Origin of the sequence: Crystallibacter degradans (genome assembly GCF_012952295.1) — a bacterium.
GTDB classification, from domain to species: domain Bacteria; phylum Actinomycetota; class Actinomycetes; order Actinomycetales; family Micrococcaceae; genus Crystallibacter; species Crystallibacter degradans.
Genome location: NZ_JABBCH010000005.1, coordinates 173014 through 277299 on the forward strand (window position 1 = coordinate 173014; position 104286 = coordinate 277299).

The following is a 104286-nucleotide window of genomic DNA, read 5'->3' on the forward strand; positions in this document are numbered from 1 at the left end:
ACTTAGACTGGAACGGACACCCGGGTGAGCGACAGTAAGGAAGATAAACGCATGACCGTCCTGAGTATTCGGATTATCGGGGACCCGGTGCTGCGCACCAAGGCAGAGCCTGTTCGCGACTTCGGCCCGGAACTGGCCAAGTTGGTGGCCGACATGGACGAGACGATGGAAAGTGTGGAGGGTGCAGGCCTCGCAGCACCGCAGGTGGGTGTAAGCCTGCGGGTCTTTACTTATCTGATCGACGGACAGCGGGGCCACGTCATCAACCCCGTCCTGGAGAATAGCGATGATTTTCAGGAAGACCGGGTGGAAGGGTGCCTCTCGATTCCCGGGCTCGGTTACCGGGTGCAGCGCCGGCGCTGGTCCCGTATTACAGGTGTGGATGTCAACGGCAACCCCGTTTCCCTGGAAGGCGAAGGCATGCTTGCGCGCTGCTTCCAGCACGAAACGGACCATCTGGACGGTGTCTTGTACATCGACCACCTCTCCGGCGACGATCGTAAAAATGCTCTCCGCTCCATCCGCGATGCCTCCTACAATTCCGTGGCCAAGGAAACAGAGGTTAAGCGCTCCTCCAGCGTTGGCTCCGGATTTGCGCGGGGAACGTTCGGGCAGCCCTCCGCATGACGGGAACTCCCAGACCTCTTCGCGTTCTCTTTGCAGGAACGCCGCAGGTAGCGGTTCCATCTTTGGAGAAACTGCTTGAATCAGGTTTCGAGGTAGCGGCGGTATTGACGCGCGAGGACGCGCCGGTGGGACGTAAGAAGACTCTTACGCCCTCACCGGTAGCCGCCCGTGCACAGGAAATGGGCGTGCCTGTCATCCGGGCCAACCGGATTGATGACCAGGCCATGGCCGCGATCGCCAAAACCGAGGCGGATGTAGCCGCCATCGTCGCCTACGGAGGCTTGGTTCCGGAGCCGGCATTGCAGATGCTGCGGCACGGCTGGATTAACCTGCACTTTTCCTTACTGCCTGCCTGGCGTGGTGCGGCTCCCGTCCAACATGCCGTCATCCATGGTGACGATGTAACGGGCGCATCGACCTTCCAGCTCGAAAAAGGCCTGGACACCGGTCCCGTGTACGGGACGTTGACGGAAACAATTCGGCCGGAGGACACCAGCGGCGAACTGCTGACCCGGCTCTCGAACAGCGGCGCTATTCTGCTCGCCCAAACGTTGTCGGCCATCTCAATGGACAAAGCAGTGGCCGTGCCTCAGTCAGGGGATGTGACCCTGGCTCCCAAACTAGGTCTTGAAGACGGACATATCGACTGGAACCAGCCTGCCCTGGCCCTGCGCCGCAGGATCAACGGCGTGACGCCGGAACCCGGCGCCTGGACGATGCTGCAGGGGCAACGGTTCAAGTTAGGTCCCGTTGTCCTACGACAGGACAGGCGGGACCTGCGGCCCGGCCAAGTGGAACTGGCCGGCGGAGGCGCGGCCTCTGCCTTGGTGGGCACCGGATCCTGCGCCGTGCAGTTGCAGCAGGTCCAACCGGCAGGAAAGAAAATGATGGCGGCGGCCGATTGGGCGCGCGGTCTTGGACAACGTGAGGATGTGCACTTCGAGTGAGCGGACAGGACAGGCCCCAGGGCAACCGCAGGGGACAGGGCCCCGAACGGCGCCGTAATGCCGCCGGACGCGAACGCAACCGCGGGGGAGAGCGTTCCTTCTCCCAGTCCGCGCCGGCGCAGCGCACGCGCAAGGCGGATCCGGCGCGGCTGGTGGCGTTCGAAGTGCTGCGCGCTGTTGACGCCGACGATGCCTATGCCAACCTGGTGCTGCCGGTAAAGATCAGGCAGCACCGGCTCGACAAGCGTGACGCAGGGTTCGCCACAGAACTGACGTACGGAGCGCTACGCGGACTGGGCACCTACGATGCGATTCTGGCCCGTTGCGTCGACCGCCCGCTGGCCGAACTCGATCCGGCGGTGCTCGACGCGCTGCGCCTCGGAGTCCATCAGTTGCTGGCCATGCGGGTGCCCGCGCACGCCGCCCTGGACCAGACGGTCGGACTGGCCCGCGCTGTCATTGGAGCCGGTCCGGGCGCGCTGGTCAATGCCGTGCTGCGGAAAGTTTCTGCCAAGGAACTCGCCGGCTGGACCGAGGAACTTACTGCCGGACAGAAGGACCCCGTCGCCGCGGCAGCTTTAGTGCACAGCCATCCGGAATGGATAGTCAGGGCGCTGCGGCAGTCTCTCGTCGGACACGGCCGCAGCGTTGGGGAAATCGAGGAACTCCTGGCGGCGGACAATGCTGCACCGGTGGTGAATCTCGTGGCCCTGCCCGGGCTCGGCACACTGGACGAAGCGATTCAAGCGGGCGCGGAACCCGGCTCCCTGGTACAGGATTCGGCGCTGTTCTCCGGAGGCGACGTGGGACGCCTTGAATCCGTCCGGACGGGAACAACGAGAGTTCAGGATGCCGGTTCCCAGCTGGTCGCCCGCGCCCTGGCCGAAGCCCAGACTCTGACCTCGGGTCCCGAGCGCTGGCTGGATCTTTGCGCCGGACCGGGGGGCAAGGCCGCCTTGCTGGCTGCCCTGGCCGCCAAGAAATCGGCGACCCTGCTGGCGAACGAGCCGGCCGAGCACCGGGCCGAGCTGGTACGGCAGTCTCTTCGGCCCGTTGACAGTGAGGTCTGGGAAGTACGGACCGGGGACGGCCGCGACCTTGGCCAGTTGCAGCCTGAAGGGTTTGACCGGATCCTCGTAGATGCTCCCTGCACCGGCCTGGGTGCGCTGCGGCGTCGACCCGAGTCGCGCTGGCGGCGCAAGCCGTCCGACGTTGCCCAACTGGCGCCTTTGCAGCGCGAACTGCTTGATTCGGCCCTGGCTGCGGTGAAGCCCGGCGGCGTCGTAGCGTACGTCACCTGTTCGCCGCACCCAGCGGAGACCACCGCCGTAGTCACCGACGCGTTGCGCCGCCATCCTGACATTGAACTGCTGGATTCGGCGTCGGCGTTGGATGCAGTCAGCCTGTCGGGAAGTCTGCAGGCTGGCCATGCACAGACGGAAGGATCAACGGCCCAGCTGTGGCCGCATATCCATGGAACAGACGCAATGTTCTTAGGCTTGCTGCGCAAGAAGACCTCAGATAATTCAGCCGGAAACGCAGAGTAAGGGACCCCGATGGCACAGTGCTGCATACATCCAAGTATTTTGTCCGCCGATTTCGTCAATCTGGAGGCCGAGCTGGGAAAGATCAGCTCCGCCGACGCCGTGCATGTTGACGTCATGGACAATCACTTCGTGCCGAACCTGACCATTGGGTTGCCCGTGGTGGAGCGGATCCAGGAGATCAGCCGGCTTCCGCTGGATGCGCACCTGATGATCGCGGACCCGGACCGCTGGGCGCCGGCCTATGCGGATGCAGGCCTCGACTCGGTGACCTTCCACGTCGAGGCCGCAGCCGCCCCCGTCCGTCTGGCACGTGAGCTGCGCAAGCGCGGCGCCAAGGCAGGCATGGCGCTGAAGCCGGGCACGGCCGTCGAGCCTTACCTCGATTTGCTCCCCGAAATGGACATGCTGCTGATCATGACGGTAGAACCGGGGTTCGGCGGCCAAGCCTTCCTCGATGTAACACTTCCCAAAATCCGCCGGGCAGCCTCGGCAATAGCCGGTTCGGGTCTGCCTGTGGCGATTCAGGTGGACGGCGGCGTGACCGAAGAAACCATCCAGCGGGCAGCGGAAGCGGGAGCTAACGTTTTCGTCGCAGGGTCGGCCGTGTACGGCGCCGAAGATCCGGATGCTGCCATCTCCGCCTTGCGCAAGTCTGCCGAAACAACTTGATGTGTCATGTATTACACGACATGACAGGAATATGATGCCTGCAATGCAGGTTGTGGCAGAATAACAACCACAAACAACGTGCTCCGGGGTCGGTGTAAGTCCGAACCGGCGGTTATAGTCCGCGACCCGTCGCCACGGATTCCGCAAGGAATCCAGGGCAACGGTTGAGCCGGTGAAATTCCGGTACCGACAGTTAAAGTCTGGATGGGAGAAGCACGTACAGTTGGCAGAACAGCCAGCGGTGCGCAGGTTCCGTGCGGAACCACGTCCGTTGCCTGAACCTACCGCACTGTCGTTACCCCGGAGCCGCCGCGGCTTTCGGAAAGGAACGACATGGATTTTCTGCGGTGGCTCTTTGAAGCTCAGATTCCCGTCGCCGGCAGTTCATTGCTGCTGCGCGAAGTCGTAGGGAACATCTTCGGCCTCCTCAGCGCCCTCGGCGGCATGCGCCGCAAGGTATGGGCGTGGCCCGTCGGTATCATCGGCAATGCCCTGCTGCTTACGGTTTTTCTCGGTTCGCTGTTCGGCTCGGCCAATACTGCAAATCTGCTCGGCCAGGCCGGACGCCAAATCATGTTTATCGCTGTGGCGGTCTACGGCTGGCAGCGCTGGCGCCAGAGTAAGCAAGACGGCGCGGGCCACGCGGTAACCCCCCAGTGGGCATCTGGTAAAGCCCGCATCGGCCTGGTGGCAGGTTTGATCCTGGGCACCGTCGCTCTGACGCCGCTCTTCGCCGCACTCGGTTCGTACGAACCTGTCTGGGCGGACGCCTGGACTTTTATGGGGTCGTTGCTGGCCACCTACGGCATGGCACGCGGCTGGGTGGAATTCTGGCTGATCTGGGTTGCGGTCGACATCGTGGGAGTCCCGCTGCTGTTCAGCGCCGGTTACTACGCGTCCGCCTTTATGTACCTCTTCTACGGTATTTTCACCCTGATCGGGTTCTTCGTCTGGCGGCGAGCCAAGGAACAGCCCAAGCCCGAGGTTGAAACGCTTCAGCCGGACCCCCGCGTCGGCGCCGTGGGTCGATCATGAGCAGCCAGGGATTCTCGCCCGCGGAAAGCCGCGCGATGGAGCTGGCACTGGACACGGCGAAGCTTGGAACCCGCGGCGCCAATCCTTTGGTTGGTGCGGCAGTTCTGGACACCACCGGTGAAGTGCTCAGTATCGGGTATCACAGTGGTGCCGGCTCGCCGCATGCGGAAATCGACGCGCTGGCCAACTTGCGCCACAGGGTATCCCAGCAGCAGGATCTTTCCGACTACACCATGGTGGTCACCCTTGAACCGTGCAATCACCAGGGCCGCACGGGACCATGCGCGGCAGCCATCGTCGATGCCGGTATCGGCAACATCATCTATGCGGCTGCGGACCCTACGCCGGACGCCACGGGAGGTGGAGACTTCCTCCGGAGCGCCGGCATCGGCGTACGCAGCGGTCTGCTCCAGCAGCGGGCGCTTGAGCTGAACCACAGATGGTTCCGGGCGAAATCGGAAAACCGTCCGTTCACCACCATGCACATTGCCCAGACGCTCGACGGGCTGATCGCAGCGCTGGACGGAACAAGCCAATGGATCACCTCCGCGGAGTCGCGGCAGGACAGCCACGGCATCCGCAGCCGCGTGGGCGCGATCATCGCCGGTACCGGAACCGTCCTGGCAGACAATCCGCGGCTGACTGCCCGGGACGAATCGGGCGCAGCAACGAAGTCCCAGCCGCTGCGAGTGGTGATGGGACTGCGCGACCTTCCCGAAGACTCCGCCATCCGCGGGGACGACGGCCGGTTTGTGCAACTGCGGACGCATGATCCCGCCGAGGTGCTTGGCGAACTGGCCGGGCGTGGAATCGGACACGCCATGATCGAAGGCGGTGCAGCCGTGGCGGGAGCCTTCCTGCAAGCGGACCTCGTCGACGAACTGGTCCTCTATCTGGCACCCATGCTCCTGGGTAATGGGACCAGGTCCACCGGCGATCTAGGCATCCGGACGTTGGCTGAGGCCTATCAGTGGCGTTGGGACAACAGCGGCGGCGGCCGCACCTCAAATCTTGGCGCAGATCTGCGCCTTCATCTGGAACCGATGCCGCAGGGCATCCCAAGCGGCAGGAAAGGCCTCTAAATGTTTACCGGAATCATCACCGAGCAGGGCAGCGTGGAATCGCTGGTCCTGAACCCGGCGAAGGACAGCGCTGTCCTGACCATCAAGGCAGGGGAAGCGATCGCCGATCTTGAACTCGGCGGGTCCCTGGCCGTCAACGGCGTTTGCCTGACCGCTGTGGAATCAAAGCCGGGCGTTGTCAGCGTCGACGTCATGGGGGAGACGCTGACCCGGACCACCACCGGTGAGCTCAAAGCCGGCGCCAGTGTAAACCTCGAGCGGTGCGTTCCAGCCGGGGGCCGTATGGATGGCCATGTGGTCCAGGGACACGTGGACGGTGTCGGCGCACTGCTCGAACGCGAAAATATGGGCGACTGGGAGCGGTTGCGTTTCAGCGTGCCCTTCCAGCTCGCCCGTTACATCGCCGAAAAGGGTTCCATCGCGATCGACGGTGTCTCCCTGACGGTGACCACGGTTAGTCCGGTCGACACAGAGGACGCCTATTTCGAGGTGGGACTGATTCCCACCACCCTGGCCGAAACGAATCTGGGAGCCAAAGCCACCGGCGACAAGGTCAACCTCGAAGTAGATGTGCTTGCCAAGTACGCCGAACGGTTGCTGGCCTTCTCCCAAGCGGACAAGGCTGCCGCCCGCCACGTAGCAGGAGCGCACTCATGAGCGCGGCAGTGGAACCTCGGATCCGGCTCGACGCTATCGAGCAAGCCATCAGCGCCATCGCGGCTGGCCGGCCGGTTGTGGTGGTCGACGATGAAGACCGTGAAAACGAAGGGGACATCATTTTCGCGGCTGATGCCTCTACTCCTGCCCTGATGGGCTGGACGGTCCGGTACACCTCGGGAGTGATCTGTGTCCCGATGACCGGCAGCCGCGCTGATGAGCTTGGCCTTCCGCCGATGGTTGAAGTCAACCAGGACGCGAAGGGCACCGCCTACACGGTTTCCTGCGATGCCGCCACCGGGGTTACCACCGGCATCAGCTCCACCGACCGTGCACGGACTGCGCAGGTGCTGGCGTCTGAACTGAGTACTGCCAGCCAGCTGAACAGGCCGGGCCATATCTTCCCGCTCCGGGCTGTCGACGGTGGTGTCCTGGCGCGCCGGGGGCACACCGAAGCTGCCGTTGATCTCTGCCGACTCGGCGGCCGGTCTCCGGTAGGCGTGATCGCAGAGCTTGTGCACGATGACGGGGAAATGATGCGGCTGCCCGCGCTGCGCGACTTTGCCAATGAGCACGGTTGCCCGCTGGTATCCATCGAGGACCTTGTACAGTTCATCGCGGCCGAAGGAACAGAACCACTACGTACGCAGTCCCTCCAGACACGTGAACCTGCCGGACAGGAGGCGCACCAGTGACCACTAGGAACGACCCATCGCCGGCTCCGGTGTCGGTTCCGCCGGCCCCCCTTGCCCAGGTAACCGGCGGTCCCGCCGTGCAGTTGCCCACGGCTTTCGGCTACTTCACGGCACGAGCATGGACGGACAGTGCCACCGGGGTGGAGCACCTAAGCATCACTTCGCCGGTGCGCCCCGACACGGCCCCGCTGGTTCGGCTGCATTCGGAATGCCTGACCGGGGATGTCTTTGCTTCCTTTCGCTGCGACTGCGGTGAGCAGCTGGACCAGGCCCTGGCTCTGATCGCCGAACAGGGCGGCACCGTGCTGTACCTGCGCGGCCAGGAGGGCCGCGGGATCGGGCTGGCCAACAAGATCCGTGCGTACGCCCTGCAGGAGGATGGCGCGGACACGGTTGAGGCCAATGAGCAGCTGGGTCTGCCGGTGGATGCGCGCGACTATTCGGCCGCGGCGTCGATCCTGCATGCCATGGGGCTGGACAGCATCCGCCTCCTGAGCAATAACCCGGCCAAGAGCAGTACGCTCTCCGGCTATGGCATCAGCGTCGTGGAAATGATCTCCTCCGAAGTGCCATCCCGGGAGCAGAACCTGCGGTATTTGCAGACCAAACGGGATCGAATGGACCACCGGCTGGCCTTGCTTGAGGACCACCCGGTCCACCAAAGCTGATAACAGCGGCACCTTCCCAGTACTGGAGATGCACCCGCCACCATTCCCGGCGGGGTACGAACATACACAGAAAGCAGAGAGTAAAACATGAGCGGACACGGAGCACCGGTTATCGACGTCGCCGAACTGAACGGCAATGCTGGTGGGCTGAAACTGGCCATCGTTGCAGCCAGTTGGCATACGCAGATCATGGACGGCCTGATCGGCGGCGCACTGCGGGCCGCCAAGGAAGCCGGCATCGCCGAGCCCGCACTGGTTAGAGTTCCCGGCAGCTTTGAGTTGCCGGTGGCAGCTGCGCGGCTGGCACCGCACTATGACGCGGTGGTGGCCCTCGGCGTCGTTATTCGTGGTGGAACACCGCACTTCGAGTACGTCTGCCAGGCAGCCACGGAGGGGCTGACCGATGTCAGCGTGAGGACCGGGACCCCAGTGGGATTCGGGGTCCTGACATGCGATACGGAGCAGCAGGGCCTTGACCGGGCCGGGCTTGAGGGCTCCAACGAGGACAAGGGCCACGAGGCCGTCACGGCCGCATTGGCGACGGCCGCCACCCTGCGCCGGCTCGGAGTCTAAAGGCCTCTGGACAAGGGGATTCGTCACATAGCCCGGGCCGGTTTGCGGCCCGGGCTATGTGCTGGCGTAATCTTGGGAGCGTGAAATCCTTCGAATCCCTTTTTGCCGAGCTGAGCGAGAAAGCGCAGACGCGCCCGGAGGGCTCGGGTACCGTAGCCGAACTGGACTCGGGTATCCATGGCATCGGGAAGAAGGTTGTGGAAGAGGCGGCCGAAGTATGGATGGCTGCGGAGTACGAGTCGGATGAAGCGGCGGCGGAAGAAATTTCCCAGTTGCTCTACCACCTGCAGGTCCTGATGATCGCCAAAGGCCTGACCCTGGCAGACGTATACAAGCATCTGTAGCGGGACACCGCGCCAGAGGTGTTCCGCCCAGCCTGCCCGGGGCAGTTTCCCCAAAACCGGCCGTAGTACGGCCAACCGATCCTCTGCAGAAAGTCATCTTCATGCTACGCGTAGCCGTCCCCAACAAGGGTTCCCTGTCCGAATCCGCGTCCGAAATGCTCACCGAGGCCGGATACCGGCAGCGTCGTGACAGCCGTGAGCTGGTCATGATGGATCCGGACAACGACGTCGAATTCTTCTTCCTCCGCCCGCGCGATATCGCCGTCTACGTTGGCAAGGGAACGCTGGACGTCGGCATCACCGGCCGCGACCTTTTCCTCGATGCACAGGTGGAAGCCGAAGAGCTCCTGAGCCTTGGCTTCGCCATCTCAACGTTCCGGTTTGCCGGCCCCGCTGGCGAATTCTCCGACGTGCAGCAGTTGCAAGGCAGGCGCCTTGCCACCAGCTACGACGGACTGCTGCAAAGCTATCTGGCCAAGCGCGGCGTGGATGCCAAGGTTGTACGGCTGGACGGAGCCGTGGAATCCTCCGTACGCCTGGGGGTCGCCGACGCGATCGCGGATGTCGTGGAAACCGGAAGCACGCTCAAGGCCGCCGGGATGGAGATCTTCGGCGAACCCATCCTCCGGTCCGAGGCAGTCCTCATCGGCCGCAGAGGCGAGGTGCCCGCGGGCCTGGAGGTCCTGATCCGTCGGCTCCGCGGCGTCATTGTCGCCCGCGAGTTCGTAATGATGGACTACGACATCCGCAAGGAACTGGTGGAGCAGGCTGCAGCCCTGACGCCTGGCCTGGAGTCGCCCACCGTCTCCCCGCTGCGCGACTCAGAGTGGGTAGCGGTACGCTCCATGGTCAGCCGCACGCAGACCAACCGGATCATGGATGAGCTGTATGACCTGGGCGCCCGCGCCATCCTGGTCAGCACTATCCACGCCTGCCGCATCTGATCGGGGGAAGTACAAAGTGTCTGTAGCAATCCGCGTCATTCCCTGCCTTGACGTCGACGCCGGCAGGGTAGTCAAGGGTGTCAACTTCGAAGGCCTGCGCGACGCCGGAGATCCGGTGGAACTGGCACACCGCTACGACCGCGCCGGGGCCGACGAACTGACCTTTCTGGACGTGACCGCCTCCTCCGGCAACCGCGAGACGACGTTCGACGTCGTTGCGCGCACCGCGGAGGAAGTCTTCATCCCGCTGACGGTCGGCGGGGGCGTCCGCAGCGTCGCCGACGTCGACAGGCTGTTGCGTTTCGGTGCCGACAAAGCTTCGATCAACACGGCAGCGGTGGTCCGTCCGGAAGTCATCGACGAGATTACCAACCATTTCGGCTCGCAGGTTTTGGTGCTCTCGCTGGATGCCCGCCGGACGGCTGATTCCTCGGTACCTTCCGGCTTCGAGGTCACGACGCACGGAGGCAGGCAAGGTACGGGTATTGATGCAGTGCAGTGGGCCAAGGAAGCCGCCGACCGCGGGGTAGGGGAGATCCTGCTGAACTCCATCGACGCCGACGGCACCAAAGAAGGCTTCGATCTGGAGATGATCCGTACTGTGCGTGCCGCGGTGCAGGTTCCGCTGATCGCCTCCGGCGGCGCTGGCAAACCCGAGCATTTCCCGCCGGCCGTAGCGGCCGGTGCCGATGCCGTCTTGGCCGCGTCCGTGTTCCATTTCGGACCGGACGATGCCATCGCCCAGGTGAAGAACGCTATCCGCGCTGCAGGCTACCCGGTCCGCTGAGACCGGACGCGTCCGGAATCAGAGACCGATTTCGGCGCTCTGCAGCAATGCGACAGCATCGGGCTGGCCTTCGAAGGTCACGAGGGCGTGCTGGGTACGGCCATGGGCGTGCATGAGCAGTTCCCCAGGCTCTCCGACGATCGCTACCGACACCGAGGCGCGCTTCGCGACATGTCGCGGACCGTCGGGGCGCACCAGCACAATGCCCAGATCAACTCCGCGATACAGGAGGGCGGCCCGTTTGATCAGGTCGTCCCACAAGGCGTTGGAGTATTCCTCATCCAAGGCGCGCGGTGCCCACCGCGTGGTGGCACGCCTGACGTCTTCGGTGTGCACGAAGTACTCGATAAGGTTTGCGGCAGCATCGACCGATTTGAGCTTCAGCGGCGAGAGCCGGGGCGGGCCGGCGCGGAAGGCCTTCACCAACTTGCTGTAGCCCGCCGTTCCGCGCGACTTGTCCGCCAGCTTCCGGGTGGCTTCGTCTGAAACCTTGGACAAGGGCTTGAATGCCATGCCCAGTTGGGCCGTCAACCGGTGCTCGCGCAGATACAGATGTGCTGCCAGGTCGGCAGTCCGCCAGCCTTCACAGAGCGTGGCGGAGTCCGGGCCGGCTGCTAGCAGAGTCTCGGCCAGAACTTCACGGGACGGGTCAACGAAATGCATCAATCCTGAACCTAGCATGAAGCAGCCATTTTTGGGCCGCCCATAACGTTGTATGGCCTCGTTGGCGGGCGGCAAGCAGCCCACTGCCGAAGCACTAGACTTGAAGGGATGTCCTCCCAGCCTGAATCCCCGAATGTATCCTTGGCCGGCGCCGGCAGCGAAGTCCTGCCCTCCGCCATCGCAGACCTGCTCAAGCGCGACGCAGCCGGCCTCGTCGCCGCCATCATCCAGCAGCATGACACCGCCGAAGTGCTCATGCTGGGTTGGATGGATGACGAGGCGCTGCGCCGTACGCTCTTCTCCGGGAGGGTGACGTTCTATTCGCGGTCACGCCAGGAGTATTGGCGCAAGGGCGATACGTCCGGGCACGTCCAGTGGGTGAAATCCGTGGCGTTGGACTGCGACGGCGACGCCCTTCTGATCCAGGTCGACCAGGTCGGCGCAGCCTGCCACACAGGCACCAGGACCTGCTTCGATGGCCGCAGTGTCGACGTCGTTGTTGGGAACCGTGCCGAAGACGAACCGCTAGCGAAAGAAAACAAGTAATGCAGGACCTTGGTGTCATCAGCCCCACGCTGGAGGAGTTCCGCTCCCTTGCCCGTGACCGGCGGGTTATCCCGGTCTCCCTCAAGGTGCTCGCTGATGACCAGACACCCATCTCCCTTTACCGCAAGCTCGGCGGCGGGCAGTCAGGAACATTCCTGCTCGAGTCCGCTGCAGTGGGCGGAGTCTGGTCCCGCTACTCGTTCATCGGCACCCATTCCAAGGCGACGCTGACCAGCAAGGACGGCCAGGCGCACTGGCTGGGGGAGCCGCCGGCCGGCGTGCCGCTGGACGGTAATCCGGTCGAGGCGCTGCGGCAGACGGTGGAGGCGCTGCGGACGGAACGATTTGACGGGCTTCCGCCGTTAACGTCCGGACTCGTGGGCTTCGTGGGTTGGGAAGCAGTGCGCCGTTGGGAAAAGCTGACAAGCCCGCCCGAAGAGGACCTGCCGCTGCCGGAGCTGGCCATGTGCCTGGTCACGGACATGGCCGTCCACGACAACGCCGAAGGCACCGTTACCCTGATCGCCAACGCCATCAACTTCGATGGCAGTGACGAGCGGGCGGACGACGCCTGGCGCGACGCGGTGGAACGGGTCCGCCGGATGCTGGCCCAGCTCAATGAGCCGCTGGCCCAGCAGATCTCAGTACTGGAAAACAGCGCGCTGTCGACCGATGAGCTGATGGACTCCGTAACGCACAGCTGGGCCGAGGAGCAGTACCTGGCGGCGGTCGACCGGGGCAAGGAAGCGATTGTCGACGGCGAAGTCTTCCAGGTGGTGATTTCACGTCGGTTCGAAACGGAGTGTTCGGCCTCGGCCCTGGACGTCTACCGGGTGCTGCGCAACCTCAACCCGAGCCCCTACATGTACCTGTTCAGCCTGGAGGATGCCGACGGCAACGCGTACTCCATCGTCGGGTCTTCGCCCGAGGCGCTGGTCACGGTGACCGGGGACGAAGTCATTACGCACCCGATCGCCGGATCACGCCCCCGCGGCAAAACCGTGGAACAGGACAGGGAGCTCGCGGAAGAGCTGCTCGCCGACCTCAAGGAGCGCGCCGAGCACCTGATGCTCGTGGACCTGGCCCGGAACGACATCTCGAAGGTCTGCGATCCGGGCACCGTGGATGTCAGCCAGTTTATGGAGGTGGAGAAGTTCAGCCACATCATGCACCTCGTTTCCACCGTGGTCGGCAGGCTCTCCGATGATAAGTCTGCCTATGACGTGCTGGCCGCGACGTTTCCGGCAGGCACGCTCTCCGGTGCGCCGAAACCGCGGGCTCTGCGCCTGCTTGATGAACTCGAACCACACCGACGCGGCATCTACGGCGGCGTGGTGGGCTATCTGGACTTTGCCGGCGACATGGACATGGCTATTGCCATCCGTTCCGCCCTGCTGCGTGATGGCCGCGCCTATGTCCAGTCGGGTGGCGGAATCGTGGCGGACTCGGATCCCGCCACCGAAGCCATCGAATCCGTGAACAAGGCCGCGGCTCCGCTGCGCGCGGTGACCTTGGCCACCCGGCTGCATGCCGCCGATCCGGCAGCCATCGTCACCGGTGAAGGCAACTGATGTCTGAGCGGACCGAAGTGAAGCCGCCGTCGCGGTGGCAGCGCAAGAGCACCGTAGTGATGGCCTCTATCCTGGCCTCGCTGGCTGCCTTTGGCGCCACTACCCAGACCTGGCTCAACGTGAGGCTGCCGCAGAGCACGGTGCAGACGCCGGACCTCGACGTTGCCGGCAGCGAGGCTGCCATCGCGGTCACGGCGCTGGCCCTGGTAGGACTGGCCGCGGCACTGGCGGCGTCCATCGCCGGGCGGATTGCCAGAATTATCATTGCGGTGCTGCTGGCGTTGGCCGGAACCGGGATCGCACTCTCCAGCTACCAGGTGATAGCGGATCCGACCGCCGCAGCCTCAACCGCCATTGGGGAGGCCACCGGACAGGTTGGGCAGGCTGCGGAAATCACATCCACTGTGTTTCCCGTACTGGCGCTGTTGGCGGGTCTCCTGATGGCCGCTTGCGCGGTATGGCTGGTCCTTGCCGGCCGCCGCTGGCAGGCCAGCAGGAAGTACACCAGCACAACCGCTCGGCAGGCAGACGGTTCGCCCTCCGACCGCGGCGGTCCGGTGGACGAGATCGACAGCTGGGACCAGCTCAGCCGGGGCACGGATCCCACAGACTAAGGGACCGGGCGGGCCTAAAGTCATAGTGGCCGGTCCGCTGAAAATCAATGGCAGAATATAGGCAGTACCGTTTCTTCAGGGAGTTAGATAATGGGCAATCACGCCACAGTCACCGAGAAATCATCCAACGAGCAGACCGTTTCCAGCATTCACGATGAAGTCATCGGCCATGGAAACAGCCCGGCTGCCTGGACCTGTGTCCTGATCATGATCGTAGGCAGCATTGTCTCCGGTATCGGTTTCGTCATGGCTTCGCAACTGGTTTTCTGGGCCGGCGTTGTGGTCATGTTCATTGGCCTGATCGTTGGCTGGATCATGAAAAAGGCCGGCTACGGCGTGGACGGCGACAAGCTTATGAATAGCGGTCACTAGGAGTGACTGTTCTCGACGACATCATCGTTGGGGTCAGGGAAGATCTTGAGGCCCGTCGGGCGGAACTTCCGCTGGAGGAGCTAACGGAACGCGTTGCTGCCGCGGCGGCGCCGCGTGATGCCTATGCTGCCCTCGGCGGCCCGGCCAGCCCGCGAACGGAACTCAAGGTGATTTCCGAGGTCAAGCGCAAGAGCCCTTCCAAGGGCGATCTGGCGCAGATCACAGACCCGGCCGAATTGGCACGACGCTATGAAAAAGGCGGAGCGGCAGTTATCAGCGTGTTGACAGAGCAGCGCCGCTTCGGTGGGTCGCTCGCGGATCTGGATGCCGTGCGCGACGCCGTCGACATTCCGGTCCTGCGCAAGGACTTCACGGTCGACGAATACCAGATCTGGGAAGCGCGGGCACATGGTGCGGACCTCGTCCTGCTCATCGTTGCCGCGCTGGAGGATTCCCAGCTGCGCGCGTTCCTGGACCTGACGCACCGTTTGGGCATGAACGCTCTGGTGGAAACGCATACGGCCGAGGAGATTGAACGTGCGGTCGCCGTCGGTGCCCGGATCATCGGGGTCAACGTCCGCAACCTCAAGACGCTGGACGTGGACCGTTCCATCTTCGCCTCGCTGGCCGAAAAGATTCCGTCGGATGCGGTCATCGTGGCCGAATCCGGCGTACGAAACGCCGACGACGTTGCTGACTACGCGATGAACGGCGCCAACGCGGTGCTGGTTGGCGAAGCACTGGTGATCGGTAATGCACCGGAGCAAGCCGTTGCCGACTTCGGCGCAGCCGGTGCCCGGGCGATCGCGGACCGCGGCCAGGGTAGCTAACACAAGCAATACCGTCTCGGCGGCAGGCCTGGTTCTCCAGGTTCCGGGCCTGCCCGGCCGAGAGGTTCGAAACAGACAGGACGGCCAAGCTATGACGCAGAGCCCCGAGACGCCCGACGCCGGCGAAAAGCCGGACGCGGCGGATGCATTCCTTTCCGGCGGGAGTCTCCGCCATGCCCCGGGCCCCTACTTCGGCAACTACGGCGGGCGCTGGATGCCCGAATCCCTGATTGCCGCACTCGACGAACTGCAGGACACATTCGACAAGGCCAAGGCCGACCCGGAGTTCATCGCCCAGGTGGCGGAACTTAACCGGAACTATTCAGGCAGGCCGTCGCTGCTGACGGAGGCCAAGCGGTTTTCGGCCCATGCCGGCGGCGCCCGGATCTTCCTCAAGCGCGAAGACCTGAACCATACCGGCTCACACAAGATCAACAACGTGCTGGGCCAGGCCCTGCTGGCCAAGCGGATGGGCAAGACCCGCATCATCGCCGAAACAGGCGCCGGACAGCATGGCGTGGCAAGCGCGACGGCGGCGGCACTCCTCGGGCTCGAATGCGTTGTTTACATGGGTGCCGAAGACACCCGGCGCCAGGCTCTGAACGTCGCCCGGATGGAGCTGCTCGGCGCCACGGTTATCCCTGTCACCGCCGGTTCCCAGACCCTGAAGGACGCCATCAACGAGGCGCTGCGCGACTGGGTTGCCAACGTGCATACCACGCACTATCTGCTGGGCACTGCCGCCGGAGCCCACCCGTTCCCCGCGTTGGTGCGCTATTTCCACGAGGTGATCGGCGACGAGGCACGTGAGCAGATCCTCGCCCAGACCGGCCGGCTTCCGGATGCAGTCTGCGCTTGTATCGGCGGCGGATCGAACGCCATCGGCATTTTCCATGGCTTCCTGGACGATCCTTCGGTGGAACTTTACGGCTTTGAAGCAGGCGGCGAGGGCGTCGACACCGACCGCCACGCAGCCACTATTACCCTCGGTCGCCCCGGGGTACTGCACGGCGCCCGCTCCTACCTGATGCAGGATGAAGACGGGCAAACCATTGAGTCCCACTCCATCTCGGCGGGCCTGGACTACCCCGGCGTCGGCCCGGAACACTCCTACCTTTCGGACATCGGCCGCGCCAAGTACGAACCGGTGACCGACAGCGAGGCCATGGACGCCTTCCGGCTGCTTTGCCGCACCGAAGGCATCATTCCGGCCATCGAGTCCTCGCACGCACTGGCCGGCGCCCTCCGGGTCGGCAAGAAGCTCACCTCCGGCAAACAGAACCCGCAGGACGTCATCATCGTCGTCAACCTGTCCGGCCGCGGAGACAAAGACGTTGCCACCGCAGCGGAATGGTTCGACCTGCTGGACGGTAACTCGCCGGAAGCCGAAATCGGCGCTGAAGGAGAACAACTGTGAATTCTGCCGCCATCGCCAGCAAATCAGCTGCAGCCATCGAGAAGGCACGGTCCGAGGGCCGTACCGCACTGATCGGCTACCTGCCCGCCGGCTACCCCGATGTGCAGGGCACCATCGACGCCGCCGTCGCACTGGCCGAAAACGGTGCCGATGTGATCGAGATCGGTATCCCGTACTCGGATCCGGTCATGGACGGCCAGGTCATCCAGGCCGCCACCGTGCAGGCCCTCGAAAACGGATTCCGTGTCCGCCAGGTGTTCGACATCGTGGCCGGCATTACCTCCCGCTGTGAGGCCGCCGTCCTCGTCATGACCTATTGGAACCCGGTCATGCGCATGGGCGTCGACGAGTTTTCCCGGCGCTTGGCCGAAGCTGGGGGAGCGGGCCTGATCACCCCTGATCTGATCCCGGACGAAGCAGCCGAATGGTTCGAAGCGTCGGACAAGTACGGACTGGACCGGGTCTTCCTGGTGGCCCCATCGTCGACGCCGGAACGCATGGCTATGACCGTCAAGGCCAGCCGCGGATTCGTTTACGCCGTGTCCATCATGGGCGTGACCGGTGCGCGCACCAGCGTCAGCAGCGCAGCGCAGCAGGTCGTCGAGGCTGCCCACGCGGCCGGCGCCGAGCGCGTCTGCGTCGGCTTGGGCGTTTCGCAGGCCGAACACGTCCGCGAAATCGGGGCCTACGCCGAGGGTGCCATCGTCGGAACGGCGCTGGTCGCCACGCTGGGCGCCGAGGGCGTGGAAGCCGTGGGCAAACTCGCGGCGGAACTGCACAGCGGTACCACCAAAAACTGATCCTCCGCCGCCACCAAAGCCGAACAAAGGACCGCTACCGGTGCAGACGACTACTTCCCTTGTGATCCCGGCGTCGATTCCGAGTCCGGACTGGTCCGGGTTCAGCATCGGCCCGCTGACCATCCACGCGTATGCCTTGTGCATCCTCGCCGGCATTATCGCCGCTTTGTGGCTGACGGACCGCCGGTGGCAGGCCAGGAAGGGACCCGAAGGGGTGGTCTGGGACATTGCCATTTGGGCAATCCCCTTCGGCATCATCGGCGGGCGGCTCTACCACGTCTTCTCGTCGCCGGACGCTTACTTCGGTCCGAACGGTGACCTGAGCCTGATCCCGCAGATCTGGCTGGGCGGCCTGGGAATCTGGGGAGCCGTGGCGCTGGGCCTGCTGGGCGCATGGATCGGCTGCCGCCGGGCAGGCGTCAAACTGACTGCGTTCATGGACGCCGCGGCGCCCGGCGTGCTGCTGGCGCAAGCCATAGGCCGCTGGGGAAACTGGTTCAATCAGGAACTGTTCGGCAGCCCCACGGACCTGCCCTGGGGTCTGGAAATCGATGCCGACCACGCAAACTTCCCGCCTGGCGCCGAACCGGGCACGCTGTTCCATCCGACGTTCCTTTACGAATCGCTCTGGAACCTGGCCGGGGTTGCCCTGCTGCTGCTGATCGATAAACGCTTCAAGCTCCGCCGCGGGATGCTCTTCTGGCTCTACGTCGCGTACTACACGCTGGGTCGCGTCTGGATCGAAATGATGCGTATTGACGATGCCGAAATGATCACTCTCTTCGGTGTGACGCAGCGTTTGAATGTGTGGACCTCGCTGCTGCTGTTGGTGGCCGCGCTCGTCATATTCGTGCTGCTGTCCCGGAAACCGCGGACTCCCGAGATGGACTCCGTCTACCTGTCCGGCCGCGAGCCACAGGCAGAAATAGACCCCAAGAACGACGGCGGTGCTCCCGCCGCCGCCCGTGGCGCGGGCGCCGGCGGCGTTAACACAACAGAAACCGGAAAGAAAAAAACGGACAAAAACGTGTCCGAGGCCACCGGGCGTGTTAGTGTCGCTGATAATTCTTCGGAGACAGGAAAATCCTCCGCATCCGGCACCAGCGGCACGACTGGGCCCGTGGACTCCGAAGACAAATAGCGCCTCCCGGGCCACCGCCCGGTGAGTTGCAGCATCTGTGCCGACCACACTGATGTGGAATCTCCGTTAGATATCCGTCAACCAGTGCGGGTGCAGCGGATATGACTGCGCTTCTGTCCGGTTTCCCGGAATCAGCAAAATCGTTATGCACCAACCGTGCTGCATAACGTGGGCGAGGTCATACAATTTCCAGTACTAAAGTACGGCCTCGTGCAACGTGCCGTGCTGCGGGGCCAACGGCGTCCCCTTCTCGAGTTCCACTTACGGGAGAAGGAAAACCGTTATGACTCCTCCGTTCAACGGATCCAGTACACCACGCAACTTCGGCGGCGGGAACGGCAGCGCGCAGATCGCGTCGCCGTTTACCCGATTCGCCGCCTATCCGGAACGCGCGGGCCTCTACGACCCCGCCAACGAAAAAGATGCCTGCGGACTGGCAGTTATTGCCACGCTGCGAGGCGAACCCGGCCACGACATCGTCGACGCAGCCCTGACCGCCCTGCGCAACCTCGAACACCGCGGTGCGGTGGGCGCGGACGAAGGTACCGGGGACGGAGCAGGATTGCTCACGCAGATCCCGGACGAGTTCTTCCGTGCCGTGACAGGATTTGAGCTCCCTGACGCCGGCGAGTACGCCGTCGGAACCGCCTTCCTCCCGAACGATGAGTCCGAAGCCGACGTAGCCCAGGCCGGACTGGAATCGCTGGCCGAAGAAGAAGGCCTTGTGGTCCTAGGCTGGCGCGAAGTTCCGATTGTCTCGGACCTGGTCGGTGCCATGGCACGGGCCTGCATGCCGCATTTCGTGCAACTTTTCCTGAGGATGGATCCCCGCGGCGGCACGGACACCTCGGAACTCGACGCCAAGGTCTTCCGCGTCCGCAAGCGTGCGCAGAACAAGTTCGGTGTCTACTTCCCGTCCTTGTCGTCCAAGACCATTGTGTACAAGGGCATGCTGACCACCGCGCAGCTGGAGCCGTTCTATCCGGACCTCTCGGACAGTCGCTTCAAAACCAAGCTGGGGATTGTCCACTCCCGCTTTTCCACCAACACATTCCCGTCGTGGCCGCTGGCCCAGCCCTTCCGCACCATCGCGCACAACGGCGAGATCAATACCGTCAAGGGCAACCGGAACTGGATGCGTGCCCGCCAGTCGCAGTTGAGCAATCCTGTCCTCGGGGACATTCCCGAAGAGCTGTTCCCGATCTGCACCCCCGGGGCCTCGGACTCGGCTTCCTTCGACGAGGTCGCCGAACTGCTGATGCTTTCCGGCAAGCCGATCACCCAGGCCATCATGATGATGATCCCGGAGGCCTGGGAGAACCACACCACCATGGATCCGGAACGCCGGGCGTTCTACCAGTACCACTCGATGCTGATGGAGCCTTGGGACGGTCCCGCAGCGGTGTCGTTCACCGATGGCAAGCTGGTAGGCGCGGTGCTCGACCGCAACGGTCTCCGGCCCGCCCGTTACTGGGTCACCGAGGACGGTCTCGTGGTGCTCGCCTCCGAAGTGGGCGTTGTCAACATCGCACCGGAACGGGTAGTCAGAAAGGGACGGGTTTCGCCCGGGAAAATGTTCCTTGTCGACACCGAAGCCGGCCGCCTCATCGAGGACCAGGAGATCAAGTCCGAAATTGCAGCGGCGAACCCGTGGGGCGAATGGGTCAAGGAAAACATGATTCGCCTCGAGGACCTGCCCGAGCGCGAGCACGTGGTCCACACCCCGGCCTCAATTATCCGGCGCCAGCGCACCTTCGGCTACACGCACGAAGAGTTGCGGATTCTGCTGGGTCCGATGGCCCGTACCGGCGCGGAACCGTTGGGCGCCATGGGAACCGACACCCCGATCGCGGTGCTTTCAAAACGTCCGCGGCTGCTGTTCGACTACTTCGTGCAGTCCTTTGCCCAGGTCACCAACCCGCCGCTGGATGCCATCCGCGAAGAACTCGTTACCAGCATGCGCGGGTCCATCGGCCCGGATGGCAACCTGCTGTCCACCGGTCAGGTGCGCGCCAAGCAAGTGGCGCTGAAATTCCCGGTCATCAACAATGATGAGCTGGCCAAGATTACTGCGCTCGAAACCGATGAGGGTGCCAAGGCCACGCTGAAAGTACGCGGTCTGTACCGTCCCGACGGCGGCGAGTCGGAACTGCGCGCCCGGCTGCAGGAGATCTGCGAAAAGGTCTCGGCTGCCGTCAACCGCGGGGTCAAATTCATCATCCTTTCCGACCGCGATTCGAATGCCCAGTGGGCACCGATCCCTTCGCTGCTGCTGACCAGTGCGGTCCACCACCACCTTCTCAAGAGTGCCAACCGCACCAAGATTTCCCTGGTGGTCGAGGCAGGTGACGTCCGGGAGGTGCATCACGTTGCCGTCCTGATCGGCTACGGCGCCTCCGCGGTCAACCCGTACCTGGCGATGGAAAGCTGCGAGGAGCTGGTCCGCAACGGCGACATTCAGGGTGTGACCGAAGCCGAAGCTGTGTACAACTTGATCAAGGGCTTGGGCAAGGGTGTCCTGAAAATCATGTCCAAGATGGGCATTTCCACCGTCGCGTCCTACTGCGGCGCGCAGACCTTCGAAGCCCTTGGCCTGGCGCAGAGCTTGGTGGACCAGTATTTTGCCGGCACCCAATCGCAGCTCGGCGGGGTTGGCCTTAATGTCATCGCGGCCGAAACCGCGGCGCGGCATGCACAGGCCTACCCGAGCGACGGAATCGAAGATCCGCACCGTTCACTGGAGGTGGGCGGCGAGTACCAGTGGCGCCGTGAAGGACCGCCGCACCTGTTCAATCCGGAGACGGTCTTCCGGCTGCAGCACTCCACGCGAGAGCGCCGCTACGACATTTTCAAGGCCTATACGCAGGGAGTGAATGACCAGTCCAAGGACCTGATGACCCTGCGCGGGCTGCTCAAGTTCAAGACGGGGAACCGCCCGGCCGTACCGCTGGAGGAAGTCGAATCGGTAGCGAGCATCGTCAAGCGGTTCTCCACCGGCGCGATGAGCTACGGGTCCATCTCCAAGGAGGCCCACGAGACGTTGGCCATTGCCATGAACCGGCTCGGTGCCAAGTCCAACACCGGCGAGGGCGGCGAGGACGTGGACCGGCTGCTGGACCCGGAGCGCCGCTCCGCCATCAAGCAGGTGGCGTCCGGCCGGTTCGGCGTCACCAGCCTGTACCTGACCAACGCCGACGACATCCAGATCAAGATGGCCCAGGGCGCCAAGCCCGGCGAGGGCGGGCAGCTGATGAGCCAGAAGGTCTACCCCTGGGTAGCCCGGACACGGCATTCGACCCCCGGCGTCGGGCTTATTTCGCCGCCGCCACACCACGATATTTACTCCATCGAGGACTTGGCGCAGCTGATTTACGACCTGAAACGGTCCAACCCGTCGGCCCGTGTGCACGTAAAGCTGGTTTCGGAGGTCGGGATCGGCACTGTGGCCGCTGGCGTGACGAAGGCGAAGGCCGACGTCGTGCTGGTTTCAGGGCACGACGGCGGCACCGGCGCCAGTCCGCTGAACTCGCTCAAGCATGCTGGTGTTCCTTGGGAGCTCGGCCTGGCCGAGACGCAGCAGACACTGATGCTCAACGGCCTGCGTGACCGCGTGGTTGTCCAGGTGGACGGCCAGCTCAAAACCGGCCGTGACGTGGTGATCGCCGCGCTGCTGGGCGGCGAGGAATTCGGCTTCGCCACCGCGCCGCTGGTGGTTTCGGGCTGCATCATGATGCGGGTATGTCACCTCGATACCTGCCCGGTGGGCGTGGCGACCCAGAACCCGGAACTGCGCTCCCGGTTCACCGGAAAGCCGGAATTCGTTGTGAACTTCTTCGAATTCATTGCCGAGGAGGTCCGCGAGATCCTGGCCGAGCTCGGCTACCGGAGCCTGGACGAAGTCATCGGCCATTCCGAGCTGCTCGATGCCGGCAAGGCCATCGACCACTGGAAGGCCGACGGACTGGACCTGGATCCGATCCTGCGCGGCAACAGCTTCGATGCCCACTCGCCGCTGCGCAACACCACGCAGCAGAACCATGAGCTGGACAAGCACTTCGACAACCAGCTGATCGCAATGAGCGCCGAGGCACTGACCAACCGGGCGCCGGTACGGATCAGCCTGGACATCGTCAACACCGACCGCTCGGTGGGGACCATGCTCGGCCACGAGGTCACCAAGCGCTTCGGCATCGACACCCTGGCCCAGGACACGATCGACGTGACCCTCAACGGGCAGGCCGGCCAGTCGCTGGGTGCCTTCCTGCCCGCCGGCATCACGCTGCGCCTGCTCGGCGATTCCAACGACTATGTGGGCAAGGGCCTCTCCGGCGGACGCATCATTGTCCGTCCGGACCGCGGCAACGTGTTCGCCGCCGAACGCAACGTGATCGCCGGAAACGTGATCGGCTACGGTGCCACCAGCGGCGAGATGTTCCTCCGGGGCCAGGTGGGCGAGCGGTTCCTCGTTCGGAACTCGGGTGCCACCGCCGTCGTCGAAGGCATTGGCGACCATGGCTGCGAATACATGACCGGTGGAACGGCGCTGATCCTGGGGCGGACCGGCCGGAACTTCGGGGCGGGCATGTCCGGCGGCGTGGCCTACGTGCTGGAGCTGGACCGGGCACAGCTGAACAAGCAGAGCATGGACAACAAGGAACTGCTGCTGCTCCCGCTGGATGCCGAAGATCGCGGGACCGTTGGCGCGCTGATCAAGCAGCATGCGGAGGAGACCGGATCCCGGTTCGCCGAGCAGCTGCTGCAGGATCTTGACGCCACCATTTCACGCATGACCAAAGTGCTGCCGCGGAACTACTCGGCGGTGCTGGAAACCCGGGCCACCGCTGAATCCGAGGGACTCGATCCCGACGGCGATGTTGTCTGGTCACGAATTTTGGAGGTAACCGGTGGCTGATCCACGCGGATTCATGAAGGTACGTGAACGTCAGACCCAGCCGAGGCGTCCGGTCCCGGTCCGCATCATGGACTGGAAGGAAGTGTACGAGGCACAGGAAAAGGGCGTTCTGAAGGCCCAGGCCGGACGCTGCATGGACTGCGGCATCCCGTTCTGCCATCAGGGCTGCCCGCTGGGGAACCTGATTCCGGAATGGAATGACCTCACCTGGCGCGGCAAAGGACAGGAAGCGATTGAGCGCCTGCACGCCACCAACAACTTCCCGGAATTCACGGGACGGCTGTGCCCGGCACCGTGCGAGTCGTCCTGCGTGCTGGGGATCAACCAGCCAGCCGTGACCATCAAGCAGGTGGAGGTTTCCATCATCGACGAGGCCTTCGACAATGGGTGGGTCACGCCGCTGGCGCCGGAGCGCCTGACCGGACAGACCATCGCTGTCGTCGGTTCCGGCCCCGCCGGCCTCGCCACCGCCCAGCAGCTGACGCGGGCGGGACACACCGTCGCAGTGTACGAGCGTGACGACAAGGTCGGCGGCCTGCTGCGCTACGGTATTCCGGACTTCAAGATGGAGAAAGACCATCTGGAGCTGCGTCTGGAGCAGATGCGTGCCGAGGGCACCCGGTTCCGCACCGGCATCGAGATCGGCAAGGATGTCAGTTGGGAGCAGCTGCGCCGCCGGTACGACGCCGTAGTGATCGCTACCGGCGCCACCGTGCCGCGCGACCTGGCCATACCTGGCCGCGAGCTGGACGGCGTCCACTTCGCCATGGAGTACCTGGTCCAGGCCAACCGTGTTGTGGCGGGGGAGAAGGTGGAGAACCAGATCGATGCCCGTGGCAAGCACGTAGTGATCCTCGGCGGCGGCGACACCGGAGCTGACTGCCTCGGCACGGCGCACCGCCAGCAGGCGGCGTCGGTCACCACGCTGGCCATTGGAAAGCAGCCGCCTGCGGAGCGTGCCGCGCACCAGCCCTGGCCGACGTTCCCCACACTGTTCGAAGTGGCCAGTGCTCACGAGGAAGGCGGCGAGCGAACCTACCTTGCCTCCACCGTTGAATACCTGGGCGACGGCGAAGGCAAGCTGCGCGCGCTGAAGGTCGCGGAGACCGAATTCGTGGACGGCAAACGTGTGCCCAAGGCGGGCACCGAACACGAAATCCCGGCGGATCTGGTCTTGCTCTCCCTCGGCTTCACCGGTCCGGAACCTGCAGGTATCGCCGAACAGGTGAAGGCAGAGTTCGACAGCCGCGGCAACGTGGTCCGGGACGGTTATTACATGACCAACACGAACGGCATCTTCGTGGCCGGTGACGCGGGGCGTGGACAGTCGCTGATTGTCTGGGCCATCGCCGAAGGCCGCGCCTGCGCTGCCGCCGTCGACAAGTGGCTGACCGGGCAGACGCGGCTGCCCGCGCCGGTGGCTCCGACCGACAGGCCGATAGCCGCCCTGCCGATGTAATGAACCCGGCTGTACGCCGTGGATACGCCCATAACTGCATGAGAGAACTAGGCTAGGTTTATGAGACGAGCGAAAATAGTTGCAACTTTTGGTCCTGCTATTTCCAGCTACGAAAGCACCTTGGAAGTCCTCAAAGCGGGCGTTGATGTTGCCCGCATGAACATGAGCCATGGCGACTACAGCGTGCATCAGGGAACTTACGAAAATGTGCGCCGCGCCGCGGCCGAGCTGGGTAAACCTGTTGGCATCTTCGCCGACCTCCAGGGACCCAAAATCCGGCTCGGCCGCTTTGCGGACGGCCCGCATGAGCTCAAGGTGGGGAACACCTTCACTATCACCACCGAAGATATCGAAGGCACGGCCGAGCGGTGTTCGACCACCTTTAAGGGCCTGCCGCAGGACGTTAACGCGGGAGATCCGCTGCTGATCGACGACGGCAAAGTCGCCCTGCGTGCCGTGAAGGTCACCGACACCGAAGTTGTCACAGAAGTGACCGTGGCAGGCACCGTCTCCAACAACAAGGGCATCAACCTGCCCGGTGTCGCGGTCAACGTTCCGGCACTGAGCGAGAAGGACGAGGCGGACCTGCGCTGGGCCATCCGCACGGGCGTGGACATGGTAGCCCTTTCCTTCGTGCGCAACGCAGCCGACGTGCGCCGCGTGCACGAGATCATGGACGAGGAAGGCCGCCGCACACCGGTCATCGCGAAGATCGAAAAGCCCCAGGCCGTGGATGCGCTCGAAGAGATCATTGACGCCTTCGACGCCATCATGGTGGCCCGCGGTGACCTTGGCGTCGAACTGCCGCTCGAGGATGTCCCCGTGGTTCAGAAGCGGGCCATCGAATTAGCCCGCCGCTGGGCGAAGCCGGTGATTGTGGCGACGCAGGTGCTGGAGTCCATGATCGAGAACCCGCGGCCTACCCGTGCCGAGGCATCCGACTGTGCCAATGCTGTGCTGGACGGTGCCGACGCGGTCATGCTCTCCGGCGAGACCAGCGTGGGCGCGTACCCGCTGGAAACGGTCAACACGATGGCCCGGATCATCGAGTCCACGGAGCAGCATGGCCTGGACCGTGTCCCGCCGCTTGGCAGCAAGCCCAAGACCCGCGGCGGCGCCATCACCCGTGCCGCCGTCGAAATTGCGAACCAGTTGGACGCGAAGTACCTCTGCACCTTCACGCAGTCCGGGGACTCGGCACGCCGGCTCTCCCGCCTGCGCCCTGGCCGGCCGATCTTCGCCTTCACCCCGCTGCAGTCCACCCTGAACGTCATGTCAATGATCTGGGGCATCCAGCCGCTGCTGGTGGAGTTCGTCGAGCATACGGACAAGATGACCGCCCAAGTTGACCGTGTGCTTTACGAGAAGGGACTGGTGGACATTGACGACCTGGTTGTCATCGCCGCCGGTTCCCCTCCCGGAAAAGCCGGATCGACAAATTCGCTGAAGGTCCACCGTGTCGGTGACCTCGCAGACGCCGGTGAGTTGCTGAACGGCTCGAACCCCCGGCACGAGAAGGTAGGTCCCTGGCCCACATAGGGCAGGTGCAGCATCCTTAAACGTCAGTGGCCGGTCCCGTTCAGGACCGGCCACTGGCGTTCGCGGGGCTAGTTGACCTGGTTGATGATGGTTTCGGCAACTTCGCGCATGCTCAGGCGACGGTCCATGGAGGTCTTCTGGATCCAGCGGAAGGCTTCGGGCTCGGTCAGGCCCATCTTGGTGATGAGGAGGCTCTTTGCCCGTTCCACCAGCTTGCGCGTGGCGAATTGCTCCTGCAGGTCGGAGACCTCGGACTCCAGTGCCTTGATCTCCTGGTGGCGGGAGAGCGCAATCTCGATGGCAGGCACCAGATCGGCGGGCGTAAACGGCTTGACCACATAGGCCATCGCGCCCGCGTCGCGTGCCCGCTCGACCAGTTCCTTCTGGCTGAAGGCGGTCAGCAGCACCACGGGGGCGATGCGCGCCTTCACAATCTGTTCGGCCGCGGTAATCCCGTCCATGACCGGCATCTTGACGTCCATCAGCACGAGGTCCGGCTTGAGTTCGGTGGCCAGCTCGACGGCCTTTTCCCCGTTGTCGGCTTCGGCAACGACGTCGAATCCTTCGCCGCGGAGGATCTCAACGATGTCCAAGCGGATCAGAGTTTCGTCTTCGGCAACGACAACGCGGCGTGTGGGGGTGGACTCGGTTTGCTCAGACACTGGTACTCCTCGATGAGTTTTGTAACCCTATTGCTGCGGTTCTCGGAAATAGCCTATCGGCATGTAGAGTAGATTCGCGCACTCAAGGAGCATGACAGTCTTCACAAAGGACTGTTGATCGTCATTGAATTTACGGTGAATGTGTTCCTGGCCCGAGTGGCGGAATGGCAGACGCGCTGCACTCAAAATGCAGTATCGAAAGGTGTGTGGGTTCGAGTCCCACCTCGGGCACAAATAGGCTCCTGGTCCAGGAGCTTTTTGTGTTTAAGGGTGGACAACGCTCGCTCCGATTTCTCTGCGCTTACACGAGCGGCCACGGGTAACGCATGCCGGTGTCGTCGACCGGAAGCACCCGCTCATGCAGCAGGCGCTTCACCCGGAGCCGCAGGGCGGCAACCTCCATGTCGTCGAGGAGTTCGGCTACGTCGGGAGGCACCGCTTGTGCGAGTGGGGCGATGTCATCCAGCAGAGCGCCCGGGATAGGTTCACCGGCGAAATCCCAAATCACGGTGCGCAGTTTGAAGTGTGCCGCGAAGCACAGCCCGTGGTCGATGCCCCATACCCGTCCGTCGTAGCCGCGCAGCACGTGCCCACTTTTGCGATCAGTGTTGTTGGCGATGCAATCGAACAGGGCGATCTGCGCCAAGCAGTCACGAGTTTCGGCTGATTCTGCAAAGAGCGTGAAGTAATGCTCACGCTGGTCGTTCTCGACGAACCACTGTAGCGACCCGATGCCCAAGGGAGAGTCCTCGCGAATCACTGTCGGCGGAACTAGGCCCCACCCCAGATACTCGCTCAGCAGATAAGCCGCACGTTCCCGCCGGTAGAGCCCAGGCTCAAAGTCGGACAGCGGCCGTTCCCCGGCCTCCGGCTTGTAAATTGCCCACGCTGACTCCTCCCGGCAGGAGACTTGGACGAGGAACGTCGCGTTGCTGCTGCGCAGGATACGTCCGAGGATCTCGATGCGGCCCTCGGCGAGCAGTGTCAGCTGCCGTTCGGACACAGTTTGACCCGTTTCACGACGCCCTCAACCCACTCAAGGATTCAAGGGTCGAGTTCACCATGAGCACGGCGGGCGCCTGACCCTCCACATAGGAGATGACCGAGACCGAGCACGGGCTGATAACGACCCTCTGGAAGAGGTCCAGATGCGTGCCCAGGGCATGGGCAACGGCGGCCTTGATCGGGTCGGCGTGGGAGAAGCAAACGACGACGCCGTCAGCGTGCGAGGCGCACAGCGCCTCGAGGGTGCCGACCATCCGCGCTTGCATCTGTGCGAAGCTTTCCCCCTCCGGGAAGCGGAAGGCGGACGGAGTGTGCTGTACGGTCTGCCACTGCGGCAAAACCGCCAGTTCGGCGAGCGCGGCACCGGTCCACGCGCCGAAGTCGCACTCGATCAGTCCGGCGTGCTCGTTCACCTCGAGCCCTGTCCTGGCTGCCGTCGGCTCGGCAGTTTCGCAAGCGCGTTCCAGTGGCGAGGAGTAGATGCCGTCAATCGGAAGCGCTGCGAGCCGCTCCGCGACCCGTTGGGCCTGGACCCGGCCACCGTCGGAGAGGTGTAGTCCGGGGGCAAGCCCGGGCAGCACCTTGCCCGTCGTGGGCGTCTGCCCATGGCGCACCAGAAGGAGCAGGGTACTCGGCGGTTTTGCTGGCGCCGACGGTGTTGTTGCAGTCATCAAAATCCAGCGTATGCGGTCCCAGGTGCTGACGCGATGGAATCATGAGAAAGTCGGATGCTCGATTCACAGCAGTTCGAGGACTACCTTTGAGGTGTGAGTGATCGTCCCGAAATCTTCACCGTCGGTGAACTACGTGCAGCCGGCCATGTCCACAAGGACCTGCGCCGCGAGATCCGCGACAACCTGCTCGCCGCGCTTGCCGCAGACCGCGATCCGTGGCCCGGCATGTTTGGTTTCAGCCGCACGGTGCTTCCCCAGCTCGAGCGTGCCTTGATCGCCGGCCACGACGTTGTCCTGCTCGGCGAGCGGGGACAAGGCAAGACGCGGCTCTTGCGCTCCCTGGTCGGGCTCCTCGACGAGTGGTCTCCGGTAATCGAGGGATCGGAACTGAACGAACACCCGTACGAACCGATCACCGAGCTGTCCGGCGCCCGTGCCCTCACCGAAGGGGACCGGCTGCGTGTGGCCTGGCGGCACCGCTCGGAACGCTACGTCGAGAAGCTCGCCACCCCTGACACCTCTGTCGCCGACCTTATCGGCGACGTCGATCCCATGCGGGTAGCGGAGGGCCGTCGGCTCGGGGACCCGGAAACCATCCACTACGGTCTCGTCCCCCGCTCCAACCGCGGCATCATCGGCATCAATGAACTGCCCGACCTTGCCGAGCGTATCCAGGTCGCGATGCTCAACGTGATGGAGGAGCGCGACATCCAGATCCGCGGCTACGTCCTTCGGCTGCCCCTCGATGTGCTTGTCGTCGCCTCGGCGAACCCGGAGGACTACACCAACCGCGGCCGGATCATCACTCCACTGAAGGACCGCTTCGGCGCTGAGATCCGCACCCATTACCCGATCGAGCTGGAAGACGAAGTTGCAGTGATTGCGCAGGAGGGTCGGCTGGTCGCCGACGTTTCGCCCATCATCCTCGAGATCCTGGCCCGCTACACCCGTGCGCTCCGTCAATCCCCGGCAGTCAACCAAAGTTCCGGAGTGTCGGCGCGGTTCGGCATCGCGGGCGCTGAGACGGTCGCCGCGGCAGCGCTGCGCCGGGCTGCCGTGCGCGGGGAAGATGAGGCAGTCGCCAGGATTGTCGATCTGGAGAGTGCTGTCGATGTCCTCTCCGGCAAGATTGAGTTCGAATCGGGTGAAGAGGGGCGGGAGCGCGCCGTCCTCGACCACCTCGTGCGCACGGCCACTGCCGAGGCCGTGCGGATGCACTACCGCGGCATCGATTTCGGGCCGCTCGTTGCTGCGCTCGACGGCCACACGACCGTAACCACCGGGGAAGAAGTCACCGCGCGGGAGTTCCTTGCGAACCTCCCGGCTCTTGACGGACCCGACCTGTACGACCAGATCGGCGCGCGCCTGGGGGCGAAAAACGAGGGGCAGCGCGCTGCCGCAATCGAACTGGCACTGGAGGGCCTTTTCCTCGCCCGGCGGATTTCCAAGGAGTCCGACGACGGGGAAACGATCTACGGCTAGGAATCAGGACTACGGATAGGCAGCATCATGAGCGCTCACCATCGGTCCTCCCGGTACGGCCGGTACACGGGCGGACCCGATCCGCTCGCCCCGCCGGTTGATCTAGCCGAGGCGCTTGACGCGATCGCCGAAGACGTCATGGCAGGCTACTCGCCCCGGCACGCCCTGCAGGAGTTCCTGCGCCGCGGCGGCCGGGACCGTGAAGGGCTGGACGACCTCGCCGGCCGTGTTCAGCAACGCCGACGGGACCTGCTGAGCCGTCACCGGCTGGACGGCACCCTCAGTGAAGTCCGGAAGCTGCTCGACACCGCCGTGCTGGAGGAACGCAAGCAGTTGGCCCGCGACGCCATGATGGACAACACCGACCGTGCATTCCGGGAGATGCAGCTGCAGAACTTGCCCTCGTCCACCGCCGCAGCGGTCAATGAGCTCGCCTCCTATGACTGGCAGTCGAGCACGGCCCGGGAGGCCTACGAACGGATCAAGGACCTGCTGGGCCGAGAGGTTCTTGATCAGCGGTTCGCCGGCATGAAACAGGCGCTCGAGAATGCCACCGACGAAGACCGCGAAGCCGTGCGCGGCATGCTGCGCGATCTGAACGAGCTGCTCGACAAACACCGGCGTGGCGAGGACACCGACGAAGACTTTCAGAAGTTCATGTCTCAGCACGGCAGCGTTTTTCCGGAGAACCCGGAATCGGTCGAGGAGCTGATCGATGCCCTTGCCCAGCGGGCTGCCGCCGCCCAGCGGTTTCTGCAATCCATGTCCCAGGAGCAGCGAGATGAGCTGATGCGTCTGTCGGCCCAAGCGTTCGGCTCGCCCGAACTCATGGCGCAGCTCGATCAGCTCGACTCGAGCCTGCGTGCCCTGCGGCCCGGCGAGGACTGGACCGGCTCCGAGCGCTTCGAGGGACAGGAAGGACTCGGGCTGGGCGACGGCACGGGAGTGCTCCAGGACGTCGCCGAACTCGACGAGCTCGCCGAGCAGCTCTCCCAGTCCGCCAACGGATCACGCCTCGATGATCTGGATCTGGACGCCCTCGCACGCCAACTCGGTCAAAATGCCGTTGTGTCGGCCCGCGCCCTCGCGGACATCGAACGGTCGATGCAGGACAGCGGTTATCTGCGGCGCGGTGCCGACGGCGACCTCCGATTGTCGCCCCAGGCCATGCGGCGGCTGGGGAAGTCGCTGTTGCGGGACACTGCCAAGCAGCTGTCCGGCCGACAGGGACGCCGGGATACGCGTGTCGCCGGGGCAGCGGGCGATCAGACCGGCTCCAGCCGTGAGTGGCAGTTCGGGGACGCCGAGCCGTGGGACGTCACACGCACCCTGACAAACGCGATCCGCCGGACAATGGCCGACGGCGGCGATCCGAGCCGCGGTCTGCGCCTCGGACCGGGCGACATCGAGGTGGCGGAAACGGAGGCCCGCACCCAGGCCGCCGTCGCCCTGCTGGTCGATGTGTCGTTCTCGATGGCCGCCGAGGGACGGTGGGTCCCGATGAAACGTACCGCGCTCGCCTTGCACCAACTGGTCTCAACCCGTTTTCGTGGGGACCGGCTGCAGCTGATCACTTTCGGCCGCTACGCGCAGTCCATGGACATCGGCGACCTCACGGCCCTGCCGGCGCTGCGGGAGCAGGGAACAAACCTGCATCATGGCCTGCTGCTGGCCAATCGCTTCTTCCGGCGGCACCCTTCAATGCAGCACGTCCTCCTTGTGGTCACCGACGGCGAACCTACCGCGCATCTGTTGTCCGACGGCGAGTCGCTGTTCTCCTGGCCACCCGATCCGGAGACAATCCGCGTAACAGTCGCCGAACTCGACCGGCTTGGACGTGCCGGCACGCAAGCCACGTTTTTCCGGCTCGGCGACGACCCAGGACTAGCACGTTTCGTCCAAAAAATGGTCCGCCGAATCGACGGCCGGATCGTCGCTCCAGAGCCCGGGGATCTCGGCGCAGCCGTTGTGGGGGAGTACCTCCGCGCCCACTTCCACGGCACCTACGACGACATCGATTGGGGTTCATAGACGCCCCGGCCACTCCTTGCCTGCCCATGGGTCGTAATCAGCGATGAGCTCCTCCTGCGGCGTACGCTCCGCTTCGGGAACGTGCTGCAGGTTCACCCGCACCCGGTACCAGAGCGAGCTCGATCCGCGCATTCCATCGACGAGCACATCGGCTGGGTGCAAGGCCGGGACGAGGTCCGCATGCCGAGTCTTCCACTCTTCCAGCGCCGCTAATGCCTCGGACTTGGTCTTGGTGCGTGCCACCTCGATGAGCGGCATCATCGACTGCCGGCGGCCGGAGCCGTCGCCGCCGCGTGGCGGCTTCTCGGCGGGGCCAAGCTCGGCTGCCAAGGCGAGGAGCCCGTCAAGTGTGCCGACCGCGTCGTCGATACCGGCATGAGGATCTCCCAGCTCGGCGAACCGCTCGGGCACCGTGCGCACGGTGAATTGTTCGGGCAGGGCGGAGCGGACCTCGTCCCATGCGAGCGGCGTCGAGACGCGGGCATCGGGCAGGGGCCGGACCGAGTATGCCGACGCCACGGTGCGGTCCTTGGCGTTCTGGTTGAAGTCGACGAACACGCTCTCGCCGCGCTCCTCCTTCCACCACCGCGCGGTGGCGAGGCCGGGAGCGCGGTTCTCGACCTCACGGGCGAGGGTCTCGGCGGCGAGCCGCACGTCGCGGTACGTCCATTTCGGCGCAATGCGCACCAGAATGTGGAGTCCGCGTGACCCGCTCGTCTTCGGCCAGCCCGTAAGTCCCACGTCGTCGAGCACCTCACGCGCTACATACGCGACGTCGACGATCTGTGACCAGTCGACCCCCGGCATCGGATCGAGGTCGACCCGGAGCTCGTCGGGGTGCTCGAGGTCCTCCGCGCGCACAGGATGCGGGTTGAGGTCCAGGCATCCAAGATTCACCACCCATGCCAGGCCGGCGGCATCCCGGATCACCGTCTCCTCGGCTGATGTCCCCGATGCGTAATGCAGCGTTGCCGTGTCGATGAACTCGGGGTGGTTCTCGGGCACGCGCTTCTGAAAGAACGGCTCAGCGTCGATGCCCTTCGGGAAGCGCTTGAGTACCATTGGCCGGCCACCGGCGCCACGCAACGCACCGTCCGCGACGGCGAGGTAGTAGCGAACCAGGTCGAGTTTCGTCAGCCCGGGCTCGGGGAACACCATCTTGTCCGGACTCGAAATGCGGACCTCGGAACCGGCGATGTTGAGGATCTCGGCCGGGGTCTTCGACGGCGTCATTCCACCACGCTAGCAACGATCGGCTGTCCCAGCCACAGGTTGGTGATGTCGACTGGACGGTACTACTCGGCAGGCGGTCGCTTTCGTTGCTGTTTAGTCGCCGCACGCTGTTGCTTTGCTTCCAGGCGCCGCCGGTTCGAACCACGGGTGGGTTTGGTTGCCCGGCGGCGAGCAGCTTCGGGAGCAAGACCTTGCGCCACGAGGTCGGCGAGTTTAGCCAGTGCAATCTCGCGATTGCGCAACTGGGAGCGCCGCTCGGAGGCGGTCACCGTGATCACTCCGGCGATGAGTCGTGAACCGAGACGCTCGACCAGCATCAGCCGTTGCACATCCGAAAGCGCTGCCGAGTCGGCGACGTTCCACGAGAGCTCGACGCGGCTGTCCGAAGTGTTGACGTGTTGGCCCCCTGGCCCGGACGAACGCGAGAACCGCCAGCTCAGTTCCGACGCGGGAATCGTGAGCGCGCGCGACACCTCCAGATCCATGTAACCAGCCTTGCACAGTATTGGAATTTTCCCAGCTGCAGGGAGTTCCCAGCCGCGTCATGAATGACTAGGCTGTGCGGATGGATTGGAGCCAGTCATGACCACGCGTACTTATCCACTAGGTGTCCCGTGCTGGATCGATACGGAGCAGCCCGATGTCGAGGCAGCCATTGAATTCTACGGCGGCATCTTCGGCTGGACGTTTGAAGATGTGATGCCTCCGGAATCGCCGGACCGCTATGTGATTGTCAAGCTTGACGGCCAGGACGTCGGCGCCATCGCCGGTCCCCGCGAGGGAACTGCCAAGTGGAACACCTACGTCTCCGTTGACAGCGCGGATGCCGCGGCGGAGCGTCTGGTTGCTGCCGGCGCCGTTCTCCGATCTGCCCCGGCCGATGCGGGAGAGGGCGGCCGCGGTGCCGTGCTGACCGATCCGGAGGGCGTCGAGTTCCGCCTTTGGGAAGCCAAACGGCGGCCGGGCGTGCAGCTGGCCAACCAGCCGGGAGCATGGAATTTCAGCGATCTTCACACGAGCGGTGCCGATGCCGCCATTGCGTTCTATGAGCAGGCGTTCGGCTGGCAAGTAGACGACATCGGCTTCGGCAAGTTGATCCGCCGACCCGGCTATGGAGACCACCTGGAAGCGACGACCGACCCAGGCATCAGAGCACGGCAGTCGGAGATCGCCACCCCGGTGGGTTTCGAGGATGCGGTCGCTTGGCTGGCTCCGGTTGCCCCTGACGAGGTGCCGCATTGGCATGTCTCGTTCACAGTGGCCGATCGCGACCAGACCGTGATTGACGCTGAGCGGCTTGGCGCGAAAGTCCTTGGGCAGGACGACAACGAATGGACCCGCAGCGCATTGATCCGTGACCCCCAGGGAGCGGAGTTCACGGCCAGCCAATTCGCGCCGACGGGCGTCTGAAAGAGAAGCGTGACCGGCGGGAGGGACGTGGCGCCGTCGTCGTAATTTTCGACTCAGCGGGTGGGGAACGGCTCACCGCCCTGCAGGCCGGCGTGGTGGTCGGCGACGATCATCCGCCGGGCGATGATTGAGCCGATCAGTGAGGTCAGCGCGATGGCAAACAGCAGGATGGCCGGGCCCACCGAGCTGCCGCCCGTCATGGTCAGGATCCAGGCGGCGAGCGCCGGCATGAACCCGGCAATGATGCCGGAGATGTTCGCGGACAGGGCGATGGCGGAATAGCGCAGCCGGATCGGGAAGAGCTGGGTGAGCGTTGTCCCCACGGGTGCATACGGAATGGACGCGAAACCCAGCCCCAGGATCATGGCCACGGTGATGAGCAGCGAGCTGCGCGTGTCGACCAGCCAGAAGATCGGGAAAGCAACGACGACGGCGATCACGTAGCCGATCACCACCATTTTCGCCGGGGTGATCCGGTCTGCGACCTTGCCGGCGATGGTCATCGAAATAATCTGTGCGACGGCGCCCCAGGAGATGGCCGTGAGGATCACCGTGGGATCCAGCTCCAGGACTCTGCTGACGTAGCTGATCATGAATGTGGTGAGCAGGAAGAAGCCGGCGTTGCCGAACAGATAGGTGCAGATGCCCACAACCAGGCGGCCGGGGATGTGCCGGAAGATCTCGACCACCGGGATGGTCTTGTGGGCGCCTGGTGCGGCGTCGGCGGCGGCGGCACGGTAGTCGGGCGTTTCGTCAACGGCCAGGCGCAGCCAGACACCGACCGCCACGAGCACGATCGAAATCAGGTAGGGGATCCGCCAGCCCCATTCGAGGAACTGGTCCCCGGTCCAGGCCACAACACCGGCCACGATCAGGCTTGACAGCAGTGTGCCGGTGGGGGAGCCGAGCTGGACGACGGCGCCGTAGAAACCGCGCTTCTCCGGCGGCGCGGACTCGACGGCCATCAGGGTGGCACCGCCCCATTCGCCGCCGGTTGCCAGTCCCTGGACGAAACGCAGCGTGGCCAGCAGGATCGGGGCCACGATACCCGCCGTCTCGAAGGTCGGCAGCACGCCGATGAGGGCGGATGCCACGCCCATGACCACGATCGTGATGACGAGGATGCCCTTGCGGCCCAGCCGGTCGCCGAAGTGGCCGAAGACCAGGGCGCCGAGCGGCCGGCCGATGAAGCCGACGCCGAAGGTCAGGAAGGCTTGGATGGTCCGCAACGCCGGGTCGTCGCCGCCGAAGAACAGCGGGGCGAAGACGATCGCGGCGGTGGTACCGAACAGGAAGAAGTCGTACCACTCCAGGGAGGTGCCGACGTATGAGCCCCAGAGCGCTCTGCGCGCTTTTTTGGGGTCGGTCTGGATGGGGGCCAACGGTGCGGCGTCGTCGGCTTCTCCGGGATTTCGCGGACGCCGATGGTGGGGATGGCCCGACCGACCAGGATCGGAGGGAGGCGTTGTATTCAAGGTTCCGTCCTTATCGTCGTCGTAACGGTCTTCGGCAGCGGTTGTGCCACTCATGATGCTCCTTTGGCCCGGCTAACGGAAGGGCTGCGCCCCTGCAACAGGACCAAGGCACAATGGAGACGTGACTTCTGCGTACCTCCCCTCCGGCCCCGCCAGCAGCCCCGGCCCCTTCGACCTGGCAGCCATCGGTGCCGGTCTGGTCTTTGCAGAGTCGCTGGGCGAGCTGGCCGTGGCGGTCAATGCCGGAGGCCCGGCCGGATCCGCCGTGGTGCAGGCTCCTCCCGGTACCGGCAAGACCACCTTGGTGCCCCCGCTGCTGGCGAACCTCGCCTGGAACAGGGCCGGACGTGTAGCCCGGGAACGAGGCGGACTTCCCCGCGTTGTGGTCACCCAGCCGCGCCGTGTTGCGGCACGCTCTGCTGCCCGTCGTCTAGCCGTTTTGGACGGCAGCCGGCTCGGCGACCGCGTCGGGTACACGGTCCGGGGTGAACGCCGGACCGGAACTGGAACGCTGATCGAGTTCGTTACCCCGGGCATCCTGCTGCGCCGCCTGCTCGCGGATCCGGGGCTGGAAGGCACGGATGCGGTGATCCTTGACGAGGTCCACGAACGAGGGCTCGAGACCGACCTGCTGCTGGGCATGCTCGCCGAAGTCCGCGAACTGCGCGGCGATCTGACGTTCGTGGCCATGTCCGCCACACTCGACGCCCCGCGGTTCGCCGCTTTGATCGGCAAGTACGACGGCGAGGGGCCGGCTACCGTTGTCGACTGTCCTTCCGCGCTCCATCCCTTGGCAACGGTCTGGGCGCCGGCAGCGGTGGCGCGGCTGGACGGACGCGGCGTGACCCGCGCTTTCCTGGACCATGTAGCGGATACAGCGGCGACGTCGCACCAGGAAGCGCTCGCAGCCGATCCGGGGATCGACGCCCTGGTCTTCGTGCCCGGCGCCTGGGAAGTTTCCCATGTTGCCGCGCGCATCCGGAACCGGCTGCGCAGCCACAGTGCGGGGACCGAGGTACTGGAACTGCACGGGCAGGCAGGTCCGGCGGCCCAGGACCGTGCGGTCTCCGGCCGGGAGCTGGGCGGGCCGCCGCGGATCATCGTGTCCACGGCGCTCGCCGAATCCTCGCTGACAGTTCCGGGTGTCCGGCTAGTGGTTGACGCGGGTCTGTCGCGCGAGCCAAGGCGGGATGCCGCACGGGGCATGTCCGGTCTGGTCACCGTCTCCTGCTCCCGTGCGTCCGCCGAGCAGCGTGCGGGACGCGCCGCCCGGCAGGGCCCCGGCACGGTGGTGCGTTGTTACGACCAGAAGACTTTCGGGGCTGCCCCGGCCCACCGGACACCCGAGATCATGGCCGCGGACCTGACCGGCGCGGCGCTGGTTCTGGCTTGCTGGGGCGCACCCGGCGGCCAGGGACTGGCCCTGCCGGACGATCCTCCCCGGAACGCGATGGATGAGGCGGTCGAGGTGCTGCGCGATCTAGGCGCGGTGGAGCTCTCCGGGCATGCCACGGAGCTGGGCAGGACGCTGGCCCGGATCCCGGCGGACCCGAGGCTGGGACGGGCCTTGCTGGACGGCTCCGCTCTGCTGCGGCGTTCCGCCACAACGAAACGGACCAGCGCGGCGGAGATTGTCGCTATGGTCTCCGGCGATCTGCGAGCGCAGGGCGCGGACCTGACCCGGCTGCTGTCGGCGCTGCGGGCGGGACAGGAACCCGCGGCCGCGCGCTGGGTAGAGGAGGTGCGGCGGTTGGAGGGAATCGTGCGCGAGGAGGTTTCCGGCGTCGTACTTGAGGGGGAACCATCGGAGCCTGTGCCGGAGGGAGATGCGGTGGGGTTCGTCGTTGCCCTGGCGTTCCCCGACCGCGTGGCCCACCGCGTTCCGGGCGGCGGACCGGCACAGTATCTGCTGGCCTCCGGTACCCGGGCTGGCCTGCCCGCCGAAAGCACGCTGGCCGGACACGAATGGCTGGCCGTCGCCGAGGTATCCAGGGCACAGGGGCGCGCTGCGGCCGGAACCGGCGCCGTGATCCGTTCGGCCGCACCGCTGACTGCGGAGACCGCGGAGGCGGCGGCCCGCCACTTGCTGGCCGAAACCATGGAAGCGTCCTTCGCAACCGGCAGGGTGACGGCCCGGCGGCAACGCAGGCTAGGCGCCATTGTGCTGTCCTCGACTCCGATCCGGCCCCCGCTGTCCGAGGGGCGCGCCGCAGTGATTCGCGCGCTGGAGCAGGACGGGCTGTCGGTCATCGGATGGTCGACGGCGGCGGACGTTCTGCGCCGCCGGCTCGCCCTGCTGCACCGCGAACTGGGCGAACCCTGGCCGGACGTTTCCGACGAGGCACTTATTGCACGGCTGGATGAGTGGCTGTCGCCGGAGATCGAGGCCTTGGCCGGCGGCACTCCGGCGAATGCGGTCAAGCTGACCGATCCCTTGCGGCGGCTGCTGCCCTGGCCGGAGGCGGCACGGCTCGGGGAACTGGCACCCGAGTCGCTGGAAGTACCGAGCGGTTCGCGGGTGCGGATAGACTACCCCGCGGTGGAGGACGGAGGCGGCCGCCCGGTGGTGGCGGTCAAGCTACAGGAGTGTTTCGGCTGGGCACGGACGCCGCGGCTGGTGGATGAGCGGGTGCCGGTGTTGTTCCATTTGCTCTCGCCGGCCCGGCGCCCACTGGCCGTCACGGACGATCTGGCCTCTTTCTGGTCCGGACCCTACGCGCAGGTCCGGGCGGAAATGCGCGGCCGCTATCCGAAGCACCCCTGGCCCGAGGATCCTTGGACGGCGCGGGCTACGGCACGGGTGACGAGGAAAGCTTGACCCGTACGTACCCGCGCATACGGCTCAGCCCGGGGTGAGGACGCAGAACTCGTTGCCCTCTGGGTCGGCGAGGCATACCCAGGGCACATCGCCCTGGCCGACGTCCAGGTCAGTGGCGCCCAAAGCCGTCAGCCGGGCCACCTCCGCCGCCTGATCGTCACCGGGGTACGGCATCAGGTCCAGATGGACACGGCCAGACTCGGTCTTCAGGACGGGGATGCGAAGGAACTCCAGATACGGACCGACGCCCTTGGCCGAACGCAGCCTCGCATGATCGTCGGTCACCTCGTGCAGGGTCCAGTCCATCGCCTCGCTCCAGAACCGGGCCATGGCGCGGGGATCCGCACAGTTGACCATCACCGCGGCGATCGGCCCGGTGTCCCGGTAAACCGATCGAGGCTCCAGCACGCGGAACAGGTTGCCCTCCGGGTCGGCCAGAACCGTCCACGGCACATCACCCTGGCCCACATCCACCGGCGTCGCACCGAGCTCCTTCAGGCGTGTGACCAGCCCTGTCTGATGGGCGGCAGAGGTGGTATTGAGATCGAGGTGCGTGCGGTACCTCACGGTCTCGGGGTCCGGGACGGTGACCACATCGACGCAGACGGCGACGGGGTCCGGCCAGTCGAAGTCCACGGGTTCAACGTTGGTCACACCGGGGCCTTCGCTGGAAACGCCCCAGCCGAGTGCCTCCGCCCAAAACCGCCCGAGCGCCGAGTCGTCCCGAGCCTTGAAATTCACCTGAACAAGTCGCAACGCCATACCGCCCGACCCTATACCGAGGCACTACCCGAGATAAAGAGGCACGTTCAGGTGTCCGTTGCCGGTGCCGCAGGGTGCTGGGTGCTGGGTGCTGGGTGCTGGGACGATAATGGCATCAGAAATCGGCGTGGTTCAGTACCCAAGGAGGTGGCAGATGATGGGCGGCATGAGCTCCGGCGAGCATGAGCGAAGGCTGGCGCGCGCGGCCGAACTGCGTGCCGCGCGTGCTTCCGGCGGCCGCCGGACTCACAGCACGGACGCGGACGAGGAATCGCGGCGTAAGCGCAACAAGATCAGCGACGCGGCCAAGGCGGACTACCTCATCCGCGATGCAATGGCGCGCGGTGAATTCGACAATCTGGAGTATGCCGGAAAACCGATCCCGGGGCTGGGGGAGCGCTACGACCCCGACTGGTGGATCAAGGGCCTGATCCAGCGCGAACACATCACCGGGCTGGGACCGGCAGCCATTATGCTGCGCACCGAGGACGCCGAGCTGGACCAGGTGCTGGACAAGCAGTACACGGAGAAGCAGGTCCGCGAGATCGTCGAGGACTTCAATACCCGCGTGATCGAGGCCCGGCGTCAGCTGCTCGGCGGACCGCCGGTCATTACCAAGACCAGGGATGTCGACGGCGAGGTGGCCCGTTGGCGTGAACGCAAGGCAGCCCGTGCGACAGCAGCCCCGGCCACGCCGGCACCGGAAATCAAGCGTTCCTGGTGGCGGCGGATCTGGAGCTGGCAGGCGTAAGGGATTTCAGCCGCGTTCCGACGGGTTCCGGCCGAAGCGGAGTCAGCTGTTGGCTTGCAGGAACGCCGCGGCGGGTTCCGCCAGGGAAGCACCGACCTGGTCTGCACTGCGCTTCAGGCCCGCGACCTCGAAGGAATGGCCGCCGCCTTCCAGCCACTGCAGCACAGCAGTCGCGCCGATGCGGGAAACAACCTTCTCCAGGAGTTCAGGCGTGGCGAACGGATCCCGCGTCCCTTGGAGGAACAGCATCGGCAGCGTCAGTCCGTAGAGGTGCTCATCGCGGAGCTTCTCCGGCTTGCCTGGCGGATGCAGCGGGTAGCCGAGGTAGACCAGTCCCGCTGCAGGCATACCTTCGGCGACGGCCATCGAGGCCATGCGCCCGCCGAAGGATTTGCCGGCCGCCCACAGCGGTTCGCCGTTCGATTCCGCGGCGGCGAAGTCCATGACGGCCCGCCAGGCGGCGATTGCGGCCGGCGCGCGGTCCGGGAACTTCCTGCCTGCCTCGCGGTAGGGGAAGTTGAAGCGCAAGGTGGCTACGCCGTCTTCGTTCAATGCCCGGGTGAAGCCCTGCAGGAACGGATGCTCCATGCCAGCGCCTGCCCCGTGTGCCACGACCATTGTGGCCAGCGGGTTATCGGGCCGGGCATAGACGCCCGAGACCGGTGTCTCGCCGACGGAGATGCTGACGGGGGATTCAGAGATGGCCATGTATCCATCATGCTGGATGCGCCACCCAACCCTTGCCGTTTCCGCTGCCGCGGGTGTCGAATCTAAGCACAGGGAATGGCACAGGCGGCTGCGGCTAGGTGAGGGCTAGGGGAGATGTCATGTCGGTAAAAGGGACAAACGGTCCGGGAAAGGGGCCCGGGCGCTCCGGGACAGCGCTGCGGCGGGCGGACGGGACCACGGCGATGCACGCCGAGCGGCCGGAGGAGATCCGCAATGTCGCGCTGGTGGGGCATTCGGGGGCAGGGAAGACGATGCTGGCCGAGGCATTGCTGGCTGCCACTGGAGCCATCGCCAGGATGGGTTCCATTGCCGACGGGACGACGGTCAGTGACTCGGATCCCGCGGAGATCCACCAGCAGCGGTCGGTGTCGCTGTCCGTGGTCCCGGTGGTTTTCAGCGACGTCAAAGTGAACCTGCTCGACACGCCGGGATACGCGGATTTCATCGGCGAACTGCGGGCCGGACTGCGCGCCGCGGATGCAGTGCTGTTCGTGGTGTCGGCCGTGGACGATATAGATGCGGCCACCATCGCACTATGGAACGAGTGCGAAGAAGCCGCAATGCCGCGGGCCGTGGCGATCAGCCGGCTTGACCATCCCCGGGCCGATTACGCCCGGGCGCTCGCAGCTGCCCAGCAGGCATTCGGTGATGCCGTCCTGCCCCTCTACCTCCCGGTGGGGGCCGGCGAAACCTTCAGGGGATTGCACGGGTTGCTCTCAGGCACGGTGTCGGAATACCCGGCCGGGGAGCTGCAGCCTGCCCAACGTGCCGCGACCGAGGACGAACTTGCCGCGGCGGAATCCGCCCGAGGTGCGCTGATCGAGGGGATCATCGCCGAAAGCGAGGATGAGACGCTGATGGACCGCTATCTCGGTGGTGAGCAGATCGCCGAGGAAACGTTGGTCGGGGACCTGGAGACCGCCGTCGCCCGTGGTTCCTTCTTTCCGGTGGTGCCCGTCTCGGCGGAGACGTTGGTCGGGACCGCCGAAGTGCTGCATCTGCTCACCCGGGCCTTCCCCTCGCCCGCCGAACGCGACCTGCCGGCGGTGATGAACCTCTATGGCAAGCCGGCCCTGGCGCTGAAGTGCGACCCGGAGGGTCCGCTCGCCGGCCAGGTAGTGCGGACCAGCAGCGATCCGTTTCTGGGCCGGGTCTGCCTGGTGCGCTTGTTCTCCGGCACTTTACGCGAGGACATTGCTATCCACGTGAGCGGGCACGGGCTGGCCGAGCGGGGCCACCAGGACCATGACAGCGACGAGCGGGTCACCCATCTGCATGCCCCGGTCGGAGCGGCCCTGCAGGCGGTGCCGTTCTGCGTGGCCGGGGATATCTGTGCGCTGACCAAGGTGGGCAATGCCGAAACCAGCGACACGATTTCGGCCAAGGACACACCGTTGCTGATCGAACCGTGGCCTATGCCGGAACCGCTGCTGCCGGTGGCGGTCGAGGCAGCGTCGCATGGCGATGAAGACGCCCTCGCCCGTAGCCTGGCGAAGGTGGCTTCAGGGGATCCGACGCTGCGGGTGGAGCGGAACGCCGAAACCCGCCAACTGGTGCTGTGGTGCATGGGTGAAGCCCATGCGGACGTGGTGCTGGGGAGGCTGGCCGACCAGGGAGTCCAGCTGGAGACGGTCAATGTCATCACGCCGTTGCGGGAGACCTTCGCTAGGCCGGCCAAGGGGCATGGCCGGTACGTCAAGCAGTCCGGTGGCCACGGCCAGTTTGCCATCTGCGACATAGAGGTTGAGCCTCTCGGGCGCGGGGCAGGATTCGAGTTTGTCGACAGGATCGTCGGAGGGGCCATCCCGGGGCCGTTCATTGGTTCGGTGGAGAAAGGCGTCCGGGCCCAGCTGCTCAAGGGCGTCGCCGCGGGGTTTCCCGTGGTGGACATCCGGGTGACCCTGGTAGGCGGCAAGGCCCACAGTGTGGACTCCTCGGATGCTGCCTTCCAGTCCTCCGGGGCGCTGGCCCTGCGTGAAGCGGCGGCGGGGGCGCGCATCCAGTTGCTGGAACCGGTTTCAGCCGTGACGGTCACCGTTCCCGATGACCATGTTGGCGCCGTGCTCAGCGACTTGTCGTCCCGCCGCGGGCGGGTGACGGGAACGACGTCGGCCGGCGGCGACCGAACCGAGATCAGCGCCGAAGTGCCGGATGAGGAATTGCTGCGGTACGCGGTCCAGCTGCGCTCGCTGGCGGCAGGAACCGGCACGTTCAGCCGCCGCTACCTGCGGCACGAACCGGTACCCTCCAATGTCACACCGGCAGCCGTGGCCGGGTAAGGCCCCTACTCGAACCGGGAAGGGTCACCCATGCCGCGGCGGACAACCTCGGCGCCGCCGCCCGAGAAATCGATCACGGTGGTCGGCTCGGCACCGCAGTCACCGGAGTCCACCACGCCGTCGACAACGTGTTCGAGGCGTTCCTTAATCTCCCAACCCTGCGTCAGCGGTTCCTCCTGGCCGGGCAGCAGCAAGGTGCTGGAGAGCAGTGGCTCGTTGAGTTCCGCCAGAAGAGCATGGACCACTTTGTTATTGGGGATGCGGACACCCACGGTCTTCTTCTTTGGATGCAGCAGCCGGCGCGGAACTTCCTTTGTCGCCGGCAGGATAAAGGTGTAGCTGCCCGGCGTGACCGCCTTGATGCTGCGGAAGACGTCATTGTCAATCAGGACGAATTGCCCCAGTTGGGAAAAATCCTTGCAGACCAGGGTGAAGTGGTGCTTGTCATCGAGCTGCCGGATGGTGCGGATCCGATCCAGCGCCTCCTTGTTCCCCAATTGCGCACCCAGCGCGTAACAGGAGTCCGTGGGGTACGCAATCAGCCCGCCCGACTGCACCAGATCGACGATCTGCCCGACGGCGCGCGGCTGGGGGTCCTCAGGATGAACATCAAAGTATCTCGCCATGTCACGAGCTTACGGACCAATCGCGGATCACGCATTCGCCGGGAGTGGGTGACGCCCGCCGCGGTTGTCTGTATGTTGTTCCCATGGCCAGCGAAGCAACGACGCTCACGGTTGAGGGACCCCACGGCGAGCGGGAAATGCGCATTTCCAGTCCCAGCAGGGTGCTGTGGCCCGACCTGGGCCTGACGAAGCTGGACCTCGCCCGCTACGTCGCCGACGTGGGCGATGCGTTCGTCGCCGCAAACGGTGATCGCCCGGTCTCCCTTCAGCGGTTTCCCGAGGGAATCGACGGCGAAATGTTCTTTTCGAAGAATCCGCCCAAGGGCGCGCCCGAATTCGTGCGGTCCGTAAAGGTGATCTACCCCAGCGCCAGATCGCACCCCCAGCTGGTCATCGATGAACCGGCCGCCGCCGTCTGGGCTGTGCAGATGAACACGATCGTCTTCCACCCCTGGCCCTCGCGCGCCGACAACACTGACAATCCCGACCAACTGCGCATTGACCTGGACCCGCAGCCCGGCACCGACTTTGACGACGCCGTTCCCGCCGCACTGGAGCTTCGATCGGTACTCGCCGAGGCCGGGCTGACCGCGTTCATCAAGACGTCGGGCAACCGCGGGCTGCACGTATTCGCACCGATCGAACCTACCCGCGAGTTCCTGGACGTACGCCACGCAGTAATCGCCGCAGCCCGCGAACTTGAACGCCGCATGCCGGAGCAGATCACTACCAACTGGTGGAAGGAGGAACGGGGCCAGCGGGTGTTTGTGGACTTCAACCAGGCCAACCGGGACCGCACCATGGCCGGCGCCTACAGTCCCCGGGCCTTGGCCCATGCTCCCGTTTCCTGTCCGCTTGAGTGGGACGAGCTGGAAAAGGCTGATCCGAAGCAGTTCACTATCGCCACGGTGCCGGACCGGCTCAGGACCACCGGCGACCCGTGGGCGGACATGCATGCGAATCAGGGCACCATCGATGTGCTCCTGAAGTGGTGGGAGCGCGATCTGGCGGCAGGCCTCGGCGAGATGCCGTTCCCGCCCGACTACCCGAAGATGCCGGGCGAACCCCCGCGGGTGCAGCCAAGCCGGGCGAAGAAGAAGAGCTAGACGCGTTCGGGATGGCTGCGACCGAGCTGGAGCAGTTGGCTATGAAGGATTGCTCTGGTCCATCCACCACTCGGTGAACTCCCGGGCCAGGCCCTCGGACGTCAGTTTGATCACCCACAGGTTGCTGTAGGTCGGCCCGTCCCGGTAAACCGTGGTGCCCTGGATGATCGACACGTCCGGGGTGGCGACCAGTTCGGACCATTCGAACGCCGTGCTTCCCGGAGCATCCCGCTTCTTCCGCCACCCGGCCACGATCTCCTCGTGTCCCCGCCACGGCACTACCCACGGATCGGTCCGGTATTCGGCGTCCTCGGTAAACAGCGCGCGGATATCGTCCGGCTCATTCGATTCCCACGCCCGCCGATAGTCCGTGATCCATGCCTCAAGATAGCCGCTCATGGACCAGTTGTACTGCCCGCGGGTTCGCGCCACAAGCCCAAGGATCCGCCGCTTCACCGACCTATGGCGGCCGGATGGGGTTTGTCGCTGTTCCTGCGGCATCTACAATCGGTAAGCGCCGCACCCGCAGTTGAACCAATCATGACCCACGGGTGAACGGCAGCTGAACTTTCCCGCTGACCAGATTGGGCACCAGGTGGATCTCACCTTAATGGTCGTGCTTGTCATAGCACTGGCCTTGTTCTTCGACTTTACGAACGGCTTCCACGACACGGCGAATGCGATGGCAACCCCCATCGCCACCGGTGCCATCAAGCCCAAGGCCGCGGTCCTGTTGGCGGCCATCCTGAACCTGGTGGGCGCCTTCCTGTCCACCGAAGTGGCCCAGACCATCTCCGGCGGGTTGATCAGGGAAGGCGAGGGCGGAATCCAGATCAGCCCCGTCATGATCTTTGCCGGCCTGATCGGGGCCATCGTGTGGAACATGATCACCTGGCTGCTGGGGCTGCCATCGAGCTCCTCGCACGCCTTGTTCGGCGGCCTGATTGGCGCCGCCATCGTCGGTGCCGGATTCGCCGCGGTGGACTACGGCGTCGTCGTCTCCAAGCTCCTGCTGCCGGCCGTGCTGGCGCCTCTGATCGCCGGCACCGTGGCCTACTTGGGTACCAAGCTGGCGTACGCCATAACCCGGCGGCAGGGAAATTCAGCTGCACCCAAACGCGGCGGCTTCCGCTATGGGCAGATCTTCTCCTCGTCGCTAGTGGCACTGGCCCACGGTACCAACGATGCCCAGAAGACCATGGGCGTCATCACCCTGGTACTGATCGCCGGCGGCTTCCAGTCGGCTGGCAGCGGCCCGGCTTTCTGGGTGATCGCCGCCTGCGGTCTGGCCATCGCCCTGGGCACCTACTCCGGTGGCTGGCGGATCATCCGGACCATGGGCTCGGGGCTGACCGAGGTGAAGCCGGCGCAGGGTTTCGCCGCCGAGACATCCACGGCGTCGGCCATCCTGGCGTCGTCGCACTTGGGTTTTGCGCTCTCCACCACACAGGTCGCCTCCGGCTCCGTGATCGGCTCCGGGCTGGGCCGCAAAGGGGCCAAGGTCCGCTGGAACACCGCGGGCCGGATCGGTATCGGCTGGCTGCTGACCCTGCCTGCCGCCGGCGGCGTCGGTGCACTTGCGGCCTGGGTGGCCCACCTCGGCGTGGCGGGCATCATCATCGACGCGGTCGCGGGAATCCTGATCATCCTCGCGATGTACATGGTTTCCCGACGGTCCAAGGTCGGCCATGACAACGCCATCAGCGACGTCGACCAGGCGGGCGAGGTAGTCAAGATCAAGCGCAAACGCAAGAAAAAGAAAGACCGGCTGGAGGCAGGACTATGAGTATCGACTGGTTTGCTTTTGTGATTGTCGCTGTCGCCACATTAGTGGCTTCCATGGTCGTGGTCGGGTTCTACGGGCTGGGCGTGCGCCTGCTGGCGGTAGCCACGGACGCCGGTCCAACCCGGCAATCGGCGGTTCGGCTGTGCGCCTATGCCTGCTTTGCGGTGTGCGTTGCCGCAGTGCTGTACGGCATCTATTTGATTGTGCCTGCTCTTCACTAACGAACCGGGCTAGCATGGGCCCATGGCACGCACGCTCTACTACGTTGCAAGCTCGCTGGACGGGTACATCGCGGACGAAAACGACAAGCTGGACTGGTTGTTCCGGTTTAACGACGCCGAAGGCGTGGCGGACAGCTACAAGTCCTTCATCGCGGGGATCGGCGCCATTGTCATGGGCTCCCAGACGTACAAGTTCATTCTGGACCAGGGCGGCGCAGATGCCTGGGAGTACGGACAGATGCCTACCTGGGTCTTCACGCACCACGAGCTGCCGGGCATTACCGGCGCGGACATCACCTTTGTCCGCGGGGATATCTCGCTGTTCCACGCGAACATTGTGGCGGACGCCGGCGACAAGGACGTCTGGATAGTCGGCGGCGGTTCCTTGGCCGCGCAGTACCTGGACGCCGGGTTGCTGGACGAGTTGATTGTCACATACGTCCCGGTCGCGATCGGCCGGGGCAAGAGCCTGCTGCCCGTGGGTACGGCGACGGAACCTGCCCAGCTGCTTGGCTCGCGGACCCTTGGCGCCGGCATGATGGAACTAAGCTACCGCTTCGCCGCCGGCGGTCCCGCAACCGAAACGGGCCGGTAGGCCAGGATTTACTCGTAATCCCTGCTTACGCGTTGGCCCTGATCATGTTGGTGATGCGGGCGGTGGAAAGCCGGCGCCCCTGGTCATCGGTCATGACCACTTCGTGGACCGTCAGGGTCCGGCCCAAGTGGATGGCGGTGGCCGTGCCGGTCACCAGCCCCGCGGCCGCGGCACGGTGATGGGTAGCACTGACTTCGATGCCCAGCGCGTGCCGGTCAGGTCCGGCATGGATGGCAGCGGCGAAGGATCCCAAGGTTTCGGCCAGCACCGTGTGCGCACCCCCGTGCAGGATCCCGGCCACCTGCGTATTGCCCTCGACCGGCATGGTGGCAACCATCCGCTCGGCACTCATGTGCGAAAAAACGATCCCCATTTTCACCACTAAGGCGCCCACGCCCATATGCCGCAGCCACGGACGCAGTTCCACCGGCACCCCTGCGGAAACAAGCTCTTCAGTCAAATCCGGTGCTGCCGCCGGAACCGCTTCCGGTGTGAAATTGTCGCTCATGGGAACTAGGCTGGCACCTGTGAGTGAAACTAACAAACCGGTGTCCCCAGCCGGCGATACGCTGACGGCCACGGCCGCAGCCCCTGAAGAAAATTCCATCCAGGAACGAAAGCGCCTGCTGGTCATCGATGGCCATTCCATGGCATTCCGGGCGTTCTACGCCCTCCCGGCGGACAAGTTCTCCACGGATACCGGGCAGCACACCAACGCTGTCTACGGTTTCACTTCCATGCTGCTGGTCATGATCCGCGAGCACAAGCCGACGCACGTGGCGGTGGCGTTCGACCTTGACACTCCCACATTCCGCGACCAGGAATACAGCGAATACAAGGGCGGCCGGAGCAAGACCCCGCAGGAATTCCATGGCCAGGTGGACCTGATCATCAAGCTCATGGAGGCCATGCGGATCCCCACCATCTCCATGGACGGGTTCGAGGCCGATGACATCATCGCCACCCTTGCCACCCAGGGCGAAGCGGCCGGCTGGGATGTGCTGGTGGTCTCGGGCGACCGGGATGCGTTCCAGCTCATCACGGACAGCGTGACGGTGCTCTACCCGAAGAAGGGCATCAGCGACATCCCGCCCATGGACGCCGCGGCTGTGGAGGCGAAGTACTTCGTGTCCCCGGCCCGCTACTCGGATCTGGCGGCGCTCGTCGGCGAGACCGCGGACAATCTCCCCGGCGTGCCGGGCGTGGGGCCGAAGACGGCCGCCAAGTGGATCAACCAGTATGGCGGTCTGGACGGCATACTGGAGAACCTGGATTCCATCGGCGGCAAGGTCGGTGACGCCCTCCGGGCGAATGTCGAGGACGTCAAGCGCAACCGCCGGCTCAATCATCTGCTCAGGGACATGGACCTGCCGGTCAACCTGGAAACCATGCTCCTGCAGCAGCCGGACCGTGACGCCATCGAGGAACTCTTCGATGCCCTCCAGTTCAACACTTTGCGCAAGCGGCTGATCGACACCTTTGGCGGCGAAGAGCAGGTCGAGGACACCGAGGTCCACGCACCGCAGCACGTGGTTCTGACGAACGAGAAGGAACTGGACGACTGGCTCGACAGCACCAACCAGCTCCCGGTCGCCGTGCAACTGGTCAGCGAGCAATCCACAGCAGGGGACGACGCCGTGGGGCTGGCCTTGGTGAGCCCCACGGCCGCCGCTTACGTTGCCTTTGAAGGCCTCGACGCCGACGCCGAGCGCCGGCTTGCGGAGTGGTTGGAGGATCTGGATGCACCCAAGGTCATCCACGATTTCAAGTCGGCCTACAAGCTGCTCGCCGTCCGAGGCCTCGAGCTGGCGGGCGTCGTTGATGACACGGCGATCTCCGCGTACCTGATCCAGCCGGACCGCCGCAACTACGATCTGGCCGAGCTGGCACAGTACCACTTGAAACTCTCGGTAGCATCGGCGGCATCGCCCGGCGGCGGTCAGCTGGAGCTGAGCCTGGGCGAAGACGATGTGGCGGCTCCCGCCGTCGCAAAAGCCTTTGCCTCGCTGGAACTGAGCGAGCACTTCGCCGGCCAGCTCATCGAGCGGGGCGCGAACCAGCTGCTGGCGGGGCTGGATCTGCCGCTGTCGCTGGTGCTGGCCCGGATGGAGCTGGACGGCATTGCTGTTGCCGTGGACAAGCTGGACGGCCTGATGGACGGCTTCAACTCCACTATCAATGCCGCAAGCTCGGAAGCCTTCCGGATCATCGGAAAGGAGATCAATCTGGGTTCGCCGAAACAGCTCCAGACGGTCCTGTTCGACGAGCTGGAACTGCCCAAGACCAAGAAGATCAAGACCGGCTACTCCACTGATGCGGACGCCCTGAATGATCTGATCACCAAAACGCAGCATCCGTTCCTGGTGCAGCTGCTGGCTTACCGGGATGCCACCAAACTCAAACAGACGGTGGAAGGGCTGAAAAAGTCAGTAGCCGAGGACGGCCGCATCCACACCACGTACGCGCAAACAGTGGCTGCGACCGGGCGCCTGTCATCGAACAACCCGAACCTGCAGAACATCCCCGTCCGTTCCGAAGAGGGCCGCCGCATCCGCGAAGTCTTCATCGTGGGGGAAGGTTATGAAACGCTGCTCACCGCGGACTACTCGCAGATCGAAATGCGCATCATGGCGCACCTGTCCGGTGACGAGGGACTGATCCAGGCCTTCCGCCAGGGCGAGGACCTGCACAGGTTCGTCGGCGCCCATATCTTCGGAGTGGCCCCGGAAGAGGTCACCAGCGAGATGCGCGCCAAGGTCAAGGCCATGTCCTACGGCCTGGTGTACGGCCTGAGTTCCTTCGGGCTGTCCAAACAGCTGAAGATTTCGGTTGATGAAGCCCGGACCTTGATGAAGGACTACTTCGCGCGGTTCGGGGCCGTACGGGACTACCTGCGCGGCATTGTCGAGCAGGCACGCAAGGACGGTTTCACTTCCACGATTGAGGGCCGCCGCCGCTACCTGCCGGACCTGAACAGCGGTAACCGCCAGCTGCGCGAGATGTCGGAGCGGGCTGCCCTGAACGCACCCATCCAAGGTTCGGCAGCGGACATCATCAAGAAGGCAATGCTCGGTGTTGAGGCCGGGCTCAGGCGCCAGAAGCTGTCCTCAAGGATGCTGCTGCAGGTGCATGACGAACTGGTACTCGAGGTCGCCTCGGGGGAGCGCGAGACGGTGGAGAAGCTGGTGCGGGAGCAAATGGCGGCGGCAGCCGAGCTGACTGTTCCGCTGGATGTGTCGGTCGGGATCGGCAGCAACTGGAACGAAGCCGGCCACTGATCCGGATGGCTGAAGCCGGTCCGTGGGCCGGCTTCAGCGGTATTTTTGTCTCATTTACTGCCGGTAGGGTTTCCTTGATCGTTTAAGCCGGCTCTGCCAGGAGAGTTCAATTGTTTTTCGGCCAACAGCCACCTGCCCGCGCGGCCGTCCGCTTCCTTCTGCTGGTTACAGCCCTCATCATGGCGCTGTTCGTAGCCGTGTTCGCCCTGCACTACGTCACCCCGGTGGACGAAGCGAAGGAATTCGTGGACATCGGGGCCGAGGCCAATCTGCCCACCTGGTGGAACTCGGCGCTGCTGTTCCTGGTGGCCGCACTGGCCGCAACATCCGCGCTGACTGCCCATGGCAGGACACGCTTCTCCTGGACAGTGATTGCGGCGGCGGCCGCGTACCTGAGCCTCGACGAGGCAGCCCGGCTGCACGAACGGCTCGCCCGGCCGCTCCTGGCCGCAGGATTGGACACCCCGACCTACCCCTGGCTCGCGCTGGGTGCGGCCGTCGGGATTGCCGGTGCCACGGTGCTGTTCTTCGCCGGGCGGTCGCTGCCCCGGGAAACGGGACGACGCCTCGCCCTGGGGCTGGGCAGCTACGGTGCAGGCGCGCTGGGTGTCGAAGGGTTCAACGGCTGGATACGTCAGAATGGCCCCGATTACGTCTTCTCCGCGGGGTTGATCCTGGAGGAAGGCCTGGAAATGTTCGGCTGTATCATCGCTGTCGGCGCCATCGCTGATTACCTCGCGAGCCGGTTGCAACGGTCCCAGGATCTAGTGGAAGCGGAAAATGCCCACTAGGCTCGTAAACCGTGGACACCAACGCGGCAACCGCATCCTCGACCCTGCGGATTGAACAATTCCCTGCCGATACTGGGGCCGGCACTCCGTCGGCCCGGTTCCAGGGCTGGTTCGAGGCCGTCGATGCAGGTTTCCATGAAAGTTCTACCGATGCAGCGCACGTAGCCGAATACGCGAACGGCTACGCCGCGGACAACCGCATGTTGTGGGGAGTTTACGACGACGAGCCCCGGCCCGGCGTGTGGAGTCCCGATATTCCCGTGGCCACCTACGCCACCATGGTCAACAGCATGAATGTCGGCGGCGGCCGCCTGCTCGATACCCACCAGATCACCGCCGTGACCGTCCGACCCACCCACCGCCGGCGCGGTCTGCTGCGGCGCCTGATCACCAGCGATCTCGAACAGGCCGCACGCTCCGGCCTGGGCATCGCCGCGCTGACCGCATCCGAAGCGACGATCTACGGCCGCTTTGGCTTCGGAGCGGCAACTTTCACCCGCGAGGTGGAGGTGGACGTTCAGGAGCGGTTCGGCCTCCGGACGCCGCAGGCCGGCACAGTCGAGATGGCGGACCCGGCATCCCTGCAGCAGTTGGGGCCGGAGATTTTTACCCGGTTCCACGCCAGGACTCCGGGGTCGGTGGCCCGGCAGTATGCCTACGCGAAGAGAATCTCCGGCCAATGGGGGCACGACAAACCAGAACCTGACAAGTCCATCCGGGCGGCCGTCCACTACGACGGCAGCGGGACACCCCAGGGCTACGTGAGCTACCGGTTCGCAGGTTGGTCCAAGGAACCGTACACAATGAAGGTCGTGGATCTGGTGGCCGCCACCGCGGAAAGCTACCGGGAACTGTGGCGGTATCTGGGCTCCCTTGACCTGGTGCAGCGGATCAGCTGGCCCCTTGCTCCGGTCGAAGACCCGTTGCCGTGGGCGCTGCAGGACAGCCGTGGATACGCGGCGAAGTCAGCCGAAGATGTGCTCTGGCTGCGGATTCTGGATCCGGTCAACGCATTACAAACGCGTCATTACGACGGCGAGGGCCGGCTGGCACTTGAGATTGTTGATCCGCTCGGCCTGGCCGCAGGCCGGTTCTTGCTGGAGGCCGCCGGCGGAAACGCGCGGGTGCAACCGCTGGCACCGGACGCCGCGGTGGACCTGAGCGTTGATATCGACGTGCTGGGCTCACTCTACCTGGGCGGCGTCAGGGCCGGGACGCTGGCAGCCGCCGGCAGGCTGTCCAGTGCAACCGAGGACGCAGTGGGAAGGCTGGAGCGGATTTTCGCCACCACAGCACAGCCGTACTGCATCACGCACTTCTGAGTAGCGACTGCCCGCTCGGGATGTGGAAGATAGCCAGTGCCGCGGGCTTCAACGCTTTGACCGCGGTTGGCTCAAGCGGCTAGACTTATCGGGCGCGTAATGCGTACGCACTACCCTTTTATTAAAGTCCACCTCCGGACGGTCAATAACCGCAAGGCTGCAGCTATTTTGTGCTGGCGCTGAGCGTGTAGTCAAACCGCCTGGAACTAAGAAATCTATCCACATCGGAGCCCCTACTACATGACCATCACCTCCACCGAGAAGCCCGGTACCCCGCAGGTCGCCATCAACGACATTGGTACCGCCGAAGACTTCCTCGCTGCCGTCGACGCCACCATCAAGTACTTCAATGACGGTGATCTCGTCGAAGGTACCGTCGTCAAGGTTGACCGCGATGAAGTTCTGCTCGACATCGGTTACAAGACCGAAGGTGTCATCCCGTCCCGCGAGCTTTCCATCAAGCACGACGTTGATCCCGGCGAAGTTGTCGCCGTGGGCGATCAGGTCGAAGCCCTTGTCCTGACCAAGGAAGACAAGGAAGGCCGCCTCATTCTCTCCAAGAAGCGTGCTCAGTACGAGCGTGCTTGGGGTGACATCGAGAAGGTCAAGGAAGAGGACGGCGTCGTTACCGGTACCGTCATCGAGGTCGTCAAGGGTGGTCTTATCCTCGACATCGGCCTGCGCGGCTTCCTGCCCGCCTCCCTCGTCGAGATGCGCCGTGTGCGCGACCTGGCTCCGTACATCGGCCAGAAGATCGAAGCCAAAATCATCGAGCTGGACAAGAACCGCAACAACGTTGTGCTCTCCCGCCGTGCATGGCTCGAGCAGACCCAGTCCGAGGTCCGCTCCACCTTCCTCAACAAGCTGGAAAAGGGCCAGGTCCGTCCGGGCGTCGTTTCCTCCATCGTCAACTTCGGTGCATTCGTGGACCTGGGCGGCGTCGACGGACTGGTTCACGTCTCCGAGCTGTCCTGGAAGCACATCGACCACCCGTCCGAGGTTGTCGAAGTTGGCCAGGAAGTCACCGTCGAAGTTCTGGAAGTCGATCTGGACCGCGAGCGTGTTTCCCTGTCGCTGAAGGCCACCCAGGAAGATCCTTGGCAGACCTTCGCCCGCACCCATGCCCTTGGGCAGGTTGTTCCGGGTAAGGTCACCAAGCTGGTTCCGTTCGGTGCGTTCGTCCGCGTTGAAGACGGCATCGAAGGCCTGGTTCACATCTCCGAGCTGGCCGTCCGCCACGTTGAGCTGGCCGAGCAGGTTGTCTCCGTGGGCGACGAGCTGTTCGTCAAGGTCATCGACATCGACCTCGAGCGCCGCCGCATCTCCCTCAGCCTCAAGCAGGCAAACGAGGGCGTTGACCCGGAGGGTACCGAGTTCGACCCGGCCCTGTACGGTATGGCTGCCGAGTACGACGAAGAGGGCAACTACAAGTACCCGGAGGGCTTCGACCCGGAGTCCAACGAGTGGCTTGAGGGTTACGAGACCCAGCGCGCCGCTTGGGAGCAGCAGTACGCTGATGCCCAGGCCCGCTGGGAATCCCACAAGAAGCAGGTTGCCCAGCACCTGCAGGAAGACACCCAGGCTACTTCCGAGCCGGGCGAATCCGCTGCAACCAGCTACTCCTCTGAGCCCGCTCAGACGGAGACCGTCAGCACCGGTGGCGGAACGCTCGCTTCGGATGAGGCCCTCGCCGCACTGCGCGAGAAGCTCACCGGCAATTAATTGCGCCGGCCCTAACGGGTAAGCAGACAAAAGAACCCCTGTCGCCTGACAGGGGTTCTTTTGTCTGCCTGGAACGGTTCTAAGGCTGGCTGGTGCTCACGGTGACGGTGAATTTCGGGTTCCGGGCAACCTCTCGGGTCGGTCCGACCAGCCGGTTCAGGGCCGGTTTGTAAGCGAGGTGGCTGTTCCATACCGTCCAGAGCTCACCGCCGGGAGCCAGCACACGGCCGGCATCGGCGAAGAGCTTGTGGGCGATGCCGGCATGTACCGCGTTGCCGATGTGGAACGGGGGATTGAGCACAATGAATTCCTCGCTGGAGCCGGGAAGCGCGGACAGCGCATCGTCCCGCTGAACGGTCACCCGCCCGCTGACGCCGTTTGCCTCCGCAGTGGCCCGGGCCGAGGCGACGGCGGACTCGGACTGGTCCGTGGCCAGGACAGCCAGGTCCGGGCGAGACAAGGCGAGGTACGCCGCAATCGTCCCGTTGCCGCAGCCCAGGTCCACTGCGCGCCGGGCAGCGCGGGCACCGGCGAGGGCCGGGAGCAGGAAACGGGTGCCCGTGTCGAGCTTGGCTCCGCCGAAAGTACCGCCAAAGGCGACGATCCGCAGCGGAGCCGGCAGCCCGACGTCGTACTCTTCCTTGAGCGGGAAACGGCTGCCGACGTCGTCCCGGGGAACGGTTGCCGTCAGCACCCGGGCCTTCTGCCGGCCCAGCCCCGCGCTCACGGAGGCGAACGCCGTTCCCAGCACCTGGTTCATCGCGGGGGACATATGTTTGTCGCGCCCGCCGGCAAGCACCGTCACCTCCGTTGCTGCCGCGGCAGCGATGACGGCCGCCGTTTCTTCGAGGGCATCCAGCGACCGGGGCAGCTGCATCAGGACCAGACGGACGCCCGTAAACAGCTCAGGACCCAGCGGGGAGTGCGTGTAGCCGCCGAGTCCGAGCAGGCGGGCGTTGTTGTCCAACGCACGCGCGGCCGAGAGCGGATCCTGATGGACCCGCAGCCCGGTGAAACCTGTGGCAGCCAGGGAAAGGGTCAGCGCACCGTAGTGGTCGTTGACGACGGCGATCTGGCTGCCCTGAAATCCGGCTAGCAGGGTGGCGGCCGAGTCGAGCAGCAGCCGGTCTGCAGCATCTGCCGCATAGAGGTTCTCCGCCTCCACATCGGGCCAGCGGCGCAAGCGGGCCAAGTCCAGTTCAGGCAAGATCCACCCACTCGGTTCCGCGAGGCGCGGCTGGTTCTCCACCCGCGGTGAGCGAAGCCAGCTGCTCATGAAAGCGGGCCAGCACCTCCGGGTCAGCCGCGAGGGCCACATTGATCTCCACTCCGGCCGGCCCATAGTCGCTGCCGAGCACGGTGACTCCTGCAGCGCGCAGCTCGTTCTCGAGCCGGCCGGCCTGGGCGTGTCCAGCAGCGACTGCATACAGCTGCATGCGCCGCCGCTGCACCAATCGGGCGGAGGCAACGGCCTGCGAAACCGACTCCGAGTACGCCCGCACCAGGCCGCCGGCGCCCAACAAGATACCGCCGAAATAACGTACGACGACGGCCGCAACGTCGCTGAGGTCCGTCATGCCGGGCGTTGTCTCGCGTCTGGTCAGTGCTTCCAGCATCGGGAGCCCGGCTGTACCGGAGGGCTCGCCGTCGTCGTTGGAGCGTTGCACGTCGCGATCCGGTCCCAGGACGAACGCAGAGCAATGATGCCGGGCATCGTGGAACTCCTTGCGCAGGCCGGCGACAAGTTCGCGGGCGGCATCCTCGGTCTCGACCCGGCGAAGCACCGTGATGAAGCGGGAGCGCTTGATCTCGATTTCGTGCCGGTGTTCGCCAGCAATAGTCGTATAGCTGGTCACCGTGGACTGGGAGGCTGGATGCACCCAACCAGCCTAGTACGGCGGCCGCCATCCTGCGCCCCTCCCTCCGTTTCCCGTGCCAGGGGTTCTGCCTGGGCCTGAGCCAAGTGGTTGCCGGGGGAGGGCTTGTGGTCTCGCTAGACTGATGCTGTGCTTAAGGTCGGTCTGACAGGCGGCATTGCCGCGGGTAAATCTCTGGTGGCGCGGCGGCTGCGTGAACGCGGCGCGCTCCTGATCGATGCCGACGTGCTCGCTCGCGAAGTCGTCGAACCGGGGACTCCCGGACTGCAGGCTGTGGTGGCGGCGTTCGGGGAAAAGATTCTGACCGACGACGGCGGACTGGACCGTCCGGCCCTCGGCGCTGCGGTTTTCGGTGATCATGCGAAACGGGAACAGCTCAACGCCATCATCCACCCGCTGGTCCGCGCACGTTCGGCTCAGCTGGTTGCAGAGGCCGAGCCGGAGCGGATCATCGTTCAGGACATCCCGCTGCTGGTGGAAACCGGGCAAGGGTCGCGATTCCATCTGGTCCTTGTGGTGGATGCCCCCGAGGAAGTCCGGATCCGGCGCATGGTCTCTGACCGGGGCATGGCTGAGGCCGACGCTCAGGCACGCATTGCCGCGCAGGCGACACATGCCGAACGGCTGGCAGCGGCCGACGTCGTACTGGAAAACGTGGAGTCCCCGGAAGCCCTCCTGGCACGGGTAGACCGCTTGTGGGATGAGCGGCTCGAACCTTTCGCGGCGAACCTTACGGCGGCGCGGGTGGCCGCCCACCGCGGCGGGCCTGTCCTGGCTGAACCGCGGCGGGACTGGCCGCAGCAGGCGAAGCGGCTGGCGGACCGGATCCAGGCGGCGGATGAGCGGATTCTGGCGGTGGATCACATCGGCTCGACGGCTGTACCAGGGCTGCCGGCGAAGGACGTCATCGATCTGCAGGTCAGCGTGCGTTCGTTGGCTGAAGCCGACGCGGTTGCAGACAGCCTGGCGTCGGCTGGTTTCCCCCGTCGTCGGGGATTGTGGCGGGACATCCCCAAGCCATCGCACCCGGACCCCGCCGACTGGGAGAAGCGGCTGCACGGGAATGCAGACCCGGGGCGGAGCGCAAACGTCCATGTCCGGGTCGCCGGATCCCCAGGCTGGCGGTTTGCGCTGGGCTTCCGGGACTGGCTGCGCGCCAACCCGCTGATGGTGCAGGAGTACTTGGCGGAAAAGAAACGGCTTGCCGACCTGCACGCAACGGACAGCTCAATCGGCCGCTACGCGAAAGATAAGGAACGCTGGTTCACGGAGGTAGCCGAACCCGGGATGCAGGACTGGATGCGCCGTGTCCGATGGCGGCCGGACGGCGCGACTGGGTAGCGGCGGCCGGCGCGCTACGCAGCCGTGGCCCGTCAGCGGGCCGCTTCTGCCCGGTCCCGTTCGATGCTGGGGATTTCCGTCCCGCGGATGGAGCAACCAGCGGTTTCCGGGATGAACTTCAGCGCAACGGCGCCGACGACACAGGCCACCATCATGTAGTAGGCGGGAACCAGCGTGTCACCGGTAGCTTGAATGAGCAGATCGTTCACCAGCGGCGCCGTCCCGCCGAAGAGCGCCGTTGACACGTTGTAGGTGATGGCGAATCCGGCATACCGCACCTGCGTGGGGAACATCGCCGGGAACGTCGCGGAAATTGTCGCCAGCTGCAGTACGTACAACAGACCCAGCACGGCGAAGCCGATCAGGGCCGTGCCGAAGTTGATCCGCATGAGCAGGTACATGGGTATGGCGGCCACAAAGAGGCCCAGCAGCGAGGCCCACCACATGGGTTTTCGGCCGATCCTATCGGAGAGCTTGCCGGCAAACGGGATGACAATCATCATGGCCAGCTGGCCCAGCAGCAGCAGCGTCAGAGCGTTGTTGGCGGGCAGATTGATTTCCGTCTGCAGGTAGGTGGGCATGTAGCTGAGCAGGGTGTAGTTCGTGACATTCAGCGCTACGACCAGTCCGCCCATGGTCAGCAGCGGCTTCCAATATTTCACCACCAGATCGCGCAGCTCGGTCTTCGCGTTGGGCTCTTCCAGATGATGGTCCTCGAGATCGCGGAAGACCGGCGTATCTTCGAGCTTGGTACGCAGATAGAGACCGATCAGACCCATGGGACCCGCCACCAGGAACGGCAGGCGCCAGCCCCACTCGGTCATTGCCTGCTCACCCAGCACGATCTGGAAGAACAGCACTAGCGCCGTGCCGAGGATGAAACCGAACAGGGTGCCGAATTCCAGGAAGCTGCCGAAGAAACCGCGCTTCTTATCCGGCGAGTACTCGGCCATGAAGGTTGCCGCCCCGCCGTATTCGCCGCCGGTGGAGAACCCTTGCACCATGCGGAGCAGGATCAGCAGGATCGGGGCCCAGACGCCGATCGTTTCAAAATTGGGGAGCAGGCCGATGGCAAAGGTGGCACCGGCCATCAGGATGATGGTCAGCGCCAGAATGGCCTTGCGGCCAAGCCGGTCTCCGAGCGGGCCCCAGACCAGCCCGCCCAACGGACGGACAAGGAATGAGATGGCGAAGGTGGCCAGCGCGAGGGCGGTGCCAAGGCCGCCTTCTGTGGGGAAGAAGTTGGCGGTAATGTACGTGACGGCTACCGCATAAATGCCGTAGTCGAACCACTCCGTGGCGTTACCCATCGCCGACGCGCCGATGGCGTTCCGGATGGTTTTCCTGCCTTCAGGGGTATCGGTAGTCGGGGCCGCGTATTTTTCCTCCACGGGCTCAGACGCCGGGTTCTGCTGGGGGTTTGCGTCGTCCTGGCCGGGCCTCTGACCCGGCTCCGGCTCCGGCGGTCGTTCATCGGTTGGCACTGTCTCTCCATCCAGATCAGTGATCTTTGCAGATCCTCATCTTCTGTTCGGTTCGATTGGCGTCGCTATAGCTCACAGTATCCACCGGCAGAGCGCCGAGGCCAACCGTTTTTGGCAAATTCTCCCTGCCGGATCAGCGGTAGCGGCGGAGACAACACAGGTTCTGGCCCGATGTTCAGCCGGGAGCAATCGCGGACGAGCGCTGGCCGCAATTGGGGCTACCGTTAATGCCATGAGTCTTGCGCAGGACATCAACCGAGTTGTAGCTCCATTCGAAGTAATCAGTGATTACAAACCAGCAGGCGACCAGCCGGGCGCCATTAAGGAACTCACCGCCCGGATCCAGGCAGGGGAGAAGGACATCGTCCTTCTGGGTGCAACGGGCACCGGCAAAAGCGCCACGACGGCGTGGCTGATCGAACAGGTGCAGCGGCCCACGCTGGTTATGGTCCAGAACAAGACACTGGCAGCCCAGTTGGCGAACGAGTTCCGGGAACTGTTGCCGAACAATGCAGTGGAGTACTTCGTCTCCTACTACGACTACTACCAGCCGGAAGCTTACGTGCCACAGACGGACACGTTCATCGAAAAGGACTCCTCCGTCAACGAGGAAGTCGAACGGCTCCGGCATTCGGCGACGAACGCTTTGCTGACCCGTCGTGACGTCGTCGTCGTTGCTACGGTCTCCTGCATCTACGGTCTGGGCACGCCCGAGGAATACGTGGCTGGCATGGTCACTCTCCGTCAGGGCGAGGAGATGAACCGTGATGAGCTGCTGCGCAGATTCGTATCCATGCAGTACGCGCGTAATGACATGGACTTCCACCGGGGCACCTTCCGGGTGCGCGGGGATACGGTGGAGATCATTCCGATGTATGAGGAACAGGCCCTTCGCATCGAGTTTTTCGGGGACGAAATCGAGAAGATCTACACCTTGCATCCCCTGACCGGCGAGATTATCCGCGAGGAAACCGAGATGTATGTGTTTCCGGCCTCGCACTACGTGGCGGGACCGGAGCGGATGAGCCGGGCGATTAAGGAGATCGAGGATGAGCTGGCCAGCCGGCTGCAGGTCCTGGAATCCCAGAACAAACTGGTGGAGGCCCAGCGGCTGCGGATGCGCACAACGTACGACCTCGAAATGATGCAGCAGATGGGCTTCTGCAACGGCATTGAAAACTACTCCCGGCACATCGACGGCCGTGGTGCCGGAACCGCGCCGCACTGCCTGCTCGACTACTTCCCCGACGACTTCATGCTGGTGATCGACGAGTCCCACGTGACAGTCCCGCAGATCGGCGCGATGTACGAAGGCGATATGTCACGTAAGCGCACGTTGGTGGACCACGGATTCCGGCTGCCCTCCGCAATGGACAACCGGCCGCTGAAATGGGATGAATTCCTCGAGCGGATCGGCCAGACCGTGTACCTCTCAGCGACGCCGGGCAAATACGAGCTCGGCAAGGCCGACGGGTACGTCCAGCAGATTATCCGTCCGACCGGCCTGATCGACCCGGAAGTCGTGGTGAAGCCGACCAAGGGCCAGATCGATGACCTGCTGGGTGAGATCAACACCCGGGTGGAGAAGAACGAGCGCGTCCTGGTCACCACGCTGACCAAACGGATGGCCGAGGACCTGACCGAATACCTCATGGAGCACGGCGTCAAAGTCCAGTACCTGCACTCGGACGTCGATACCCTGCGCCGGGTGGAACTCCTGCGCGAACTGCGGATGGGTACCTTCGACGTCCTGGTCGGGATCAACCTGCTGCGTGAAGGCCTGGACCTGCCCGAAGTCTCCCTGGTCAGCATCCTCGATGCAGACAAGGAGGGGTTCCTGCGCAGCAGCACGTCGCTGATCCAGACCATCGGCCGCGCGGCCCGTAACGTGTCGGGCGAGGTCCACATGTATGCGGACCGCATCACCGATTCGATGGCGCACGCCATCGAGGAGACCAACCGGCGCCGCGAAATCCAGCAGGCCTACAACAAGAAACACGGGGTGGACCCGCAGCCGCTGCGCAAACGGATTGCGGACATTACCGACCAGCTGGCCCGCGAGGACGCCGATACGGCGGAGCTGCTGGGTGAGTTTGATTACGGCAAGGGCAAGCGCGGCTACTCGGCCGCGAAGCCGAAGGAAAAGATCCGTAAGGACGGTCTTGCAGCGGTGCCCGCCGAGGACCTTGCCTCCCTGATCGAAGAGATGACCGCGCAGATGCATGCGGCAGCGGCGGAACTGCAGTTCGAGTTGGCCGGGCGGTTGCGGGACGAAATTGCCGATCTCAAGAAGGACCTCCGGCAGATGCGTGCAGCCGGTCACGCCTGACCCCGGAGCGGCCGATCGGGTACACTCGTTGAGGCGTAGGGGAGTATCCCAAGTGCTGTGAACGTCAACACGCCCGGCGAAGTCGCCGGGCCGGGCACAGCGGCCGGCCATTGGTTGCCGGCGGAGAGACTTGCGGCAACCACTCGTACCCTCGAAAGGCCTTTTTCGTGCTCGAATTACCCCTTTGGTTTGAAGTCGGCACCTTTGTGGTGCTTGGACTGGTCCTGTTGTTCGACCTTCTCTACGTGGTACGACGCCCCCATGAGCCCTCCATGAAGGAAGCCGGGCTCTGGGTCGGGTTCTACGTGACGCTGGCCCTGATCTTCGGCGCGATGATGTTCGCGTTCACGGGACCTGAATTCGGCGGGCAGTTCCTGGCTGGCTGGGTGACGGAATACAGCCTCAGCATCGACAACCTGTTCGTCTTCATCATCATCATGGCGCGCTTCTCCGTGCCGCGTAAATACCAGCAGGAAGTGCTGATGGTGGGCATCATCATCGCGCTGATCCTGCGCGGCATCTTCATTCTGCTGGGTGCGGAGTTGGTGGAGAACTTCAGCTGGATCTTCTACATCTTCGGTGCTTTCCTGCTGTGGACCGGCTACAAGCAGGCAAAGGACGACGGCGAGGACGAAGAAGAGGGCGCTGAGAACCCGCTGATCGCCAAGCTGCGTACCGTGGTGCCGATGAGCGACAAGTACGACGGCAACAAGATCCGCACCGTGGTGAACGGGAAAAAGGTCTTTACCCCGATGCTCATCGTGTTCGTGACCATCGGCCTGACCGACCTGCTCTTCGCCGTTGACTCCATCCCGGCAATCTTCGGTCTGACCCAGAGCGCCTTCATTGTTTTCACCGCCAACATCTTTGCGCTGATGGGCCTTCGCCAGCTGTACTTCCTGCTGGGCGGTCTCATGACGCGCCTGGTCTACCTCAAGCACGGCCTGGCCTTCATCCTCGTCTTCATTGGCGTCAAGCTGATCTTCCACGCCATGCATGTCAATGAACTGCCCTTCCTCAACGGCGGCCAGCCGATTGAATGGGCCCCGGAGATTCCGACCTTCGTCTCCCTGGCGGTCATCGTCGGCACGATTGTCGTCGCCACGGTAGCGAGCCTGCTGAGCCCTGCGGCCAAGGCCGCAAAGCTCGACGCCGAACTCGCTGCGGACCTGGAGGCCAGTCGCCGCGAGGAGCGCGAGGAAGACAAGCTCAACGAACAGTAGCCAGTTGAACGACAGGAAGCGCGCGGCGCACAGCGGCGTTATGCTCGCAGTGTGAGTTCTCCTGTCAACGCGGCGCTGGATGTCCAAGCACGGCTTGGACGCATCCAGCGCCGCACCGTTTTAACCCTCGCCCTCGCCCAGTTGTTCAGCGGCGTTGGCAATGGTGCCGCACTCGCGATCGGTTCCCTTCTTGCCGTGGAGCTTTCCGGCAATGAAGAACTTGCCGGTACGTCCACCATGGCCCTGTCCCTGGCCGGTGCCCTGGTCGCGCTGCCACTGGCCGGCCTGGCGGCTCGGAGAGGCCGGCGGCAGGCGCTGATCTCCGGCCTGCTGCTGGCCCTGCTGGGCGCCGCACTCATGGTGCTGGCACCCATCCTGCGTTCCTACCTGCTGGTGCTGGCTGGATCCGCCTTGCTGGGCGTCGGCGCCGCAGTCAATCTGCAGGCGCGGTTTGCGGCCGTCGATCTGGCACGGCCGGAGCGCCGCGGACGCGACCTGTCCTTCGTGGTCTGGTCCATCACCATCGGAGCGGTGGCAGGACCAAATCTGATTAAGCCCGGAGCCGAGCTCGCCTTAGCCCTGTCGCTGCCGGAGACGTCCGGTCCGTTCCTGTTTTCAATGGCAGGGCTGGCCATCGGAGCGGTTCTGCTGTTCGTCGGGCTGCGTCCGGATCCGCTGCTGGTGGCCCGGAGCGTTGCCGCTGGTCCCGGAACGGCGCCCGCATCTCCCGCCGCACATCGAGCCGCACCGGCGACGGAGGCCGCGCCGAACTCCGCCTTGCCCCAAAGGCTCCGCGGTGGTTCGCTGGGCGCTGGCCTGGCGGCGGTCCGCCGGTCACCGATGGCTCAGCTGGGTCTGGTCACGGTCGTCGGGGCGCACCTGGTCATGGTCGCGGTGATGTCCATGACTCCCGTCCATCTGCAGGCGCTCGATCATGCGTCCGGTCTGCACCACAGCGAGGCCGATACACTCGCGTTCATCGGATTCACCATCTCCCTGCACATCGCCGGCATGTACGCGCTGTCGCCGGTGATCGGCCTTCTCACCGACAGGCTGGGCCGACTTCGGATGATCATGGCCGCCCAGCTGGTGCTGCTGGCCGCCGTCGGGCTGGCCGGGATCGGGCACGGTGACCAGCTGTGGGTGGGAGTCGGACTGGCTGTCCTCGGCGTGGGCTGGTCGGCTGCCACCATCGCCGGCTCCACCTTGTTGACGGAATCAGTCTCCGACGAGGACCGGGTGCTGGTGCAGGGAGTCTCCGATACCTGCATGGGTGCCGCGGGTGCGTTGGGTGCGGCGCTCTCCGGCGTAGCACTTGCGTTCTTTGGCTTCGCCGGACTGAACCTGGCAGCAGCGCTGGCGGCCGGCGTCGTCCTGGCCTTCGCTGTTGTGGAGACCGCCCGGAACCGCGCGAGCCAGCGACAGACGTAGGACGCGCCGCCGTTGTTTCCGGCAGCGGAACCTGGCCGTGAACTACTCGACGGCGCCATCCTGCTTGCGGCACATGGTGAGCAGGCGGCGGAAGATGGCCTCGCCGTCGTCCGAAATGCCGTCATGATGGAAATCGGCGGTCTCCCACACCTGCAGTCCCCTGACCCGGTCGGCAGTTTCCAGCGACAGGTCGCGGTCCACGTAGATGTCCTCCGCGTACACCGCAGCTGCGGCCGGTACGGTGTTCGCGGCCAGCCGTTCAAGGTCGTAAAGCGCGGGCCAGTCGTCCTGGGTAGCCAGCAGCCCGGCCACCTCCTGCAGCGGCACCAGCGCCGGGTCCTCCTCGAAGTACCACGGGTAGACCATTTCGCCGGTGAGCAGCGGATGCTCCGCTTCGGGGCTGAACTGCGGATACTGCCCAAGGACCCGCCAGGCGGACCAGACGGTGGCTTCCTGCTGGGCGTAGATGGCTTCGTGCAGCAACGCATAAAGGGGATTGGCAGCCCGGCTGACTTGGTGGCTGACCTGTTCGAGGAAGGTATCGGACAGCCGCGGGCCGTCCGGCGTGGCAGTGAATGCATCTTCCAGCAGGTAGTGCAGGGCGTCCACCCGGGTATTGCCACCCAGGAAGGAGCCGAGCATCTGGAAGCGGCGCACACTCAGTTGCTCGCCGGTAGGCAGGTATTCCGGCACCTGCTCCAGATGCCGGGCTATCCGGGTCACCTGCTGGCGGTCCTCGGGGTAGCGGGCGAAGTATTCGGCGTTGCGAGCCTCGACCCCCTTGAAGGTGACCTGGTACACCCGGTCCGGGTGGCCGGTCAGCGGTGCCAGACCGCCGGTGATGAGGACCTCGCGAAGTCCCGCCGGTGCAAATGATAGGTAGCTCAGGGCGCAGAAACCGCCGTAGCTCTGGCCGAAGACGCTCCAGGGCGCGGCGGCCAGCTTCTGCCGGATGAGCTCGGCGTCCGCCACGATGGAGTCTGCCCGAAAGTGGGTCAGGTATTCCGCCTGCGCCGCCGCGCCGCCCTGCAGCGGAAGGCTCTGGCGGGAGAGGGGAGTGGACAGCCCGGTGCCGCGCTGGTCCAGCATCAGGATGCGGAAGTGCCGCGCGGCTTCCTTCATCCAGCCGCCCAGGGACGTTACCCGGTTCCCGCGGCCGCCGGGACCGCCCTGCAGGAACAGCAGCCAGGGCAGGGATTCCACTGCCTCGGGGCTGTGCTCCAGGGACGTGTATTCCCGGGCGAAGACCTGGATGCTGCCACCGTCCACGTCCCCGTGGACCAGCGGAACGGTGAACCAGTGTTCCACCGTCCTGGCCCCGTGCATGACGTGCGAGGCGGCAATCCGGTGGGCTGCGCCGTCGTGCATTATGCCGTCCGAGCCGGAACGGTGGAGCCGAATTCGCGCAGCGCGGGGCCGGCCAGGCGGAAGGTGGACCACTCCTCCTGCGGCAGCGCACCCAGGCTGCGGTAGAAGTTGATGGACGGTTCGTTCCAGTTCAGCACCGCCCATTCCACCCGGGCATAACCGTTCTCGACGGCGTGCTGTGCCAGCGTGCGCAGCAGTGCCTTGCCGTGCCCCGCGCCGCGTGACTCCGGGCGCACGTACAGGTCCTCCAGGTAGATGCCGTGGACGCCCTCCCAGGTGGAGAAATTGCGGAACCATAGCGCAAAACCCTGCACGCCGCCGTCGTCCTCGGCGATATGGGCGAACACGGACGGGTTGCCGCCGAAGAGGGCCTGCTTCAGCTGCTCCTCGGTGGTCTTGACCGCGTCCGGTTCCTTTTCGTAGACGGCGAGCTCGCGGATGAGCTCAAGGATGACGGGAACATCGGATTCGCGGGCACGCCGGATACTGGTCATAACTGGCATCCTAATCAGAGCGGGCCCACAGCGGTAATCCGCACGGCGGCCGTGCCCAATTCGTTGGATTCGGCAAGATTAACGACGGCGTTAATGCCCCAGTCATGATCCCCGGCCGGGTCGTCGAAGATCTGCCGGACCTTCCACTCCGCGGGGGCTTCTTCAATGATCAGGTACTTGGGGCCACGGGCGTCCGGACCGATGCCGAGATCATCATGCGCGTCGAAGTAGGCGTCCATGGCGTCCGCCCACCGGTCCGCATCCCAGCCGCTGTCCGCGTCCAGTTCGCCGAGGGCCGCTTCGTTTTCCGCTTCGAAGAGCTCCACCCGGCGGAAGAGCTCGTTCCGGACCATGACCCGGAACGCACGCACGTTGTCCGTGAGCTTCGGCGGCGCCTTGGTCAGGACGGATTCGGCGGCGTGTTCCGCTGCCAGATCCGCGGCTCCGGCGCCGGAGGTCAGCTCTTCCCATTCGTCCAGCAGGCTCGAGTCCACCTGGCGTACCAGTTCGCCGAGCCAAGCGATGATGTCCTCTAGGTCTTCGCGCAACGCCTCGGTCGGCACCGTCTGGCGCAGAGCCTTGTAGCCGTCGGTGAGGTAGCGCAGCAGGATGCCTTCGGAGCGTGCCAGCGAGTAGAACTGTACGTACTCGCTGAAGTTCATCGCCCTTTCATACATGTCCCGGATCACCGATTTCGGCGCGAGTTCGAAGTCGCCCAGCCAGGGAGCGCTCTTCCGGTACACATCGAAGGACTGGAACAACAGCTCGGCCAGCGGCTGCGGATAGGTGACTTCCTCCAGCATGGCCATGCGCTGGTCGTACTCGATGCCGTCCGCCTTCATGGCGGCAACAGCTTCGCCGCGGGCCTTCTTCTCCTGGGCAGAGAGCACCTGCCGGGGCTGCTCCAGGATCGCTTCGATGGCGGAAACGACGTCGAGGGCGTAGCTGCCGCTCTCCGGATCCAGCAGTTCCAGACTGGCCACCGCGAACGGTGACAGCGGCTGGTTCAGGGCGAAGTTCGCCTGCAGGTGGATCTTCAGCCGCACCAGGCGGCCGTCCTCGTCCGGCTCGGGCAGGCGCTCCACCAGGCCGGAGGCGACCAGTTCGCGGTAGATGCCCAGGGCGCGCTTGATCAGCTTGAGCTGCGAGGCACGGGTTTCGTGGTTCTCGGTCAGCAGCCGCTTCGCGGCGGCAAAGGGATCCCCGGGCCGCTCCAGCAGGTTCAGCAGCATCGAGTGGCTGACCGTGAAGCTGGACGTCAGTGGCTCCGGTTGGCCGTCCACCAGTTTCTGGTAAGTCGGCTCGCCCCAGCTGACAAAGCCTGCCGGCGGCTTCTTCTTGACCACCTGGCGCAGCTTCTTCTGGTCATCACCGAACTTCGCTACCGCCTTGGCCATCGCCTTGGTGTTTTCCACCACGTGCTCCGGCGCCTGGACGACGACGGTGCCCGCGGTATCATACCCGGCCCGTCCTGCCCGGCCGGCGATCTGATGGAATTCCCGCGCGTTGAGCAGCCGGGTGCGGACGCCGTCGTACTTGCTCAACGCCGTCATCAGGACGGTACGGATGGGGACATTGATGCCCACACCGAGAGTGTCCGTGCCACAGATGACCTTCAGCAGGCCGGCCTGGGCCAGCTGCTCGACCAGCCGCCGGTACTTGGGCAACATGCCGGCGTGATGGACGCCGATGCCGTGGCGGACCAGCCGGTTCAAGGTCTTGCCGAAGCCCGGGGCGAACCGGAAGCCGGCGATCAGTTCGCCGATCCGGTCCTTCTCCTCGCGCGTGCAGACGTTGACGCTCATCAGGTTCTGGGCCCGTTCGATCGCCTCCAGTTGGCTGAAGTGCACCACGTACACCGGCACCTGGCGGGTGCTCAGGAGCTCCTCCAGCGACTCCTGAACCGGTGTCTGAACGTAGTAGTAATGCAGCGGGATGGGACGCTCGGCCGAGCTGACCGTGGTGGTTTGCCGTTCGGTACGCTGCGTCAGCTCCTTCTCTAACCGGGTGACGTCGCCGAGGGTGGCGGACATCAGCAGGAACTGCGCCTGCGGCAGCTCCAGCAGCGGGACCTGCCAGGCCCAGCCGCGCTGCGGGTCCGAGTAGTAGTGGAATTCGTCCATGACTACGGTTCCCAGCTGGGCCTCCGAGCCCTCGCGCAGGGCGATGTTGGCGAGGATTTCCGCAGTGCAGCAGATGATAGGAGCGTCCTGGTTCACCGACGAATCGCCGGTCACCATGCCGACGTTGTCCGGACCGAAGATGTCGCACAAGGCGAAGAACTTTTCCGAGACGAGGGCCTTGATCGGGGCCGTGTAGTAACTGCGCCGCCCGTGGGCCATCGCGTGGAAATGTGAGGCGATGGCCACCATGGACTTACCCGAGCCGGTCGGCGTAGCCAGAATGACGTTGTTGCCCGTGACCAACTCCATCACGGCCTCGTCCTGGGCCGGATACAGCGCCATGCCACGGCCCTCCACCCAGTCGATGAAGGCAGTGTAGATTTCGTCCGGGCTGGCGGTGGCGGCTGCGGGGAGCTGTTCAAGTAGGTTCATGTCCCCTCCAGCCTATCGGTCGGTGCGCCGCCGGGGGACGGACGCAGCGGCAACCGTAGGCTGGGGACATGAAATGGGATCCGTCCAAGTACGCCGAGTTCGCCGATTACCGCAGCCGCCCCTTCTTTGACCTGACCGGCAGGATCGCCGCTGACGAGCCGCGCCGGGTGGTGGACCTGGGCTGCGGTCCGGGCAGCCTGACCGCGGCGCTTGCAGACCGTTGGCCCCGGGCGCGGGTCACGGGGCTGGATTCGTCCGCCGCCATGATCGCCGCAGCCGCTGCCGCTTCACAACCGCAGAACCTGGATTTTGAAGTCGGCGACATCGCGGCCTGGACCCCGCCGGAGGACTTGGACGTGCTCGTCTCGAACGCCGCCCTCCAGTGGCTCCCGGGGCACGAGGACCTGCTCCGTGTGTGGGCGGCAGCGCTGAGCTCCGGCGCGTGGCTGGCGTTCCAGGTTCCCGGCAACTTCTCGGCTCCGTCGCATACGCTGATGCGCCGGCAGGCCGCCTCGAGCAGGTGGCGGGCCCGGCTCGATGGCGTACTCCGACACGAAGATGCCGTCAGCGAGCCCGCAGATTACCTCGCGCTGCTGCTGGAGGCGGGATTCGACGCCGATGCTTGGGAGACGACGTACCTCCACGTCTTGCAGGGGCCCGATCCGGTGCTGGAGTGGGTCCGGGGGACGGGATTACGCCCGGTGCTGGCCGCCCTGGAGTCCCGGGAGGCCTCCGAGTTCGAGACGGAATATGCCGAAGCGCTGCGGCATGCATATCCGGCCGGCCCACACGGAACGGTCTTCCCCTTCCGGCGGATCTTCTGCGTTGCACGCAAGCGCTGACTACCAGCCCCGCTCGCGCCATTCGGCCAGGTGCGGCCGTTCGGCGCCGAGCGTAGTGCCCTTGCCGTGGCCCGGGTGGACCGCAGTGTCGTCCGGCAGGTAGTCGAAAAGGCGGCGTTCGACGTCGTCAATCAGCGAGGCGAAGCGCTGCGGGTCCTGCTGCGTGTTGCCAACGCCTCCCGGGAACAGCGAGTCCCCGGTAAACAGGTGCGAGGGCCCGTGCGCGTTGCGGTATAGGAGAGCCACCGAGCCCGGGGTGTGGCCGCGCAGTTTGATGGTCTCCAGCGCGAACCCGTCGAATTCCGCGATGTCCCCGTGATCGAGTGCGACGGCGGTGGGAACCTCGATCTGCGCGATGTCTTCGGTTCCGGCCGCGGTGCGGGCGCCGGTGAGTTTCACTGTCTCGGCAAGGGCGCGCACATGATCCCAATGACTGTGCGTAGTGATGATCATTGCCACTTTAGCGGGAGCCGGACTGTCCTGCGCCCCTTCGGCCAGCAGCTTTTCGATGGCGGGCAGATCGTCGGCGGCGTCGATGAGCACCTGCGTGCCGGTGTCCTTGGCCGTGATCAGGTAGACGTTGTTGTCCATCTCGCTGACGGACGCCGAACGGATGGTGATGTCATCAAGTTCCCACATGCGCCCAGTCTAATCACAGGCCGGATGCTGCCCGGGCCGTGTCTGCGCCCAGAGTGAAAGTCCTTGTCGCCCGTCAGGGAATTGGCGTAAATTCGATTGGTCCGGGCACGGACATTTGCAGAAGGGCAGGCACCGGTACATGGAAGCTGACCAATTCGACTGGCGGCTGGACAAGCAGAGCTCGGTGCCGCTGTTCGAGCAGCTGCGACTGCGCATCATCGAGGCGTCCGATGGCGGAGAGCTGGCTATCGGAACCAAGCTGCCGCCGGTGCGGCGGCTGGCCGACCATCTCGGAATTGTGCCTAACACGGTCGCCCGCGCCTACCGGGAACTGGAGACGGCCGGCCGGGTGACAACCGGAGGCCGGGCTGGCACCGTGATCAGCGCCGGCGGGAATGAGTCCTCGCGGCTGCTGGCCGAGGCCGCCACCAGCTTCGCCGAGACGGCCCGGGCACAGGGCGTCACGGTGAAGACAGCACTAGCCGCGGTCAAGGCGGCCCTGGAACGCTGATCTTTAGGACCGACCGGGCCAGAGGAAAAAATCCGGTCACCATTGACGGAACGCGGACAAGTATCGTCCGTGTGCGCACCGATGTGCCCAACGCAATACATTTTCGAACGGACTTTCGATTAGAGTGGAAACCGTGCTAAAAGCGAGTGAATCAACTGGACCCGGATCCCACGAGGATGCCCGGACGGACCTATCCCGGCTGGTCGTGAAGGGCGCGCGGGAGCACAACCTGCGCAATGTCGACCTGGACCTGCCCCGGGATTCCATGATCGTATTCACCGGGCTCTCCGGTTCCGGCAAGTCCTCCCTGGCCTTCGACACGATCTTCGCCGAGGGGCAGCGCCGCTATGTCGAGTCGTTGTCCGCCTATGCGCGCATGTTTCTGGGCCAGGTGGACAAGCCGGATGTCGACTTCATTGAAGGCCTGTCCCCGGCAGTTTCCATCGACCAGAAATCGTCGAGCAAGAACCCCCGTTCCACGGTGGGAACGATTACCGAGATCTACGACTACATGCGCCTGCTCTGGGCCCGCGTCGGCCGGCCGCACTGCCCGGTTTGCGGCCAGCCGGTGGCACGTCAGACTCCGCAGCAGATTGTGGATCAGCTGCTGGAGCTTGAGAGCGGTACCCGGTTCCAGATCCTGGCCCCGGTAGTCCGCGGGCGCAAGGGCGAGTTCGTGGACCTGTTCAAAGAACTTTCCGCCAAGGGCTATTCCCGCGCCAAGGTGGACGGCAAGCTGGTTCAGCTGTCGGAGCCGCCCAAGCTCGGCAAGCAGTTCAAGCACACTATCGAAGTGGTCATCGACCGGCTGGTGGTCAAGGACGGCATCCAGCAGCGGCTGACTGACTCAATCGAGACCGGGCTGGGCCTGGCCGAGGGCCGTGTGCTGGCAGATTTTGTGGACCTGGATGAAAGCGAGCCGGGACGCACGCGCGCCTTCTCGGAGCACCTCGCCTGTCCGAATGAGCACCCGTTGGCCATTGATGAAGTCGAGCCGCGGTCCTTCTCGTTCAACAATCCGTTCGGTGCCTGCCCGGTCTGTACCGGCATCGGCAGCAAGCTCGAAGTGGACGAAGACCTGGTTGTTCCGGACCCGGAGCTCAGCCTCGGCGATGGCGCGATCGCACCCTGGTCCCTGGGCACTGCAACGCAGCAGTACTGGAACCGGCTGCTTGAAGGCCTGTCCCACGAACTCGGATTCTCCATGGACGTTCCGTTCAATGAGCTGTCCAAGGATGCGCGCAAGGCCGTGCTCTACGGCAAGGACCACAAGGTGGTGGTCCAGTACCGCAACCGCTTTGGCCGCGAACGCAAGTACAGCACCGGTTTCGAAGGCGCGGTGCAGTACATCCACCGCAAACATCTGGAAACCGAGTCCGACAATGCGCGGGACCGCTACGAACAGTACATGCGGGAGATCCCCTGTCCCGAGTGCAAGGGCGCGCGGCTGAACCCTGCATCCCTGTCGGTGCTCATCAACGGCAGGTCCATCGCCGAAGTATCCGCGATGCCGCTGCAGGAATGCCGCGACTTTCTGAATTCGCTGGAGCTGACGTCGCGCGAGGCGCAAATCGCCCAGCAGGTTCTCATCGAGATCCAGGCCAGGCTCCGCTTCCTGCTGGACGTAGGCCTCTCCTACCTGAACCTCGAACGTGCTGCCGGAACCCTCTCGGGCGGTGAAGCCCAGCGTATCCGGCTGGCCACGCAGATCGGTTCCGGCTTGGTCGGCGTGCTCTACGTTCTGGACGAGCCGTCCATCGGACTGCACCAGCGGGACAACCGCCGGCTGATCGAAACGCTGACCCGCCTGCGCGACCTGGGCAACACGCTGATCGTGGTCGAGCACGACGAAGACACCATCAGCGAAGCCGACTGGATTGTGGACGTCGGTCCAGGTGCGGGCGAACACGGAGGCCAAATAGTCCATTCCGGTTCGCTCAAGGAACTGCTGGACAATGAGCAGTCCATTACCGGTGATTACCTCGCCGGTAGGCGCCGTATCGACGTTCCCGCCAAACGCCGCAAGATCGACAAGAAGCGGCAGCTTAAGGTGGTCGCTGCGCGGGAAAACAACCTGCAGGGCATCGACGCAGTCTTCCCGCTTGGCGTCTTCACCGCCGTCACCGGCGTGAGTGGCTCCGGAAAGTCCACCCTCGTCAATGACATCCTGTACAAGGTACTGGCCAACAAACTCAACCGGGCCAAGCAGGTCGCCGGCCGGCATACGCGGGTCGAGGGACTTGAGCATCTGGACAAGGTCATCCACGTCGACCAGAGCCCGATCGGCCGCACGCCGCGGTCCAATGCGGCTACCTACACAGGTGTCTTCGACAATATCCGCAAACTCTTTGCCGAAACCAACGAAGCCAAGGTGCGCGGCTACCAGCCGGGACGGTTTTCGTTCAACGTCAAGGGCGGACGCTGTGAAGCATGCAGCGGCGACGGCACCCTGAAGATCGAGATGAACTTCCTGCCGGACGTCTATGTGCCGTGCGAGGTCTGCCACGGCGCCCGCTACAACCGCGAAACGCTTGAAGTCCATTACAAGGGCAAGACCATTGCGGATGTGCTGGACATGCCGATCGAGGAAGGTGCGGAATTCTTCGCGGCTTTCACCCCGATTGCCCGCCACTTGAATACCTTGGTGGACGTCGGCTTGGGATACGTCCGGCTCGGCCAGCCCGCTACTACCCTCTCCGGCGGCGAAGCGCAGCGGGTCAAACTCGCCAGCGAACTGCAGAAGCGCAGCAACGGCCGCAGCATCTACGTCCTCGACGAACCCACCACCGGGTTGCACTTCGAGGACATCCGCAAGCTGTTGCTGGTACTCCAGTCATTGGTGGACAAGGGCAACACCGTCATCACCATCGAACACAACCTGGACGTCATCAAGAGTGCCGACTGGGTAGTGGATCTTGGGCCGGACGGAGGTTCCGGCGGTGGCCGGATTATTGCAACCGGCACGCCTGAACAGGTGGCGAAGGCGGAGGTCAGCCACACCGGACGGTACCTCGCGGAGGTACTCGAATCGGCCTGATTGGAGCTGCGGTATATACCTCGGGCGGAATGCGTGTAACGCATAACGTTCAAGGTATGGAAAAATGCCTAGGTGACTTCTTTGCCGGCGCTGGTTCTTTTTGACCTTGACGGGACTCTGGTGGATCCCGCGGGGGCCATCACCGGGGGTATCAGCCGAGCCCTGCAGCTAGCCGGCCTGCCGGTCCCGCAGCAGGATGTCCTCGACTCCATGGTCGGTCCGCCGCTGGGGCTGTCGCTGCGGGAGAAGGCCGGTGTTTCGGAGAGCGATCTGGCTGAAGTCATTAGGCTCTACCGGACCGAGTACCGCGTCTCCGGAATGGCAGCCAGCCATGTTTATCCCGGAATGGAAGGGCTGCTGCAGCAGTTGAAGACCGAAGGCACAATCCTGGCCGTGGCTACGCAGAAGCCCACTCCGATCGCCGACGAACTACTGCGTGTACAGGGATTGACCGCCTATTTCGAGAGTGTCCATGGCGCTGGCTTTGACGATCCCGGCAGCAGCGCCGCAGCCGATGCAGGCAAAATCCCGATTCTGGAGGAGGCTTTGCGGCGGTACGCCGGGGCCTACGGCAGCGTCGTGATGGTGGGGGACCGGCACTACGACATCACCGCCGCCGTCCACCACGGGATCCCGGCCATCGGTGTCGGCTGGGGATTTGCGGCCGACGGTGAGCTGGAAGCCGCCGGTGCCGCCGCCGTCGTCGTCAATACCCAGGAACTAGCGGAGGAACTGGCACTGCAGCTAGCGGCCGCCACACAAGGAAAGGAGAGGTAAGGGAATGGAATTTTTCGAAGGCACCCGTGCTGCATTCCGTTCCGTGATCTCCGGAACCTGCCGGCCCACGGTTGACGGGCTGGAAAACTTCCCGCCGGAGGGCCCCGTTATCGTCGCCCCGAACCACCAGTCGTTTTTCGACAGCATCATCGTCCAAGCACTGATGCCGCGCAAGGTGGCGTTCTTTGCCAAGGCCGAGTACTTCACCGCGAAAGGACCGAAAGGAGCCGCGATGCGCTGGTTCTTCAACAGCGTCGGTTCCGTTCCGGTGGAACGCGGGGAACAGGCTGCCAGCGTGGCGGCGCTGCAGACAGCGGTGGAAATTCTTGAGCGGAAAGAGGCGTTCGGCATCTATCCCGAAGGCACCCGTTCCCGCGACGGTCTGTTGTACCGTGGAAGAACAGGCGTTGGCTGGCTTGCGCTGACCACCGGCGCTCCCGTGGTGCCGGTGGGACTGATCGGAACCGACAGGCTCCAGCCAGCGGACAAGAAGATGATCAAACCGCAGCATTTCACCCTGAAGATCGGCGCTCCGCTGTATTTCGACAAGACGGGCACGGGGCACTCCCTGCCTGCCCGCCGTGCCGCCACGGATAAGATCATGGACGCCATTGCCGAACTGAGCGGGCAGGAACGGGCCGGCACCTACAACCAATCCAAACAGGCACAGTAATGGCACTGCCCTCGTCTTACCGGCCGAAGCCGGGGGAGATCCCTACCCAGCCCGGAGTGTACAGGTTCCGGGACGACAACAAGCGCGTCATCTATGTGGGTAAGGCCAAGAACCTCCGGTCCCGTCTCAACAGCTACTTCGCAAATCCCGACGGACTCATGCCGCGCACCCGGGCAATGGTGCATACCGCTGCGTCGGTGGAATGGACCGTGGTGGGCAGCGAACTGGAGGCCATCCAGCTCGAGTACACCTGGATCAAAGAGTTCACGCCCCGGTTCAACATCATGTTCCGGGACGATAAGTCCTACCCCTACCTGGCTGTCACCATGGCGGAGAAGTTCCCGCGCGTGCAGGTCATGCGCGGGGACCGGCGAAAGGGCACAAAGTACTTCGGCCCCTTCTACCCGGCCAAGGCGATCAGGGAAACGGTCGACACCCTGCTGCGCGTCTTCCCGGTCCGCACCTGCAGTGTTGGCGTCTTCAACCGTGCCCAGCGGACCGGCCGGCCGTGCCTGCTCGGCTACATCGACAAGTGCTCCGCACCGTGTGTCGGACGGATTTCCCCTGAAGACCACAAGGCCCTCGCCGCCGAGTTCTGCGCTTTCATGGGCGGCGAAGCCGACCGTTTCATCCGTGCGCTGGAACAGAAGATGAACGCCGCCGTTGCCGAGCTCGACTACGAAGCGGCGGCACGGTACCGGGACGACATCGCTGCCCTTAGGCGCGTCTTCGAACGTAATGCGGTGGTGCTCAGCGAGGACACGGACGCGGATATTTTCGCCCTGGCCGAAGACGAGCTTGAGGCGGCGGTCCAGGTTTTCCACGTCCGCGGCGGGCGGATCCGGGGCCAGCGCGGCTGGGTCGTCGAAAAGGTCGAGGATGCCTCCCCGGCGGACCTGACCGAGCACCTGCTGCAGCAGGTCTACGGCGACGGCGAAGGGCCCGACAGGATCCCCAAGCAGGTGCTGCTGCCCGTCGAGCCGGAAAACAGGCCCGAGCTGGAGGAATGGTTGCGCGGTTTGCGCGGCAGCAAGGTCGAACTGCGGGTGCCCCAGCGCGGCGACAAGGCCGCGCTGCTCGGCACAGTGCAGGAGAACGCGACCCAGGCGCTGGCGCTGCACAAGAGCCGCCGCGCCGGGGATCTGACCACCCGCTCCGCCGCGCTGCAGGAGTTGCAGGAGGCGCTCGACCTGCCTGTGGCCCTGCTGCGCATAGAGTGCTATGACATTTCGCATGTCCAGGGCACCAACGTCGTGGCCTCCATGGTGGTCGTTGAGGACGGTCTGCCCAAGAAGTCTGACTACCGGCGGTTCTCTATTACCGGCGATGCCGCGCGGGACGACACCTCCGCGATGTATGACGTCATCAGCCGCCGGTTCCGCAACTATCTGGCGGACAAGACGGCGGTCCCCGAACCCGAGGCAGCTCCGGCGGCGGGCGGCACGAAAGCGCCCCCGGCGGCCGACGTCATCGACACCAACGGCGTCCCCGCCGGGGACGGTGTATTGACGGATACGACGACGCCGGCGCCGCGCACCAAGTTCGCCTATCCGCCCAACCTCGTTGTGGTCGACGGCGGGCCGCCGCAGGTGTCGGCCGCCTCCCGCGCCCTGGCCGATCTGGGGATCACCGATGTCTTCGTGGTCGGACTGGCCAAAAGGCTGGAAGAAGTCTGGCTTCCGGACGACGACTTCCCGGTCATCCTGCCCCGTGCATCGCACGGCCTGTATCTGCTCCAGCGGATCCGGGACGAAGCACACCGCTTCGCGATTAACTACCACCGCCAGAAGCGCGGAAAGTCGATGACCGTGTCGGTACTGGACGGGATCCAGGGGCTGGGGCCGGCCAAGCGCAAGGCGTTGCTCAAGCACTTCGGCTCGGCCAAGAAGCTCAAGGCCGCAAGCACCGAGGAACTCCAGTCGGTACCGGGCGTGGGTCCCGCCCTGGCCGCGTCCATCAAACGGCAGCTCGATCCGGCGGCGGAAACTGCCTCTGAGCCACCGGCGGTCAACATGGCGACCGGCGAAATCATCGAATCTTAGCTAGGCTAGGAAACCCGTGCAAGGCCGCGGGACAAACCTAAGAACAGGACGGCTCAATGTCAGACGAAGAGGATTTCACGCCGATCAAACCGGTGGAATCCGAACTGCTGGTGGTCACGGGTATGTCGGGCGCAGGCCGTACCACCGCCGCGCACGCGCTCGAAGACCACGGCTGGTATGTCGTGGACAACCTCCCGCCGCAAATGCTCGGCACGCTGGCCGAGCTTGTCTCCCGCATGCCCGAATCGATGCCGCGGCTCGCCGTCGTTGTTGATGTCCGCAGCCAAAACCTGTTCCGCGACATCCGGGAATCGCTCAACGGGCTGAAATCCAGCGGCATCAATTACCGGGTTATCTTCCTGGATGCCGCGGACAACGTGCTGGTCCGCCGTTTCGAACAAGGCCGGCGCCCGCATCCGCTGCAGGGTGACGGCCGGATTTCGGACGGCATCACCGCAGAACGCGAGCTCCTGGCCCGGCTCAAGGACGCCTCCGACCTGGTCCTGGACACGACCGACATGAATGTCCACGCCCTGGCCACCAACATCACCGAGCTCTTTTCCGACTCCGGCCCGATCGTACTGCGGTTGAACGTGATGAGCTTTGGCTTCAAGTACGGCCTTCCGGTGGACGCGAACTTTGTGGCGGACGCACGTTTCATCCCCAATCCGCACTGGATTCCCGAGCTCCGGCCGCACACGGGGTTGGAACGGCAGGTCAGCGAATTTGTGCTGCAGGAATCCGGGGCCGAGGAATTCATCAAGCGTTACGTTGATGCGCTCGAACCGGTGCTCGAAGGCTACCGCCGCGAGAACAAGCACTACGCGACGATTGCCGTCGGCTGCACCGGAGGCAAACACCGCTCCGTCGCCGTGGCCGTAGAGCTGGCCAAGCGGCTCGCCCAGTTGCCGCGCGTAAAAGTTGCGGTGCAGCATCGGGATCTGGGGCGCGAATAGTGGCCCTTTTGACGGGACCGCTTCCGCGCGTACCGCTGCCGCAGACGGACCGGCCGGGAAGCGTCCGTGGACAAAATCCGCCGGCCGTAGTGGCACTGGGCGGCGGCCACGGACTGTCGGCGTCGCTGGCTGCCCTGCGGCTGCTGACCACGGAACTGACAGCAGTGGTGACGGTGGCGGACGACGGCGGGTCCTCCGGCCGTCTTAGACGTGAGCTGGGTGTCCTCCCGCCCGGCGACCTGCGGATGGCGCTTGCCTCGTTGTGCGACGACACCGAATGGGGGCAGACGTGGCGGGACGTGATGCAGCACCGGTTCAAATCCCTGGACAACGTTGAAGGCAGCCTGGACAACCACGCGGTCGGCAACCTGCTGATCGTCACGCTGTGGGAACTGCTGGGGGATCCGGTTGCTGGCCTGCAGTGGGCCGGAGCACTGCTGGGGGCACGCGGCCAAGTGCTGCCGATGTCAACTGTTCCGCTGACCATCGAAGGCGACGTGCTGACGGAGGAACCCGGCGGCCGCCTGCGCAACGTTACGATTTCAGGCCAGTCCCGGCTTGCGGAAGCCGGCCGGAATACGCATGTCAACGATGTACGGCTGATACCGGACGATGCGCCGGCCTGCACCGAGGCCCTTCAAGCCATTGCGGCGGCTGATTGGGTGATCCTCGGTCCGGGCTCCTGGTACACCTCGGTACTGCCGCATTTGATGCTCCCGCAACTGCGGGACGCCTTGTGCCGGACCAGCGCACGGCGGGTTCTGACCATGAATCTTGCCATGGATACTAAGGAAACGTCCGGGATGACCGCAGCGGACCATCTGTCCGTGGTGCAGCGGTACGCGCCGGGGCTGAAGTTCGACGTTGTGCTCGCAGATCCGGACACCATCGGGGACCACGCAAGGTTCGAGGCGGCAGCCGCCGGGCTCGGAGCGCGCGTGGTCTTGGGTAGAGTGGGAACTCCCGGCGGTCATGCCGTACATGACCCGTTAAGGCTCGCAACGGCCTACCATGACATTTTCGCGGGACAGTAAGACATAAGTTAGGACAGGGTGCATGGCGCTGACTGCAGCAGTCAAGGATGAACTTTCACGCCTTGACATCAAGAAGTCCCAGGTGCGGAAGGCCGAAGTCTCGACAATGCTTCGCTTTGCGGGCGGGCTTCACATCATCTCCGGCCGGATAGTGATTGAGGCCGAAGTTGACCTTGCCTCCACAGCACGGCGTTTGCGCGCCGCCATTGCCGAGGTTTACGGTCACGGCAGCGAAATCATCGTCGTCTCCGGCGGCGGGTTGCGCCGCGGCAACCGCTACGTGGTCCGTGTCGTACGGGACGGGGAATCGCTGGCCCGCCAGACGGGGCTGCTCGATGCCCGCGGACGTCCGGTCCGCGGACTGCCTTCGGTAGTGGTCAATGGCTCCGCAGCCGACGCCGAGGCGGTTTGGCGCGGAGCGTTCCTGGCACACGGATCACTCACCGAACCGGGCCGTTCCTCCTCCCTCGAAGTGACCTGTCCCGGTCCGGAGGCCGCATTGGCCTTGGTCGGCGCCGCCCGCCGCATCGATATCACCGCCAAGGCGCGGGAGGTTCGGGGTGTGGACCGGGTGGTTATCCGGGACGGGGACACCATTGCCGCCCTGCTGACCCGCATGGGGGCCCACGATGCACTCATGGTCTGGGAAGAACGGCGGATGCGCAAAGAGGTGCGTGCTACGGCCAACCGGCTGGCAAACTTTGATGACGCCAACCTTCGCCGTTCGGCCCAGGCCGCTGTCGCCGCTGGCGCACGGGTGGACCGTGCGCTCGAGATTCTTGGTGACGATGTTCCCGAGCATCTCAGGTATGCCGGCGAGCTGCGCGTGGCCCACAAGCAGGCCAGCCTGGATGAGCTTGGCCGCCTGGCCGATCCGCCCATGACCAAGGACGCCATCGCCGGGCGCATCCGGCGCCTGCTAGCGATGGCAGACAAGCGCGCTTCGGACATGGGCATTCCGGGGACGGATGCGAATGTGACTCCGGAGATGTTCGATGAGTAGGACGTGTGCTTAGGATGGGGTTGTCCGGGCGTTGGCCCGGGGAGGCTTTGGGAACAAGATAATTTTCCGGGCGGGTCCGCTGCCCGGATGATCAATCCGATCACGGCCGCATGCCGGCCGCCGAACTAAACGGAGGATATTCGTGAGCAAGTACGTACTGCCCGAACTCAACTACGACTACGCAGCGCTGGAGCCGCATATCTCCGCCCGCATCATGGAGCTGCACCACAGCAAGCACCACGCTGCCTACGTTGCCGGCGCCAACACCGCGCTGGAGCAGCTTGCCGAGGCCCGTGAGAAGGGCGAGTTCGGCAACATCCCGAAGCTCTCCAAGGACCTGGCCTTCCACCTGGGCGGCCACACCAACCACTCCATCTTCTGGAACAACCTGTCGCCGGAAGGCGGCGACAAGCCCGAGGGCGAGCTGGCCGCGGCGCTGGACGACGCCTTCGGTTCCTTCGACGCGTTCCGCGGCCACTTCAATGCCGCGGCGCTGAGCCTGCAGGGATCCGGCTGGGCCGTGCTGGCCTACGAGCCGCTGGGCGGCAACATCATCATCGAGCAGCTCTACGATCAGCAGGGCAACGTCCCGGTCGGCACCATTCCGCTGCTGATGCTGGACATGTGGGAGCACGCGTTCTACCTGGACTACGTCAACGTCAAGGCCGACTACGTCAAGGCTTTCTGGAATATCGTGAACTGGGCAGACGTGGCACAACGCCTGGAAGCCGCCCGCAAGGGAGCTTCGTCCCTGGTGACCCTCGGAAAGTAGCGGGGAACGCTTCTCACGCGGTCCGAACTGCGTAAGATGAAGTCCGGGAGGCCCGTCACGGTGTTAGGCATCGGGACGGCTGCCTTCCGGACTTTTCCGTACCCTGAGAGGAAAGGGAGGCCAGCGGCACGTCAAGGACCAGCAAAGGGTCCCGAGGAAGGGCCGGCGCACAAATCCGGCTACCGCCTATCAAGGAGCTAGAACTGTGACAACTCGTGTTGGAATCAACGGTTTCGGACGTATCGGCCGCAATTTTTTCCGGGCTGCGCTGGCTCAGGGCGCCGATCTGGAAATCGCGGCAGTCAATGATCTGACAGACGCCAAGACCCTGGCCCATTTGCTCAAGTACGACAGCGTCATGGGACGTCTGTCCGAAAGCATTGAACTCAAAAATGGTGATCTGGTCGTGGCCGGACAAATAGTCAAGGTGCTGGGGGAGAAGGACCCCGCCCAACTGCCGTGGAAAGACCTCGGCGTGGACATCGTGATCGAGTCCACCGGGTTCTTCACAAAGGCCGAGGACGCCAAGAAACATATCGATGCCGGCGCCAAGAAGGTCATCGTTTCTGCCCCGGCCTCCGGCGCTGATTTCACCGTGGTGCTGGGCGTCAACGAGAAGGATTACGACGCCGGATCGCACCACATCATCTCCAATGCCTCCTGTACAACCAATTGCCTTGGTCCGCTCGCCATGGTCCTGCATGAGGCATTCGGCATCGAGCGTGGCCTGATGACCACCATCCACGCCTACACGGCGGACCAGAATCTCCAGGACGGCCCGCACCGCGATCTCCGCCGTGCCCGCGCCGCGGCAATTAACGTGGTTCCCACCTCCACCGGAGCCGCGAAGGCCATCGGACTGGTCCTGCCGGAGCTCAAGGGCAAACTGGACGGCTACGCAATCCGCGTTCCGGTACCTACCGGCTCGGCGACGGACCTGACCGCCACCGTGTCCAGGGAAGTCACTGCCGAGGAGGTTAATGCGGCTTACAAGGCGGCCGCGGGCCAGGAACGGTTGGCCGGTATCCTGACCTATTCGGAGGATCCGCTGGTGTCGTCCGATATCGTCACAGACCCGGCATCTTCGATCTTCGACTCCGGACTGACTAAGGTTATTGGTAATCAGGTCAAAGTAGTCGCTTGGTACGACAACGAATGGGGCTACTCCAACCGCCTGGTGGACTTGACCGAACTGGTCGCTTCCAAACTCAGCTGACTTCGCTAACCGCTAAGGGTAGGTATGACTGCACGCGCTCTTGATGAATTGCTCGCCGAAGGCGTCCGCGGACGCCACGTCCTGGTCCGCTCGGATCTGAACGTTCCGCTGGAAGGCGAAGGGGCTTCCCTCGCCGTCGCCGACGATGGACGGATCCGCGCATCGCTGCCCGTCCTGCAGAAGCTGGCCGAAGCAGGGGCGCGTGTCATCGTGATGGCCCACCTGGGCCGTCCCAAGGGTGAGCCGGAGGAGCGGTACTCGCTGCGCCCCGCCGTCGTACGTTTGAAAGAGCTTGCCCCGTTCACCGTCAAGTTTGCCGAAGATACCGTGGGCGAGAGCGCGAAGTCGCTGGCAGCGGACCTGCAGGACGGAGAGGTGCTGGTGCTGCAGAACCTCCGTTTCGATGCGCGGGAAACGAGCAAGGACGACGCGCAGCGGCAGGCGTTTGCCGCAGAGCTCGCTGCCCTGACCGACGGTAACGGCGCCTACGTGGATGATGCCTTCGGGGCGGTGCACCGCAAGCATGCAAGCGTCTTCGACATCGCCGCCAAACTGCCCGCCTTCCAGGGCGATCTGGTCCGTACCGAACTCGAGGTCCTCACGCGTCTGACAGACGCGCCGCAGCGGCCGTACGTCGTCGTCCTGGGCGGTTCCAAAGTCTCGGACAAGCTGGCCGTGATCGAGAACCTCCTGCGCCGGGCGGACAATATCCTGGTCGGCGGCGGCATGGTGTTCACCTTCCTCGCGGCACAGGGGTACAAGGTCGGCGCGAGCCTGCTGGAGGAAGACCAGCTGGACACCGTGCGCGGCTACCTGGCCAAGGCCAAGGAGACCGGCTGCAACTTCATCTTGCCGACGGATATCGTCGTGGCCGAGAAGTTCGCCGCCGACGCGGCACACGAAGTCGTCCGGGCCGACGAGATGGAGGCATCGCGGTTCGGCGCCAGCGGCATCGGCCTGGACATCGGCCCCGATTCGGCCGAGGCCTTCGCCCAGCAAATCCACTCAGCCAACACTGTGTTCTGGAACGGGCCGATGGGTGTCTTCGAATTCGACGCCTTCGCCCACGGCACCCGGACCGTGGCCAAGGCGCTGACCGGCAGCGACGGATTCACCGTTGTCGGCGGCGGAGACTCGGCGTCGGCAGTGCGGAGCCTGGGCTTCGACGACGACGCTTTCGGCCATATCTCCACCGGCGGCGGGGCCAGCCTGGAGTATCTCGAGGGCAAGGCGCTGCCCGGACTCACCGCACTGGACCGCTAGGCGCGCACCGCACCAACTACCTGCACCTGTGCAGCGTGGGAACCGCCTGCACGGCCCCACGCTGCACTGAATCGATATGACTGGAGACCCTTGTGACGACCTCGACCAACGGCAAGTTTGACCGCACACCGCTGATCGCCGGCAACTGGAAGATGAACATGGACCACGTCCAAGGCATCACCCTGCTGCAGAAACTGGCGTGGACGCTCAGCGACGCCCGGCACGACTACGGCCGGACGGAAGTGGCGGTCTTCCCTCCCTTCACCGATCTGCGCGGCACCCAGACGCTGGTCCGTGGCGATGATCTCAAGATCGGTTATGGCGGCCAGGACCTTTCCCAGTTCGACTCCGGTGCCTACACCGGGGACATTTCCGGACAGTTCCTCGCCAAGCTGGGCTGCAGCTACGTGCTGGTGGGCCACTCCGAGCGGCGCACCATCCATGGCGAGTCCGATGAGCTGCTCAACGCCAAGGTGAAGGCCGCCTACCGCCATTCGCTGGTGCCGGTGCTCTGCGTCGGTGAGGGCCTCGAGGTGCGTCAGGCCGGCAACCACGTAGCCCACACCCTGGAGCAGGTGCGCGCGGATGTGGCCGGGCTTGCCGCAGACGATGTGGCCCGGCTTGTCATTGCCTACGAACCCGTATGGGCGATCGGAACCGGGGAGGTTGCCGGGCCGCAGGACGCCCAGGAAATGTGCGCCGCGATCCGCGCCGAGATCGCCAAGTTGTACGACGACGCTACGGCCGCCCGTGTTCGGTTGCTGTACGGTGGCTCGGTCAAGGCTGCCAATGCCGCCTCGATCCTGAAGGAACGGGACGTCGACGGCCTGCTCGTGGGCGGCGCCAGCTTGGACGCCGCCGAATTTGCTAATATTGTCAGGTTCGAACACCACTTGGTGACGGACTAACTCGAAAGGCGACTGTGGACGCTCTTAAGATCACGTTGCAAATCCTGCTGGGCATCACCAGTCTGTTGCTAACCCTGCTGATTCTGCTGCATAAAGGCCGCGGCGGCGGCATGTCCGACATGTTTGGTGGCGGAATGACCACGTCCCTGGGTTCTTCTGGTGTCGCCGAGAAGAACCTCAACCGGTTCACCGTTATTCTCGGCCTTACTTGGGGCGCCGTCATTGTTGCCCTCGGGCTGATCATGCGTTTCGGCGCCGAGGCATAAGGAACTTTTCTCCCGTTTGTCTCCGGCCGGTCGTAGACTGGTTCCAGATCTACTCAATCGACCGGAGATGAACGTCATGCACCCCTCGCATGGGCTGCGGGCAGTCCGGGTCGGCTCAGTCACAGGCGCAGGGCTCGCCGGATGGCAGGCCAACTCCGGACGCTCGCTCAATCTCGTCCGTAAAGTACCCGTTCGTTACTGGTGTCCCCGGGGACACGAGACCGTCCCCGTTTTTGCCGACCTGACCGAAGCGGAGATTCCCCAATCCTGGGACTGTCCCAAATGCGGGCAGACAGCAGGGCGCGAACGCGGACTGTTGGTTCAACGCAACGGCGAAGAACCTTTTAAAAGCCATCTCGACTATGTCAAGGAACGCCGTACACCGGCGGAGGCGGCTGAGGCCTTGGATCGCGCGTTGATGGAACTGCGGCGGCACCGGACCGCACCGAGCTAGTCATGCTGGCCATAGCCCGGTCCGGTAATCGCCACAATCACCGCAACCGCGGCTAGAACGTCTCCCCGTCGGCCAGCAGCGAGTCCGGGAGCTGGCTCGCGGCGGCCTGGTCCAGCATCCACAAAGTCTCTTGGCGGCCCTTTGGCCCGGCCGCGGGAACCTGCACTGGGCCGGCTCCGGCAAGTGCCAGTCCAACGGCTCCGGCCTTATCGTCGCCGGCCACCACTAGCCAGATCTCCGAAGCGGAGTTAATGGCGGGCAGCGTCAGGGATACCCGCTCCGGCGGCGGTTTGGGAGAGTTCTCTACGCCGACAACCATGCGCTCTTCCTCGCGGATGCCCGCCATTTCGGGAAACAGTGATGCAATGTGGGCGTCGGGGCCGACGCCCAGCAACAGGACGTCGAACGTGGGGACTGCTGCCTGTGCGCTATCGCCGCCTTCCGACCGGGCGGCTTCGCGGAGCTCCTCAGCGTAGGCATCGGCTGCTTCGAAGGGTGTGGCATGCTCGTCGGCGGAGCCGAAGGGGTGGACCCGCGACTCGTCTATCTCGATCAGATCCAGCAGTGCCTGCCGTGCCTGCAGTTCGTTGCGGTCCGGGCTGTTCTTGGCCACAAAGCGTTCATCGCCCCACCAGAAGTTCACCCGGCTCCAGTCCACGTCCGTACGGGATGGTTCGGCCGCGACCGCCTTGAGGGTATTAATGCCCAGGCTACCGCCCGTGAGGACAACGGTGGCTTCACCGCGTTCGCGCTGGGCAATCGCCAGCCGGCCGACCAGCCTGCGCGCTGCGGCAGCGGCAAGGATTTCCTGATCAGGATGGACGTGGAGAACTGGTTCAGCGTTCACTGCGGCGTACACTCCTTAGATTCGTGCGGGGCAGACCTTCGGTAATGACCTCCCCGAAGACTTCGTCCGGGTCGAGTCTGCGCAGTTCCTCTGCCAGACACTCTTCCACGGATCGGCGGGGGAGGGTAATGCGCTGGACAGGCTGGCCCGGCTGGATCAGTTCCGCAACGCTAAGGCCCGGCCGGAGGATGCGGATGTCGCCCTTGGGCCGGCACAGCCGCACGCCCCGGATACCGGTGCCGGCGGGGTCTTCGATGATAGTCACCGGAGCATCCAAGGCCAGAGTCAGCCAGGCTGCCAGCAGCACCGTGCTGGGGGAGTCGGAGGCGCCTTCCACGGCAACGGATGTCACGGGGGAGTGATCCACCTGGTCGAGTACCGCTGCCAGCTGGATACGCCAGTTCGTCAGGCGCGTCCAGGCCAGGTCGGTATCGCCAGCTGCATAGGTGCGCCGCAGCGAGTCAAGCGCGGTCTTGGGATCCGGTTCGTTCGCCGAGTCCGTGATCCTGCGGTGCGCAATCCTGCCGATCGACGTGGCGGACGCAGTCTTGGGCATACCGTGCGGCCACCAGGCGACGATGGGGGCATCAGGCAGCAGCAAGGCCGACACCAGGGATTCGCTCTCTGTAGCCAGCTGGCCGTGCCCGTACAGAACGACGACCTCGGATGCACCAGCATCGCCGCCTACCCGGATTTGTGCGTCAAGCCTAGTCGCTTCGGCCGCTCCGGCATCGACCAGGACGATGATCCGGCAGGGGTGTTCCCGGCTGGCCACGTTGGCGGCCTGAATGGCGGTTTCCTCGTAGCCGGCAGTAGTCAGCACCACCAAGGTCAGAACGCGGCCGAGCGCGACAACGCCACCGCGTTCGCGCATGGCTACGATTTCCTTGGAGACCTTCGAGGAGGTCGTATCGAGCAGGTCTACAATCACGGCCTTCTCCAGGAGCGTCCGTCGCGGGCAAGGAGCTCATCGGCCGAGGCCGGGCCCCAGCTTCCGGGCGAGTAAGTCTCGGGCTTGGTTCCGCTGCGTGCCCAGTATTCCTCGAATGGATCGAGGATCTTCCAGGAGAGTTCCACTTCCTGGTGCCGGGGGAACAGCGGTGGTTCTCCCAGCAGCACGTCCAGAATCAGGCGTTCGTAGGCCTCGGGGCTGGATTCTGTAAAGGCATGTCCGTAGCCGAAGTCCATCGTGACGTCGCGGACTTCCATCTGTGTGCCGGGTACTTTGGAACCGAACCGGATGGTTGCACCTTCGTCCGGCTGGACCCGGATAACCACCGCATTCTGGCCGAAATCCTCGTCGTTGTGGTCCCGAAAGAGTAAGTTGGGCGCGCGTTTGAGCACGACGGCGATTTCCGTCACCCGCCGTCCGAGGCGCTTGCCCGCCCGGAGGTAGAACGGCACGCCAGCCCACCGACGGGTATGGATATCCAATCGCAGGGCCGCATACGTTTCGGTGGTGGAATCCGGGTTGAAGCCTTCCTCTTCCAGGTAGCCCTTGACCTTTTCGCCGCCCTGCCAGCCGCCGGCGTATTGTCCCCGAGCCGAGTGCGTGGAGAGGTCCTCTGGCAGCCTGACCGCGGCCAGGACCTTTTCCTTCTCGGTACGCAGGTCCTCGGCGTTGAAGGAGATCGGCTCTTCCATGGCGGTCAGGGCCAGCAACTGAAGCAGGTGGTTCTGGATAACGTCGCGGGCCGCGCCCACGCCGTCGTAATAACCTGCACGGCCGCCAATTCCGATGTCCTCGGCCATGGTGATCTGGACATGGTCCACGAAGTTGGCATTCCACAGCGGCTCGAACATCTGGTTGGCAAAGCGCAATGCCAGGATATTCTGGACCGTTTCCTTGCCCAGATAATGGTCAATGCGGAAGACCGAGTCCGGTGGGAAGACCGACTCGACAATGTTGTTCAGTTCACGCGCGGACTCGAGGTCGTGGCCGAACGGCTTTTCGATCACGACGCGGCGCCAGGTCCCCGGCTCCGCCTGCGCCAGCCCGTTGGCGGACAACTGCTGGCACACTTGCTCGAAGTCCTTCGGCGGGATGGACAGGTAAAAGGCATGGTTACCCTGGGTCCCGCGCTGCTCATCGAGTTCCTCCACGGTCTGCTTCAACTGGGCGAACGCTTCGGAATCGCCGAATTCGCCCTGCACGAAGCGGATACCCCCGGACAGCTGGGTCCACACGTCCTCGTTGAAGGGAGTGCGGGCGTACTGCTGCACGGAGGCCTTGACCTCCGCGACGAAGTCCTCGTCCGTCCATGCACGCCGGGCAAAACCGACCAGCGCAAAGCTGGGCGGCAGCAGCCCCCGGTTCGCAAGGTCATATACCGCGGGCATGAGCTTCTTCCGCGACAGGTCCCCGGTCACGCCAAAGAGCACCAGCGAGGAGGGACCCGCGATCCGGTTCAGGCGTCTGTCCCGCGGGTCCCGAAGAGGATTGACACGCCGCGCACTTTCAGTTCCTGGCATTAGGACTTTCCGTCGAAGAGGGAGGCCACGGCCTCCTGCAGCTGTTTCGTTCCTGCCGCGCGGTCCGTGAAATGGAGCCTGAGGACCGGCCGGCCATGGTCGGTAAGGACCTGTGCATCGCCTGCCGCCTGTGCGGAAATCAGTTCCCCGAAGGTAAACGGACGATCCGGAATCCGGACGTCTTCTTCGCTTGCCCCGGTGATCTGCAGGTACACGCCCACGGCCGGGCCACCCTTGTGGAATTGCCCGGTGGAATGCAGGAAACGAGGACCCCAGCCAAAGGTGACAGGGCGTTGGGTCAGCGATGCGAGACGCGGTCTCAGCTGTGCCAGTTCCGCCTGGCCAAACCGGTCCAGATACGCCTGCACGCTCAGGTAGCTGTCCGTGTCGAGGGTTCCCAGCAGCGCCTCGAGGGCTTCGGCCACCGTGCCGGCTCCCTTGAGCCAGCTGCCGTTGGCGCGGATTTCCACGGCCCTGTCCACAGCTGCCGGTTGCGGCATTTCCGGACGCTCGTCCAGCATCCCTCGGGCAGCCGTCTTGGCCGCTTCAACGTCCGGTTGATCGAAGGGGTTGATGCCGAGCAACAGCCCGGCGACCACGGTGGCGTATTCCCATAGCAGGAGCTGGCTGCCGAGGCTGCCTGCAACGGCTACTTCGTTGGCGCCCAACTCGATTTCCGCCTCGGTGTCCACCAGCCGGATGACCAGAACATCTGCCGCATCCATCGAGAGCTCCGGAGCTTCGGGTTCGACAACCACCGGCAGGATTCCGGTCCCTTGCTTGCCGGTCGATTCGGCTATCAGCTGCTCGGCCCAGTCGGCGAAGCCAACGATGCCCGAACCTTCATCCGTAATGACGATCTTGTTGCGGAGCGGATCGGTGCCGCCGAGGGCAGCACCCAAGGCCAACGCCATGTTTTCCGTCGCGTCCTCGGACAGAATTTCGGCTGCCTCTTCCGCGTCGGCGAGGAGTGCGTCGATATCCACACCGGCAAGACCGGACGGAACCAGGCCGAAGGCGGTGAGCGCAGAGTAGCGTCCGCCGACGTTCGGGTCCGCATTGAAGACGGCACGATACCCGGCTTCCCTGGACGCGGAGTCCATGGGGGAGCCGGGATCCGTCACCACGATGATCCGCTCGGCCGCATTGATGCCGGCCTGCTTGAACGCGTGTTCAAAAACACGCCGCTGCGAGTCCGTTTCCACCGTGGAACCGGACTTGGAGGACACCACGATCGCGGTTTCGCTCAAACGTTCGGCCAACGCGGCGGCGACCTGCTGGGGGTCGGTGCTGTCCAGGACGGTCAACTCGACGCCGGCCGTATTGCTGATGACCTCGGGCGCGAGCGAGGAACCGCCCATGCCTGCCAGCACAATACGTGTCACCCCCTCTGTGCGCAGCTCGTCACGCAGCTTTAGAATCCGGGGGACCAGCGGCCGGGAAACTTCCACGGCCTCGACCCAGCCCAGGCGGATGGATGCCTCCGATTCCGCGTCGGAACCCCAAAGCGTGTGGTCCTTGGCAGCTATCCGCGAGGCGACTTTATCCTCGGCCAGCCTGGCCACGTGCTGATCGACGGCTGCCAGCGCTGCCCCCGACGCCTGAAATGACAACGACCCCATCCGCCTAGTCCTGTCCCGCGTCGTCCAGGGCGGTGCGGACGGTTCCCAGCAGCTCGTTCCAGCTGACTACGAACTTGTCTAGGCCCTCTTCCTCCAGCTGCTCAACAACTTCCTTATAGGAGATGCCCTGGGCATCCACAGCATCGAGGACCTTATTGGCATCGGTGTAGGATCCAGTCACCGTGTCGCCGGTGACTTCGCCGTGGTCCACCATTGCTTCCAAGGTCTTCTCCGGCATGGTGTTGACCACGCCAGGCGCCACGAGATCCGTCACGTACATAGTGTCCGGGTACGAAGGGTCCTTGACACCAGTGGACGCCCAGAGGGGACGCTGCGGCTTGGCCCCCGCGTCTGCCAGGACCTGCCAGCGTTCGCTGCTGAACTGCTCTTCGTAGATCTGGTAGGCCAGCCGGGCATTGGCGATGCCGGCCTTGCCCTTGAGCGCCTTCGCCTCGTCCGTGCCGACCGCATTCAGACGCTTGTCGATCTCGGTGTCCACGCGGGACACGAAGAAGGAAGCAACCGAGTGGATATGCGAGAGCTTGTGCCCGTTTTCCTTTGCCTGCTCCAGCCCGAGCATGAACGCGTTGATGACTTCGCGGTAGCGCTCCAGAGAGAAGATCAGCGTGACGTTGACGCTGATGCCTTCCGCGAGCGTGGCGGTGATGGCTTCAAGACCTTCCACCGTAGCGGGAATCTTGATGTGCACATTGCTGCGGTTCACCTTGGCGTGGAGCTTCTTGGCCTCCGCAATAGTTCCTGCAGTATCGCGGGACAGACGCGGATCCACTTCGATGGACACACGACCGTCAACACCTCCGGTGGCCCGCGAGAGCCCGGAGAAAACGTCACAGGCCTCCGAGACGTCGTCCGTTGTGATGGCGAAAACCGCCGCGTCGACGTCCGTACCCTCGATTGCGAGTTCCTCTACCTGCGAAGCATAGGACTCACCGTCCTTAAGGGCGGCGGCGAAGATGGACGGATTGGTCGTCACGCCGACGACGTTCTTCTCGGCGATCAGAGACTTGAGCGAGCCCGAGGTGATCAGTTCGCGGGACAGGTCATCAAGCCAGATCGAAACTCCGGCGTCTGAGAGGGCCTGGGTGTTCTTGTTTGACATGGGAACTCCTTAAGAGGCAGTGGCTTGGGCGAGCGACTCACGGGCAGCGGCCACAACAGCCTCGGCCGTGATACCGAACTCGCGGAACAGCGTCTTGTAGTCGGCGGAAGCGCCGTAGTGTTCAAGGCTGACCGAACGGCCGGCGTCACCCACCAGGCGGTGCCAGCTCTGGGCGATACCCGCCTCAACGGAAACGCGTGCCTTGACCTCGGCCGGCAGCACGGACTCGCGATACGCCTGATCCTGCTTGTCGAACCATTCCACACAGGGAACGGAGACGACCCGGGTGGCAACGCCGTCGGCCTGCAGCGCCTCCCGCGCCTCAACCGCCAGCTGGACCTCGGAACCGGTGGCCAGCAGGATGACCTGCGGCTGCACGTCGGATCCTTCGGCCTGGGCTTCGGCCAAGACGTAGGCGCCCTTGGCAACATTATCGGCTGTGGCGAATCCGCCCTCGCCGCGGTCGAAGACCGGCAGATTCTGACGGGTCAGCACGATGCCTGCCGGGTGCTCATGGTTTTCCAGAATCGTCTTCCAGGCCTGCGCTACCTCGTTGGCGTCAGCAGGGCGGACGACGTCGAGACCCGGGATCGCGCGAAGGCTCGCCAACTGCTCAACCGGCTGGTGCGTGGGCCCATCCTCGCCCAGGCCGATGGAGTCGTGGGTCCAGACATAAATCGACGGCACGCCCATCAGCGCGCCAAGCCGGATGGCCGGACGCTGGTAGTCGCTGAAGATCAGGAAGGTTCCGGAGAAGGCACGCGTCTTGGAACTAAGCACGATCCCGTTGACGATGGCAGCTGCCGCGTGTTCGCGGATACCGAAGTGCAGGACGCGGCCGTATGGGTTGCCCGACCACATATCGGTCTGCTTGCCGGTCGGCACGAACGACGGGGAGCCCTCGATGGTGGTGTTGTTGGACTCGGCCAGATCGGCAGAGCCTCCCCACAGTTCTGGCAGCACCGGGCCGATGGCGTTCAGGACCTTCCCCGAGGCGGCCCGGGTGGAAACGTCCTTGCCCGCTTCGAACTCCGGGAGTGCTTCTTCCCAGCCCTGCGGGAGTTCGTACTGCTGGACACGGTCCAGCAGCGCGGCGGCGTCCGCGTTGGCCTGGCGCCAGTCCTGGTAGCTCTTCTCCCATTCGGCGCGGGCTTCCTTGCCGCGGGCAGCAACCTGCCGCGCGTGGTCCAGCACCTCGGAGGCAATCTCGAAGCGCTGCTCCGGGTCGAAGCCGAGGATTTCCTTCACCGCGGCAACTTCCTCCGCGCCGAGGGCCGAGCCGTGGATCTTGCCGGTGTTCTGCTTCTTCGGCGCCGGCCAGCCGATGATGGTCCGCAGCGAAATGATGGAAGGCTTGGTGGTTTCGGCCTTCGCGGTCTTGAGGGCGTTGTACAGCTCCTCGATGTCCTCTTTGTAATCGCCCGTCTTGGTCCAGTCCACACGCTGGGTGTGCCAGCCATAGGCCTCGTAGCGCTTGAGTACGTCTTCCGTGAACGAAATGTCGGTGTCGTCCTCGATGGAAATGTGGTTCTCGTCGTAGATCACCACGAGGTTGCCCAGTTCCTGGTGCCCTGCCAGCGACGATGCTTCCGACGTCACACCTTCCTGCAGGTCGCCATCGGAGGCGATGACCCAGATGGTGTGGTCGAACGGGCTCTCGCCGGCGGCAGCATCGGCGTCGTAAAGACCGCGGGTGCGGCGCTGCGCGTAGGCGAAGCCCACCGCGGACGCGAGGCCCTGGCCCAGCGGGCCGGTGGTGATTTCCACGCCGGCAGTATGGCCGTACTCGGGGTGCCCCGGAGTCAGCGAGTCCCACGTCCGGAGCCGGCGCAGGTCCTCGATTTCCAGGCCGTAGCCGGAGAGGAAAAGCTGGATGTAGAGCGTCAGCGAGGTGTGCCCGGGGGAGAGGATGAAGCGGTCGCGGCCAACCCAGGCCGGATCGGCAGGATCATGGCGCATCATCTTCTGGAAGATCAGATATGCGGCCGGGGCCAGACTCATTGCGGTACCGGGGTGGCCGTTGCCGACCTTTTCCACGGCGTCTGCCGCAAGTACGCGTACGGTATCTACCGCACGCTGGTCCAGGTCTGTCCAGGACAGTTCTTCCGTATGTGGCACCGTTGCGGGCCCCTCTCTAATCGTTCGGCCAGCAGGAACCCGGATGAAGGTCCCATGCAGTTCCAGTCATGAGACTGCTACGTGACCATCGCACCGGACAACGTGCGCTTCACCGGGGTTTACCCGGTATGGCGCCCGCCACAGCCCGCATGGCCATCAAGTCCCACCTTAGCGTCTCAGCGGGCCGCGTACAGAGGATGTGCAAGGGTGGGATGAGTAACAGTCGGACACACAGCATGGCCCGCGAGCATCCGGTTCAGCGGCCGTTCTGGATGCCGGGAGATTTCTACAAGCGATAGAGCGTATAATGAAGATGCACTTTGGCCCTTGCCTGCCCTGATGGGCGGCGCCCGGTGCCGTGGCCGCGCTGGCTACGCTGATACCCAGATCATCTCCAGCAGAACTGAGTGGTTTTTTCCTTGAAGATCCAGAGCGCTCCGGAACAGGTAGCTGACGCACCCGTAAAGACCGGTTTCGGACGCAAGGCCAAGGCCTATATTTCGCTCACCAAGCCTCGCGTCATGGAGCTGCTGCTGGTGACGACGCTGCCGACGATGATCTTCGCGCAGGGCGGCTTCCCGGATGTCTGGCTGATGGCGGCCACAATGATCGGCGGAGCCCTGGCAGCCGGATCGGCCGGTTCGTTCAACTGCTATATCGACCGGGACATGGACAAGCTCATGCACCGGACCGAGAACCGGCCACTGGTGACCGGCGAACTGACTCCGCGCGAGGCGCTGGTATTCTCCTGGATTCTTGGCATCGTGGCAGTGGTGCTGCTGTGGTTCGGGGCCAATCCGCTGGCAGGCATGCTCGGTGTCGGCGCCATCTTCTTTTACGTAGTTATCTACACGCTGATCCTCAAGCGCCGCACCGCGCAGAACATAGTCTGGGGCGGCGCGGCAGGCTGCTTCCCGGTACTGATTGCCTGGGCCGCCGTGACCAATACCCTTGCCTGGCCCGCCGTGATCCTGTTTATGGTGATCTTCCTCTGGACCCCGCCGCACTACTGGCCGCTGTCGATGAAGTACAGCGATGACTACAACGCGGCCAACGTCCCGATGCTCGGCGCCATTGCCAGCGCACGCCAGGTATCAGTCCAGGTGGTTCTCTACGCCTGGGCCACGCTGGCCTGTTCGCTGCTGCTGGCTCCGGTGGGCGGTGCCGGTTGGGTGTACACCATCGCGGCGCTGCTCGGCGGCGGCTGGTTTGTCTACGAATCCCACCGGCTTTACAGCCTGGCTAAGCGCGGAACCGAGACGGTGGAGACAACCAACAAGTCCGCCATGCGGGTCTTCCACGGCTCCATCAGCTACCTGACGGTACTGTTCCTGGCCCTCGCCGTGGATCCCTTTGTGGGCGGCCCGGTCTTCGCCGCCTTCTAACCTCGCTGGATTGGGCCGACGGTGTTCTAGGATGGCCCAATGACAGTCTTCCGCGGCCTCGTTGCGTATCCCGTCACTCCGTTCTTGCCGGACGGAGCGATCAACTTCGACGAACTCGAACGCCACCTGGCGGACCTGGCCGGTTCCGGGGTGGATTCCATAGCCATCCTGGGCAGCTCCGGCAGCTTCGCCTACCTGGACCGTGAAGAGCGGCGGCAGGTCCTGGAGACCGGCGTCAAAGCCGTTAAGGCAGCCAATCCCGACCTTGCCGTGATTGGCGGGGTCAGTGCCGTGGGAACGCGTGAGCTGCTGCTGAATATTGAGGATGCGCAAGCCGCCGGCGTGGACGGGCTCCTGGTTTCTACGGTGTCCTACGTGCCGCTCAATGAGGATGAGGTGCACACCCAATCCCTAGCCGCGGCAGCATCCACCACCTTGCCCATCTGTCTCTACAGCAACCCCGGGACAACGCAATTCTCGTTCAGTCTGGAACTCATCGGCGAGCTGGCCCGGGTGCGCAATATCGTCGCAGTGAAGGAATCCGCCGCCGATGCCGAGACGTTCCTGCACCGGGATGAACAATTGCGGAAGATGGTCCCGGAGGGCTTCAGCCACGGGATGAGCGGCGATGTCCTCATCGGCGAAGCCGGTGCAGCTGCCGATGCCTGGCACAGCGGGCCTGCCTCGGTGCTGCCGTACCATTACCGGCTGCTGCGCGACGCGGCAGTCAACGCGGATTCGGACAAACTGGCCGAGGCGCGGCAAGTCCTGGCGCCGCTGCTGAACTACTTCAACAGTCTGCGGAAACTGAGCAATCTGTACGCTCTGGCCCGCGCCGCGGGGGTAGACGCCGGCGATCCGCGGCGGCCCTTGCTTCCGCTGCCCGGCAGCAGCCAGCGTGAGCTGGCCCGGTTGCTGGACGCCCTCCCGGACCCCGCCTCCGTCTAGCTGCGGTGAACCTGCTTCTGCCCGCCTGAATGCGCGCCTTCGGAGAGCGGCTGCCGGGTGACGCCCACGTAGACGGCATGGGTACAGGCGGCCGCAAGCAGCGCGGCGCCAAGCATGTGCAAGCCGACCAGTAGAATGGGCAGTCCCGTGAAGTGCTGGACGTAGCCAATGGCACCCTGCAGCAGAATAACGACGGCGAAAAGCACCATCGGCCGGCGCAGCTCGGCCAGCTGCGCGTGCCGGTGCACCATGACCAGAAGTACGACGGCGGTGGCAACCAGCAGGTAGACAGGCGCCACATGTATGCGGGTCATCAGGTCAGGATCCAGGTCGTTCCGCGGAGCCTCCGCGTCGCCTGCATGCGGGCCGGAGCCGGTCACGATGACGCCCAGCACGATCGCTACCAGGGTCAGGACACCGCTGGCCCAGAGCAGTTGGCGTACGGTCGCCGTCGAACGCTGTTGCTGGACCGTACCCGCCTGGTCATTGTCCAGCCACGCCCGGTGGACCAGGACTGTGGCTGCAGCAACCATCGTAATAGACACGATGAAGTGGCACCCGACCACCCAGGGATTGAGCTGCGTCCAGACCGTGATGCCGCCGATGATGGCCTGGGCAGGGATACCGGCCAGCAGGGCGACGGAAAGGTAAAACAGGTCTTTGCGACGCTGCGCCATCTTCCACACGGACACCAGCATGGCGAACGCGATGGCCGCCAGCAGGAAAGTCAGCAGCCGGTTGCCGAATTCGATGGCGCCATTGATTCCCATCTCGGGCGTGGCAACCAGGGATTCCGCCGTGCATTTGGGCCAGGTGGGACAGCCCAGACCGGAGGAGGTCAACCGCACCGCGCCTCCGGTCACGATGATGAGGATCTCGGAGGCGAGCGAGGCAACGGCCAGACCGCGGACGGTCTTGTTGGGGGAGCCCGGCAGTCGGCGCGTCAGTTGCTCAATAGTCACTTAGGTCAGCTCCATTTAAACCAGCGGATAGCGGCAAGGCCGGCGAGCACCGTCCAGGCCAGCAGGACGATCGATGCCGTGAGGTTGAACTCGGCGTCCATCAGGGCGCTGCGCAGCGCATCTCCCAAGGCACTCGAGGGCAGCAGTTGGGCCGCTGGCTCGTAAACATCGGGCCAGCTTGCCGCGGGAAACAGGAGTCCGCCGGCAGCGGCCAGCAGGACCCAAAGCAGGTTTGTGATCGCCAACGTTGCCTCCGGCCGTGCGGTGCCGGCGATCAGGAGTCCCAGCGACGTGAAAGCTCCGGCACCCAGGATCAGCTGCACGGCCGCGGGCAGGATCCCGCCCGGTTCCGGGCTCCAGCCAAGCAGCAGGGCGGCCACGCCGATGACGACCACCTGGATGGCGAGCACCGACAGGACCGCGATGACCTTGCCCAGGATCAGCCCGCTTTGCCCCAGCGGAGTGGTGGAGAGAAACCGCAGCACCCCGTACCGCCGGTCGAAACCGGTGGCGATGCCTTGGCCTGTCAGCCCGGTCGATACCGCGCACAGGGCCAGCACACCCGGAGCGGCCATGTCGATCCGGCTATCGGTGAACTCGTCCAGCAACGGCGTGATCGTCAGGCCGACCAGGGCCATGAGCGGCAGGATGACGGCGATCAGCAACTGTTCGCCGTTGCGCAGCATGGTCATGGTTTCGTAACGGCCCTGCAGAAGGACCCGGCGGGCAAGGGAGGCAGGAGCTTTCACCGCAGCCCCTTCCCGGAGATGTCCAGAAACACGTCCTCAAGTGAGCGCGGCGCCATGTGGATGGCAGTAGGCATGATGTCCTGTTCTTCCCAGAACTTTGCCAGTGCGGCAAGATCGGCCGGGATCAGATTGCCCGCTACGGTGTACCGGCCGGGCACGGTCTCGTGGACGGACAGGCCCGCCAGGCCGGCGAGATCCAGTCCGGGGCGGGAGTCGAAGGTCAACAGCCGCTCGACGCCGCTGCTTTCGTCAGTGGCCTTCGTCAGTTCGGCGACGGTGCCGTGCGCAACTGTTTTGCCGGCGTCGATAATAAAAACGTAGTCCGCCAGCCGCTGGGCATCGTCCATCAGGTGGGTAGTGAGGATAATGCCCAGGCCCTCTGTCCGCAGTTCCTGGATGAGGTCGAAGACAACCGCGCGGGACTGCGGATCGAGTCCGGCGCTGGGCTCGTCGAGGAAGAGAACCTCGGGGTCTCCGACCAGTGCCGCGGCGAGGGCAACGCGCTGTTTCTGGCCACCGGAAAGCCGCCGCACGGGAGTGTTCCCGAAGTTGTCGATCCCCAGGCGCTTGATCAGCGCATCCACGTCGCGGGGGCTGCGGTACATGCCGGCGACGTGCCTGAGCAACGGGATGGGCCGGATGGCCTGGGGCAAGCCGCCTTCCTGGAGCATGACCCCCACGCGGCTGCGGAGCCCTGCGCCGGCTTCGTACGGGTCCTGGCCGAGCAGGCGCACGGTTCCGCCGTTGGGCCGGGTCAGGCCCTGGGCGCATTCAAGGGTGGTGGTCTTGCCGGCCCCGTTGGCGCCGAGCAGGGCGGTTACCTGGCCGGGAAAGGCGCGCAGGTGCACGCCGTCGATAACCCTGACCATCTTGCCGTCCAGAGCTGCTACCGGCCCAAGATCTTTAACGAGCCCCTGGATATCGAGGCACGGTTCGGTGTTAGGCACCAGATCATTCTACGTGATGTAGAGGTGGCCGCTGGGCGGCACTGCCAACCAATCCGAACAGCGGCCGGGAGGCTAAGGCCAGCCTTACTGGAGGGCGGGAACATATTAAGTCATGATTGTGTTGTGTATTCCATGAACAACTCTGCTGTTCCGCGCGCCCAGGCCGCGGACTCCGAGGAGCGTACCCGGGACCGGGTGCTGAGCGCAGTCCTGGAACACGGTCCCGTCAGTGCCGCTGAGCTCGGCGATCGCCTCGGCTTCACGCCGGCTGCGGTCCGCCGCCACCTCGATGCCCTGTCCCGTGGCGGCCTCATCGAGGTCAAGATGGTGGCCAATTCCGCCACCGGCGCCGGCCGTCCTGCCCGCAAGTACGTCCTCAGCCGACAGGGCCAGTCGAAGCTGGGCAATGACTATCTTGACATAGCACGCGGAGCGCTCAGTACGCTGGGCAGCATCGCCGGCCCAGACGCCGTAGCGGAGTTTGCGCGCCAGCGTTACGAAGACATGGAACGGCGGTACCGTCCCGTTGTCGAAGCCGCCGGGGAGTCCGTAGAGGCGCGGGCCAAAGCACTGGCCAAGGCTCTGAACGAGGACGGCTTTGTCGGTTCCACCACGGTGGTGGGCGCCAAGGCCGCACACAGCACCATGCTGGCAGTCCAGCTGTGCCAGGGGCACTGCCCCGTACAGCAACTGGCTGCCGATTTCCCTGTCTTTTGCGACAGTGAAACCGAAGTTTTCTCCCGCCTGCTGGGGGTAGACGTCAGGCGTCTGTCCACGCTGGCCAGCGGGGGACATGTTTGTACGACCCATATACCAGTGGGCCGAACAAAGTCTGCGGTCCGGGAGTCCGGACCGACAGCAGGCACCAGAAGAGTATCCATCAATCTGCAAGAGAGGCCGTGATGACGGACCAAGTGGATCAGCGAGTCCAGGATGCCGTCGGTAGCACCGACGTGCCGGACACCACCATTTCCGAAATTCTTGAGAAGAACCCCGAGCTGCACGGCATCGGCAACTATGAATATGGCTGGGCAGATAAGAACGACGCCGGCGCCAACGCACGCCGCGGACTGAATGAAGAAGTTGTCCGCGACATTTCGGCCAAGAAGAGCGAGCCGCAGTGGATGCTCGATCTGCGGCTGAAGGGCCTGAAGTACTTCGACCGCAAGCCCATGCCGACCTGGGGTGCGGACCTCTCCGGCATCGACTTCGACAACATCAAGTACTTTGTCCGGTCCACCGAAAAGCAGGCCCAGACCTGGGAAGACCTTCCCGAGGACATCCGCAACACGTACGAAAAACTCGGCATTCCCGAGGCCGAGCGTGAGCGCCTTGTCTCCGGCGTCGCCGCCCAGTACGAGTCCGAGGTTGTCTACCACCAGCTCCGAGAGGACCTCGAAGCCCAGGGCGTCATCTTCCTGGACACGGACACCGCCCTGAAGGAACACCCGGAGATTTTCGAAGAGTACTTCGGCTCCGTCATCCCGGTCGGCGACAACAAGTTCGCGTCGCTGAACACCGCCGTTTGGTCCGGCGGATCCTTCGTCTACGTCCCCAAAGGCGTCCACGTTGAAATCCCGCTGCAGGCTTACTTCCGTATCAACACGGAAAACATGGGTCAGTTTGAACGCACGCTGATCATTGCCGACGAGGACTCCTACGTCCACTACATCGAAGGCTGCACCGCCCCGATCTACACGTCGGACTCGCTGCACTCCGCCGTCGTCGAAATCATCGTGAAGAAGGGCGCACGCGTCCGCTACACGACCATCCAGAACTGGTCCAACAACGTGTACAACCTGGTCACCAAGCGTGCCATTGCACATGAGGGCGCCACAATGGAATGGATCGACGGCAACATCGGCTCCAAGGTCACCATGAAGTACCCGGCCGTGTACATGGTCGGCGAACATGCCAAGGGCGAGACGCTGTCCATCGCCTTCGCCGGTGAGGGCCAGCACCAGGACACCGGTTCCAAAATGGTCCACCTCGCGCCGAACACCTCCAGCGCGATCGTGGCCAAGTCCGTGGCCCGCGGCGGCGGCCGTTCGGCTTACCGCGGCCTGGTCCAGGTGCGCGAAGGTGCCAAGAACTCGAAGAACAGTGTCGTCTGCGATGCGCTGCTGGTGGACACCATCTCACGCTCGGACACCTACCCGTACATCGACGTCCGCGAGGACGACGTGACCATGGGCCATGAGGCTACCGTTTCCCGCGTCAGCGAAGAGCAGCTGTTCTACCTGATGTCGCGAGGCCTGGCCGAAGACGAAGCCATGGCGATGATCGTGCGCGGCTTTATCGAGCCGATCGCCCGCGAACTGCCGATGGAATACGCGCTTGAGCTGAACCGCTTGATCGAACTGCAAATGGAAGGATCCGTAGGTTAATGACTGAGATCACTGAAAAAGCAAGGATCGGTGCTCCGGCCATTGACGGCTTCACCGAAGAGGGCGAAAACCTCTCGCCGGCGAACCCGGACAACTCCCCGCTGGCAGGCGCCAGCGCCAAGAGCCACAGCCACGGCGGCGGCGTAGGCGTTCCGGACAGCTCACGCGCCGGCCGGCTGACTTCGTACAAGGTCGAGGATTTCCCTGTCCTGACCGGACGCGAAGAAGACTGGCGCTTCACCCCGCTCAAGCGGCTGCGCGGACTACACACCCAGGCGCTGACCGGCGCTGCGCCTTCTGTTGCCGTCACCGGTCCCGAAGGCGCCGAGCGCCCGGCCGGCATCACGGTGGAAACCGTAGGCCGCGACGACTCCCGCATCGGCAGTGCAGGCATCCCGGAGGACCGCGTATCCGCGGCCGCCTGGGAAGCCTTCAGCGAAGCCACCGTGGTAACCATCCCTGCCGAGTCCAGCATCGAGCCCGCTGTGGGCATCTCGGTGACCGGCAGCAGCAAGGACCCGTCCGCGCAGCACATCGTGATCGTCGCGGAGAAGTTCTCCAAGGCTGTTGTCGTGCTGGACCACAAGGGCAGTGCCACCGTCTCCCAGAATGTCGAAATCGACGTGCAGGACGGCGCGGACCTGACCGTGGTTTCCGTCCAGGAATGGGACGACGACGCCGTCCATGCCTCCTCCCAGCAGGCCAAGGTGGGCCGTGACGCGAAGTTCAAGCACGTCGTGGTCAGCCTCGGCGGCGACCTGGTCCGCGTGACGCCGTCCGCACGGCTGAAGCAGACCGGTTCCGAGGTCGAGATGTTCGGCCTGTACTTCGCCGACGCCGGCCAGCACCTGGAGCAGCGCCTGTTCGTCGACCACGCAGTGCCGAACTGCAAATCGCGCGTGCTGTACAAGGGTGCCCTGCAGGGCGAGAACGCGCACACCGTGTGGGTTGGCGACGTTCTGATCCGCAAGGAAGCCGAAGGAACCGATAGCTACGAGGCCAACCGAAACCTGATCCTCAGCGACGGCGCCCGGGCGGACTCGGTACCGAACCTCGAGATCGAGACGGGCCTGATCGAGGGCGCCGGCCATGCCAGCACCACCGGCCGTTTCGACGACGAGCACCTGTTCTACCTGATGGCCCGTGGCATCGACGAAAAGACCGCGCGCCGCTTGGTGGTACGTGGCTTCCTGAACGAGATCATCCAGCAGATCAAGGTTCCGGCACTCGAAGAGCGCCTCACCGAGGCTGTTGAGCGGGAACTGGCGGCAGGGAACTTCTGATGTCCGAAGCTCCACGCGGCAAGCTGGTGTGCAGGGCCTCCGACATTCAGGTCAAGGCGGCCCTGCGCATCCTGGTCGACGACTATCCTGTCGCCATCGTCCGGGACTCCGAGGGCGGCCTCCATGCGCTGGGGGACACGTGCTCGCACGAGGACTACTCCCTGTCGGAGGGCGATGTCGAAGACGGCGCCATCGAATGCTGGGGCCACGGCTCACAGTTCGACCTGCGCAGCGGCGAACCGCTGAGCCTGCCGGCCTTCGAGCCGGTGCCGGTCTTCGCGCTGGAGCTGGATGGCGACGATGTCTACGTCGACGTCACCACGGTCACTAACGGAGCTCCCGCTCCGGATTTGCACTAAAAAACTTTACGAACTTCACACAGCAGCCGGGCAGAACGGCTGCAGAGGAGAAAGCAGACAGATGTCTACTCTGGAAATCAAGGACCTGCACGTCAGCATTGAGACTGAGCAGGGCGAAAAGGAAATCCTCAAGGGAGTGTCCCTGACGATCAAGACCGGCGAGATCCACGCCATCATGGGCCCCAACGGTTCGGGCAAGTCCACGCTGGCCTCCACCATCGCCGGCCACCCGCGCTACATCGTGGACTCCGGTTCCATCACTTTGGACGGCGAAAACGTGCTGGAGATGAGCGTGGACGAGCGCGCACGCGCCGGTCTCTTCCTGGCCATGCAGTACCCGGTCGAGGTGCCCGGCGTGACCATGACCAACTTCCTGCGCACGGCCAAGACTGCCTTGGACGGCGAAGCTCCGAAGCTGCGTACCTGGACCAAGGACGTCAAGGAAGCCATGAGCCAGTTGCGCATCGATGCGGACTTCGCCCAGCGTAACGTCAACGAAGGCTTCTCCGGTGGCGAGAAGAAGCGCGTGGAGATCCTGCAGCTCGAACTCTTCAAGCCGAAGTTCGCCGTCATGGACGAGACCGACTCGGGCCTGGACGTCGACGCGCTGAAGGTTGTCTCCGAAGGCCACAACCGTGTGCACGAAACCGGAGAGATGGGCACCCTGCTCATCACCCACTACACGCGCATCCTGCGCTACATCAAGCCTGACTTCGTCCACGTGTTCGTTGACGGACGCATCGCCGAGGAAGGCGGCCCCGAGCTGGCCGACCGCCTGGAAGAAGAAGGCTACGACCGTTTCCTGCCGACTGCAGCAAAGGCCTAATCATGACCGAAGCCAACATTTCGCAGACGTCTCTCGAGGATGTTGAAGAGGCCCTGAAAGACGTCATTGACCCGGAACTCGGCGTCAATATCGTGGATCTGGGCCTGCTCTACGGACTGAAGTACGCCGAGGACGGCGCCCTGCTGATCGATATGACACTGACCACGGCTGCCTGCCCGCTGACAGATGTCATCGAAGAGCAGACCGCCCAGGCGCTGGACGGTGTTGTCGATGAGTGGCGCTTGAACTGGGTATGGATGCCGCCGTGGGGTCCCGAAAAGATTACCGACGACGGCCGCGACCAGATGCGCGCGCTCGGCTTCAACATCTAACCAGCGTCATCGCTGATGGGCGGACTTCCCTGCAGGAGTGCGCCCCGACATGGCCGGGGACCGGAAACGGTACCCGGCCTTGGTCGTTTAATCCCCCCGTTGGCGAAGCTTGGCGGATTCTAGGGGTCGATGCAACACCCGTGGTCAGCTGGCTATCAGTAAATCACGAAGTTGCTCTGCGGGAGTGTTCCAGCCGAGGGTTTTGCGTGGTCGGGCGTTGAGTTGCTGGGCGACGCG

93 protein-coding genes, 1 tRNA gene and 1 riboswitch are annotated in these 104286 nt (G+C 64.5%); of the genes, 66 read left to right on the plus strand and 28 right to left on the minus strand.

Translation table 11 applies throughout. The annotated features are described in order from the left end of the window. The first annotated feature begins 51 nt into the window (after window positions 1–51). The 13 genes from def to hisF all read left to right on the plus strand — a co-directional run bounded on the left by def (window position 52) and on the right by hisF (window position 10575). On the plus strand, window positions 52–627 hold the full coding sequence (gene def, locus HGO92_RS11025) for a peptide deformylase (protein ID WP_169994690.1): 576 nt from the start codon (window positions 52–54) through the stop codon (window positions 625–627). After that, entirely contained in the window at window positions 624–1574 is a 951-nt protein-coding gene (fmt, locus tag HGO92_RS11030; protein WP_169994692.1) for a methionyl-tRNA formyltransferase, read from the plus strand. Before def ends, fmt begins: the two co-directional genes overlap by 4 nt. Continuing rightward, window positions 1571–3121 carry a transcription antitermination factor NusB gene (locus HGO92_RS11035; RefSeq protein ID WP_169994694.1) on the plus strand — a complete coding sequence of 517 codons (1551 nt, stop codon included), beginning with the start codon at window positions 1571–1573 and terminating at the stop codon, window positions 3119–3121. The genes fmt and HGO92_RS11035 overlap by 4 nt, the downstream gene beginning before the upstream one ends. A 9-nt stretch (window positions 3122–3130) precedes the next feature. Further along, window positions 3131–3790 (plus strand): ribulose-phosphate 3-epimerase, encoded by a 660-nt coding sequence (gene rpe / locus HGO92_RS11040; RefSeq protein WP_169994696.1) that lies wholly within the window; start codon window positions 3131–3133, stop codon window positions 3788–3790. A gap of 75 nt (window positions 3791–3865) precedes the next feature. Continuing rightward, window positions 3866–4010, plus strand: a riboswitch (FMN riboswitch). 113 nt (window positions 4011–4123) lie between these two features. Beyond that, window positions 4124–4825 carry a nicotinamide riboside transporter PnuC gene (gene pnuC / locus HGO92_RS11045; protein ID WP_169994698.1) on the plus strand — a complete coding sequence of 234 codons (702 nt, stop codon included), beginning with the start codon at window positions 4124–4126 and terminating at the stop codon, window positions 4823–4825. Continuing rightward, the gene (gene ribD / locus HGO92_RS11050) at window positions 4822–5907 is read left to right on the plus strand and encodes a bifunctional diaminohydroxyphosphoribosylaminopyrimidine deaminase/5-amino-6-(5-phosphoribosylamino)uracil reductase RibD (protein ID WP_169994700.1); all 1086 of its coding nucleotides are present in this window, start codon (window positions 4822–4824) and stop codon (window positions 5905–5907) included. The genes pnuC and ribD overlap by 4 nt, the downstream gene beginning before the upstream one ends. Then, entirely contained in the window at window positions 5908–6564 is a 657-nt protein-coding gene (locus tag HGO92_RS11055) for a riboflavin synthase (RefSeq protein WP_169994702.1), read from the plus strand. It begins immediately after the preceding gene. Beyond that, a complete protein-coding gene (ribB, locus tag HGO92_RS11060) occupies window positions 6561–7259 on the plus strand; it encodes a 3,4-dihydroxy-2-butanone-4-phosphate synthase (protein ID WP_169994704.1) in 699 nt (232 codons plus the stop codon). Before HGO92_RS11055 ends, ribB begins: the two co-directional genes overlap by 4 nt. 29 nt (window positions 7260–7288) lie before the next feature. Next, window positions 7289–7927: a GTP cyclohydrolase II gene (gene ribA / locus HGO92_RS11065; RefSeq protein ID WP_346768930.1), complete on the plus strand. Its 639-nt coding sequence runs from the start codon at window positions 7289–7291 to the stop codon at window positions 7925–7927. An 87-nt stretch (window positions 7928–8014) separates the two neighbouring features. Then, window positions 8015–8500, plus strand: a complete 486-nt coding sequence (ribH, locus tag HGO92_RS11070) for a 6,7-dimethyl-8-ribityllumazine synthase (RefSeq protein ID WP_169994708.1) — start codon at window positions 8015–8017, stop codon at window positions 8498–8500. Between the two features lie 80 nt (window positions 8501–8580). Then, window positions 8581–8844, plus strand: coding sequence for a phosphoribosyl-ATP diphosphatase (locus HGO92_RS11075; RefSeq protein ID WP_074702518.1), 264 nt, complete (start codon window positions 8581–8583; stop codon window positions 8842–8844). A gap of 101 nt (window positions 8845–8945) precedes the next feature. Further along, a complete protein-coding gene (hisG, locus tag HGO92_RS11080; RefSeq protein ID WP_169994710.1) occupies window positions 8946–9788 on the plus strand; it encodes an ATP phosphoribosyltransferase in 843 nt (280 codons plus the stop codon). 16 nt (window positions 9789–9804) lie between these two features. After that, entirely contained in the window at window positions 9805–10575 is a 771-nt protein-coding gene (hisF, locus tag HGO92_RS11085; protein WP_139003675.1) for an imidazole glycerol phosphate synthase subunit HisF, read from the plus strand. 18 nt (window positions 10576–10593) lie between these two features. Here hisF and HGO92_RS11090 read toward each other — a convergent pair whose 3' ends face one another. Then, a complete protein-coding gene (locus tag HGO92_RS11090; RefSeq protein ID WP_169994712.1) occupies window positions 10594–11238 on the minus strand; it encodes a TIGR03085 family metal-binding protein in 645 nt (214 codons plus the stop codon). Window positions 11239–11346: 108 nt separating this feature from the next. On the opposite strand from HGO92_RS11090, the gene hisI reads away from it, so the two are divergent. The 11 genes from hisI to pyk all read left to right on the plus strand — a co-directional run bounded on the left by hisI (window position 11347) and on the right by pyk (window position 26439). After that, the gene (gene hisI, locus HGO92_RS11095; RefSeq protein WP_169994714.1) at window positions 11347–11784 is read left to right on the plus strand and encodes a phosphoribosyl-AMP cyclohydrolase; all 438 of its coding nucleotides are present in this window, start codon (window positions 11347–11349) and stop codon (window positions 11782–11784) included. Further along, complete coding sequence (locus HGO92_RS11100; RefSeq protein ID WP_169994716.1) at window positions 11784–13355, plus strand: anthranilate synthase component I; 1572 nt, start codon at window positions 11784–11786, stop codon at window positions 13353–13355. The genes hisI and HGO92_RS11100 overlap by 1 nt, the downstream gene beginning before the upstream one ends. Further along, window positions 13355–13969 (plus strand): Trp biosynthesis-associated membrane protein, encoded by a 615-nt coding sequence (locus HGO92_RS11105; protein ID WP_169994718.1) that lies wholly within the window; start codon window positions 13355–13357, stop codon window positions 13967–13969. The genes HGO92_RS11100 and HGO92_RS11105 overlap by 1 nt, the downstream gene beginning before the upstream one ends. A 90-nt stretch (window positions 13970–14059) precedes the next feature. Continuing rightward, on the plus strand, window positions 14060–14341 hold the full coding sequence (locus HGO92_RS11110) for an HGxxPAAW family protein (RefSeq protein WP_169994719.1): 282 nt from the start codon (window positions 14060–14062) through the stop codon (window positions 14339–14341). Window positions 14342–14343: 2 nt separating this feature from the next. Continuing rightward, window positions 14344–15171, plus strand: a complete 828-nt coding sequence (gene trpC, locus HGO92_RS11115; protein WP_169994721.1) for an indole-3-glycerol phosphate synthase TrpC — start codon at window positions 14344–14346, stop codon at window positions 15169–15171. 91 nt (window positions 15172–15262) lie between these two features. Continuing rightward, entirely contained in the window at window positions 15263–16588 is a 1326-nt protein-coding gene (gene trpB / locus HGO92_RS11120; RefSeq protein WP_169994723.1) for a tryptophan synthase subunit beta, read from the plus strand. Then, window positions 16585–17388, plus strand: coding sequence for a tryptophan synthase subunit alpha (gene trpA, locus HGO92_RS11125; RefSeq protein WP_169994725.1), 804 nt, complete (start codon window positions 16585–16587; stop codon window positions 17386–17388). The genes trpB and trpA overlap by 4 nt, the downstream gene beginning before the upstream one ends. A gap of 40 nt (window positions 17389–17428) precedes the next feature. Further along, a complete protein-coding gene (lgt, locus tag HGO92_RS11130; RefSeq protein WP_169994727.1) occupies window positions 17429–18529 on the plus strand; it encodes a prolipoprotein diacylglyceryl transferase in 1101 nt (366 codons plus the stop codon). A gap of 283 nt (window positions 18530–18812) precedes the next feature. Continuing rightward, window positions 18813–23441: a glutamate synthase large subunit gene (gene gltB / locus HGO92_RS11135; RefSeq protein ID WP_205834388.1), complete on the plus strand. Its 4629-nt coding sequence runs from the start codon at window positions 18813–18815 to the stop codon at window positions 23439–23441. Continuing rightward, the gene (locus tag HGO92_RS11140) at window positions 23434–24900 is read left to right on the plus strand and encodes a glutamate synthase small subunit (RefSeq protein ID WP_169994729.1); all 1467 of its coding nucleotides are present in this window, start codon (window positions 23434–23436) and stop codon (window positions 24898–24900) included. Before gltB ends, HGO92_RS11140 begins: the two co-directional genes overlap by 8 nt. 60 nt (window positions 24901–24960) lie before the next feature. After that, complete coding sequence (pyk, locus tag HGO92_RS11145) at window positions 24961–26439, plus strand: pyruvate kinase (protein WP_169994731.1); 1479 nt, start codon at window positions 24961–24963, stop codon at window positions 26437–26439. A 68-nt stretch (window positions 26440–26507) separates the two neighbouring features. Here pyk and HGO92_RS11150 read toward each other — a convergent pair whose 3' ends face one another. Next, window positions 26508–27101: an ANTAR domain-containing response regulator gene (locus HGO92_RS11150; protein ID WP_169994733.1), complete on the minus strand. Its 594-nt coding sequence runs from the start codon at window positions 27099–27101 to the stop codon at window positions 26508–26510. 150 nt (window positions 27102–27251) lie between these two features. Here HGO92_RS11150 and HGO92_RS11155 point away from each other — a divergent pair. After that, a tRNA-Leu gene (locus tag HGO92_RS11155) sits at window positions 27252–27332 on the plus strand. 70 nt (window positions 27333–27402) lie between these two features. Here the strand turns inward: HGO92_RS11155 and HGO92_RS11160 are convergent. Both HGO92_RS11160 and HGO92_RS11165 read right to left on the minus strand, forming a co-directional pair. Continuing rightward, on the minus strand, window positions 27403–28104 hold the full coding sequence (locus tag HGO92_RS11160) for an SCO1664 family protein (RefSeq protein WP_169994735.1): 702 nt from the start codon (window positions 28102–28104) through the stop codon (window positions 27403–27405). A gap of 13 nt (window positions 28105–28117) precedes the next feature. After that, the gene (locus HGO92_RS11165) at window positions 28118–28777 is read right to left on the minus strand and encodes an MSMEG_4193 family putative phosphomutase (RefSeq protein ID WP_169994737.1); all 660 of its coding nucleotides are present in this window, start codon (window positions 28775–28777) and stop codon (window positions 28118–28120) included. A 96-nt stretch (window positions 28778–28873) separates the two neighbouring features. Here HGO92_RS11165 and HGO92_RS11170 point away from each other — a divergent pair, with 96 nt between their 5' ends. Then, window positions 28874–30262 (plus strand): magnesium chelatase ATPase subunit I, encoded by a 1389-nt coding sequence (locus HGO92_RS11170; protein WP_169994739.1) that lies wholly within the window; start codon window positions 28874–28876, stop codon window positions 30260–30262. A 27-nt stretch (window positions 30263–30289) separates the two neighbouring features. Further along, window positions 30290–32293, plus strand: a complete 2004-nt coding sequence (locus HGO92_RS11175) for a vWA domain-containing protein (RefSeq protein WP_169994741.1) — start codon at window positions 30290–30292, stop codon at window positions 32291–32293. Here HGO92_RS11175 and ligD (HGO92_RS11180) read toward each other — a convergent pair. Continuing rightward, window positions 32288–33526 (minus strand): non-homologous end-joining DNA ligase, encoded by a 1239-nt coding sequence (gene ligD, locus HGO92_RS11180; RefSeq protein ID WP_169994743.1) that lies wholly within the window; start codon window positions 33524–33526, stop codon window positions 32288–32290. The two genes, HGO92_RS11175 and ligD (HGO92_RS11180), sit on opposite strands and share 6 nt — an antisense overlap. A gap of 62 nt (window positions 33527–33588) precedes the next feature. Further along, window positions 33589–34011 (minus strand): alternative ribosome rescue aminoacyl-tRNA hydrolase ArfB, encoded by a 423-nt coding sequence (arfB, locus tag HGO92_RS11185; RefSeq protein WP_169994745.1) that lies wholly within the window; start codon window positions 34009–34011, stop codon window positions 33589–33591. A gap of 97 nt (window positions 34012–34108) precedes the next feature. Between arfB and HGO92_RS11190 the strand changes: the two genes are divergently transcribed. Next, window positions 34109–34936 carry a VOC family protein gene (locus HGO92_RS11190; protein ID WP_169994747.1) on the plus strand — a complete coding sequence of 276 codons (828 nt, stop codon included), beginning with the start codon at window positions 34109–34111 and terminating at the stop codon, window positions 34934–34936. A gap of 53 nt (window positions 34937–34989) precedes the next feature. Here the strand turns inward: HGO92_RS11190 and HGO92_RS11195 are convergent, their stop codons facing one another. Continuing rightward, on the minus strand, window positions 34990–36465 hold the full coding sequence (locus HGO92_RS11195; protein ID WP_169994749.1) for an MFS transporter: 1476 nt from the start codon (window positions 36463–36465) through the stop codon (window positions 34990–34992). A gap of 67 nt (window positions 36466–36532) precedes the next feature. Between HGO92_RS11195 and hrpB the strand changes: the two genes are divergently transcribed. After that, a complete protein-coding gene (gene hrpB / locus HGO92_RS11200) occupies window positions 36533–39229 on the plus strand; it encodes an ATP-dependent helicase HrpB (protein WP_169994751.1) in 2697 nt (898 codons plus the stop codon). Window positions 39230–39253: 24 nt separating this feature from the next. On the opposite strand, the gene HGO92_RS11205 is transcribed toward hrpB, so the two are convergent. Further along, window positions 39254–39991, minus strand: coding sequence for a VOC family protein (locus tag HGO92_RS11205; protein WP_169994753.1), 738 nt, complete (start codon window positions 39989–39991; stop codon window positions 39254–39256). Window positions 39992–40148: 157 nt separating this feature from the next. Between HGO92_RS11205 and HGO92_RS11210 the strand changes: the two genes are divergently transcribed. Further along, complete coding sequence (locus HGO92_RS11210; RefSeq protein ID WP_169994889.1) at window positions 40149–40742, plus strand: DnaJ family domain-containing protein; 594 nt, start codon at window positions 40149–40151, stop codon at window positions 40740–40742. A 42-nt stretch (window positions 40743–40784) separates the two neighbouring features. Here HGO92_RS11210 and HGO92_RS11215 read toward each other — a convergent pair whose 3' ends face one another. Further along, window positions 40785–41450, minus strand: coding sequence for an alpha/beta hydrolase family protein (locus HGO92_RS11215; RefSeq protein ID WP_169994755.1), 666 nt, complete (start codon window positions 41448–41450; stop codon window positions 40785–40787). A 119-nt stretch (window positions 41451–41569) separates the two neighbouring features. On the opposite strand from HGO92_RS11215, the gene HGO92_RS11220 reads away from it, so the two are divergent. Next, the gene (locus HGO92_RS11220; RefSeq protein ID WP_169994757.1) at window positions 41570–43750 is read left to right on the plus strand and encodes an elongation factor G-like protein EF-G2; all 2181 of its coding nucleotides are present in this window, start codon (window positions 41570–41572) and stop codon (window positions 43748–43750) included. Window positions 43751–43755: 5 nt separating this feature from the next. Here HGO92_RS11220 and HGO92_RS11225 read toward each other — a convergent pair whose 3' ends face one another. Beyond that, the gene (locus tag HGO92_RS11225) at window positions 43756–44376 is read right to left on the minus strand and encodes an L-threonylcarbamoyladenylate synthase (RefSeq protein WP_169994759.1); all 621 of its coding nucleotides are present in this window, start codon (window positions 44374–44376) and stop codon (window positions 43756–43758) included. Window positions 44377–44459: 83 nt separating this feature from the next. Between HGO92_RS11225 and ligD (HGO92_RS11230) the strand changes: the two genes are divergently transcribed. Then, entirely contained in the window at window positions 44460–45482 is a 1023-nt protein-coding gene (gene ligD / locus HGO92_RS11230) for a non-homologous end-joining DNA ligase (RefSeq protein ID WP_169994762.1), read from the plus strand. Window positions 45483–45521: 39 nt separating this feature from the next. On the opposite strand, the gene HGO92_RS11235 is transcribed toward ligD (HGO92_RS11230), so the two are convergent. After that, a complete protein-coding gene (locus HGO92_RS11235; protein ID WP_169994764.1) occupies window positions 45522–45881 on the minus strand; it encodes a nuclear transport factor 2 family protein in 360 nt (119 codons plus the stop codon). 196 nt (window positions 45882–46077) lie between these two features. On the opposite strand from HGO92_RS11235, the gene HGO92_RS11240 reads away from it, so the two are divergent. Genes HGO92_RS11240 through HGO92_RS11250 form a run of 3 tightly spaced genes read left to right on the plus strand, consistent with a single transcriptional unit; the run spans window position 46078 to window position 48084 of the window. Beyond that, the gene (locus tag HGO92_RS11240) at window positions 46078–47268 is read left to right on the plus strand and encodes an inorganic phosphate transporter (protein ID WP_169994766.1); all 1191 of its coding nucleotides are present in this window, start codon (window positions 46078–46080) and stop codon (window positions 47266–47268) included. Beyond that, the gene (locus HGO92_RS11245; RefSeq protein ID WP_169994768.1) at window positions 47265–47489 is read left to right on the plus strand and encodes a hypothetical protein; all 225 of its coding nucleotides are present in this window, start codon (window positions 47265–47267) and stop codon (window positions 47487–47489) included. The genes HGO92_RS11240 and HGO92_RS11245 overlap by 4 nt, the downstream gene beginning before the upstream one ends. Window positions 47490–47511: 22 nt before the next feature. Continuing rightward, the gene (locus HGO92_RS11250) at window positions 47512–48084 is read left to right on the plus strand and encodes a dihydrofolate reductase family protein (protein ID WP_169994770.1); all 573 of its coding nucleotides are present in this window, start codon (window positions 47512–47514) and stop codon (window positions 48082–48084) included. A 25-nt stretch (window positions 48085–48109) separates the two neighbouring features. Here HGO92_RS11250 and HGO92_RS11255 read toward each other — a convergent pair whose 3' ends face one another. Then, complete coding sequence (locus HGO92_RS11255) at window positions 48110–48592, minus strand: hotdog fold thioesterase (protein ID WP_205834390.1); 483 nt, start codon at window positions 48590–48592, stop codon at window positions 48110–48112. Between HGO92_RS11255 and polA the strand changes: the two genes are divergently transcribed. The 4 genes from polA (at window position 48591) to rpsA (ending at window position 55197) form a co-directional block, all read left to right on the plus strand. Beyond that, window positions 48591–51362 carry a DNA polymerase I gene (gene polA, locus HGO92_RS11260; RefSeq protein ID WP_169994774.1) on the plus strand — a complete coding sequence of 924 codons (2772 nt, stop codon included), beginning with the start codon at window positions 48591–48593 and terminating at the stop codon, window positions 51360–51362. The genes HGO92_RS11255 and polA overlap by 2 nt on opposite strands. A gap of 110 nt (window positions 51363–51472) precedes the next feature. Then, window positions 51473–52153: a DUF8692 domain-containing protein gene (locus HGO92_RS11265; RefSeq protein WP_169994776.1), complete on the plus strand. Its 681-nt coding sequence runs from the start codon at window positions 51473–51475 to the stop codon at window positions 52151–52153. Between the two features lie 11 nt (window positions 52154–52164). After that, window positions 52165–53475, plus strand: coding sequence for a GNAT family N-acetyltransferase (locus HGO92_RS11270; RefSeq protein WP_169994778.1), 1311 nt, complete (start codon window positions 52165–52167; stop codon window positions 53473–53475). Between the two features lie 240 nt (window positions 53476–53715). Beyond that, window positions 53716–55197: a 30S ribosomal protein S1 gene (gene rpsA / locus HGO92_RS11275; protein WP_169994780.1), complete on the plus strand. Its 1482-nt coding sequence runs from the start codon at window positions 53716–53718 to the stop codon at window positions 55195–55197. Between the two features lie 79 nt (window positions 55198–55276). On the opposite strand, the gene HGO92_RS11280 is transcribed toward rpsA, so the two are convergent. Both HGO92_RS11280 and HGO92_RS11285 read right to left on the minus strand, forming a co-directional pair. Continuing rightward, window positions 55277–56404: a class I SAM-dependent methyltransferase gene (locus HGO92_RS11280; RefSeq protein ID WP_240974562.1), complete on the minus strand. Its 1128-nt coding sequence runs from the start codon at window positions 56402–56404 to the stop codon at window positions 55277–55279. Beyond that, window positions 56397–57077, minus strand: coding sequence for a YigZ family protein (locus HGO92_RS11285; protein ID WP_169994783.1), 681 nt, complete (start codon window positions 57075–57077; stop codon window positions 56397–56399). Before HGO92_RS11285 ends, HGO92_RS11280 begins: the two co-directional genes overlap by 8 nt. A 126-nt stretch (window positions 57078–57203) precedes the next feature. On the opposite strand from HGO92_RS11285, the gene coaE reads away from it, so the two are divergent. Beyond that, a complete protein-coding gene (gene coaE, locus HGO92_RS11290; protein ID WP_169994785.1) occupies window positions 57204–58415 on the plus strand; it encodes a dephospho-CoA kinase in 1212 nt (403 codons plus the stop codon). Window positions 58416–58447: 32 nt separating this feature from the next. On the opposite strand, the gene HGO92_RS11295 is transcribed toward coaE, so the two are convergent. After that, window positions 58448–59725 carry an MFS transporter gene (locus HGO92_RS11295; protein WP_205834432.1) on the minus strand — a complete coding sequence of 426 codons (1278 nt, stop codon included), beginning with the start codon at window positions 59723–59725 and terminating at the stop codon, window positions 58448–58450. A gap of 406 nt (window positions 59726–60131) precedes the next feature. Here HGO92_RS11295 and uvrB point away from each other — a divergent pair, with 406 nt between their 5' ends. The 3 genes from uvrB to HGO92_RS11310 all read left to right on the plus strand — a co-directional run bounded on the left by uvrB (window position 60132) and on the right by HGO92_RS11310 (window position 64882). Continuing rightward, window positions 60132–62228, plus strand: a complete 2097-nt coding sequence (gene uvrB / locus HGO92_RS11300) for an excinuclease ABC subunit UvrB (protein WP_169994787.1) — start codon at window positions 60132–60134, stop codon at window positions 62226–62228. A gap of 167 nt (window positions 62229–62395) precedes the next feature. After that, a complete protein-coding gene (locus HGO92_RS11305) occupies window positions 62396–63451 on the plus strand; it encodes a TerC/Alx family metal homeostasis membrane protein (RefSeq protein WP_169994789.1) in 1056 nt (351 codons plus the stop codon). 51 nt (window positions 63452–63502) lie between these two features. After that, complete coding sequence (locus HGO92_RS11310) at window positions 63503–64882, plus strand: MFS transporter (protein ID WP_346768924.1); 1380 nt, start codon at window positions 63503–63505, stop codon at window positions 64880–64882. Between the two features lie 42 nt (window positions 64883–64924). Here HGO92_RS11310 and HGO92_RS11315 read toward each other — a convergent pair whose 3' ends face one another. Genes HGO92_RS11315 through HGO92_RS11325 form a run of 3 tightly spaced genes read right to left on the minus strand, consistent with a single transcriptional unit; the run spans window position 64925 to window position 69299 of the window. Next, a complete protein-coding gene (locus HGO92_RS11315; RefSeq protein WP_169994791.1) occupies window positions 64925–66250 on the minus strand; it encodes an alpha/beta fold hydrolase in 1326 nt (441 codons plus the stop codon). Next, window positions 66250–66744, minus strand: a complete 495-nt coding sequence (locus tag HGO92_RS11320) for a GNAT family N-acetyltransferase (RefSeq protein WP_169994793.1) — start codon at window positions 66742–66744, stop codon at window positions 66250–66252. Before HGO92_RS11320 ends, HGO92_RS11315 begins: the two co-directional genes overlap by 1 nt. 14 nt (window positions 66745–66758) lie before the next feature. Next, on the minus strand, window positions 66759–69299 hold the full coding sequence (locus tag HGO92_RS11325) for a DEAD/DEAH box helicase (RefSeq protein WP_169994795.1): 2541 nt from the start codon (window positions 69297–69299) through the stop codon (window positions 66759–66761). Window positions 69300–69367: 68 nt separating this feature from the next. Here HGO92_RS11325 and HGO92_RS11330 point away from each other — a divergent pair, with 68 nt between their 5' ends. Then, entirely contained in the window at window positions 69368–70141 is a 774-nt protein-coding gene (locus HGO92_RS11330; protein ID WP_169994797.1) for a trans-aconitate 2-methyltransferase, read from the plus strand. Here the strand turns inward: HGO92_RS11330 and HGO92_RS11335 are convergent, their stop codons facing one another. Further along, window positions 70142–70780: an MBL fold metallo-hydrolase gene (locus HGO92_RS11335; protein ID WP_169994799.1), complete on the minus strand. Its 639-nt coding sequence runs from the start codon at window positions 70778–70780 to the stop codon at window positions 70142–70144. It abuts the gene before it with no gap. Window positions 70781–70919: 139 nt separating this feature from the next. Here HGO92_RS11335 and HGO92_RS11340 point away from each other — a divergent pair, with 139 nt between their 5' ends. From HGO92_RS11340 to HGO92_RS11405, 14 genes are all read left to right on the plus strand, one after another. Beyond that, the gene (locus HGO92_RS11340) at window positions 70920–71291 is read left to right on the plus strand and encodes a GntR family transcriptional regulator (RefSeq protein ID WP_169994801.1); all 372 of its coding nucleotides are present in this window, start codon (window positions 70920–70922) and stop codon (window positions 71289–71291) included. 133 nt (window positions 71292–71424) lie between these two features. Then, the gene (uvrA, locus tag HGO92_RS11345) at window positions 71425–74328 is read left to right on the plus strand and encodes an excinuclease ABC subunit UvrA (RefSeq protein ID WP_169994803.1); all 2904 of its coding nucleotides are present in this window, start codon (window positions 71425–71427) and stop codon (window positions 74326–74328) included. A gap of 72 nt (window positions 74329–74400) precedes the next feature. Next, window positions 74401–75105 carry an HAD hydrolase-like protein gene (locus HGO92_RS11350; protein ID WP_346768925.1) on the plus strand — a complete coding sequence of 235 codons (705 nt, stop codon included), beginning with the start codon at window positions 74401–74403 and terminating at the stop codon, window positions 75103–75105. Between the two features lie 4 nt (window positions 75106–75109). After that, a complete protein-coding gene (locus HGO92_RS11355; RefSeq protein WP_169994805.1) occupies window positions 75110–75778 on the plus strand; it encodes a lysophospholipid acyltransferase family protein in 669 nt (222 codons plus the stop codon). After that, window positions 75778–77820: an excinuclease ABC subunit UvrC gene (uvrC, locus tag HGO92_RS11360; protein ID WP_169994807.1), complete on the plus strand. Its 2043-nt coding sequence runs from the start codon at window positions 75778–75780 to the stop codon at window positions 77818–77820. The genes HGO92_RS11355 and uvrC overlap by 1 nt, the downstream gene beginning before the upstream one ends. 56 nt (window positions 77821–77876) lie before the next feature. Beyond that, window positions 77877–78776, plus strand: coding sequence for an RNase adapter RapZ (gene rapZ, locus HGO92_RS11365; protein WP_074702466.1), 900 nt, complete (start codon window positions 77877–77879; stop codon window positions 78774–78776). Continuing rightward, window positions 78776–79810, plus strand: coding sequence for a uridine diphosphate-N-acetylglucosamine-binding protein YvcK (locus tag HGO92_RS11370; RefSeq protein ID WP_169994809.1), 1035 nt, complete (start codon window positions 78776–78778; stop codon window positions 79808–79810). Before rapZ ends, HGO92_RS11370 begins: the two co-directional genes overlap by 1 nt. Window positions 79811–79832: 22 nt before the next feature. Beyond that, a complete protein-coding gene (gene whiA, locus HGO92_RS11375; protein ID WP_074702464.1) occupies window positions 79833–80813 on the plus strand; it encodes a DNA-binding protein WhiA in 981 nt (326 codons plus the stop codon). Window positions 80814–80955: 142 nt separating this feature from the next. Beyond that, window positions 80956–81585, plus strand: a complete 630-nt coding sequence (locus HGO92_RS11380) for a Fe-Mn family superoxide dismutase (RefSeq protein ID WP_169994810.1) — start codon at window positions 80956–80958, stop codon at window positions 81583–81585. 205 nt (window positions 81586–81790) lie between these two features. After that, complete coding sequence (gap, locus tag HGO92_RS11385) at window positions 81791–82801, plus strand: type I glyceraldehyde-3-phosphate dehydrogenase (protein ID WP_169994812.1); 1011 nt, start codon at window positions 81791–81793, stop codon at window positions 82799–82801. 24 nt (window positions 82802–82825) lie between these two features. Beyond that, window positions 82826–84064, plus strand: coding sequence for a phosphoglycerate kinase (locus HGO92_RS11390; RefSeq protein WP_169994814.1), 1239 nt, complete (start codon window positions 82826–82828; stop codon window positions 84062–84064). A 92-nt stretch (window positions 84065–84156) separates the two neighbouring features. Then, window positions 84157–84972 (plus strand): triose-phosphate isomerase, encoded by an 816-nt coding sequence (tpiA, locus tag HGO92_RS11395; protein WP_169994816.1) that lies wholly within the window; start codon window positions 84157–84159, stop codon window positions 84970–84972. A gap of 14 nt (window positions 84973–84986) precedes the next feature. Continuing rightward, a complete protein-coding gene (gene secG, locus HGO92_RS11400) occupies window positions 84987–85238 on the plus strand; it encodes a preprotein translocase subunit SecG (RefSeq protein ID WP_074702459.1) in 252 nt (83 codons plus the stop codon). A gap of 67 nt (window positions 85239–85305) precedes the next feature. Next, window positions 85306–85692: an RNA polymerase-binding protein RbpA gene (locus HGO92_RS11405; RefSeq protein WP_169994818.1), complete on the plus strand. Its 387-nt coding sequence runs from the start codon at window positions 85306–85308 to the stop codon at window positions 85690–85692. 52 nt (window positions 85693–85744) lie between these two features. Here the strand turns inward: HGO92_RS11405 and pgl are convergent, their stop codons facing one another. From pgl to tkt, 6 genes are read right to left on the minus strand one after another with little or no spacing between them, the layout of a single operon-like run. Next, a complete protein-coding gene (gene pgl / locus HGO92_RS11410) occupies window positions 85745–86539 on the minus strand; it encodes a 6-phosphogluconolactonase (protein WP_169994820.1) in 795 nt (264 codons plus the stop codon). After that, window positions 86529–87470: a glucose-6-phosphate dehydrogenase assembly protein OpcA gene (locus tag HGO92_RS11415; protein ID WP_169994822.1), complete on the minus strand. Its 942-nt coding sequence runs from the start codon at window positions 87468–87470 to the stop codon at window positions 86529–86531. Before HGO92_RS11415 ends, pgl begins: the two co-directional genes overlap by 11 nt. Then, window positions 87467–89011 carry a glucose-6-phosphate dehydrogenase gene (gene zwf / locus HGO92_RS11420; RefSeq protein ID WP_169994824.1) on the minus strand — a complete coding sequence of 515 codons (1545 nt, stop codon included), beginning with the start codon at window positions 89009–89011 and terminating at the stop codon, window positions 87467–87469. The genes HGO92_RS11415 and zwf overlap by 4 nt, the downstream gene beginning before the upstream one ends. After that, window positions 89011–90633, minus strand: coding sequence for a phosphoglucose isomerase-related protein (locus tag HGO92_RS11425; protein ID WP_169994826.1), 1623 nt, complete (start codon window positions 90631–90633; stop codon window positions 89011–89013). The genes zwf and HGO92_RS11425 overlap by 1 nt, the downstream gene beginning before the upstream one ends. A gap of 4 nt (window positions 90634–90637) precedes the next feature. Continuing rightward, the gene (gene tal / locus HGO92_RS11430; protein ID WP_169994828.1) at window positions 90638–91753 is read right to left on the minus strand and encodes a transaldolase; all 1116 of its coding nucleotides are present in this window, start codon (window positions 91751–91753) and stop codon (window positions 90638–90640) included. Window positions 91754–91762: 9 nt separating this feature from the next. Next, window positions 91763–93871 carry a transketolase gene (gene tkt / locus HGO92_RS11435; RefSeq protein WP_169994830.1) on the minus strand — a complete coding sequence of 703 codons (2109 nt, stop codon included), beginning with the start codon at window positions 93869–93871 and terminating at the stop codon, window positions 91763–91765. A gap of 419 nt (window positions 93872–94290) precedes the next feature. Between tkt and HGO92_RS11440 the strand changes: the two genes are divergently transcribed. Together HGO92_RS11440 and HGO92_RS11445 are read left to right on the plus strand one after the other, a co-directional pair. Beyond that, entirely contained in the window at window positions 94291–95256 is a 966-nt protein-coding gene (locus HGO92_RS11440) for a heme o synthase (RefSeq protein ID WP_169994832.1), read from the plus strand. 39 nt (window positions 95257–95295) lie between these two features. Then, window positions 95296–96204 carry a dihydrodipicolinate synthase family protein gene (locus HGO92_RS11445; RefSeq protein WP_169994834.1) on the plus strand — a complete coding sequence of 303 codons (909 nt, stop codon included), beginning with the start codon at window positions 95296–95298 and terminating at the stop codon, window positions 96202–96204. On the opposite strand, the gene HGO92_RS11450 is transcribed toward HGO92_RS11445, so the two are convergent. Genes HGO92_RS11450 through HGO92_RS11460 form a run of 3 tightly spaced genes read right to left on the minus strand, consistent with a single transcriptional unit; the run spans window position 96201 to window position 98862 of the window. Continuing rightward, window positions 96201–97166 (minus strand): COX15/CtaA family protein, encoded by a 966-nt coding sequence (locus HGO92_RS11450; protein WP_346768926.1) that lies wholly within the window; start codon window positions 97164–97166, stop codon window positions 96201–96203. The two genes, HGO92_RS11445 and HGO92_RS11450, sit on opposite strands and share 4 nt — an antisense overlap. 5 nt (window positions 97167–97171) lie before the next feature. Next, window positions 97172–97915, minus strand: a complete 744-nt coding sequence (locus HGO92_RS11455; protein WP_346768927.1) for an ABC transporter permease — start codon at window positions 97913–97915, stop codon at window positions 97172–97174. Continuing rightward, window positions 97912–98862, minus strand: a complete 951-nt coding sequence (locus HGO92_RS11460) for an ABC transporter ATP-binding protein (protein WP_346768928.1) — start codon at window positions 98860–98862, stop codon at window positions 97912–97914. Before HGO92_RS11460 ends, HGO92_RS11455 begins: the two co-directional genes overlap by 4 nt. Window positions 98863–98994: 132 nt before the next feature. Here HGO92_RS11460 and HGO92_RS11465 point away from each other — a divergent pair, with 132 nt between their 5' ends. The 6 genes from HGO92_RS11465 (at window position 98995) to HGO92_RS11490 (ending at window position 104049) form a co-directional block, all read left to right on the plus strand. Then, window positions 98995–99765 (plus strand): helix-turn-helix transcriptional regulator, encoded by a 771-nt coding sequence (locus HGO92_RS11465; RefSeq protein ID WP_169994836.1) that lies wholly within the window; start codon window positions 98995–98997, stop codon window positions 99763–99765. Next, window positions 99765–101249, plus strand: coding sequence for a Fe-S cluster assembly protein SufB (gene sufB, locus HGO92_RS11470; protein WP_169994900.1), 1485 nt, complete (start codon window positions 99765–99767; stop codon window positions 101247–101249). Before HGO92_RS11465 ends, sufB begins: the two co-directional genes overlap by 1 nt. Next, complete coding sequence (sufD, locus tag HGO92_RS11475) at window positions 101249–102532, plus strand: Fe-S cluster assembly protein SufD (RefSeq protein WP_169994838.1); 1284 nt, start codon at window positions 101249–101251, stop codon at window positions 102530–102532. The genes sufB and sufD overlap by 1 nt, the downstream gene beginning before the upstream one ends. After that, window positions 102532–102891, plus strand: a complete 360-nt coding sequence (locus tag HGO92_RS11480; protein ID WP_169994840.1) for a non-heme iron oxygenase ferredoxin subunit — start codon at window positions 102532–102534, stop codon at window positions 102889–102891. Before sufD ends, HGO92_RS11480 begins: the two co-directional genes overlap by 1 nt. A 61-nt stretch (window positions 102892–102952) precedes the next feature. Further along, window positions 102953–103717 carry a Fe-S cluster assembly ATPase SufC gene (gene sufC, locus HGO92_RS11485; protein ID WP_169994842.1) on the plus strand — a complete coding sequence of 255 codons (765 nt, stop codon included), beginning with the start codon at window positions 102953–102955 and terminating at the stop codon, window positions 103715–103717. A gap of 2 nt (window positions 103718–103719) precedes the next feature. Then, entirely contained in the window at window positions 103720–104049 is a 330-nt protein-coding gene (locus HGO92_RS11490) for a metal-sulfur cluster assembly factor (RefSeq protein WP_169994844.1), read from the plus strand. Window positions 104050–104286 lie beyond the last annotated feature (237 nt).

Excerpts from the sequence above, each read along its gene's own strand:
- HGO92_RS11250 (WP_169994770.1), top strand. The coding sequence starts at position 47,512 with ATGGCACGCACGCTCTACTACGTTGCAAGCTCGCTGGACGGGTACATC.
- HGO92_RS11055 (WP_169994702.1), top strand. The coding sequence starts at position 5,908 with ATGTTTACCGGAATCATCACCGAGCAGGGCAGCGTGGAATCGCTGGTC.
- HGO92_RS11335 (WP_169994799.1), bottom strand. The coding sequence starts at position 70,780 with ATGTGGGAACTTGATGACATCACCATCCGTTCGGCGTCCGTCAGCGAG.
- HGO92_RS11190 (WP_169994747.1), top strand. The coding sequence starts at position 34,109 with ATGACCACGCGTACTTATCCACTAGGTGTCCCGTGCTGGATCGATACG.
- gltB (WP_205834388.1), top strand. The coding sequence starts at position 18,813 with ATGACTCCTCCGTTCAACGGATCCAGTACACCACGCAACTTCGGCGGC.
- def (WP_169994690.1), top strand. The coding sequence starts at position 52 with ATGACCGTCCTGAGTATTCGGATTATCGGGGACCCGGTGCTGCGCACC.
- uvrB (WP_169994787.1), top strand. The coding sequence starts at position 60,132 with ATGAGTCTTGCGCAGGACATCAACCGAGTTGTAGCTCCATTCGAAGTA.
- HGO92_RS11490 (WP_169994844.1), top strand. The coding sequence starts at position 103,720 with ATGACCGAAGCCAACATTTCGCAGACGTCTCTCGAGGATGTTGAAGAG.
- arfB (WP_169994745.1), bottom strand. The coding sequence starts at position 34,011 with ATGGATCTGGAGGTGTCGCGCGCGCTCACGATTCCCGCGTCGGAACTG.
- HGO92_RS11355 (WP_169994805.1), top strand. The coding sequence starts at position 75,110 with ATGGAATTTTTCGAAGGCACCCGTGCTGCATTCCGTTCCGTGATCTCC.
- pnuC (WP_169994698.1), top strand. The coding sequence starts at position 4,124 with ATGGATTTTCTGCGGTGGCTCTTTGAAGCTCAGATTCCCGTCGCCGGC.
- HGO92_RS11195 (WP_169994749.1), bottom strand. The coding sequence starts at position 36,465 with ATGAGTGGCACAACCGCTGCCGAAGACCGTTACGACGACGATAAGGAC.
- HGO92_RS11465 (WP_169994836.1), top strand. The coding sequence starts at position 98,995 with ATGAACAACTCTGCTGTTCCGCGCGCCCAGGCCGCGGACTCCGAGGAG.
- HGO92_RS11330 (WP_169994797.1), top strand. The coding sequence starts at position 69,368 with ATGAAATGGGATCCGTCCAAGTACGCCGAGTTCGCCGATTACCGCAGC.
- hisI (WP_169994714.1), top strand. The coding sequence starts at position 11,347 with ATGTCCTCCCAGCCTGAATCCCCGAATGTATCCTTGGCCGGCGCCGGC.
- HGO92_RS11175 (WP_169994741.1), top strand. The coding sequence starts at position 30,290 with ATGAGCGCTCACCATCGGTCCTCCCGGTACGGCCGGTACACGGGCGGA.
- HGO92_RS11390 (WP_169994814.1), top strand. The coding sequence starts at position 82,826 with ATGACTGCACGCGCTCTTGATGAATTGCTCGCCGAAGGCGTCCGCGGA.
- HGO92_RS11205 (WP_169994753.1), bottom strand. The coding sequence starts at position 39,991 with ATGGCGTTGCGACTTGTTCAGGTGAATTTCAAGGCTCGGGACGACTCG.
- fmt (WP_169994692.1), top strand. The coding sequence starts at position 624 with ATGACGGGAACTCCCAGACCTCTTCGCGTTCTCTTTGCAGGAACGCCG.
- ligD (WP_169994743.1), bottom strand. The coding sequence starts at position 33,526 with ATGACGCCGTCGAAGACCCCGGCCGAGATCCTCAACATCGCCGGTTCC.
- HGO92_RS11225 (WP_169994759.1), bottom strand. The coding sequence starts at position 44,376 with ATGGCGAGATACTTTGATGTTCATCCTGAGGACCCCCAGCCGCGCGCC.
- sufD (WP_169994838.1), top strand. The coding sequence starts at position 101,249 with ATGACTGAGATCACTGAAAAAGCAAGGATCGGTGCTCCGGCCATTGAC.
- polA (WP_169994774.1), top strand. The coding sequence starts at position 48,591 with ATGGGAACTAGGCTGGCACCTGTGAGTGAAACTAACAAACCGGTGTCC.
- HGO92_RS11220 (WP_169994757.1), top strand. The coding sequence starts at position 41,570 with ATGTCGGTAAAAGGGACAAACGGTCCGGGAAAGGGGCCCGGGCGCTCC.
- uvrC (WP_169994807.1), top strand. The coding sequence starts at position 75,778 with ATGGCACTGCCCTCGTCTTACCGGCCGAAGCCGGGGGAGATCCCTACC.
- HGO92_RS11315 (WP_169994791.1), bottom strand. The coding sequence starts at position 66,250 with ATGCACGACGGCGCAGCCCACCGGATTGCCGCCTCGCACGTCATGCAC.
- rpe (WP_169994696.1), top strand. The coding sequence starts at position 3,131 with ATGGCACAGTGCTGCATACATCCAAGTATTTTGTCCGCCGATTTCGTC.
- ribH (WP_169994708.1), top strand. The coding sequence starts at position 8,015 with ATGAGCGGACACGGAGCACCGGTTATCGACGTCGCCGAACTGAACGGC.
- HGO92_RS11235 (WP_169994764.1), bottom strand. The coding sequence starts at position 45,881 with ATGAGCGGCTATCTTGAGGCATGGATCACGGACTATCGGCGGGCGTGG.
- HGO92_RS11325 (WP_169994795.1), bottom strand. The coding sequence starts at position 69,299 with ATGAACCTACTTGAACAGCTCCCCGCAGCCGCCACCGCCAGCCCGGAC.
- trpB (WP_169994723.1), top strand. The coding sequence starts at position 15,263 with ATGACGCAGAGCCCCGAGACGCCCGACGCCGGCGAAAAGCCGGACGCG.
- hisG (WP_169994710.1), top strand. The coding sequence starts at position 8,946 with ATGCTACGCGTAGCCGTCCCCAACAAGGGTTCCCTGTCCGAATCCGCG.
- zwf (WP_169994824.1), bottom strand. The coding sequence starts at position 89,011 with ATGCCAGGAACTGAAAGTGCGCGGCGTGTCAATCCTCTTCGGGACCCG.
- ribB (WP_169994704.1), top strand. The coding sequence starts at position 6,561 with ATGAGCGCGGCAGTGGAACCTCGGATCCGGCTCGACGCTATCGAGCAA.
- pyk (WP_169994731.1), top strand. The coding sequence starts at position 24,961 with ATGAGACGAGCGAAAATAGTTGCAACTTTTGGTCCTGCTATTTCCAGC.
- HGO92_RS11425 (WP_169994826.1), bottom strand. The coding sequence starts at position 90,633 with ATGGGGTCGTTGTCATTTCAGGCGTCGGGGGCAGCGCTGGCAGCCGTC.
- HGO92_RS11215 (WP_169994755.1), bottom strand. The coding sequence starts at position 41,450 with ATGGCCATCTCTGAATCCCCCGTCAGCATCTCCGTCGGCGAGACACCG.
- HGO92_RS11210 (WP_169994889.1), top strand. The coding sequence starts at position 40,149 with ATGGGCGGCATGAGCTCCGGCGAGCATGAGCGAAGGCTGGCGCGCGCG.
- HGO92_RS11245 (WP_169994768.1), top strand. The coding sequence starts at position 47,265 with ATGAGTATCGACTGGTTTGCTTTTGTGATTGTCGCTGTCGCCACATTA.
- rpsA (WP_169994780.1), top strand. The coding sequence starts at position 53,716 with ATGACCATCACCTCCACCGAGAAGCCCGGTACCCCGCAGGTCGCCATC.
- tal (WP_169994828.1), bottom strand. The coding sequence starts at position 91,753 with ATGTCAAACAAGAACACCCAGGCCCTCTCAGACGCCGGAGTTTCGATC.
- sufC (WP_169994842.1), top strand. The coding sequence starts at position 102,953 with ATGTCTACTCTGGAAATCAAGGACCTGCACGTCAGCATTGAGACTGAG.
- HGO92_RS11405 (WP_169994818.1), top strand. The coding sequence starts at position 85,306 with ATGAACGTCATGCACCCCTCGCATGGGCTGCGGGCAGTCCGGGTCGGC.
- ribD (WP_169994700.1), top strand. The coding sequence starts at position 4,822 with ATGAGCAGCCAGGGATTCTCGCCCGCGGAAAGCCGCGCGATGGAGCTG.
- HGO92_RS11100 (WP_169994716.1), top strand. The coding sequence starts at position 11,784 with ATGCAGGACCTTGGTGTCATCAGCCCCACGCTGGAGGAGTTCCGCTCC.
- HGO92_RS11105 (WP_169994718.1), top strand. The coding sequence starts at position 13,355 with ATGTCTGAGCGGACCGAAGTGAAGCCGCCGTCGCGGTGGCAGCGCAAG.
- HGO92_RS11445 (WP_169994834.1), top strand. The coding sequence starts at position 95,296 with ATGACAGTCTTCCGCGGCCTCGTTGCGTATCCCGTCACTCCGTTCTTG.
- ligD (WP_169994762.1), top strand. The coding sequence starts at position 44,460 with ATGGCCAGCGAAGCAACGACGCTCACGGTTGAGGGACCCCACGGCGAG.
- HGO92_RS11165 (WP_169994737.1), bottom strand. The coding sequence starts at position 28,777 with ATGACTGCAACAACACCGTCGGCGCCAGCAAAACCGCCGAGTACCCTG.
- HGO92_RS11480 (WP_169994840.1), top strand. The coding sequence starts at position 102,532 with ATGTCCGAAGCTCCACGCGGCAAGCTGGTGTGCAGGGCCTCCGACATT.
- rapZ (WP_074702466.1), top strand. The coding sequence starts at position 77,877 with ATGTCAGACGAAGAGGATTTCACGCCGATCAAACCGGTGGAATCCGAA.
- sufB (WP_169994900.1), top strand. The coding sequence starts at position 99,765 with ATGACGGACCAAGTGGATCAGCGAGTCCAGGATGCCGTCGGTAGCACC.
- whiA (WP_074702464.1), top strand. The coding sequence starts at position 79,833 with ATGGCGCTGACTGCAGCAGTCAAGGATGAACTTTCACGCCTTGACATC.
- HGO92_RS11110 (WP_169994719.1), top strand. The coding sequence starts at position 14,060 with ATGGGCAATCACGCCACAGTCACCGAGAAATCATCCAACGAGCAGACC.
- HGO92_RS11340 (WP_169994801.1), top strand. The coding sequence starts at position 70,920 with ATGGAAGCTGACCAATTCGACTGGCGGCTGGACAAGCAGAGCTCGGTG.
- HGO92_RS11255 (WP_205834390.1), bottom strand. The coding sequence starts at position 48,592 with ATGAGCGACAATTTCACACCGGAAGCGGTTCCGGCGGCAGCACCGGAT.
- HGO92_RS11090 (WP_169994712.1), bottom strand. The coding sequence starts at position 11,238 with ATGCATTTCGTTGACCCGTCCCGTGAAGTTCTGGCCGAGACTCTGCTA.
- HGO92_RS11320 (WP_169994793.1), bottom strand. The coding sequence starts at position 66,744 with ATGACCAGTATCCGGCGTGCCCGCGAATCCGATGTTCCCGTCATCCTT.
- HGO92_RS11295 (WP_205834432.1), bottom strand. The coding sequence starts at position 59,725 with ATGGGTAACGCCACGGAGTGGTTCGACTACGGCATTTATGCGGTAGCC.